Origin of the sequence: Escherichia sp. WS1451 (assembly GCF_046487365.1) — a bacterium.
Taxonomy (GTDB): Bacteria; Pseudomonadota; Gammaproteobacteria; order Enterobacterales; family Enterobacteriaceae; genus Escherichia; species Escherichia coli.
This window is the reverse complement of the sequence record NZ_JBJQJP010000001.1, coordinates 456842-542263: the sequence shown is the minus strand read 5'-3', so window position 1 is coordinate 542263 and position 85422 is coordinate 456842. Positions and strand designations below refer to the sequence as shown.

Annotated in this window: 86 protein-coding genes, 2 tRNA genes and 2 pseudogenes; 49 read left to right on the top strand and 41 right to left on the bottom strand. The window is 49.3% G+C overall.

Annotation, left to right across the window (positions count from 1 at the left end; genetic code table 11):
• On the top strand, positions 1-97 hold a 97-nt coding region (locus ACJHX7_RS02760), incomplete at its 5' end, for a hypothetical protein (protein ID WP_223963258.1).
• A gap of 285 nt (positions 98-382) precedes the next feature.
• On the opposite strand, the gene tdk is transcribed toward ACJHX7_RS02760, so the two are convergent.
• Positions 383-1000, bottom strand: coding sequence for a thymidine kinase (tdk, locus tag ACJHX7_RS02755; RefSeq protein ID WP_000068076.1), 618 nt, complete (start codon positions 998-1000; stop codon positions 383-385).
• 603 nt (positions 1001-1603) lie between these two features.
• On the opposite strand from tdk, the gene hns reads away from it, so the two are divergent.
• Positions 1604-2017, top strand: coding sequence for a histone-like nucleoid-structuring protein H-NS (hns, locus tag ACJHX7_RS02750; RefSeq protein WP_001287378.1), 414 nt, complete (start codon positions 1604-1606; stop codon positions 2015-2017).
• Between the two features lie 144 nt (positions 2018-2161).
• Here hns and galU read toward each other — a convergent pair whose 3' ends face one another.
• From galU to rssA, 3 genes are all read right to left on the bottom strand, one after another.
• Complete coding sequence (gene galU, locus ACJHX7_RS02745) at positions 2162-3070, bottom strand: UTP--glucose-1-phosphate uridylyltransferase GalU (RefSeq protein ID WP_000718995.1); 909 nt, start codon at positions 3068-3070, stop codon at positions 2162-2164.
• Positions 3071-3271: 201 nt separating this feature from the next.
• Complete coding sequence (gene rssB / locus ACJHX7_RS02740) at positions 3272-4285, bottom strand: two-component system response regulator RssB (protein WP_000193447.1); 1014 nt, start codon at positions 4283-4285, stop codon at positions 3272-3274.
• Between the two features lie 91 nt (positions 4286-4376).
• Entirely contained in the window at positions 4377-5282 is a 906-nt protein-coding gene (gene rssA / locus ACJHX7_RS02735) for a patatin-like phospholipase RssA (protein ID WP_001226476.1), read from the bottom strand.
• Between the two features lie 112 nt (positions 5283-5394).
• On the opposite strand from rssA, the gene ACJHX7_RS02730 reads away from it, so the two are divergent.
• From ACJHX7_RS02730 to ACJHX7_RS02715, 4 genes are all read left to right on the top strand, one after another.
• Entirely contained in the window at positions 5395-5853 is a 459-nt protein-coding gene (locus ACJHX7_RS02730) for a YchJ family protein (protein WP_001361954.1), read from the top strand.
• 49 nt (positions 5854-5902) lie between these two features.
• Positions 5903-6745, top strand: a complete 843-nt coding sequence (purU, locus tag ACJHX7_RS02725; protein WP_032294056.1) for a formyltetrahydrofolate deformylase — start codon at positions 5903-5905, stop codon at positions 6743-6745.
• A 159-nt stretch (positions 6746-6904) separates the two neighbouring features.
• Positions 6905-6989, top strand: a tRNA-Tyr gene (locus ACJHX7_RS02720).
• 34 nt (positions 6990-7023) lie between these two features.
• Positions 7024-7108 (top strand) — tRNA-Tyr (locus ACJHX7_RS02715).
• A gap of 183 nt (positions 7109-7291) precedes the next feature.
• On the opposite strand, the gene narI is transcribed toward ACJHX7_RS02715, so the two are convergent.
• The 5 genes from narI to narK all read right to left on the bottom strand — a co-directional run bounded on the left by narI (position 7292) and on the right by narK (position 15738).
• Positions 7292-7969 carry a respiratory nitrate reductase subunit gamma gene (narI, locus tag ACJHX7_RS02710; RefSeq protein ID WP_001160110.1) on the bottom strand — a complete coding sequence of 226 codons (678 nt, stop codon included), beginning with the start codon at positions 7967-7969 and terminating at the stop codon, positions 7292-7294.
• Positions 7969-8679, bottom strand: coding sequence for a nitrate reductase molybdenum cofactor assembly chaperone (gene narJ, locus ACJHX7_RS02705; protein WP_000571695.1), 711 nt, complete (start codon positions 8677-8679; stop codon positions 7969-7971). The genes narI and narJ overlap by 1 nt, the downstream gene beginning before the upstream one ends.
• The gene (narH, locus tag ACJHX7_RS02700) at positions 8676-10214 is read right to left on the bottom strand and encodes a nitrate reductase subunit beta (RefSeq protein WP_000702650.1); all 1539 of its coding nucleotides are present in this window, start codon (positions 10212-10214) and stop codon (positions 8676-8678) included. Before narH ends, narJ begins: the two co-directional genes overlap by 4 nt.
• A complete protein-coding gene (locus tag ACJHX7_RS02695) occupies positions 10211-13954 on the bottom strand; it encodes a nitrate reductase subunit alpha (protein ID WP_022645590.1) in 3744 nt (1247 codons plus the stop codon). Before ACJHX7_RS02695 ends, narH begins: the two co-directional genes overlap by 4 nt.
• A 392-nt stretch (positions 13955-14346) precedes the next feature.
• Complete coding sequence (gene narK, locus ACJHX7_RS02690; protein WP_000019836.1) at positions 14347-15738, bottom strand: nitrate transporter NarK; 1392 nt, start codon at positions 15736-15738, stop codon at positions 14347-14349.
• A gap of 338 nt (positions 15739-16076) precedes the next feature.
• On the opposite strand from narK, the gene narX reads away from it, so the two are divergent.
• A complete protein-coding gene (gene narX / locus ACJHX7_RS02685) occupies positions 16077-17873 on the top strand; it encodes a nitrate/nitrite two-component system sensor histidine kinase NarX (protein WP_000918063.1) in 1797 nt (598 codons plus the stop codon).
• Positions 17866-18516, top strand: a complete 651-nt coding sequence (gene narL, locus ACJHX7_RS02680) for a two-component system response regulator NarL (RefSeq protein WP_000070491.1) — start codon at positions 17866-17868, stop codon at positions 18514-18516. The genes narX and narL overlap by 8 nt, the downstream gene beginning before the upstream one ends.
• Here the strand turns inward: narL and ychO are convergent, their stop codons facing one another.
• Positions 18517-19911 (bottom strand): inverse autotransporter invasin YchO, encoded by a 1395-nt coding sequence (gene ychO / locus ACJHX7_RS02675; RefSeq protein ID WP_094030198.1) that lies wholly within the window; start codon positions 19909-19911, stop codon positions 18517-18519.
• A gap of 184 nt (positions 19912-20095) precedes the next feature.
• Between ychO and ychN the strand changes: the two genes are divergently transcribed.
• Positions 20096-20449 (top strand): DsrE/F sulfur relay family protein YchN, encoded by a 354-nt coding sequence (gene ychN, locus ACJHX7_RS02670; protein WP_001169669.1) that lies wholly within the window; start codon positions 20096-20098, stop codon positions 20447-20449.
• Positions 20450-20492: 43 nt separating this feature from the next.
• Here the strand turns inward: ychN and chaC are convergent, their stop codons facing one another.
• Positions 20493-21188: a glutathione-specific gamma-glutamylcyclotransferase gene (gene chaC / locus ACJHX7_RS02665; RefSeq protein WP_012311798.1), complete on the bottom strand. Its 696-nt coding sequence runs from the start codon at positions 21186-21188 to the stop codon at positions 20493-20495.
• A gap of 157 nt (positions 21189-21345) precedes the next feature.
• Complete coding sequence (gene chaB, locus ACJHX7_RS02660) at positions 21346-21576, bottom strand: putative cation transport regulator ChaB (RefSeq protein WP_001146444.1); 231 nt, start codon at positions 21574-21576, stop codon at positions 21346-21348.
• 269 nt (positions 21577-21845) lie between these two features.
• On the opposite strand from chaB, the gene chaA reads away from it, so the two are divergent.
• The 3 genes from chaA to ACJHX7_RS02645 all read left to right on the top strand — a co-directional run bounded on the left by chaA (position 21846) and on the right by ACJHX7_RS02645 (position 23994).
• Entirely contained in the window at positions 21846-22946 is a 1101-nt protein-coding gene (chaA, locus tag ACJHX7_RS02655; RefSeq protein WP_032171152.1) for a sodium-potassium/proton antiporter ChaA, read from the top strand.
• 405 nt (positions 22947-23351) lie between these two features.
• The gene (locus ACJHX7_RS02650) at positions 23352-23459 is read left to right on the top strand and encodes a type I toxin-antitoxin system toxin Ldr family protein (RefSeq protein WP_000170956.1); all 108 of its coding nucleotides are present in this window, start codon (positions 23352-23354) and stop codon (positions 23457-23459) included.
• Between the two features lie 427 nt (positions 23460-23886).
• Positions 23887-23994, top strand: a complete 108-nt coding sequence (locus ACJHX7_RS02645) for a type I toxin-antitoxin system toxin Ldr family protein (RefSeq protein WP_000176713.1) — start codon at positions 23887-23889, stop codon at positions 23992-23994.
• A gap of 148 nt (positions 23995-24142) precedes the next feature.
• Here ACJHX7_RS02645 and kdsA read toward each other — a convergent pair whose 3' ends face one another.
• From kdsA to hemA, 6 genes are read right to left on the bottom strand one after another with little or no spacing between them, the layout of a single operon-like run.
• On the bottom strand, positions 24143-24997 hold the full coding sequence (kdsA, locus tag ACJHX7_RS02640; RefSeq protein ID WP_000811065.1) for a 3-deoxy-8-phosphooctulonate synthase: 855 nt from the start codon (positions 24995-24997) through the stop codon (positions 24143-24145).
• A gap of 35 nt (positions 24998-25032) precedes the next feature.
• Complete coding sequence (gene sirB1, locus ACJHX7_RS02635; protein ID WP_001257044.1) at positions 25033-25842, bottom strand: invasion regulator SirB1; 810 nt, start codon at positions 25840-25842, stop codon at positions 25033-25035.
• A 3-nt stretch (positions 25843-25845) separates the two neighbouring features.
• A complete protein-coding gene (gene sirB2 / locus ACJHX7_RS02630; RefSeq protein WP_000200374.1) occupies positions 25846-26238 on the bottom strand; it encodes an invasion regulator SirB2 in 393 nt (130 codons plus the stop codon).
• Positions 26235-27068: a peptide chain release factor N(5)-glutamine methyltransferase gene (gene prmC / locus ACJHX7_RS02625; RefSeq protein ID WP_032171150.1), complete on the bottom strand. Its 834-nt coding sequence runs from the start codon at positions 27066-27068 to the stop codon at positions 26235-26237. The genes sirB2 and prmC overlap by 4 nt, the downstream gene beginning before the upstream one ends.
• Positions 27068-28150: a peptide chain release factor 1 gene (gene prfA, locus ACJHX7_RS02620; RefSeq protein WP_000804726.1), complete on the bottom strand. Its 1083-nt coding sequence runs from the start codon at positions 28148-28150 to the stop codon at positions 27068-27070. The genes prmC and prfA overlap by 1 nt, the downstream gene beginning before the upstream one ends.
• A gap of 41 nt (positions 28151-28191) precedes the next feature.
• Positions 28192-29448: a glutamyl-tRNA reductase gene (hemA, locus tag ACJHX7_RS02615; RefSeq protein ID WP_001330437.1), complete on the bottom strand. Its 1257-nt coding sequence runs from the start codon at positions 29446-29448 to the stop codon at positions 28192-28194.
• Positions 29449-29661: 213 nt separating this feature from the next.
• On the opposite strand from hemA, the gene lolB reads away from it, so the two are divergent.
• The 4 genes from lolB to dauA all read left to right on the top strand — a co-directional run bounded on the left by lolB (position 29662) and on the right by dauA (position 34038).
• Positions 29662-30285: a lipoprotein insertase outer membrane protein LolB gene (gene lolB, locus ACJHX7_RS02610; protein ID WP_032171842.1), complete on the top strand. Its 624-nt coding sequence runs from the start codon at positions 29662-29664 to the stop codon at positions 30283-30285.
• The gene (gene ispE / locus ACJHX7_RS02605; protein ID WP_094030199.1) at positions 30285-31136 is read left to right on the top strand and encodes a 4-(cytidine 5'-diphospho)-2-C-methyl-D-erythritol kinase; all 852 of its coding nucleotides are present in this window, start codon (positions 30285-30287) and stop codon (positions 31134-31136) included. Before lolB ends, ispE begins: the two co-directional genes overlap by 1 nt.
• 150 nt (positions 31137-31286) lie before the next feature.
• Complete coding sequence (gene prs / locus ACJHX7_RS02600; protein WP_001298109.1) at positions 31287-32234, top strand: ribose-phosphate diphosphokinase; 948 nt, start codon at positions 31287-31289, stop codon at positions 32232-32234.
• A 124-nt stretch (positions 32235-32358) separates the two neighbouring features.
• On the top strand, positions 32359-34038 hold the full coding sequence (gene dauA / locus ACJHX7_RS02595) for a C4-dicarboxylic acid transporter DauA (RefSeq protein WP_001033344.1): 1680 nt from the start codon (positions 32359-32361) through the stop codon (positions 34036-34038).
• 54 nt (positions 34039-34092) lie between these two features.
• Here the strand turns inward: dauA and ychH are convergent, their stop codons facing one another.
• Entirely contained in the window at positions 34093-34371 is a 279-nt protein-coding gene (ychH, locus tag ACJHX7_RS02590) for a stress-induced protein YchH (RefSeq protein ID WP_000823885.1), read from the bottom strand.
• A gap of 277 nt (positions 34372-34648) precedes the next feature.
• Between ychH and pth the strand changes: the two genes are divergently transcribed.
• From pth to ACJHX7_RS02575, 3 genes are all read left to right on the top strand, one after another.
• Positions 34649-35233, top strand: a complete 585-nt coding sequence (pth, locus tag ACJHX7_RS02585; RefSeq protein WP_000152933.1) for an aminoacyl-tRNA hydrolase — start codon at positions 34649-34651, stop codon at positions 35231-35233.
• 116 nt (positions 35234-35349) lie between these two features.
• The gene (gene ychF, locus ACJHX7_RS02580; RefSeq protein ID WP_000505866.1) at positions 35350-36441 is read left to right on the top strand and encodes a redox-regulated ATPase YchF; all 1092 of its coding nucleotides are present in this window, start codon (positions 35350-35352) and stop codon (positions 36439-36441) included.
• 191 nt (positions 36442-36632) lie between these two features.
• Complete coding sequence (locus ACJHX7_RS02575; RefSeq protein ID WP_001311636.1) at positions 36633-36809, top strand: hypothetical protein; 177 nt, start codon at positions 36633-36635, stop codon at positions 36807-36809.
• A gap of 36 nt (positions 36810-36845) precedes the next feature.
• Here ACJHX7_RS02575 and dhaR read toward each other — a convergent pair whose 3' ends face one another.
• Positions 36846-38765 (bottom strand): dihydroxyacetone kinase operon transcriptional regulator DhaR, encoded by a 1920-nt coding sequence (dhaR, locus tag ACJHX7_RS02570; RefSeq protein WP_032171149.1) that lies wholly within the window; start codon positions 38763-38765, stop codon positions 36846-36848.
• 227 nt (positions 38766-38992) lie between these two features.
• Here dhaR and dhaK point away from each other — a divergent pair, with 227 nt between their 5' ends.
• From dhaK to ACJHX7_RS02520, 10 genes are all read left to right on the top strand, one after another.
• Positions 38993-40063: a dihydroxyacetone kinase subunit DhaK gene (gene dhaK, locus ACJHX7_RS02565; protein WP_024239990.1), complete on the top strand. Its 1071-nt coding sequence runs from the start codon at positions 38993-38995 to the stop codon at positions 40061-40063.
• Between the two features lie 10 nt (positions 40064-40073).
• Complete coding sequence (gene dhaL / locus ACJHX7_RS02560; RefSeq protein WP_012602321.1) at positions 40074-40706, top strand: dihydroxyacetone kinase subunit DhaL; 633 nt, start codon at positions 40074-40076, stop codon at positions 40704-40706.
• 10 nt (positions 40707-40716) lie between these two features.
• Entirely contained in the window at positions 40717-42135 is a 1419-nt protein-coding gene (gene dhaM / locus ACJHX7_RS02555) for a dihydroxyacetone kinase phosphoryl donor subunit DhaM (RefSeq protein WP_015674646.1), read from the top strand.
• Positions 42136-42453: 318 nt separating this feature from the next.
• Positions 42454-44151 carry an alpha,alpha-trehalase gene (treA, locus tag ACJHX7_RS02550; RefSeq protein ID WP_077516777.1) on the top strand — a complete coding sequence of 566 codons (1698 nt, stop codon included), beginning with the start codon at positions 42454-42456 and terminating at the stop codon, positions 44149-44151.
• A gap of 329 nt (positions 44152-44480) precedes the next feature.
• Positions 44481-45503, top strand: a complete 1023-nt coding sequence (locus tag ACJHX7_RS02545) for an iron ABC transporter substrate-binding protein (protein ID WP_000060138.1) — start codon at positions 44481-44483, stop codon at positions 45501-45503.
• A complete protein-coding gene (locus ACJHX7_RS02540) occupies positions 45503-46483 on the top strand; it encodes a FecCD family ABC transporter permease (RefSeq protein WP_001261263.1) in 981 nt (326 codons plus the stop codon). Before ACJHX7_RS02545 ends, ACJHX7_RS02540 begins: the two co-directional genes overlap by 1 nt.
• Entirely contained in the window at positions 46480-47238 is a 759-nt protein-coding gene (locus ACJHX7_RS02535) for an ABC transporter ATP-binding protein (RefSeq protein ID WP_000173310.1), read from the top strand. The genes ACJHX7_RS02540 and ACJHX7_RS02535 overlap by 4 nt, the downstream gene beginning before the upstream one ends.
• Before the next feature lie 9 nt (positions 47239-47247).
• Positions 47248-48060: a class I SAM-dependent methyltransferase gene (locus ACJHX7_RS02530; RefSeq protein WP_000904007.1), complete on the top strand. Its 813-nt coding sequence runs from the start codon at positions 47248-47250 to the stop codon at positions 48058-48060.
• Positions 48057-48911 (top strand): ModD protein, encoded by an 855-nt coding sequence (modD, locus tag ACJHX7_RS02525; protein ID WP_000576816.1) that lies wholly within the window; start codon positions 48057-48059, stop codon positions 48909-48911. Before ACJHX7_RS02530 ends, modD begins: the two co-directional genes overlap by 4 nt.
• 25 nt (positions 48912-48936) lie before the next feature.
• Positions 48937-50907: a TonB-dependent receptor plug domain-containing protein gene (locus ACJHX7_RS02520; RefSeq protein ID WP_001308595.1), complete on the top strand. Its 1971-nt coding sequence runs from the start codon at positions 48937-48939 to the stop codon at positions 50905-50907.
• Between the two features lie 49 nt (positions 50908-50956).
• Here ACJHX7_RS02520 and ACJHX7_RS02515 read toward each other — a convergent pair whose 3' ends face one another.
• Positions 50957-51211 carry a GlsB/YeaQ/YmgE family stress response membrane protein gene (locus ACJHX7_RS02515; protein ID WP_001330447.1) on the bottom strand — a complete coding sequence of 85 codons (255 nt, stop codon included), beginning with the start codon at positions 51209-51211 and terminating at the stop codon, positions 50957-50959.
• Between the two features lie 200 nt (positions 51212-51411).
• Between ACJHX7_RS02515 and ACJHX7_RS02510 the strand changes: the two genes are divergently transcribed.
• A complete protein-coding gene (locus ACJHX7_RS02510) occupies positions 51412-52146 on the top strand; it encodes a flagellar brake protein (RefSeq protein ID WP_410231520.1) in 735 nt (244 codons plus the stop codon).
• A 1-nt stretch (position 52147) separates the two neighbouring features.
• On the opposite strand, the gene emtA is transcribed toward ACJHX7_RS02510, so the two are convergent.
• Complete coding sequence (gene emtA / locus ACJHX7_RS02505; RefSeq protein ID WP_001295994.1) at positions 52148-52759, bottom strand: membrane-bound lytic murein transglycosylase EmtA; 612 nt, start codon at positions 52757-52759, stop codon at positions 52148-52150.
• 99 nt (positions 52760-52858) lie between these two features.
• Here emtA and ldcA point away from each other — a divergent pair, with 99 nt between their 5' ends.
• The 4 genes and pseudogenes from ldcA to ACJHX7_RS02485 all read left to right on the top strand — a co-directional run bounded on the left by ldcA (position 52859) and on the right by ACJHX7_RS02485 (position 57659).
• Entirely contained in the window at positions 52859-53773 is a 915-nt protein-coding gene (gene ldcA, locus ACJHX7_RS02500) for a muramoyltetrapeptide carboxypeptidase (protein ID WP_089583361.1), read from the top strand.
• 94 nt (positions 53774-53867) lie between these two features.
• Positions 53868-55604: a potassium/proton antiporter gene (locus ACJHX7_RS02495; RefSeq protein WP_000340206.1), complete on the top strand. Its 1737-nt coding sequence runs from the start codon at positions 53868-53870 to the stop codon at positions 55602-55604.
• Positions 55605-55723: 119 nt separating this feature from the next.
• Positions 55724-55885: a hypothetical protein gene (locus ACJHX7_RS02490; RefSeq protein ID WP_000342121.1), complete on the top strand. Its 162-nt coding sequence runs from the start codon at positions 55724-55726 to the stop codon at positions 55883-55885.
• Positions 55886-56223: 338 nt separating this feature from the next.
• Positions 56224-57659, top strand: a pseudogene (locus ACJHX7_RS02485) (hypothetical protein).
• A gap of 167 nt (positions 57660-57826) precedes the next feature.
• On the opposite strand, the gene dadX reads toward ACJHX7_RS02485, so the two are convergent.
• Positions 57827-58897, bottom strand: coding sequence for a catabolic alanine racemase DadX (gene dadX, locus ACJHX7_RS02480; protein WP_000197872.1), 1071 nt, complete (start codon positions 58895-58897; stop codon positions 57827-57829).
• A 9-nt stretch (positions 58898-58906) separates the two neighbouring features.
• A complete protein-coding gene (dadA, locus tag ACJHX7_RS02475; protein WP_001266908.1) occupies positions 58907-60205 on the bottom strand; it encodes a D-amino acid dehydrogenase in 1299 nt (432 codons plus the stop codon).
• A 329-nt stretch (positions 60206-60534) separates the two neighbouring features.
• Here dadA and ACJHX7_RS02470 point away from each other — a divergent pair, with 329 nt between their 5' ends.
• Positions 60535-62067 carry a SpoVR family protein gene (locus ACJHX7_RS02470; protein ID WP_000190853.1) on the top strand — a complete coding sequence of 511 codons (1533 nt, stop codon included), beginning with the start codon at positions 60535-60537 and terminating at the stop codon, positions 62065-62067.
• A gap of 51 nt (positions 62068-62118) precedes the next feature.
• Here the strand turns inward: ACJHX7_RS02470 and fadR are convergent, their stop codons facing one another.
• Positions 62119-62838, bottom strand: coding sequence for a fatty acid metabolism transcriptional regulator FadR (fadR, locus tag ACJHX7_RS02465; protein ID WP_000234823.1), 720 nt, complete (start codon positions 62836-62838; stop codon positions 62119-62121).
• Positions 62839-63060: 222 nt separating this feature from the next.
• On the opposite strand from fadR, the gene nhaB reads away from it, so the two are divergent.
• Both nhaB and dsbB read left to right on the top strand, forming a co-directional pair.
• Entirely contained in the window at positions 63061-64602 is a 1542-nt protein-coding gene (gene nhaB / locus ACJHX7_RS02460; protein WP_000406371.1) for a Na(+)/H(+) antiporter NhaB, read from the top strand.
• Between the two features lie 145 nt (positions 64603-64747).
• The gene (gene dsbB, locus ACJHX7_RS02455; RefSeq protein WP_000943460.1) at positions 64748-65278 is read left to right on the top strand and encodes a disulfide bond formation protein DsbB; all 531 of its coding nucleotides are present in this window, start codon (positions 64748-64750) and stop codon (positions 65276-65278) included.
• A gap of 45 nt (positions 65279-65323) precedes the next feature.
• On the opposite strand, the gene umuC is transcribed toward dsbB, so the two are convergent.
• Entirely contained in the window at positions 65324-66592 is a 1269-nt protein-coding gene (gene umuC / locus ACJHX7_RS02450; RefSeq protein ID WP_000457628.1) for a DNA polymerase V catalytic protein, read from the bottom strand.
• Positions 66592-67011: a translesion error-prone DNA polymerase V autoproteolytic subunit gene (locus ACJHX7_RS02445; protein WP_094030202.1), complete on the bottom strand. Its 420-nt coding sequence runs from the start codon at positions 67009-67011 to the stop codon at positions 66592-66594. The genes umuC and ACJHX7_RS02445 overlap by 1 nt, the downstream gene beginning before the upstream one ends.
• Positions 67012-67382: 371 nt before the next feature.
• Between ACJHX7_RS02445 and hlyE the strand changes: the two genes are divergently transcribed.
• The gene (gene hlyE, locus ACJHX7_RS02440) at positions 67383-68294 is read left to right on the top strand and encodes a hemolysin HlyE (protein WP_001306826.1); all 912 of its coding nucleotides are present in this window, start codon (positions 67383-67385) and stop codon (positions 68292-68294) included.
• A gap of 206 nt (positions 68295-68500) precedes the next feature.
• Here hlyE and ACJHX7_RS02435 read toward each other — a convergent pair whose 3' ends face one another.
• From ACJHX7_RS02435 to ACJHX7_RS02425, 3 genes are all read right to left on the bottom strand, one after another.
• Positions 68501-68947, bottom strand: coding sequence for a YcgN family cysteine cluster protein (locus ACJHX7_RS02435; RefSeq protein ID WP_001306825.1), 447 nt, complete (start codon positions 68945-68947; stop codon positions 68501-68503).
• Positions 68948-69038: 91 nt separating this feature from the next.
• Positions 69039-69698 carry a fumarylacetoacetate hydrolase family protein gene (locus ACJHX7_RS02430; protein ID WP_000284277.1) on the bottom strand — a complete coding sequence of 220 codons (660 nt, stop codon included), beginning with the start codon at positions 69696-69698 and terminating at the stop codon, positions 69039-69041.
• A gap of 71 nt (positions 69699-69769) precedes the next feature.
• Positions 69770-70063: a YcgL domain-containing protein gene (locus ACJHX7_RS02425; RefSeq protein ID WP_001295992.1), complete on the bottom strand. Its 294-nt coding sequence runs from the start codon at positions 70061-70063 to the stop codon at positions 69770-69772.
• A gap of 242 nt (positions 70064-70305) precedes the next feature.
• On the opposite strand from ACJHX7_RS02425, the gene pliG reads away from it, so the two are divergent.
• Complete coding sequence (gene pliG, locus ACJHX7_RS02420) at positions 70306-70707, top strand: g-type lysoyme inhibitor PliG (protein ID WP_000693755.1); 402 nt, start codon at positions 70306-70308, stop codon at positions 70705-70707.
• A gap of 119 nt (positions 70708-70826) precedes the next feature.
• On the opposite strand, the gene ACJHX7_RS02415 is transcribed toward pliG, so the two are convergent.
• Complete coding sequence (locus ACJHX7_RS02415) at positions 70827-71195, bottom strand: YcgJ family protein (protein WP_094030203.1); 369 nt, start codon at positions 71193-71195, stop codon at positions 70827-70829.
• A gap of 519 nt (positions 71196-71714) precedes the next feature.
• Between ACJHX7_RS02415 and minC the strand changes: the two genes are divergently transcribed.
• From minC to minE, 3 genes are read left to right on the top strand one after another with little or no spacing between them, the layout of a single operon-like run.
• Positions 71715-72410 carry a septum site-determining protein MinC gene (gene minC / locus ACJHX7_RS02410; RefSeq protein WP_000072536.1) on the top strand — a complete coding sequence of 232 codons (696 nt, stop codon included), beginning with the start codon at positions 71715-71717 and terminating at the stop codon, positions 72408-72410.
• Positions 72411-72433: 23 nt separating this feature from the next.
• Positions 72434-73246 carry a septum site-determining protein MinD gene (minD, locus tag ACJHX7_RS02405; protein WP_000101055.1) on the top strand — a complete coding sequence of 271 codons (813 nt, stop codon included), beginning with the start codon at positions 72434-72436 and terminating at the stop codon, positions 73244-73246.
• Positions 73247-73249: 3 nt separating this feature from the next.
• Positions 73250-73516 (top strand): cell division topological specificity factor MinE, encoded by a 267-nt coding sequence (gene minE / locus ACJHX7_RS02400; protein ID WP_001185665.1) that lies wholly within the window; start codon positions 73250-73252, stop codon positions 73514-73516.
• Between the two features lie 369 nt (positions 73517-73885).
• On the opposite strand, the pseudogene ACJHX7_RS02395 reads toward minE, so the two are convergent.
• The 3 genes and pseudogenes from ACJHX7_RS02395 to ACJHX7_RS02385 form a co-directional block, all read right to left on the bottom strand.
• A pseudogene (locus ACJHX7_RS02395) lies at positions 73886-74230 on the bottom strand (autotransporter outer membrane beta-barrel domain-containing protein); the annotation flags it as partial.
• Positions 74231-74264: 34 nt separating this feature from the next.
• The gene (locus tag ACJHX7_RS02390) at positions 74265-74384 is read right to left on the bottom strand and encodes an ATPase (protein ID WP_071987222.1); all 120 of its coding nucleotides are present in this window, start codon (positions 74382-74384) and stop codon (positions 74265-74267) included.
• Positions 74345-74530, bottom strand: coding sequence for a hypothetical protein (locus tag ACJHX7_RS02385; RefSeq protein ID WP_001330597.1), 186 nt, complete (start codon positions 74528-74530; stop codon positions 74345-74347). Before ACJHX7_RS02385 ends, ACJHX7_RS02390 begins: the two co-directional genes overlap by 40 nt.
• Positions 74531-74630: 100 nt before the next feature.
• Between ACJHX7_RS02385 and ACJHX7_RS02380 the strand changes: the two genes are divergently transcribed.
• Genes ACJHX7_RS02380 through ACJHX7_RS02370 form a run of 3 tightly spaced genes read left to right on the top strand, consistent with a single transcriptional unit; the run spans position 74631 to position 75489 of the window.
• A complete protein-coding gene (locus tag ACJHX7_RS02380; protein ID WP_000120097.1) occupies positions 74631-74804 on the top strand; it encodes a hypothetical protein in 174 nt (57 codons plus the stop codon).
• 1 nt (position 74805) lies between these two features.
• Positions 74806-75150 carry a YMGG-like glycine zipper-containing protein gene (locus ACJHX7_RS02375; RefSeq protein WP_000726974.1) on the top strand — a complete coding sequence of 115 codons (345 nt, stop codon included), beginning with the start codon at positions 74806-74808 and terminating at the stop codon, positions 75148-75150.
• A gap of 3 nt (positions 75151-75153) precedes the next feature.
• Positions 75154-75489: a YmgD family protein gene (locus ACJHX7_RS02370; protein WP_000979980.1), complete on the top strand. Its 336-nt coding sequence runs from the start codon at positions 75154-75156 to the stop codon at positions 75487-75489.
• A 57-nt stretch (positions 75490-75546) separates the two neighbouring features.
• On the opposite strand, the gene ACJHX7_RS02365 is transcribed toward ACJHX7_RS02370, so the two are convergent.
• From ACJHX7_RS02365 to ycgZ, 7 genes are all read right to left on the bottom strand, one after another.
• Complete coding sequence (locus ACJHX7_RS02365; protein ID WP_000768535.1) at positions 75547-78195, bottom strand: ECIAI39_1904 family autotransporter adhesin; 2649 nt, start codon at positions 78193-78195, stop codon at positions 75547-75549.
• A gap of 399 nt (positions 78196-78594) precedes the next feature.
• Entirely contained in the window at positions 78595-78813 is a 219-nt protein-coding gene (gene ymgF / locus ACJHX7_RS02360; RefSeq protein WP_001065862.1) for a cell division-associated protein YmgF, read from the bottom strand.
• Positions 78814-78944: 131 nt separating this feature from the next.
• Positions 78945-80468 (bottom strand): cyclic diguanylate phosphodiesterase, encoded by a 1524-nt coding sequence (locus tag ACJHX7_RS02355; RefSeq protein ID WP_012602364.1) that lies wholly within the window; start codon positions 80466-80468, stop codon positions 78945-78947.
• A gap of 331 nt (positions 80469-80799) precedes the next feature.
• Positions 80800-81048, bottom strand: coding sequence for a protein YmgC (gene ymgC / locus ACJHX7_RS02350; protein WP_001330600.1), 249 nt, complete (start codon positions 81046-81048; stop codon positions 80800-80802).
• A gap of 112 nt (positions 81049-81160) precedes the next feature.
• The gene (ariR, locus tag ACJHX7_RS02345) at positions 81161-81427 is read right to left on the bottom strand and encodes a biofilm/acid-resistance regulator AriR (protein WP_000888769.1); all 267 of its coding nucleotides are present in this window, start codon (positions 81425-81427) and stop codon (positions 81161-81163) included.
• 28 nt (positions 81428-81455) lie between these two features.
• The gene (locus tag ACJHX7_RS02340) at positions 81456-81728 is read right to left on the bottom strand and encodes a hypothetical protein (protein ID WP_000858023.1); all 273 of its coding nucleotides are present in this window, start codon (positions 81726-81728) and stop codon (positions 81456-81458) included.
• Positions 81729-81770: 42 nt separating this feature from the next.
• Complete coding sequence (gene ycgZ / locus ACJHX7_RS02335) at positions 81771-82007, bottom strand: regulatory protein YcgZ (protein WP_000554149.1); 237 nt, start codon at positions 82005-82007, stop codon at positions 81771-81773.
• Positions 82008-82320: 313 nt separating this feature from the next.
• Here ycgZ and bluF point away from each other — a divergent pair, with 313 nt between their 5' ends.
• From bluF to ACJHX7_RS02315, 4 genes are all read left to right on the top strand, one after another.
• Positions 82321-83532: a blue light-responsive regulator BluF gene (bluF, locus tag ACJHX7_RS02330; RefSeq protein ID WP_001330601.1), complete on the top strand. Its 1212-nt coding sequence runs from the start codon at positions 82321-82323 to the stop codon at positions 83530-83532.
• 204 nt (positions 83533-83736) lie between these two features.
• Positions 83737-84468 (top strand): DNA-binding transcriptional repressor BluR, encoded by a 732-nt coding sequence (bluR, locus tag ACJHX7_RS02325; RefSeq protein ID WP_000332300.1) that lies wholly within the window; start codon positions 83737-83739, stop codon positions 84466-84468.
• A gap of 220 nt (positions 84469-84688) precedes the next feature.
• Complete coding sequence (locus ACJHX7_RS02320; RefSeq protein ID WP_000373096.1) at positions 84689-85093, top strand: DUF1398 domain-containing protein; 405 nt, start codon at positions 84689-84691, stop codon at positions 85091-85093.
• 52 nt (positions 85094-85145) lie between these two features.
• The gene (locus ACJHX7_RS02315) at positions 85146-85256 is read left to right on the top strand and encodes a hypothetical protein (RefSeq protein WP_032140169.1); all 111 of its coding nucleotides are present in this window, start codon (positions 85146-85148) and stop codon (positions 85254-85256) included.
• Positions 85257-85422 lie beyond the last annotated feature (166 nt).

Sequence of the window (85422 nt, the reverse complement as noted above, 5' to 3'; positions counted from 1 at the left end):
ATTACCGACAAGAAGGGAAAGGGCCTTCCCGAGAGTGGTAAAGGAGAGGCCCTGGAAATACCCCACAGCCCCGAAAAAGAGCCAGTCAGTTGCTTAACTGACTGGCATTACCCTTCTGGGGCCGTTTTTTTGTTTTACCCAAAGCAACTTTCCCATAAACCGACAGCATTGTCCTTCATCATATTTGCGACGATGTATAACGCCTACACACAGCGATATTGTACTTTACAGGTTACAAGTCAATGTCGGTGTATAAGCGCTCTGTGAGGGGTATAGTGGCGTTAAAGAACTGTCGAGAAGGGTATATACACCGGATGAAGTGAGTAAAACGAACTGACAGGATAAAAGCGCCCTGCTCACCCTGTCAGTAAAGAAATTCTTATTAATCGTGGCGATGCCTTTCTTGAATAGCCGTTAATGAGCCGACTTCTAACGCCTCTTTATAGTGTTTACGGCATACAGAAACGTAGCGTTCATTACCACCAATAACCACCTGCTCACCTTCGTTATAAGGTCTGCCTGCTTGATCAAGACGCAGCACCATGCTTGCTTTGCGACCACAAAAACAGATGGTTTTTAATTCAACCAGTTTGTCGGACCATGCCAGTAAGTATTGGCTGCCAATAAATAACTCACCTCGAAAATCGGTACGTAAACCATAACAAAGTACGGGTATATCGAGTTGATCGACAACCTCCGATAATTCATATACTTGTTGTCTGGTTAAAAACTGGCATTCATCAACCAGTACGCAATGAATTGCCTGCTGTTCATGTTCCGCACGAATCTCATCAAATAATGATGAATTTTGGTTAAATAATTTTGCAGGCGATGACAAACCTATACGCGAGCTGACTTTCCCGGCACCAAAGCGATCATCAATTTCTGCCGTATATACGACAGTGCGCATGCCGCGTTCCTGGTAATTGTATGAAGATTGCAACAATGCTGTAGACTTACCCGCATTCATTGCGGAATAGTAGAAATATAGCTGTGCCATCAGCCACAGGCCCTCAATGATATGAATTAAAGTTGGCTGGAGTTTATCATAATTCGTCAGTTTTTCAGCTCAACAGTATGCACAGAAGTGGTATATGCGTTCTCCCTTACGAAGCCTTGCATAATCCTTCTGAGCTATCATTACAACTGCCTCGCTTGTTATAAGCGGGTAAATGACTGCTGGTAACTATTCACAATCTTTAACCTGTTGCGCAAGTAATAGCCCTCTGTTGACCTCCTGGAGATAGTGCAATACTAAGTCCCTGCTCTTATTGCGACTGTTCTACTTTTCATCATTCGCTTAATAGGGAATTCTCGTAAACACGACTAATACAGAAGACTGAAAGGTCGTCAGCCTACGATAATCTCCCCATAAAATGTGACATGAATCAGGAAGTTTTAACCTCACGTGCTGCGAAATCATCGGTGCAAATAGGGCTATATGCCGCGTCTTTTCTGGCTAATTTTATGAAAAGATATTTATTGGCGGCACAAAATAAAGAACAATTTTGAATTCCTTACATTCCTGGCTATTGCACAACTGAATTTAAGGCTCTATTATTACCTCAACAAACCACCCCAATATAAGTTTGAGATTACTACAATGAGCGAAGCACTTAAAATTCTGAACAACATCCGTACTCTTCGTGCGCAGGCAAGAGAATGTACACTTGAAACGCTGGAAGAAATGCTGGAAAAATTAGAAGTTGTTGTTAACGAACGTCGCGAAGAAGAAAGCGCGGCTGCTGCTGAAGTTGAAGAGCGCACTCGTAAACTGCAGCAATATCGCGAAATGCTGATCGCTGACGGTATTGACCCGAACGAACTGCTGAATAGCCTTGCTGCCGTTAAATCTGGCACCAAAGCTAAACGTGCTCAGCGTCCGGCAAAATATAGCTACGTTGACGAAAACGGCGAAACTAAAACCTGGACTGGCCAGGGCCGTACTCCAGCTGTAATCAAAAAAGCAATGGATGAGCAAGGTAAATCCCTCGACGATTTCCTGATCAAGCAATAATCTTTTGTAGATTGCACTTGCTTAAAAATCCCGCCATCGGCGGGATTTTTTATTGTCCGGTTTAAGACAATTTAATAAGAATAAGCTATAAAAAAACGGCGTCGATTGCTCAACGCCGTTTCGTGGATAACACCGATACGGATGTTACTTCTTAATGCCCATCTCTTCTTCAAGCCAGGCTTTAAATTCCGTGCCAAGGGTGTTATGACGAATACCGTATTCAACGAAGGCCTGCATGTAACCTAATTTATTACCGCAGTCATGGCTCTTCCCTTTCATATGATAGGCTTCCACCGTTTCTTTTTCGATCAGCATATCAATTGCGTCGGTGAGCTGAATTTCATCACCAGCTCCCGGAGGGGTTTTTGCCAGCAACGGCCAAATATCCGCGCTAAGTACGTAACGCCCCACAATAGCGAGATTAGACGGCGCAACATCCGCTTTTGGTTTTTCAACCACGCCAACCATCGGTACGCTTTCACCCGGCGCTAATTCAACGCCTTTGCAATCCACAACGCCATATGCGGTCACATCAGCAACCGGTTCAACCATGATCTGGCTATGACCCGTTTCATCAAAGCGGCGGATCATCTCTGCCAGGTTATCCTGTGACAAATCGGATTCATATTCATCCAGAATAACGTCAGGCAAAATAACAGCCACAGGTTCATCACCCACTACCGGGTGAGCACACAATACCGCGTGTCCCAGGCCTTTCGCCAGCCCCTGACGAACTTGCATAATAGTCACGTGCGGCGGACAAATAGACTGCACTTCATCAAGCAGTTGACGTTTTACACGTTTTTCCAGCATTGCTTCCAGTTCAAAACTGGTATCAAAGTGGTTTTCAATAGAGTTTTTAGATGAGTGAGTAACCAGCACAATTTCAGTAATGCCAGCCGCAATACATTCATTCACGACGTATTGAATTAATGGCTTATCGACAAGTGGCAGCATCTCTTTCGGGATGGCTTTCGTCGCCGGCAACATCCTGGTTCCTAATCCCGCAACGGGGATAACGGCTTTTTTGACTTTCGTATTAATGGCAGCCATTTAAATTCTCCTGGACTGTTCGTGTTTTGAACGTGTTCATATTTCTGTATCGCATCCCAGTATATCAGTACCCCGAAGGGGCTAAGTTCTGAAAAGGAGGCGAGTTAGCATAATTAAGACAATTACTTATACGAATGGCGACGATAGTACCACCAGCCGACATTAGCAGGTAATGCAAATTTAGCCCGCGTTATCGTTTGCTCATTCTGCAGACAACATCAAGCGCAGCCGACCACCGGTTCCCCATATTTGGCATTGCCAGGCATCGCATCGCTGGCTCAATTGATTCAAATAAGCGTTACCTAAAGTGCCTAACGGAACACCATTACTGATTTGTACCTGGTGTTCGCCGGTATTTAACGTCGCATTCAGACCCGCAGAAACCAGAATGAGATTTTTCAGTTCGCGATGATAATAGCCAACTAATAGCGGAAACTGCCCCGGCAGATTGGCCTGACGGAGTAAATGGTTTACCTGCTTCAATAACGCGCCCAACTCTGGCAACCGTTGATTTTGGTGTGCAAGCTGTTCCTGTAATAATCCGTTAAACAATGCGCGTAATAACAAGGCAGCAAGTACGCCATTATGTCCAGCTCGGGTGACATCAAGGCAATAAAATGCCAGATCGTTTTCCGAAAGTGCGGCAATATCAAGCACCAGGCCGGGTTTGTCCGCGGCAACCAATTGACGATAATTAACCCGGCAATGGGAAATCACCTGCTGAACCGGCGGTTGCAATTCCTGTAATAATTTCGCCGCTGCGGCAGGGTTATCAACCATTGCATCCCAGTCGCGAAAAAGCCTTTCCTCTTCCTCAACGCGGGAATTAAACATGCTGGGATAGAGACAGGCAAAAACCATCTCGCGCAAGCGATTCAGATCTTTAACTGGTTTCAGCAAAACATCTTCAACGCCCAGACGTAACGCTTTGGCAATATCTGCCATATTTTCAGTGGCAGATATCACCAGAACCGGTGTCTGGTCACCTCTGTTGCGTATATGTTCCAGCAGTTTAAGCCCGTTCATTCGTGGCATCGCGATATCACATATCATCAGGTCTGGAGTGAAACCTCCCAGCAACTCAAGGGCATCCACCCCATCAGCCGCCAGTACCGTTGTCGCTCCCAATGAGGAAAACCACGAATCCAGAAGCGAGCGAAATACCTGCTCATCTTCAACAATGAGAATCTGTTTTCCGACCAATGGCTGCGTCATGTTCTCTCCCCTGACTGGCTTTACTCAATAGTGGCATGCTATTGCCACCTGCGCCTGTCAGAATTAACTTAAGTGTAGATAAAAATTCTGGTCAAATGTTGGTGCGTACCAACGGCAAAAGTTCGTCCATTTTCTTTTCCACTGCCAGCTGCCCAGCCGCAATGGCAGCGTGCGCGCGATGGAAATCAAGCGTAGATATTTGCGGGCAAACAGGTTGAATCAGAATATCGGGCGGATCACCTGCCATGCGGTTCCTTTTAAGGCGGTTCTCCAGCACCTGGATAGAAGTGGTCATAATCTCTGTTGCCGTTGGCGCTGTCACCGCCCGACGTGTCGTTATGCTGCCCAACCTTTCTTTCAGACGCGCATGCCACGGCAGAGAATCACCATTCTCGCTATTTTCTTCACTGACATTAAAGGAGAGCAGATCTTGTTGCATCAAATGAGCATCGTGCTGCAGGTCGACCGCTATCACAATATCAGCACCCAATGCACGCGTGAGCGAAATAGGAATTGGGTTAACTACTGCCCCATCAACCAGCCAGTAGCCGTTATGCGCAACGGGTGCCATGAGTCCTGGAATACTGCATGATGCACGAATAGCAAGATGGAGATCGCCTTCAGTAAACCATAATTCGCGCCCAGTACTTAAATTGGTGGCAACAGCCGCGAAGCGACGGGAACAATTTTCGATCTCTGTTTCCGGCATTATTTCGCGATATTGATTGAAGACACGCTCGCCGCGCAGTAACCCACCGCGCTGCCAGGAGAGATCCATCAGGCGTAAAACATCCCAATAACTGAAAGAGGTTACCCAATCTTCCAGCGCAGATAATCGATCGCATGCATAGGCCGCGCCCACCAGCGAACCAATTGAGCATCCTGCAACGATATCAATTTCAATACCCACTTTTTTTAGCGCATTAATAACGCCAATATGCGACCAACCTCTCGCCGCGCCAGATCCCAGCGCCAGCCCTATTTTTATCTTTCTCATTATTCCCGCAAGATTCCCCTGGAATGCAATCGTAGCCACATCGCTACTGCTCGGTTAACATAGTGCTACTCAGGCGGTTAATACGCCGTTATTGTTTCCAGGGAGATTATTTGTGTCTCAGCTTTGTCCCTGTGGTAGTGCTGTCGAGTATAGCCTATGTTGCCACCCTTATGTGTCTGGTGAAAAGGTTGCACCTGATCCAGAACATCTCATGCGTTCGCGTTACTGCGCTTTTGTGATGAAAGACGCAGATTATTTAATAAAGACCTGGCATCCATCTTGTGGAGCGGCGGCGTTACGTGCCGAATTGATGGCCGGATTTGCGCATACTGAATGGTTGGGATTGACCGTATTTGAACATTGTTGGCAGGACGCCGACAATATCGGATTTGTCAGTTTTGTTGCTCGATTTACCGAAGGTGGCAAAACAGGTGCAATCATTGAACGTTCGCGATTTTTGAAAGAAAACGGTCAATGGTACTATATTGACGGTACACGTCCGCAGTTTGGCCGCAACGATCCCTGCCCTTGTGGTTCAGGTAAAAAATTTAAAAAGTGCTGCGGCCAATAATGGTTGACGGTACGGTTTAGCAAACACTCTCAACAAGGTTTTTCCAGCAATGCATTCACTCCAACGTAAAGTTCTGCGTACTATTTGTCCGGACCAAAAAGGTCTGATCGCACGTATTACCAATATTTGCTACAAGCACGAGTTAAATATCGTGCAGAACAATGAATTTGTTGATCACCGTACCGGGCGCTTTTTTATGCGCACGGAACTGGAAGGAATTTTTAATGATTCCACCCTGCTGGCGGATCTCGACAGCGCATTGCCAGAAGGCTCCGTACGTGAGCTGAATCCTGCCGGTCGTCGCCGGATAGTGATTCTGGTCACTAAAGAGGCGCATTGCCTTGGCGATTTGTTGATGAAAGCCAATTACGGCGGCCTGGATGTCGAAATCGCGGCAGTTATTGGTAACCACAATACTTTACGTTCTCTGGTTGAGCGTTTTGATATTCCGTTTGAGCTGGTAAGTCATGAAGGATTAAGTCGCAACGAGCACGATCAAAAGATGGCGGATGCCATTGATGCTTATCAGCCTGACTACGTGGTGCTGGCGAAGTATATGCGGGTATTAACGCCAGAATTTGTGGCACGCTTCCCGAATAAGATCATCAATATTCACCATTCATTCCTGCCAGCGTTTATCGGCGCACGTCCTTATCACCAGGCCTATGAACGTGGCGTGAAGATTATTGGCGCAACCGCTCACTATGTGAATGACAATCTGGACGAAGGTCCAATCATCATGCAGGACGTTATTCATGTCGATCATACCTACACAGCTGAAGATATGATGCGCGCAGGTCGTGACGTCGAGAAAAACGTCTTAAGTCGCGCACTCTACAAAGTACTGGCGCAGCGCGTCTTTGTTTACGGTAATCGGACGATTATTCTTTAATCGCCAGCAAAAATAACTGGTTACCTTTAATCCGTTACGGATGAAAATTACGCAACCAGTTCATTTTTCTCAACGTAACACTTTACAGCGGCGCGTCATTTGATATGATGCGCCCCGCTTCCCGATAAGGGAGCAGGCCAGTAAAAAGCATTACCCCGTGGTGGGGTTCCCGAGCGGCCAAAGGGAGCAGACTGTAAATCTGCCGTCATCGACTTCGAAGGTTCGAATCCTTCCCCCACCACCATCTCAAGCATTACCTCAGAATTTGAATTACCCCTGGTGGGGTTCCCGAGCGGCCAAAGGGAGCAGACTGTAAATCTGCCGTCATCGACTTCGAAGGTTCGAATCCTTCCCCCACCACCAATACTTCCTGAAATACTCAAAACCTGTTACTCCGAGCTAATTCTGCCCGATGGCACCGCGTTTACCGGACCTAAAATATCCTCCCCTGAAGTTCGGATAAGCGAAGCACATCCGACAACTCACCCCGCACCGTGCCCATAAAAAAACCCCGCCGAAGCAGGGTCTATGTGAACTAAAATTCGCTTAGTGACGAGCGCGCACCAGCTGATACTTACGTGTCAGATACTCCACCGGGACGCTCCAGATGTGCACCAGACGCGAGAACGGGAACAGCAGGAATAACGTCATCCCCAGCACCAGGTGCAGACGGAAGATAAACGCCACACCATCAAGGTGTTGAGAAGCGCCACCGTGGAAGGTCACTACCGACTGCGCCCAGCCAACCAGTTTCATCATCTCGCTACCGTCCATATGTTGGGCGGAGAACGGAATGGTCAGCAAGCCCAGCGCGCACTGGATAACGAGCAGCGACAGGATCAGGATATCCGCTCCGGTAGTGGTTGCACGCACGCGTGGGCTGAACAGACGACGCTTCAGCAACAGCACGCCGCCAATCAGACACAGCACACCGCTGGCACCACCAGCAAACATCGCCATTTTCTGTTTCACTTCAATCGGCAGCCAGGCTTCATACATCCAGTGCGGCGTCAACATACCGAAGAAGTGACCGACAAAAATCCCCAGAATACCGATATGGAACAGGTTCGATGCCAGGTTCATCCCTTTGCGATCCAGCATCTGGCTGGACGCCGCGCGCCAGGTGTACTGCCCGTAGTCATAACGCAGCCAGCTACCAATCAGGAAGACCGCCCCGGCTATGTACGGGTAGATATCAAAGAAGAACATATTCAGGAATTGCATTAGTGCTGTCCTCCGGTGGTGATATTCAGATATTGCGGTGCGACGGCACCGGCAAAGCGACGTTGATGGGCAGTGATTGCTGAATCACCGCAGCCTTTGTCAGCAAAGAATTTAACCTGCTCTTCTTCCCAAACGGCATCCAGCGCCTGCGGCGTATCGTCGCGCGCTTCGTCGGCAATTTTTTCCGCCACTTTGTCGCTGTCGATAGCGGTATTCGCCAGTTTCAGCAGCAGATCAAACAGCACGGCATAACGGCTTTCACGCTGTTGCAGACGCGCACTCAGCAATGCCAGAATCGGCGCAATATCTTTCAAACCTTCCACGGCTTCGCTTTGCGGCAGCTGCGCCAGGTACTCCAGATACAGCGGCAGATGGTCGGGCAATTCGCGGCTGTTTAACTGCAAACCGTGCTGCTCATACTGCGCCAGCAGGTCTACCATCGCCTGACCGCGGTCGCGGGATTCGCCGTGCACATGTTCAAACAGCAACAGTGACGTGGCGCGGCCACGGTCGAACAGTTCGCTGTACTGGGCCTGAGCATCGAGCGGATCCATCGCCGTTAAATCGCGCAGGAAAATGCCCAGCGCATGGGCATCTTCTTTCGACAGATTTTTCGACGCGGCAATCGCCTCAAACATCTCTTGTTGATGCTGCCATAAGGCAGCATCCGGATATTCAAGGAGACGCGATACAATCACGAGTTCGATCATGGGTGCGGCTCCGTTTTGCTGGTTACGTCGATGGCATCGATACGGCGGCTGTTGAACAGATTGAATTTGGTATCTGAACCGTGGCAGCCATCACCAAAGGTAAAGCCGCAGCCATTTTTCTCCGGGAAGGCTTCCCGCGCCAGTTCACGATGACTACTCGGCACCACAAAGCGATCTTCGTAGTTAGCAATCGCCAGATAACGGTACATCTCCTGTGCCTGGGCTTCGGTCAGACCGACCTCTTCCAGCGCACGGGTATCCACTTTCCCGTCAACGGTTTCAGCACGTTTATAATGACGCATCGCCAGCATACGTTTCAGCGCGCGCAGTACCGGTTTGGTATCACCGGCGGTCAGCAGATTCGCCAGATACTGCACCGGAATGCGCAGGCTTTCGACGTCTGGCAGAATGCCGTTGCTACCCAGCTCACCCGCGTCTGCTGCAGACTGAATCGGAGACAGAGGCGGCACGTACCAGACCATCGGCAGTGTGCGATATTCTGGATGCAGCGGCAGCGCCAGTTTCCATTCCATTGCCATTTTATAAACCGGCGACTGCTGTGCGGCTTCAATAACGCTCAGCGGAATACCGTCTTTAATCGCCTGCTCGATGACTTTCGGATCGTTCGGATCGAGGAACACGTCCAGCTGACGCTGGTAAAGATCTTTCTCGTTCTCAGTGCTGGCTGCACGTTCAATAGCGTCGGCATCGTACAACAGCACGCCGAGATAACGGATACGACCGACACAGGTTTCTGAGCACACGGTCGGCTGACCCGCTTCAATACGCGGATAGCAGAAGATGCACTTCTCAGACTTACCGCTCTTCCAGTTGAAATAGATTTTTTTGTACGGGCATCCGGTGATGCACATACGCCAGCCACGGCATTTATCCTGGTCGATCAGGACGATGCCATCTTCTTCACGCTTGTAAATCGCACCGCTCGGGCAGGTCGCCACACATGCCGGGTTCAGGCAGTGTTCGCACAGGCGCGGCAAATACATCATGAAGGTGTTTTCGAACTGGCTATACATCGCCTTCTGGATGTTGTCGAAGTTCTTGTCTTTCGCCAGCTTGTCGAACTCACCGCCCAGGTCATCTTCCCAGTTCGGCCCTTTTTCGATTTTCGCCATCCGTTCGCCGGTAATCAGCGAACGCGGACGGGCAATCGGCTGCGACTTGCTGCCTTCCGGCGCGGTATGCAGGTTCTGATAGTCAAAATCGAACGGCTCGTAATAATCGTCGATCCCCGGCAGATGCGGGTTAGCGAAGATTTTACCCAGCAGCATGGCGCGGTTACCCATGCGCGGCTGCAGTTTGCCGTTGATTTTACGGATCCAGCCGCCTTTGTATTTTTCCTGGTTTTCCCAGTCAGTCGGGAAGCCCTGGCCTGGCTTGGTTTCTACGTTGTTGAACCACGCGTATTCCACGCCTTCGCGGCTGGTCCAGACGTTTTTACAGGTAACTGAACAGGTGTGGCAGCCGATGCACTTATCGAGATTCAGCACCATGCCGACTTGTGAACGAATTTTCATTTTACGCTCTCCTGTACCTGGTCATTGCCTTCGCCATCTAACCAGTCAATGTTCTTCATCTTACGCACTACAACAAACTCATCGCGGTTAGAACCTACGGTGCCGTAGTAGTTAAAGCCGTATGCCAGATGGGCATAGCCGCCGATCATATGCGTCGGTTTCGGCGTGATACGGGTGACCGAGTTATGGATACCACCACGCTGTTGGGTAATTTCCGAACCAGGCAGGTTAACGATACGTTCCTGCGCGTGGTACATCATGGTCATCCCTGCCGGAACACGCTGGCTGACAACCGCACGGGCAGTCAGAGCACCGTTGCTGTTGAAGACTTCAATCCAGTCGTTATCGGCAATGCCCAGATCTTTGGCATCAGCTTCACTCAGCCAGACCACCGGACCACCGCGACCTAAAGTCAGCATCAGCAGGTTGTCGCTGTAGGTGGAGTGGATACCCCACTTCTGGTGCGGCGTCAGGAAGTTGAGCGCTTTTTCCGGGTTGCCGTTGGATTTCTGCCCCATCACTTCTTTCACCGAACGGGTGTCGATCGGCGGACGATAAACCAGCAGGCTTTCACCGAAATCACGCATCCACTGGTGATCCTGATACAGTTGCTGACGACCAGAGAGCGTACGCCATGGGATCAGCTCGTGAACGTTGGTGTAACCGGCGTTGTAAGAAACGTGTTCATCTTCCAGACCAGACCAGGTCGGGCTGGAGATAATTTTGCGCGGCTGTGCCTGAATATCGCGGAAGCGGATCTTCTCGTCTTCTTTATTCAGCGCCAGATGCGTATGGTCACGACCGGTAAATTCGCTCAGGGCAGCCCAGGCTTTCACGGCTACCTGACCGTTGGTTTCCGGTGCCAGTGTCAGGATCATCTCTGCCGCATCAATTGCGGTGTTCAGCATCGGCTGGCCTTTCGCCGGACCTTCTGCTTTGGTGTAATTGAGCTTACGCAGCAGATCCATCTCGCTCTGGGTGTTCCAGGCAATCCCTTTACCGCCGTTACCGATTTTCTCCATCAGCGGGCCGATAGAGGTAAAGCGTTCGTAAGTTGCCGGATAATCGCGCTCTACGACCATAATATGCGGTGCAGTTTTGCCTGGGATCAGGTCGCATTCGCCTTTTTTCCAGTCTTTCACATCCAGCGGCTGCGCCAGTTCAGCGGCAGAGTCGTGCTGGATAGGCAGCGTGACGATGTCGGTTTCTTTACCCAGATGGCCGACGCACACTTCGGAGAATTTCTTCGCGATGGCTTTGTAGATTTCCCAGTCGCTTTTCGCTTCCCAGGCCGGATCGACCGCCGCAGACAGCGGGTGAATAAACGGATGCATATCCGAAGTATTCATGTCGTCTTTTTCGTACCAGGTCGCCGTCGGCAAAATGATGTCGGAATAGAGACAGGTGCTCGACAGACGGAAGTCCAGCGTCACCACCAGATCCAGCTTGCCTTCCAGACCGTTGTCCTGCCAGTCCACTTCTTCCGGCTTCACGCCGCCCTGCTGCCCCAGATCTTTACCCTGGATACCGTGCTCCGTCCCCAGCAGGTACTTGAGCATAAACTCATGACCTTTACCGGAAGAACCGAGCAGGTTAGAACGCCAGATGAACAGGTTGCGCGGGTGGTTTTTACCGTTTTCTGGTTGTTCTGCCGCAAAACGGATGGAACCCTCTTTCAGGGATTTCACCGTATAGTCCACCGGATTCATCCCGGCTTTTTCCGCTTCGCCAGCGATAGTCAGCGGGTTAGTGCCTAACTGCGGTGCAGACGGCAGCCAGCCCATGCGTTCCGCACGGACGTTAAAGTCGATCAGGTGTCCGGTATAACGGGATTTATCCGCCATCGGTGACAGCAACTCTTCCGCCGTGACGGTTTCATAACGCCACTGGCTGGAGTGGTTATAGAAATAAGAAGTGCTGTTCATGTGACGCGCCGGACGCTGCCAGTCAAGGGCAAACGCCAGCGGCTGCCAGCCGGTTTGCGGACGCAGTTTTTCCTGACCTACATAGTGCGCCCAGCCGCCCCCGCTCTGACCGACACAGCCGCAGAAAATCAGCATGTTGATCAGACCACGATAGTTCATATCGAGGTGATACCAGTGGTTCAGCCCCGCACCGACGATAATCATCGAACGACCGTGCGTCTTGTCAGCGTTATCGGCAAATTCACGGGCAATACGGATAATCTGGCTACGAGAAACGCCAGTGATTTGCTCGGCCCACGCCGGAGTGTAAGCTTTCACATCGTCATAGCTGGTTGCACAGTTAACGTCGTTCAGGCCACGTTCCAGACCGTAGTTTGCCAGTGTCAGATCATAAACGGTGGTCACCAGGGCGGTGCTGCCATCAGCCAGTTGCAGGCGTTTCACCGGTAGCTTATGCAGCAGCACGTTTTCCAGTTCCACTTTGTTGAAGTGTTCCGTGCCATCGCCACCAAAGTACGGGAAGCCCACCTCAGCGATCTCATCCTGGCTACCCAGCAGGCTCAGTTGCAGCTCGGTTTCTTCGCCAGTTTTGCCGTCGCGCTGCTCAAGATTCCATTTGCCCTTCTCGCCCCAGCGGAAGCCAATAGAACCGTTCGGCACAACCATTTCACCATTGGTATTAAAGGCGACAGTTTTCCATTCCGGATTGTTTTCCTGGCCCAGTGCATCCACCAGATCAGCAGCGCGCAGCATACGACCCGCAGCGTAGTAACCGTCGCGCTCTTCCAGCATCACCAGCATCGGCATGTCGGTGTAGCGGCGCACATAGTCGGTGAAATACTGGCTTGGGTTGTCGAGGTGGAATTCACGCAGCATTACGTGACCCATTGCCAGCGCCATTGCCGCATCGGTGCCCTGTTTCGGTGCCAGCCACAGATCGCACAGTTTGGCGATTTCAGCGTAGTCTGGTGTGACGGCAACAGTTTTGGTCCCTTTGTAACGCACTTCAGTAAAGAAGTGAGCATCCGGGGTACGCGTCTGCGGCACATTTGAACCCCAGGCGATGATGTAGCTGGAGTTGTACCAGTCAGCAGATTCCGGTACGTCAGTCTGCTCGCCCCAGGTTTGCGGAGATGCAGGAGGCAGGTCGCAGTACCAGTCGTAGAAGCTTAAGCAAGTACCGCCAAGCAGCGAGAGATAGCGCGCGCCGGAAGCGTAAGAAACCATCGACATTGCCGGAATTGGCGAGAAACCAGCGACACGGTCCGGGCCGTAGTTTTTGATGGTGTAAACGTTAGAGGCGGCGATCAGTTCGTTCACTTCCTGCCAGGAAGAACGAACAAAACCACCGCGTCCACGCGCCTGCTTAAAGCTTTTCGCTTTATCGGCGTCTTCAATGATAGAAGCCCATGCCTCAACCGGATCGCTATGCAGCGCCTTCGCTTCACGCCACATTTTCATCAGGCGTTTGCGCATCATCGGGTATTTCAGGCGGTTGGCGCTGTAAAGATACCAGGAGTAGCTGGCACCGCGCGGGCAGCCGCGAGGTTCATGGTTTGGCAGGTCCGGGCGAGTACGCGGATAGTCAGTCTGCTGGGTTTCCCAGGTCACCAGACCGTTTTTGACGTAGATTTTCCAGCTGCAGGAGCCGGTGCAGTTTACCCCGTGGGTAGAGCGGACGATTTTGTCATGCTGCCAACGCTGGCGATATCCATCCTCCCAGTCACGGTTGGTATTGAGAAGCTGGCCATGCCCATCGGCAAAGGTTTCACCCTTCTGTTTGAAGTAGCGAAACCGGTCCAGGAATTTACTCATCGGTTTTCTCCTGTGGGAGCCTGTCGGCCCTCTGATAAATCGACATTGCTAATGTTTAAGGGCAAGGTAACGCTCTGAAACAGCGTGAGAATTGATAACGATCAAGAGTGATGGGGATGAAAAATAAAGTAAATTCCTAAGATACCCCTTTAGGATAATTAGCAGTTACAGCATAACACGCTGTAAATCAAGACGTTTTATACCTGTAGTTATTTAAGCTATTAAGATTTTTATGCAGATGGGTATTAAGGAGTATTCCCCATGGGTAACATATTAATGGCTCTTAATGAAATCCGGCGAAATAAGCCATATAATATGAGTATGTTGTAACTAAATGACGAATAAAAAAAGCGCGACATCATGCCGCGCAAAGGATAATCAAATATTAAGATTTATTTTTTAGAATGCCGACCATATACCGCCCAGGTAATCACCACGCAGGCGATATAGAAAATCAAAAATACTTTCATTGCGCCGACTGGCGAACCCGTTAATGCCAGCGAGCTACCAAACGCTTTCGGGATAAAGAAGCCACCAATCGCGCCAATCGCAGAGATGAAACCCAGCGCCGCCGCCGTGTCGGTTGCCGCTTCACGCATCGCACGTTCGTCAGAACCCCCTTCTGCTTTCACGCGATCCATTGTCAGTTTACGGAAGATCACGGAAATCATCTGGAAAGTGGAACCACTACCCAGCCCAGCTGTCAGGAACAGCGCCAGGAAGACTGCGAAGAACGCCATGAAGCTTCCGCCCTGTCCGTCAGTCGGTAAGGTCAGGAACAGCAGGCCGCTGAAAATCGCCATCAGGATAAAGTTCACCAGCGTGACACGAGTTCCGCCCAGACGGTCAGATAATGCACCACCTGCAGAACGCGCCAGCGCACCAATAAACGGCCCGAAGAAAGCGTATTGCAGAATCTGAACATCCGGGAACTGCGTTTTTGACAGCATCGCAAAGCCCGCGGAGAAGCCGATGAAGGAGCCGAAGGTTGCCAGATACAGCAGGCTCATAATCCACAGATGACCCCGTTTGAGTACCGGCAACTGCTCCTTGATGGAGGCTTTCGAGGTAGCAAGATCGTTCATGCCAAACCACGCCGCAATGGTGAAGATGGCAAGGAACGGCACCCATACCCAGGACGCATTCGCCAGATACAGCTCAGTCCCATCCGGCTGTTTGACACCCTGGCTACCAAATACTGCGAAAATCGACAGTGATACCACCAGCGGAGCAACCAACTGCATGACGCTGACGCCCATGTTGCCCAGACCACCATTCAGACCCAGCGCGCCACCCTGCTTCTGTTTCGGAAAGAAGAAGCTGATGTTTGCCATACTGGATGCGAAGTTCGCGCCAGCAAAGCCGCACAGCAGAGAGATGATGATGAAGACGCTATAAGGCGTGGAGGTATCCTGCACGGCAAAACCCAGCCAGACGCAAGGAATAATCAGAATACCGGTGCTGAACGCCGTCCAGCGACGACCACCGAAGATAGGAACCATAAAGGAGTATGGAACACGTAATAACGCGCCAGAAACCGAAGGCAGCGCAGTCAACATAAATAGCTGATCGGTCGTAAAATTAAAACCGACTTTCGGTAAGTTCACCGCAACAGCGCTGAACAACATCCATACGCAAAACGCCAGCAGCAGACAGGGAACGGAAATCCACAGGTTGCGGCTGGCAATACGTTGACCGCGTTGTTGCCAGAACGCAGGATCTTCCGGTCGCCAATCTGTAATGACAGCTCCAGTAGCCCTTTCGGGGGCGGATGAGTGACTCATAGACACCTCTGATACTCGTTTCGATGTCTGCCACCTTAGTGTCTGTAGCTAAAGGCAATTTGATGTAAATCAAACGATAAGATAACTTTATCTATCATTGATATTTATCATTACCCATAGTGAGTACAGTGATTTCATAAAAATTATGAGATTTTTCACAGTGCTGTAAAATCCCTACCCTTACCGATGTAAAGCGACTAACCACGCGGCAAATAAGGAGTAACTCTTTCCGGGTATGGGTATACTTCAGCCAATAGCCGAGAATACTGCCATTCCAGAATGTATCGTCACATTCATTAAGGTTATTGCTCATTTAAAGCCTGAAGGAAGAGGTTTACATGCTTAAACGTTGTCTCTCTCCGCTCACCCTGGTTAATCAGGTTGCGCTTATTGTGTTGCTTTCTACTGCTATTGGACTGGCAGGGATGGCGGTTTCTGGCTGGCTGGTGCAAGGCGTTCAGGGCAGCGCCCATGCGATCAACAAAGCGGGATCGCTGCGCATGCAAAGTTACCGTCTGTTGGCGGCAGTGCCATTAAGCGAGAAAGACAAGCCCTTAATTAAAGAAATGGAACAAACGGCATTTAGCGCCGAGTTGACTCGAGCAGCGGAACGAGACGGACAACTGGCGCAATTACAGGGTTTACAAGATTACTGGCGTAATGAACTGATCCCTGCGCTGATGCGTGCACAAAACCGCGAAACGGTGTCAGCGGATGTCAGCCAGTTTGTTGCCGGGCTTGATCAGCTGGTATCTGGTTTTGACCGCACCACGGAAATGCGCATTGAGACAGTGGTACTGGTCCATCGGGTAATGGCGGTATTTATGGCACTTTTACTGGTGTTCACTATTATCTGGTTGCGGGCGCGACTGCTACAACCGTGGCGGCAACTGCTGGCAATGGCGAGTGCCGTCAGCCATCGCGATTTTACCCAACGCGCAAACATCAGCGGGCGCAACGAAATGGCGATGCTTGGAACTGCATTGAACAATATGTCTGCAGAACTGGCCGAAAGTTATGCCGTACTTGAGCAGCGGGTTCAGGAGAAAACTGCCGGGCTGGAGCATAAAAATCAGATCCTCTCTTTTTTATGGCAGGCTAACCGCCGTTTGCATTCCCGCGCCCCGCTGTGTGAACGCCTGTCACCGGTACTAAACGGCTTACAGAATTTAACCCTGCTACGTGATATCGAACTGCGGGTGTATGACACTGATGATGAAGAGAATCATCAGGAGTTTACCTGCCAGCCAGATATGACTTGTGATGATAAAGGCTGCCAGCTCTGCCCGCGCGGCATATTACCCGTTGGCGATCGCGGCACAACCCTGAAGTGGCGGCTGGCTGACTCTCATACGCAGTACGGTATTTTGCTGGCGACCCTGCCGCAGGGGCGTCATCTTAGCCATGATCAACAACAACTGGTGGATACCCTGGTTGAACAACTCACCGCCACGCTGGCGCTGGATCGGCATCAGGAACGTCAGCAACAGTTGATCGTGATGGAAGAGCGTGCCACCATTGCGCGCGAACTGCATGATTCTATTGCCCAATCTCTCTCTTGTATGAAGATGCAGGTGAGTTGTTTACAGATGCAGGGCGATGCGCTGCCAGAAAGCAGCCGCGAACTGTTAAGTCAGATCCGTAACGAACTGAATGCATCCTGGGCGCAGTTGCGTGAATTGCTCACCACATTCCGCTTGCAGCTCACCGAGCCTGGATTACGTCCGGCGCTGGAGGCGAGTTGCGAAGAGTACAGCGCCAAATTTGGCTTCCCGGTGAAGCTGGATTATCAATTGCCGCCTCGTCTGGTGCCTTCGCATCAGGCAATCCACTTGTTGCAAATTGCCCGTGAGGCATTAAGTAACGCCCTCAAACATTCGCAAGCGAGTGAGGTCGTGGTGACGGTGGCGCAAAACGATAATCAGGTCAAACTGACCGTCCAGGATAACGGCTGCGGCGTGCCTGAAAATGCCATCCGCAGCAATCACTACGGCATGATAATAATGCGCGACCGTGCGCAAAGTTTACGAGGCGATTGCCGCGTCCGCCGTCGTGAATCAGGTGGCACCGAAGTGGTTGTCACCTTTATTCCCGAAAAAACTTTCACAGACGTCCAAGGAGATACCCATGAGTAATCAGGAACCGGCTACTATCCTGCTGATCGACGATCACCCGATGCTGCGAACTGGCGTAAAACAGCTTATCAGTATGGCACCAGATATCACCGTGGTTGGCGAAGCGAGTAATGGCGAACAGGGTATTGAACTGGCGGAATCTCTTGATCCCGATCTGATCCTGTTAGATCTCAATATGCCCGGCATGAATGGTCTGGAAACGCTGGATAAACTCCGCGAAAAGTCCCTCTCAGGGCGCATTGTGGTATTCAGCGTCTCTAACCATGAAGAAGATGTGGTCACCGCACTGAAACGCGGCGCGGATGGCTATCTGTTAAAAGATATGGAACCGGAAGATCTGCTGAAAGCGTTACATCAGGCAGCTGCTGGAGAAATGGTATTAAGCGAAGCATTAACGCCTGTTCTGGCCGCCAGCTTGCGCGCTAACCGTGCCACTACTGAACGCGATGTTAACCAGTTAACCCCACGCGAGCGCGATATACTCAAGCTGATTGCCCAGGGTTTGCCGAACAAGATGATTGCCCGCCGCCTGGATATCACCGAAAGCACAGTAAAAGTGCACGTCAAGCACATGCTGAAGAAAATGAAGCTCAAGTCTCGCGTGGAAGCAGCGGTATGGGTGCATCAGGAGCGCATTTTCTGATTACGGTTCCCAGCGCAGTTCGTCGTTTGACAATGCATCGAACGGTTCGACAAGCGTTAGCGTGATCTCATTGGAGGAGACACGCTGCCCCTGGTTATCTTCCACCACCACCGACAATCGCCAGTGATTGCTTGCGCCTTCCCCGTTTTGCCAGTCAGGCATGATCAGCGTCCAGCCCTCCTCACTGTTGGCTTGTGCGCCCGGCGTCAAACTTAATATCTGCGTATCGCCCTGCCAAATCAGTTGCCGAATACCGTAACGACTGCGGATTTGTAATTTCAGCGGCACTGTTTCGCCAGGTTTTAGATCCCACGGCGGTGTCGCCAGAAACACCGTTAAGGTTTTTCGCTGTCGGTACTCAAGAGTCGGAAGATTATTTCGCTGCGGATTGTCATAGCGACTACCACGTAACGACTGACTTTCGGCAACTTCGCCCGCAGAAAGTTGTTTTTTGAGCGGTACACCAAAGCGGTAGTTAAGATTCAGCCCGAGGTTATTTTGATTCTCGCCACTTTCACCCTGTTTATGCTGAGCCGTCACAGTGACTAATGGCACTGGGGTATAATTTAATCCCAGACTCAACGCGACGGGATTGTGATAACCCGTACCAGAGTTAAACAAATCAACACGATCACCAAAATACTGTTCTACGCTGACACTGGTATTGAGGTGTTGATAGAACGGCATGCGCATTCGGGCTGTCAGGTCGTACCCGCGCGCCATCCGTTGTTCCTGCGTGGCTGTCTGTTCATGCCATGCAGCAAACGGCTGATAAAAGTTTGCCGATAGTCGCAAATATTCGCCCCACGCTTCGGCACCGAAGCCCGCTCGCTGAAGATTTTCGTCCAGCAAGTTGTCATAAAAAGTGTTATAACCCACCAGCCAGCTGCCGCGCGCCCAGCGTTGCCCAACGCCCACATTGCTCACCAGCCCATCATCCTGCTGAGTAAGACCAAGCTGGCTCCAGGTGAGATAACGATCATTATCTTGTAACGGCACAAACCAGCTTCCACGACTGCCGGTGAAATGTCCTTCGTTACCCACTTTGACGTCAACACTGGCATTTCCCCACGGTGATAGCCAAGACTCTACGTGCTGATTAACCTGTTGACTAAGCGCGTCGCGGACTTTTCCCAATGCGAAAGCTTTTGCCTGCTCGCCAGTATCCAGCCCGTTATCATTCATACTGGTTTCGCCGAAATCTTTCACAATTTCAGCAAAGTGTTTTTCCCCATCATGATTTTCGGGTGCCATGCCTAAATCCGGCAGACCATCATTGTTATTATCAAAGGGATTCGCCGCTTTTTGCTCGAAGGTAGATTGTGCGTTAGCTGTACCACCTGCCGCCAGCAAGAGTAAATAAAGCGGAATAATGCGAGGAACGAAACGGCTCAAAACGTCGGTAACTTCCGGTAAAAATGAAAAACCATAGCCTTAAAGAATAACGATTACTGGCAACTTTTGTCGTATTTTCTCGCGCTTTCAGGAAAATCCTTAAAAATGTGACCGATTGGTCAGACGCTGCAGAAGCAGTAAGATAGAAGATGAGTGTCTAATTCCCTGAATACAGGAGTAAATAATGCAAAAAATCGTGATCGTTGCCAATGGCGCACCTTACGGGAGCGAATCCTTGTTTAACAGCTTGCGGCTGGCCATTGCGTTACGAGAGCAGGAGAGCAATCTGGATCTGCGTCTGTTCCTGATGTCTGATGCGGTCACAGCCGGGTTGCGCGGGCAAAAACCAGGGGAAGGCTACAACATTCAGCAAATGCTGGAGATCCTTACCGCTCAGAATGTACCGGTGAAATTGTGCAAAACCTGTACTGACGGACGCGGGATTAGCACACTTCCTCTGATTGATGGGGTGGAAATCGGTACTCTTGTGGAACTGGCGCAATGGACGCTGTCAGCCGATAAAGTGCTCACATTTTAATGTTTGAGGGGGCGTCTGACGCCCCACTATGCGAAAAGTTTACTCAGGCGAATCCCGGCCGTAACACAGCATCCGGATAATTCTCCGCCAGCAGTTTTTTTACCGATACCAGCAAATCATTCAGCCCATCGTCCTGCATTCCCAGTTTGATAAGCTCCTGTTCCAGTGAAAACAGGTATTGTGCATTGGTTCCCAGCGGACCGCTCGCCGCCGCAATCAACGGCGCGATGACCTGAGCACGAGTGTCAGATTCATATTCTGGATGTCGCGGGTCCATAATAAACACAATGGCGTTTACTGTGCGTCCATCATCAAGATCAAGCTGACACCAGGTTGGCAGATAACAGCCGGTAATCATCTCACGCTTCCACAGCAAGGTTAGTTCCTGCTCCAGCGTCTCTTCTGGCAGTCGATAGGCGACGCCTGTGGTGCGTCCGCCCTCTTTCAGTGCAAGCATTCGTCCCGGCTGGTGCGCAGTCCCGCGCCCGGCGGTCAGACGCAGGCAAAACGCGCGATGCCATCCAACCAGTGTACCGGTGCACGACTCGGTAAACTCCAGTGCCGGATTCCACATCAACGATCCATAACCGAAGATCCACACCGGTCCCTCATCAGGTCGACAAGCCAGCGTCGCCGCCAGCGAAGCCGCCCGTTGTTCTGCTGACCATAAGAGTGATTCTTCAATGGCACCAAATGCCGTTTTACAATCGGCATTCATCAAGAAATCACGCGTTATCACCTTACACCTCCGCCACTGCATACTTCCCTGCGACAACTTTTTGGTGTCTTCCGGACATTTTTACTGCTCATTTTGAAACCACTAACGGGACAATATGCAATCCACGGACCACTTGCAAGGCAACACCGCACGAATAGCTTTAACTAAGCTACCGGTTTTACGATTTTTTATGCCATTTATCATCATCCCCTTTGGCATATTCATGCTTCACAGCAGCCCAGGCCACTTTATGCGCGGTTTCTTCGCGACTGGCGTCATCACGCCGATCTTCTTTATCTTTATATTGATCCCATGCGCTGTTGAACGCTTCTTTATAGATATCCTGGGCATGAGACGGAAGCACGTGCTTTACGCTTTCCGGCAGATCGCTTTTCGTTTTATACGGCATCGTTGACTCCTTTTACAAAGTTGAACATTAAGTGTGGTCAACAACATCTACTCTTGCCAAAACATAAGAATTTTCATGTCAGACTCTTCTTAAGAAGTGCTAAAACAAACATTGTCTAAACGCATTGCTTATTTTTATGGCCCGATGAGTAAAAAATCGACAGCGGGGTAAAAATTCGTAAAATGTTACCGATATCCAGACACTTTCTGTTATTTTTCCTACCTATTTTTTACATTTTCGATAAATTCATCTGCAAAGGGATAACCATAATGTCAAATGCTCAAGAGGCGGTAAAAACCCGCCACAAGGAGACTTCGCTTATTTTCCCGGTTCTGGCGCTGGTAGTGCTGTTCCTGTGGGGAAGCAGCCAGACACTACCAGTGGTCATTGGCATCAATCTTCTTGCTCTTATTGGTATTTTAAGTAGCGCCTTTAGTGTTGTCCGTCATGCGGACGTATTAGCCCATCGCCTGGGAGAACCTTACGGTTCGCTTATTCTTAGCCTTTCAGTGGTTATTCTTGAAGTCAGTTTGATTTCAGCTTTAATGGCAACCGGCGACGCCGCGCCAACGCTAATGCGTGATACGCTCTATTCAATCATTATGATTGTTACCGGTGGGCTGGTTGGCTTTTCATTATTGTTGGGCGGACGCAAGTTTGCCACCCAATATATGAATCTGTTTGGTATCAAGCAGTATTTAATTGCGCTGTTCCCCCTGGCGATAATCGTACTGGTATTTCCAATGGCTCTGCCTGCGGCGAATTTTTCAACCGGTCAGGCGTTACTGGTAGCATTAATTTCTGCGGCAATGTATGGCGTATTTTTGCTGATCCAGACCAAAACGCATCAAAGTTTATTTGTCTACGAGCACGAAGATGACAGTGATGACGACGACCCGCATCACGGTAAACCGTCTGCCCATAGCAGCCTGTGGCATGCTATCTGGTTGATTATCCATCTGATTGCCGTTATTGCAGTCACCAAAATGAACGCCAGCCCGCTGGAGACATTGCTCGACAGCATGAATGCCCCTGTCGCCTTTACTGGCTTCCTGGTGGCTCTGTTGATTCTGTCGCCGGAAGGTTTAGGTGCGTTAAAAGCAGTGTTGAACAACCAGGTCCAGCGCGCGATGAATCTGTTCTTTGGTTCAGTGTTAGCAACCATTTCGCTTACCGTACCTGTCGTCACGCTAATTGCCTTTATGACGGGTAACGAATTGCAGTTTGCACTTGGTGCGCCAGAAATGGTGGTGATGGTGGCCTCTTTAGTGCTGTGCCATATCTCCTTCTCCACCGGACGTACTAACGTGCTCAATGGCGCAGCGCATCTGGCACTGTTTGCCGCCTATTTGATGACGATATTTGCCTGACAGTTATATCTCCTCCGATGACGAAAATCGGGGGAGATAATATAAATTCCTGCTTATTGTATTTCTTCATACTACCTGAACAGGTCGTTAATCAGAATTGCGAGCCTGTACCAGAACCTGCACGAAACCACTGCAACAGCTGTTGAAAAGCCGGAATGTACTCTTCATTGCAAACATTTCAGGGATGAAGTGAAGATGAATTGCGACGTAATATCCACACCAAGCCGGCGTTATCCGGTGAGGCGCAATGTTGCGGGGGCTTTATCCCTGGTGGCATTGGTTGCTGGAAAGAGAAAACCCCCGCACGTTGAGAGGTAAAACCTGACAACAGAACGGGGGCTAATCTTGAACCATCAACAATTCAAGAATAGCCGCAAAATGTTGTCATTACAACAAGGCGGCTATATGACGCTCGCGCAGTTTGCCATGATTTTCTGGCACGACCTGGCGGCACCGATCCTGGCGGGGATTATTACCGCAGTGATTGTCAGCTGGTGGCGTAACCGGAAGTAAGGTGAAAACGGGCGTCAGGCTGCCGTGATGGCAATATGCGCCCGAAACCGGCCGCAGGGGTAACAGCCTGCGGCCCTTTTTGTCTTTATCTCTTCTGCAAGTAAATATTGGCAACCCGAGCTGGAAGCATCATCCAGAGCACTCATGAAACGACTGTAACAGCTGTTGAAAAACCGGAATGCACTCTTCATTGCAAACATTTCAGGGATGAAGTGAAGATGAATTGAGACGTAGTATCCACACCAAGCCGGAGTTATCCGGTGAGGCGCAATGTTGCGGGGGCTTTATCCCTGGTGGCATTGGTTGCTGGAAAGAGAAAACCCCCGCACGTTGAGAGGTACAACCTGACAACAGAACGGGGGCTAATCTTGAACCAGAACAATTCAAGAATAGCCGCAAAATGTTGTCATTACAACAAGGCGGCTATATGACGCTCACGCAGTTTGCCATGACTTTCTGGCACGACCTGGCAGCACCGATCCTGGCGGGAATTATTACCGCAGCGATTGTCAGCTGGTGGCGTAACCGGAAGTAAGGTGAAAACGGGCGTCAGGCTGCCGTGATGGCAATATGCGCCCGAAACCGGCCGCAGGGGTAATAGCCTGCGGCCTTTTTTGTATCCGGCACCCATGAAAAAAGTCTTAACGCAGAACGCTAAGACTTTATTTTTCAAGCAAAAAAGATTACTTGCTGGTATCCAGTTCTTCGAAACCTTTCACCAGATCATCAATCGCTTTCATTTGCTTGAGGAACGGTTCCAGTTTAGCCAGCGGCAGCGCGGATGGACCATCACATTTCGCATGTTCCGGATCCGGATGCGCTTCAATAAACAGCCCCGCCAGACCTACCGCCATACCGGCTCTTGCCAGCTCAGCCACCTGAGCACGACGACCGCCGGAAGCTGCGCCAAATGGATCGCGACATTGCAGTGCGTGGGTAACGTCGAAAATCACCGGTGAATTACCAGACACTTTCTTCATGATGCTGAAGCCCAGCATATCAACAACCAGGTTGTCATAGCCGAAGTTAGCACCGCGATCGCAAAGAATCACTTTTTCGTTGCCGCCTTCTTTGAATTTATCAACGATATTACCCATCTGTCCCGGGCTGACAAACTGCGGTTTCTTGACGTTAATTACCGCACCGGTTTTCGCCATGGCTTCAACCAGGTCTGTCTGGCGAGCAAGAAACGCCGGCAACTGAATCACATCCACAACATCAGCAACGGGCTGAGCCTGGCTTGGTTCGTGAACGTCGGTGATAATTTTCACGCCAAAAGTCTGCTTCAACTCCTGGAAGATTTTCATCCCTTCTTCCAGGCCCGGTCCACGATAAGAGTGGATGGAGGAGCGGTTGGCTTTGTCAAAAGAGGCTTTGAACACGTAAGGGATACCCAGTTTCTGGGTCACGGTTACGTAGTGCTCGCAAATGCGCATCGCCAGATCGCGAGATTCCAGCACGTTCATACCACCAAACAGTACGAACGGCAGGTCATTTGCTACGTTGATGTCGCCAATGCTAACCACTTTTTGTTTCATAGGATCGCCTTAATCTTGAGTAAAATGTCGATTAATTAATGCAGCACAATATGTTTATGCGCGATGTTATTTATTTGCGCACGGATCATTTCGCTGATCGGGTCTTCCGGACACTGTTCAACGAAATAACTTAAATCGTTCAACGCAACGTGTTCGCAATCCAGTTGCGCATAAATCAACCCGCGATCGCGAATTTCATAGGGATCTTCCGGGTTGAATTGTAATAAAGCTTCGCTGGTGCGTAACGCCAGCTCCATCTGATTTTCTTCCATCAACGAAGCTTTGAGTGTATCCAGCAATTTGCGGATTACCTCAATGTTATCAGCTTCATCAAGGTCTTCATAAAACAGTTCCGCCGACGGGCTGATATTTCCCTTTAACCACACATCCAGCATATGTTCGCTTAACGATTCACCGTTAAAAGGATTAATCAGCCAAATTTCACCATCCGGACATTCAATGCGCAATATCAACTGCGTAGGGAAAATCACCGGCAGCAGCGGCAAATCGAGACGATTCGCGACCCATAATAAAACCGCACCTAATGATACCGCACTGCCCTGTCGATTCTTTAACACCTGGTCCAGCCATAATGCATCGGAAAGACGATAAACGCCGCGTGAGGCTTTAAATCCCCAGTCGCCGTAAAACAGCGCGATCAGTTTTTCCAGCTGCTCTTCTAAAGGCAGAAGCTGGCTGATTTCTTCCTTCGCCAGACTAACGAGACGCTCCAGTTCGTCGTAAACATCTTGCGAGGGAAAATCGCGGCGGATTGCTTCGCAAGCCAGGATCATGCCTTCGCACAATGGCGCTTTATTAAATTCGAAATCAGCTAACGATCTCATGACTTACCCCAGTAACGGTACTTTTGTGGTGGCGAGTTTAATGATGATGTACAGCACCACCAACGCCAGCGGGAAGGCAATAATGCGCGCCTGCTGACTGTGCATACGACGATAATCGAGTGCAATAAAACCCAAAACGATATAAATGATAACTCCAAACAGCTTTTCAGTCAGCCACTGTGCCTGCCCGGAAAATGGCAGGATGTGCGCTTTAGCCATCAACGCAATGCCGCTTAACAATAACAGCGTATCGACAACCGGCGGCACAATGCGCGTCCAGCGCGCAAATGCCTGTGGATGCTTCTGATAACGTAGCCAGAAACGTAAGGTTAATAGCCCAACTGAAAGCGCGATACTAATAAGATGAACACTAAGCAGTGTAGAAAAACTTGTCATTGATAATAGCGGCCGAGCGTTACGCGCTCGTTATCACCATAGTCCCGACAGGTTTCGACGTCATGATATCCCGCGTGGATAAATGCCTGTCGCACCGCTTCGCCCTGCTGCCAGCCATGTTCCAGAAGCAGAAAGCCGCCGGATACCAGCGCGTTACGCGACTGTTCGATGATATGCACGATGTCTGCCATTCCACTGTCTGCCGCAACCAGCGCAGTGAGCGGCTCAAAGCGGACATCGCCTTGTTGAAGATGTGGGTCCTGCTCGTCAATATACGGCGGATTACTGACAATCATCGCAAACTGCTGCCCGGCTAGCGCGCTAAACCAGTCGCTTTGCAGAATATGGATATTTTTGATCGCCAGATGCTGGGCATTACGTTGTGCCAGAGAGACAGCATCTGGCATACGATCTACAGCGGTAATTTCACAGTCCGGGCGCTCGCTAGCCAGCGCCAGCGCAATCGCCCCGGTACCCGTCCCGAGATCGAGAATACGGCAAGGCTGTTCAGGCAACCGCGCCAGTGCCTGCTCCACCAGACACTCCGTATCCGGGCGCGGAATTAAGGTCGCTGGCGAAACAAATAACGGCAGCGACCAGAATTCTCGCACCCCGGTTAAATGAGCAATAGGTTCACCATCGCGACGACGCGTCAGTAGCGCATCAAGTTGCTGACATTGTTCGTCAGTCAGCTGCGTTTCACCAAAGGCGAGAATAAAAGTACGCCCTTTGCCGGTAACATGCGCCAGCAGGATTTCAGCATCACGCCGCGGGCTTTCGCTCGCCTGAAGTTGGCTTATTGCTTCACGTAACCAGTGTTGATATTCCATTATTCCTGCTCGGACAACGCCGCCAGTTGGTCGGCCTGATGTTCCTGGATAATCGGTTCAATTAGCATATCCAGCTTACCTTCCATCACTTCATCCAGACGGTAGAGCGTCAGGTTGATGCGGTGATCGGTAACGCGCCCCTGCGGGAAGTTGTAAGTACGGTTACGGTCGCTGCGATCGCCACTCCCCAGCAGGTTACGACGGGTAGACGCTTCGGCCTGTTGCCGTTTTGCCATTTCTGCAGCGTGGATGCGAGCACCAAGTACAGAAAGTGCTTTAGCTTTGTTTTTATGTTGTGAACGTTCGTCCTGACATTCAACAACAATTCCGGTCGGCAAGTGAGTAATACGAATTGCCGAATCGGTGGTGTTAACGTGCTGCCCCCCCGCCCCTGACGAGCGGAAAGTATCAATGCGCAAATCTGCTGGGTTGATGTCCGGCAGTTCTGCGTCAGGCAGTTCTGGCATTACCGCAACGGTACAAGCAGAAGTATGAATACGACCCTGCGATTCCGTAGCAGGAACACGCTGCACGCGATGACCGCCAGATTCGAATTTCAAACGACCATATACACCATCACCGCTAATTTTGGCGATGATCTCTTTATAACCACCATGTTCACCCTCGCTGGCGCTCATGATTTCTACACGCCAGCGGCGGGCTTCGGCGTAACGGCTGTACATACGGAACAGATCGCCAGCGAACAGCGCCGCTTCGTCGCCGCCGGTTCCGGCACGGACTTCGAGGAAGGCGTTACGTTCGTCATCAGGATCTTTTGGTAGTAACAGAACCTGTAATTGCTGTTCCAGTTGCTCGCTTTTTTCTTTAGCTTCGCGCAGTTCATCCTGCGCCATCTCACGCATTTCAGGATCGTCGAGCATCATCTGTGCGGTTTCGATATCTTCCTGAACCTGTTGCCAGTCGGTAAAACAGCGCGAAACATCACTTAACTGCGCATATTCGCGTGATAATGCGCGAAAACGTTCCTGGTCGGCGATAGTTTGCGCGTCACCCAGCAACGCCTGAACTTCTTCATGGCGTTCATGCAGGGCTTCCAGTTTGGCAACGATAGAAGGCTTCATAGGCGTAAATGCACCCTGTAAAAAAGGAAAATGATGTACTGCTACTCCAGCCCGAGGCTGTCGCGCAGAATATTCAGGCGTTCGTTATCCCCGTCACGGGCGGCCTGTTGAAGTGATTTCGTTGGCGCATGGATCAGGCGGTTAGTCAGTTTCCATGCCAGATCCTGCATAATGGCTTGAGCGTCGCCGCCCTGCTCAAGGGCCGCTAACGCTTTGGCGGTTAACTCATCGCGAACGTGCTCTGCCTGGCTGCGATACTCGCGAATGGTCTCGCTGGCGCTTTGTGCGCGCAGCCACGCCATAAATTCGCTGGTTTCCTGAGCGACAATAGTTTCCGCCTCAACCGCTGCGGCTTTACGCTGCGCCAGGTTGTGCGAAATGATGCTTTGCAGATCATCAACGCTGTAAAGATAAGCATTCGCCAGTTTGCCAACTTCCGGCTCAACATCGCGCGGAACGGCAATATCCACCAACAGCATTGGTTGGTTGCGACGGCTTTTTAATGCCCGCTCCACCATGCCTTTACCGATAATCGGTAACGGGCTGGCGGTGGAACTGATGATGATATCGGCTTCGCGCAGACGCTCGTCGATATCGCTCAGGGCAATCACTTCCGCGCCGACTTCATCTGCCAGAATTTGGGCACGTTCGCGAGTGCGGTTGGCGATAATCATCTTCTGTACTTTGTGTTCACGCAGATGACGCGCCACCAGCTCGATGGTTTCGCCCGCACCCACCAGCAGTACCGTCACCGTAGAGAGCGATTCAAAGATCTGCCGCGCCAGCGTACAAGCCGCAAAAGCGACAGACACAGCACTGGCACCGATATCTGTTTCAGTGCGAACGCGTTTCGCTACAGAGAAAGATTTCTGAAACATGCGTTCCAGTTCGCTGGCCTTCATATGACCTTTTTGCGAATCGGCAAACGCTTTTTTCACCTGACCGAGGATCTGCGGCTCGCCAAGGACGAGAGAATCAAGCCCACTGGCAACGCGCATTAAATGACTGACCGCATCGTTATCCTGATGCCAGTAGAGGCTATTACGCAGATCGTCTTCGTTGAGATTATGGTAATCACACAACCAGCGAATGAGCGCCTCTTGCAGGTCATCCCGTTCTTCAACGCTGAGATAAAGTTCTGTGCGGTTACACGTCGACAGCACCACACCGCCCTGCACCATCGGCTGCGCAAGCAGGCTGTCAAGCGCCTGATCGAGCTTATCCGGCGAAAACGATACACGTTCTCGCAGCGATACAGGTGCCGTTTTATGGTTGATACCGAGTGCTAAAAGGGTCATGTCTGCGGGAAATAATACCAACGTTGATAGGGTTAGTCTGCTTGCATCATACAGGATGCGTAAGATCAATAAAAGAGAGCGCCCCCTTTTGGAGTAATTGCCGAAAGCCGTTAGATTCTGGCAATTAAGACAACGTGAACATAGACGATGGCTAACGGTAACGCTAGCATTAAGGGTTATAACTGCAACGTATCTCAAGGACTTGTCATTATTATGCCCCTGCCCGATTTTCGTCTTATCCGCCTGCTACCGCTGGCTGCTCTTGTGCTCACTGCCTGTTCCGTTACCACGCCCAAAGGTCCTGGCAAAAGCCCGGATTCGCCACAATGGCGTCAGCATCAGCAAGACGTGCGCAATCTTAATCAGTATCAAACTCGCGGCGCGTTCGCTTATATTTCTGACCAACAAAAAGTGTACGCCCGTTTCTTCTGGCAGCAAACTGGCCAGGATCGCTACCGTCTGCTGCTAACTAACCCATTGGGCAGCACCGAACTGGAGCTGAATGCTCAGCCGGGTAACGTGCAGTTAGTCGACAATAAAGGGCAGCGTTACACCGCCGATGACGCCGAAGAGATGATTGGCAAATTGACCGGAATGCCGATTCCGCTCAACAGTTTGCGCCAGTGGATTTTAGGTTTACCGGGTGATGCAACCGACTACAAACTGGACGATCAATATCGCCTGAGCGAAATTACCTACAGCCAGAATGGCAAAAACTGGAAAGTTGTTTACGGTGATTATGACACCAAAACGCAACCTGCGATGCCAGCCAATATGGAACTCACCGACGGTGGTCAACGCATCAAGTTAAAAATGGATAACTGGATAGTGAAATAATGCGGACACAGTGGCCCTCTCCGGCAAAACTTAATCTGTTTTTATACATTACTGGTCAGCGTGCGGATGGTTACCACACGCTGCAAACGCTGTTTCAGTTTCTTGATTACGGCGACACCATCAACATTGAGCTTCGTGACGATGGGGATATTCGTCTGTTAACGCCCGTTGAAGGCGTGGAACATGAAGATAACCTGATCGTTCGCGCAGCGCGGTTGTTGATGAAAACTGCGGCAAACAGCGGGCGTCTTTCGGCGGGAAGCGGTGCGAATATCAGCATTGACAAGCGTTTGCCGATGGGCGGCGGTCTCGGCGGTGGTTCATCCAATGCCGCGACGGTTCTGGTGGCGTTAAATCATCTCTGGCAATGCGGACTAAGCATGGATGAGCTGGCGGAAATGGGGCTGACGCTGGGCGCAGATGTTCCTGTCTTTGTTCGTGGTCATGCCGCGTTTGCCGAAGGCGTTGGTGAAATACTAATGCCAGTGGATCCGCCAGAGAAGTGGTACTTGGTGGCGCACCCTGGTGTAAGTATTCCGACACCGGTGATTTTTAAAGATCCTGAACTCCCGCGCAATACGCCAAAAAGGTCAATAGAAACGTTGCTAAAATGTGAATTCAGCAATGATTGCGAGGTTATCGCAAGAAAACGTTTTCGCGAGGTTGATGCGGTGCTTTCCTGGCTGTTAGAATACGCCCCGTCGCGCCTGACTGGGACAGGGGCCTGTGTCTTTGCTGAATTTGATACAGAGTCTGAAGCCCGCCAGGTGCTAGAGCAAGCCCCGGAATGGCTCAATGGCTTTGTGGCGAAAGGCGTTAATCTTTCCCCATTGCACAGAGCCATGCTTTAAGCCGGGCAAGCTGAGTTTCGGTGACAACGTCACCTTGTTCCAGACGTTGCATCGCGCTCTTTAATACACCGCCTGGAAAGAATCATGCCTGGCCCGCACAGTTTTCGGCAGATTCTTTCCACCAATGGACGCATGCCTGAGGTTCTTCTCGTGCCTGATATGAAGCTTTTTGCTGGTAACGCCACCCCGGAACTAGCACAACGTATTGCCAACCGCCTGTACACTTCACTCGGCGACGCCGCTGTAGGTCGCTTTAGCGACGGCGAAGTCAGTGTACAAATTAATGAAAATGTACGCGGTGGTGATATTTTCATCATCCAGTCCACTTGTGCCCCTACTAACGACAACCTGATGGAATTAGTCGTTATGGTTGATGCCCTGCGTCGTGCTTCCGCAGGTCGTATCACCGCTGTTATCCCCTACTTTGGCTATGCGCGCCAGGACCGTCGCGTCCGTTCCGCTCGTGTACCAATCACTGCGAAAGTGGTTGCAGACTTCCTCTCCAGCGTCGGTGTTGACCGCGTGCTGACAGTGGATCTGCACGCTGAACAGATTCAGGGTTTCTTCGACGTTCCGGTTGATAACGTATTTGGTAGCCCGATCCTGCTGGAAGACATGCTGCAGCTGAATCTGGATAACCCAATTGTGGTTTCTCCGGACATCGGCGGCGTTGTGCGTGCCCGCGCTATCGCTAAGCTGCTGAACGATACCGATATGGCAATCATCGACAAACGTCGTCCGCGTGCGAACGTTTCCCAGGTGATGCATATCATCGGTGACGTTGCAGGTCGTGACTGCGTACTGGTCGATGATATGATCGACACTGGCGGTACGCTGTGTAAAGCTGCTGAAGCTCTGAAAGAACGTGGTGCTAAACGTGTATTTGCGTACGCGACTCACCCGATCTTCTCTGGCAACGCGGCGAACAACCTGCGTAACTCTGTAATTGATGAAGTCGTTGTCTGCGATACCATTCCGCTGAGCGATGAAATCAAATCACTGCCGAACGTGCGTACTCTGACCCTGTCAGGTATGCTGGCCGAAGCGATTCGTCGTATCAGCAACGAAGAATCGATCTCTGCCATGTTCGAACACTAATCGAACCCGGCTCAAAGACCCGCTGCGGCGGGTTTTTTTGTCTGTAATATCCATTTGTATGACCTATGCCTCCTTCACCTGCCATTTAGTTGACAGATGATGCGCTCACGGATGAAACATTATTGTGAACAAAATATTTTCCTCACATGTGATGCCTTTCCGCGCTCTGATCGACGCTTGCTGGAAAGAAAAATATACTGCCGCACGGTTTACCCGTGACCTGATTGCCGGGATAACCGTCGGGATTATTGCTATCCCGCTGGCAATGGCGTTGGCTATTGGTAGTGGTGTGGCACCCCAGTACGGTTTATATACCGCAGCCGTTGCGGGGATTGTCATTGCTCTGACGGGTGGGTCACGCTTTAGCGTTTCCGGTCCGACTGCGGCATTTGTGGTAATTCTCTATCCCGTTTCGCAACAGTTTGGACTGGCAGGACTGCTGGTTGCGACCTTGCTGTCGGGGATCTTTTTGATTCTGATGGGGCTGGCACGCTTTGGGCGCCTGATTGAGTATATTCCGGTTTCCGTCACCTTAGGTTTCACCTCGGGTATCGGGATCACCATCGGTACCATGCAGATTAAAGATTTTCTCGGTCTGCAAATGGCCCATGTCCCGGAACATTATCTACAAAAAGTCGGCGCATTATTTATGGCGTTGCCGACCATTAATGTGGGTGATGCTGCCATTGGCATTGTGACGCTTGGCATTCTGGTTTTCTGGCCGCGTCTGGGCATTCGTTTGCCTGGTCACCTTCCGGCCTTGCTGGCTGGTTGCGCGGTGATGGGGATTGTTAACCTGCTCGGCGGACATGTTGCTACCATCGGTTCGCAGTTCCACTACGTTCTGGCCGATGGTTCTCAGGGTAACGGTATTCCGCAATTGCTGCCACAACTGGTGCTGCCGTGGGATCTACCTGATTCAGAATTCACGCTAACCTGGGATTCTATTCGCACACTGCTGCCTGCGGCATTCTCAATGGCAATGCTCGGCGCAATCGAATCTCTGCTCTGCGCCGTGGTACTGGATGGTATGACCGGAACGAAACACAAAGCGAACAGCGAACTGGTTGGACAGGGACTGGGGAATATCATCGCCCCGTTCTTTGGTGGTATTACCGCTACAGCTGCCATCGCGCGTTCTGCCGCTAACGTCCGTGCCGGGGCAACTTCCCCTATCTCGGCGGTGATCCACTCTATTCTGGTTATTCTTGCCCTGCTGGTACTGGCACCGCTGCTCTCCTGGCTGCCGCTTTCCGCCATGGCTGCCCTGCTGTTGATGGTGGCTTGGAACATGAGTGAAGCGCACAAAGTGGTCGACTTGCTGCGTCATGCGCCGAAAGATGACATCATCGTCATGCTGCTGTGCATGTCGCTGACCGTGCTGTTTGATATGGTTATTGCCATCAGCGTGGGGATCGTGCTGGCATCGCTGCTGTTTATGCGTCGTATCGCACGTATGACTCGCCTGGCACCGGTAGTCGTAGATGTTCCAGACGATGTCCTGGTACTGCGCGTTATTGGCCCGCTGTTTTTTGCTGCTGCTGAAGGCTTATTCACAGACCTGGAGTCACGTCTTGAAGGCAAACGGATTGTGATTCTGAAGTGGGATGCCGTTCCGGTACTTGATGCAGGTGGTCTTGATGCGTTCCAGCGTTTTGTGAAGCGTCTGCCCGAAGGATGTGAACTGCGCGTGTGCAACGTGGAATTCCAGCCACTGCGCACGATGGCTCGCGCAGGCATTCAACCGATCCCGGGACGCCTGGCGTTCTTCCCGAATCGTCGCGCGGCGATGGCGGATTTATAAGTACGAGATTGACCAGTCAGAGCAAACTGACTGGTCAGTAAACTGCAGTATTTGTTAGCTATGACGGCGATTATCGCTACGGCGGCAACGTTTGTCATAGTGGCGAACCCACCAGTAACGGTCGCACACCTGTTCATGCCCGCCAACACGGGCACCCGCCAGCCAGAGAATGGCACCGACGAAAATACTTAGCACTGCACCATGTGCGAAATACTGGGGCATATTAAACTGTGGTAACTGGTTGAGGATTGAATACCCCACACCGACCACCATTACCACCAGACCCAACCCCATGAGCACGTTACCGAGTAACGAAGCGTTTTTGCGTTTCATATGTCACCTCCGGAACTTTCTGGGTTGTAACAGGGAATACCCCTCTTCCTTATGTGTAAAGTATAGACAACACCCTGTGGGTTATGTGCGGGCGTGATCACAATTACAACCCTTATTTCAACAAAACCTTACAAATAAACGCCTGAACACCTTGGCTTTCTAATAGTCCACTCAGGCAATTATTGCGTTATCTGCATTTGATACGCAGTTTTTTGTCAAGCGGGGCCGCAACCAGTAAACTACGCGCCAGTTATGTACACACTCAGGACAAAAAAACGTGACGATTAAATTGATTGTCGGCCTGGCGAACCCCGGCGCTGAATACGCCGCAACGCGACATAATGCTGGTGCCTGGTTCGTTGACTTACTGGCAGAGCGATTGCGCGCTCCGCTGCGCGAAGAGGCTAAATTCTTTGGTTATACTTCGCGAGTCACCCTTGGAGGCGAAGATGTCCGCCTGTTAGTCCCGACTACATTTATGAATCTCAGCGGCAAAGCCGTTGCGGCGATGGCCAGTTTTTTCCGCATTAATCCGGACGAAATTCTGGTGGCCCACGACGAACTGGATCTGCCTCCTGGCGTCGCCAAATTTAAGTTGGGCGGTGGCCATGGTGGTCACAATGGACTGAAAGACATCATCAGTAAATTGGGTAATAACCCTAACTTTCACCGTTTACGCATCGGAATCGGTCATCCAGGCGATAAAAATAAAGTTGTCGGTTTTGTGTTAGGCAAACCGCCTGTTAGTGAACAGAAGTTAATTGATGAAGCCATCGACGAAGCGGCGCGTTGTACTGAAATGTGGTTTACAGATGGCTTGACCAAAGCAACGAACCGATTGCACGCCTTTAAAGCGCAATAAGTCGTTGTCTGCGGCATTTTTGTCGAGTGCCGTGTATAATAGGCAAAATTATTTCCATTTCTGCAATCTGTTAGCAATAACAGGTTGATTATTAAGATATTAAGGTGATTTAAATCATGGGATTCAAATGCGGTATCGTCGGTTTGCCCAACGTCGGGAAATCTACCCTGTTCAACGCGCTGACCAAAGCCGGTATTGAAGCGGCCAACTTTCCATTCTGCACCATCGAGCCGAACACAGGCGTCGTACCAATGCCTGACCCTCGCCTGGATCAACTGGCTGAAATCGTAAAACCGCAGCGTACGCTTCCCACGACCATGGAATTTGTCGATATCGCCGGTCTGGTAAAAGGCGCATCGAAAGGCGAAGGTCTGGGTAACCAGTTCCTGACCAACATCCGTGAAACCGAAGCGATCGGTCACGTTGTTCGCTGCTTTGAAAATGACAACATCATTCACGTTTCCGGCAAAGTTAACCCGGCGGATGATATTGAAGTTATCAACACCGAACTGGCGCTGGCAGACCTCGACACCTGCGAACGTGCGATTCATCGCGTACAGAAGAAAGCCAAAGGTGGCGATAAAGACGCGAAAGCCGAGCTGGCGGTACTGGAAAAATGCCTGCCCCAGCTGGAAAACGCAGGTATGCTGCGCGCGCTGGATTTAAGCGCTGAAGAGAAAGCGGCTATTCGTTACCTGAGCTTCCTGACGCTGAAACCAACAATGTACATCGCCAACGTCAACGAAGACGGTTTTGAAAACAACCCGTATCTTGACCAGGTGCGTGAAATCGCAGCGAAAGAAGGTTCTGTTGTAGTTCCGGTTTGTGCTGCTGTTGAAGCAGACATTGCCGAACTGGACGACGAAGAACGTGACGAGTTTATGCAGGAGCTTGGGCTGGAAGAGCCGGGCCTGAACCGTGTAATCCGTGCCGGTTATAAGCTGCTGAACCTGCAAACTTACTTCACCGCTGGGGTGAAAGAAGTACGTGCATGGACCATTCCGGTTGGTGCAACCGCGCCGCAGGCCGCTGGCAAAATCCATACTGATTTTGAAAAAGGCTTTATCCGTGCACAAACCATCTCGTTTGAAGATTTCATCACTTACAAAGGTGAACAAGGCGCGAAGGAAGCAGGCAAAATGCGTGCAGAAGGCAAAGATTACATCGTTAAAGATGGCGATGTGATGAACTTCCTGTTCAACGTCTAATTCCGCTAATACTACTCTGGCGGTTAATAACGAGCCATTATGTGAGTTGCACGTAATGGCTTTTTTACGCCTGCTACGCGTCTTCTTTCAATTCTGAGTTACCAAAACTCATAATCAGACTCCTGACAATATTAACAATGCAGCTTTTATGTGATAACAATCACAGTGCATTAACCGTTCAAGAGTTTGTCATGAAAAAAACATTTACCTTCAGCCTGTTAGCAATTGTCTTTGCAAGCCTGTTGAGTGCTTGTGTTCCCCACCATCATCACCGCCACAGCGATGGCCCTCGTGGTCCTGCGCCCTCCGGTAAGCCAATGCCACCTTCAAATGGTGGACCAAATCACGGCAGTCATGGTCGCTATTAATTAGCAATTCATAGCGGGAAAGTACATACTCTCCCGCTATCCACGGCGCTTAAACTGCCCTGCATCAATGCCATGTTGCTTCATTTTCCGCCACAGCGTAGTGCGGCCGATTCCAAGTAAAGCCGACATTTCCTGAATGCGACCGCCTGTGACCTGGGCTGCGTTAATAATTGCCTCTTTTTCAACTTCCGCAAATGACAGACTGGTGGAAAGGCGGGTGGCGCTGACATCATCTGTCGCCTGCTCGGTAAACAGATGTTCAGGTAAATCACTGACGCGAATGCGCCCGTTATCACTACTCAGAGCAAGATTCTCGATGACGCTGTAAAGTTCAAAATCGTTGCCTGGCCATGCACAAGAAACCAGGCGAGCGAGGGCATCGTCATCAATTTTCAGCCGCGTAGAGAAGCGTTTTTCAAGGCTGCGTAATTTGTTATTCACCAGCGCCGGAATGCTGCCACGCCGCATACGCAGAGGCGGGATGGTAATTTCAAATGCATGCAGCGCGTAATACAGCTGGCGACTAAAGCGATTTTGTTCCACCAGCATTGCCAGGTCCGCGGTCGTTGTGGCAATCACTTTGACATCAATGGGTATTAAACGCCGCGCATCCAGTCGCGTGATAACACCCTGCTTGATAACCTGAAGCAAAGCAGACTGTAACTCCACCGCCAGATATTCAATCTTTTCAAGAAACAGCGTGCCGCCGTGCGCCAGTTCCAGCCGACTCAGACGGCCATTTTCATTATCCGTGCGATCGCCACCAATAAATTCTTCCGCCAGCGCCGCATCACCATATAACTCACAATTGACGGCGATATAAGGCCCCGCTGCACGCTCACTTTCATTATGAATTGCCTGACTTAGCAGTGCCTTGCCCACACCCTCTTCTCCACAAAGCAGGACAGGAAAGCTACTGCGCGCCGCCTGGCGACCAAAATGAATCAAGCGGCGGGTTTGCGGATCGTCCTGTGGCATATGAGCGAAGGTATGGCTGACTTTTCCTAATTGACTGGTCATTAACTGCCGCATCTGTTCCACAGGATGGAGCAACAAAATAAAGCTGGTTCCCTGCGTTTCTATTATCGGTTTAAGGGTTATCACCGCATCAATAAACTGGTGCTGACTTTCAAAGGTTGCTTCTACGTGTTTGAGCGGATGTGCCTGTTTTATTGCTTGTTGCAATACGGCGGGTAACGTTAAGAGTTCAGTGATTGCTCGTCCCTGACTTGCCGTCGCGTCAAGGCGCAAGACTCGCGCCGCCTGGGCATTGATAAATTGCAAATTACCCTGCTCGTCCCAGCTAATCACGCCATCATCCATACTTTCTAACAGGGCATTAAGTTGATTTAAATGGCGGTTAGTTTCAGCGAGCAAACTGTCCGTCAGCAGTAAATTTCCGACCTCGCGTGCGATTGCCAACGTCAACGGCAAATCAGCTGCGGTAGTTTGTTCAACCGGACACGCCAGCGCTATTGTTCCCGTCAATCGGCCCTTGCTGTCAAACAACGGCGTTGCACAAAAGGCCCAGTTCCAGAGTGCCTGTTTGAAATGTTGATCGGCCATCGTTTTCACGGCCTGACCAGAGATAGCCGCTAACGATAGCGCACAAGTACCAATAATTCCCTCGGCGCAATACGTGCCGTCATTGAATCCCAGTGCACTTAGCTGCTGCAAGGTTTGCGGATCGCCATTACGGCTGAGAATGCAGGCGGTTTCATCGAGGATAAGCAGCGCACACGCTCGCGGTGCCATGTATTCCCAGGCATCTTCCAACGCAGCCTGCCCGAGCGTCAGCATCGCTTTCTTACGCCGATAAATAGACGCAAATGTCACGCCCTGGGCCTGGTGTGGTACGTTCCATGTCTCCCGTTTCATCAGCTTATTGCATCTCTCCCAGGAGGTTGCAATTAAGGGAGATATGCCCCGACCATCGTTGTTAAAAGCGCCACTCATATCCCGCATCCCTTATGACAAAAGGTGTTCCGGCTCGCAATTTTTAGTATTAATACACGTAAAAGTTTCAATATGGAACATTCATTAAAGCATATGTTTCACTATGAAACATAATTTGGGCTAATTTTCTTTTCCCTTGCCTGATGCACAATGGATTCATCGGCAGTCAGTGGTCGCCGTGTCGTTGAACATCATCCATGCCCTACCGTAATTGCTGGAGCAAAATAATGAAAAAATTGATCAATGATGTGCAAGACGTACTGGACGAACAACTGGCAGGACTAGCGAAGGCGCATCCATCGCTGACACTGCATCAGGATCCGGTGTATGTCACCCGAGCTGATGCCCCCGTTGCAGGAAAAGTCGCCCTGCTGTCGGGTGGCGGCAGCGGACACGAGCCGATGCATTGTGGTTATATCGGTCAGGGGATGCTTTCTGGGGCCTGTCCGGGCGAAATTTTCACCTCACCGACGCCCGATAAAATCTTTGAATGCGCCATGCAAATTGATGGCGGCGAAGGTGTACTGTTGATTATCAAAAATTACACCGGCGATATTCTTAACTTCGAAACAGCAACCGAGTTACTGCACGATAGCGGCGTAAAAGTGACCACTGTGGTCATTGATGACGACGTTGCAGTAAAAGACAGTCTTTATACCGCCGGGCGGCGCGGCGTTGCCAACACCGTATTAATTGAAAAACTCGTAGGTGCAGCGGCGGAGCGTGGCGACTCACTGGACGCCTGTGCGGAACTGGGGCGTAAGTTGAATAATCAAGGCCATTCAATAGGTATCGCTCTCGGTGCCTGTACCGTTCCTGCCGCGGGCAAACCTTCTTTTACCCTGGCGGATAATGAGATGGAGTTTGGCGTCGGCATTCATGGTGAGCCAGGTATTGACCGCCGCCCCTTCTCTTCCCTTGATCAAACCGTCGATGAAATGTTCGACACCCTGCTGGAAAATGGCTCATACCATCGCACTTTGCGTTTCTGGGATTATCAACAAGGCAGCTGGCAGGAAGAACCACAAACCAAAAAACCGCTCCAGTCTGGCGATCGGGTGATTGCGCTGGTTAACAATCTTGGCGCAACTCCGCTTTCTGAGCTGTACGGCGTCTATAACCGCCTGACCACACGTTGCCAGCAAGCGGGATTGACTATCGAACGTAATTTAATTGGCGCGTACTGCACCTCACTGGATATGACCGGTTTCTCAATCACCTTACTGAAAGTTGATGACGAAACGCTGGCACTCTGGGACGCCCCGGTCCACACCCCGGCCCTTAACTGGGGTAAATAAGGAGAAAACAATGTCACTGAGCAGAACTCAAATTGTTAACTGGCTTACTCGTTGTGGCGATATTTTCAGCACCGAGAGCGAGTATCTTACTGGACTGGATCGCGAGATTGGCGACGCTGACCACGGGCTAAATATGAACCGAGGCTTTAGCAAAGTGGTGGAAAAACTCCCTGCTATCGCAGATAAAGATATCGGTTTCATTCTCAAGAATACCGGCATGACGCTACTTTCCAGCGTTGGAGGTGCCAGTGGTCCGCTGTTCGGTACCTTCTTTATCCGCGCCGCACAGACAACCCAGGCACGGCAAAGCCTGACGCTGGAAGAGCTTTATCAGATGTTCCGCGATGGCGCGGACGGCGTAATCAGTCGCGGTAAAGCCGAACCTGGCGATAAAACCATGTGTGATGTCTGGGTGCCGGTGGTGGAATCGTTACGTCAGTCCTGCGAGCAAAATCTCTCTGTTCCGGCGGCCCTCGACGCTGCCAGTAGCATCGCCGAATCCGCTGCACAAAGTACGATTACGATGCAAGCCCGCAAAGGCCGCGCCAGTTATCTCGGTGAACGCAGTATTGGTCACCAGGATCCCGGCGCAACCTCGGTGATGTTTATGATGCAAATGTTGGCGTTAGCCGCAAAAGAGTAAGGAATTGGTGATGGTAAACCTGGTCATAGTTTCACATAGCAGCCGACTGGGAGAAGGTGTCGGTGAATTAGCCCGTCAGATGTTAATGAGTGATAGTTGTAAAATCGCCATTGCCGCGGGAATTGACGATCCACAAAATCCCATTGGTACCGATGCCGTCAAAGTGATGGAGGCCATCGAATCTGTTGCCGATGCCGACCATGTGCTGGTCATGATGGATATGGGAAGCGCATTATTGAGTGCTGAAACTGCGCTGGAATTGCTGGCTCCCGAGATCGCCGCAAAAGTACGTTTGTGTGCTGCGCCGTTGGTCGAAGGTACACTGGCAGCAACGGTCAGCGCGGCCTCGGGGGCGGATATCGACAAAGTTATCTTTGACGCCATGCATGCGCTGGAAGCCAAACGTGAACAACTGGGTTTACCGTCCTCCGACACTGAAATCTCTGACACATGTCCTCCGTACGATGAAGAAGCCCGTTCTCTGTCGGTGGTCATAAAAAACCGTAACGGCCTGCATGTACGTCCGGCCTCCCGACTGGTTTATACCTTATCGACATTTAATGCCGATATGTTGCTGGAGAAAAACGGCAAATGCGTTACACCGGAGAGTATTAACCAGATTGCGTTACTACAAGTTCGCTATAACGATACGCTGCGCCTGATTGCGAAAGGACCAGAAGCTGAAGAGGCACTGATCGCCTTCCGTCAGCTGGCTGAAGATAACTTTGGTGAAACGGAGGAAGTTGCTCCACCTACTCTGCGTCCCGTTCCGCCTGTTTCGGGTAAAGCCTTTTATTATCAACCTGTTTTATGTACGGTACAGGCAAAATCAATCCTGACCGTGGAAGAAGAACAAGAACGATTACGCCAGGCCATTGACTTCACGTTATTAGATCTGATGACGTTAACAGCGAAAGCAGAAACCAGCGGGCTTGACGATATTGCCGCAATCTTTTCTGGTCACCATACACTGTTAGATGATCCGGAACTGCAGGCGGCGGCAAGCGAACTCCTTCAGCATGAACATTGCACGGCGGAATATGCCTGGCAACACGTTCTTAAAGAACTTAGCCAGCAATACCAACAGCTGGATGATGAATATCTACAGGCTCGCTATATCGATGTGGACGATCTTCTGCATCGCACCCTGGTCCACCTGACCCAAACGAAAGAAGAACTCCCGCAGTTTAACTCACCAACTATTCTACTGGCGGAGAACATTTATCCCTCCACAGTACTGCAACTGGATCCAGCGGTTGTAAAAGGTATCTGCCTTAGCGCCGGAAGTCCGCTATCCCACAGTGCCCTAATCGCCCGTGAACTGGGAATTGGCTGGATTTGCCAGCAGGGTGAGAAACTGTATGCGATACAACCAGAAGAAACGCTAACGCTGGACGTTAAAACGCAACGTTTCAACCGTCAGGGTTAAACCACCGTTCGGATGGCATCATTCTGATGTCATCCGGCAATTTACTCTGCACTGATGTTTTTAACTACCTGTTATATTTTTCACCAAATTATGATGATTTTTCTTCGCTAATCGCGAACCCAACGTCGCTGGCTGGCTAATAAACAGACGTTATTTAATCACTCTATTTCGCCGTTATTTATCCCTTTAATTCCCTTTTCTAAAATGTCTGTCAGTTCGCAGAATGTGATTTCGATCATGCAGCTAGTGCGATCCTGAACTAAGGTTTTCTGATACTTGAATACCGTTTTATTCGGTTTCGCCAAAGGAGAATGATTGATGAAATCCCCCACCCCTTCTCGCCCGCAAAAAATGGCGTTAATTCCAGCCTGCATCTTTTTGTGTTTTGCTGCGCTATCGGTGCAGGCAGAAGAAACATCGGTAACGCCACAGCCGCCTGATATTTTATTAGGGCCGCTGTTTAATGATGTGCAAAACGCCAAACTTTTTCCGGACCAAAAAACCTTTGCCGATGCCGTGCCGAACAGCGATCCGCTGATGATCCTTGCTGATTATCGGATGCAGCAAAACCAGAGCGGATTTGATCTGCGCCATTTCGTTAACGTCAATTTCACCCTGCCAAAAGAGGGCGAGAAATATGTTCCGCCAGAGGGGCAGTCACTGCGCGAACATATTGACGGACTTTGGCCGGTATTAACGCGTGCTACCGAAAATACCGAAAAATGGGATTCTCTGTTACCGCTGCCGGAACCTTATGTCGTGCCGGGCGGACGTTTTCGCGAGGTATATTACTGGGACAGTTACTTCACCATGTTAGGACTTGCCGAAAGCGGTCACTGGGATAAAGTCGCGGATATGGTGGCCAATTTTGCTCATGAAATAGACACTTACGGTCATATTCCCAACGGCAACCGCAGTTACTATTTAAGCCGCTCGCAGCCGCCCTTCTTTGCCCTGATGGTAGAGTTACTGGCGCAACATGAAGGCGACGCCGCGTTGAAGCAATACCTGCCGCAAATGCAAAAAGAATATGCTTACTGGATGGACGGTGTTGAAAACCTGCAAGCCGGACAACAGGAAAAACGCGTTGTCAAACTTCAGGATGGTACCCTTCTCAACCGCTACTGGGACGATCGCGATACGCCACGACCAGAGTCATGGGTGGAAGATATTGCCACCGCCAAAAGCAATCCGAATCGACCTGCCACTGAAATTTACCGCGATCTGCGCTCTGCCGCTGCGTCTGGCTGGGATTTCAGCTCGCGCTGGATGGACAATCCGCAGCAGTTAAATACCTTACGCACCACCAGCATCGTACCGGTCGATCTGAACAGCCTGATGTTTAAAATGGAAAAAATCCTCGCCCGCGCCAGCAAAGCTGCCGGAGATAACGCGATGGCAAACCAGTACGAAACGCTGGCGAATGCCCGTCAAAAAGGGATCGAAAAATACCTGTGGAACGATCAACAAGGCTGGTATGCCGATTACGACCTGAAAAGTCATAAAGTGCGCAATCAGTTAACCGCGGCCGCCCTGTTCCCGCTGTACGTCAATGCGGCAGCGAAAGATCGCGCCAACAAAATGGCGACGGCGACGAAAACACATCTGCTGCAACCCGGCGGCCTGAACACCACGTCGGTGAAAAGTGGACAACAATGGGATGCGCCAAACGGCTGGGCACCGTTGCAGTGGGTCGCGACAGAAGGATTACAAAACTACGGGCAAAAAGAGGTGGCGATGGACATTAGCTGGCACTTCCTGACCAATGTTCAGCACACCTATGACCGGGAGAAAAAGCTGGTGGAAAAATATGATGTCAGCGCCACCGGAACGGGGGGCGGCGGTGGCGAATATCCATTACAGGATGGCTTTGGCTGGACCAATGGCGTGACGCTGAAAATGCTGGATTTGATCTGCCCGAAAGAGCAACCGTGTGACAATGTTCCGGCGACGCGTCCACTCAGTGAATCAACAACACAACCGCTAAAACAAAAAGAGGCGGAACCTACGCCTTAACTTTACTGTATATCGAGCAATGCCATTACATGCATAAAATTGGCATTGCTCTTTCTTCACCACGAAATACCACTCTTTCTACGGTCTATGCCTTTATTTTCTTTTATTAGAGAAGATTTTAATTTTATTTTATCAACTTGTTAATCATTACACCTCTATTTATATTTTCCCCCACTCCCCATTCTCCCTGACAATTTTCTTGTGGAACAAAGTGTTATTTAAGCAACAAGCAAATCATTCTGTCTCTTTAGACAAATTTTGACATCAAACATGATCTTTTTCGCTATATGTGTAAGTATATAGCGGTTTTAATTATCAGGATATTACTTATGTCACTAACCAGACGGAGGTTTACACAGATTCTTGCGTCGACATTGTTCCTGCATCATCTGCCGTCCTTTGCACAATCAGTCAAATTCTGGGCCTCACTGACGCTTCCCGAAGCCCAAAACATTACACGCATCGTCAGCGCAGGCGCGCCCGCCGATTTACTATTGCTGGCTGTCGCGCCAGAAAAAATGGTCGGTTTTTCCTCTTTTGATTTTGCCCGTCAGGCATTAATTCCATTGCCAGAGCACATTCGCCAGTTCCCCAGGCTGGGACGACTCGCCGGGCGCGCCAGCACACTCTCGCTGGAAGGGCTTATGGCGTTACATCCCGATTTGGTCGTTGATTGCGGCAATACGGATGAAACCTGGATCTCCCAGGCACGGCAGGTTAGCGAACAGACACAAATACCCTGGTTATTGCTTAACGGGAAACTGGAACAATCAGCAGAACAGTTAACAACGCTTGGCAAAACGTTAGGCGAAGAGCACCGCGCCACAGAACAAGCCAATCTCGCCAGCCGCTTCGTTGGTGAAGCTCAGGCATTCGCCACCTCACCCGCCGCTAACCTCAGCTTTTATGCTGCGCGCGGTCCTCGAGGGCTGGAAACGGGCTTACAGGGTTCGTTGCATACCGAGGCGGCGGAATTATTAGGTTTGCATAACGTCGCGCAAATAGCCGATCGCCACGGTCTGACACAGGTTTCCATGGAAAATCTCCTGCGCTGGCAGCCGGATATTATTCTGGTTCAGGAGGCCGTTACTGCAGATTTTATTCGTCGTGATCCTCTCTGGCAGGGCGTGAAAGCGGTTGCGGAACAACGCATCTTATTTTTAAGTGGCCTGCCCTTTGGCTGGCTGGATGCCCCGCCGGGAATCAACCGTCTTCTGGGATTACGCAGACTTCACGCCTGGCTGGATCCCGCCATCAATCGTCAGTTTAAAAGTGACATGCAGCATTATGCCCAACTGTTCTGGCATTGTTCACTCAGTGACGCCGACTATCAAAAATTGGTGGCGAGCTAATGAGAACCGTAAACGGATGTATTTTGCTGCTGGCAGCTATCAGTATCACTTTTGCCGCCGTAAGTGGGGCTTATCATCTCGATATGCAGCAACTGCTGGCGCTCATTCTTCGTCAAGAAAATGTTCCTGTGCAGGAACAAATTGTCTTCTGGCAAATCCGCGTGCCGCGTATTCTTGCTGCGCTGTTTCTGGGCGCGGCGCTGGCAGGGGCCGGAACCACCTATCAGGGAATGTTCCGTAATCCCTTAGTGTCACCGGATATTTTAGGCGTCTCCGCCGGTGCCGGACTTGGTGCCTGCGCGGCAATCCTGTGGGGATTATCCATTGTTTACATCCAGCTGTACGCATTTTGCGGCGGGCTGATGGTGGTCGCGGGCGTCTGGTTGATTACGCGTCGGGTAACCCGCCACGATCCGATCTTAACCCTGGTGCTGGTAGGCATTGCGTTAGGCACGTTGTGCGGAGCGGGGATATCGCTAATAAAAACGCTGGCCGATCCTTACACCCAGTTACCGTCAATTACCTTCTGGTTGCTGGGAGGACTGTCCACCGTGACCTTACGCGATCTCTGCTATGCTGCACCGATCATTCTCATAGGCTCCTTGCCCCTGTTTTTTCTCCGCTGGCGCATGAATTTACTCACACTTTCCGACGACGAAGCCCGTTCGCTGGGACTGAACGTGACACGTCTGCGCTTTGGATTGATTGTCTGCGCCACACTAATCACCGCCAGCACGGTAGCAATAGCGGGCATAATTGGTTGGGTCGGCCTGGTCGTTCCGCACATTGCCCGCTTGTTGACCGGTCATAACCATCAGCAGCTGTTGCCCATGGCAATGTGTACTGGCGCGATTCTGCTCCTGCTTACCGATACGCTGGCACGCAGCATTGGAACAACAGAAATCCCACTTGGCATTCTGACCGCTTTTGTTGGTGCACCGTTTTTCCTGTTTTTGTTGTTACGCGGAGGTCGCCAGTGACTTTGCTTGCCGTCCGTCATGCGTCTCTGGGTTACTCCCGCCATCCGGTGCTACGCGACGTGTCCTTCACCCTGTCGCAAGGAACAATTTGTTGTCTGTTAGGAGCCAATGGTTGCGGCAAAACCACACTCATGCGCTCCATTCTTGGCGTTATACCGTTATTAAAAGGCGAGATCTTACTGGATAGCCTCCCTGTGCAGACACTCAGCCATCGCCAGCGCGCGCAGGCTATTGCCTGGGTGCCGCAGGCGCACGACGGCATTTTTGCTTTTAGTGTGCTGGATATGGTGTTGATGGGCCTGGCCCCCACCATAGGCGCTTTTTCCGTTCCCGGTAAGCAAGAACGCCTGAAAGCAACGGAGCAACTGGAAAAGCTGGGCATTTTGCATCTGGCGACACGACGCTGGAATACGCTTAGCGGCGGTGAACGTCAGCTGGCTTTAATCGCCCGTGCACTCGTCCAGCAACCGCGCTTGTTATTACTGGATGAGCCTGCCTCCAGCCTCGATTTCGGTCATCAGATCCAACTACTGGACACGCTGGCGCAGCTCAAAAATAACGGCATGACAATGCTAATGTCGACTCATCATCCGCTCCATGCCAACGCCATTGCCGACAGCATTATCCAGGTAGAGCCAGATGGACGAGTAACACAAGGCTTACCGACCGAACAGTTAACAACGAAAAAACTGGCTGCCCTGTACCGGGTTTCTGCCGACCAGATTCACCATCACCTCTCTGCAATTAAGCACTAAGGAAAAATCATGCTCATTGACGATATTGATTTTGCAGACCTTTACCTTCAGCAACTCAGGCTGGCCCATCGCACAGAAAAAACGCCGGATCACTGGGATCAACGGGCGGAAAAAATGGCGGAAAATTGCGCCTCGCCTACGGACAGCTACCTGCAACAACTGACCGCTAAAATTGATCTGCAAGGCGCGCAAACCTTATTCGATATGGGCTGCGGACCGGGTACCGTATCGCTGGCGCTGGCTGACAAACTCACGACGATTTATGGCGTTGATTACAGTCAGGGGATGCTGAACGTTGCCGCCCGCCGCGCCGCCGCGCTAAAGGCAGACAATGTCCACTGGATCCAGCGCGCATGGGAAGAGGACTGGAGTGACCTGCCACGCTGCGATATTGCCGTGGCTTCCCGCTCTACTCTGGTGGCTGATATGCGCCAGGCAATGAGCAAACTGAATAATCAGGCACGGCTTCGCGTCTATACGACTCATCTGGTCAGCACCTCGTTCGTCTCTCCAGCCATTCAGCGGGCGGCTGGTCGGGAAGTGATCGAATTACCCAACTATATCTTTGCGCTCAACGTCCTGTATCAGATGGGAATTTATGCTCACGTTGATTTTATCCGTGGACAAAATTGCCAACAGGATAACAGCACCTGGGAACGTTTTGAGCAGAACGTCAGCTGGAGTCTTGGCGCGCTTAACGACGATGAGCGTGAGCGGTTATATCACTGGTATCAACAACAAGATGCTCGTGCCCTCGCCCCTGCCAGCCGCGACTGGGCGCTCATCTGGTGGGATAGCGTACCGCAGGAGGCACTGCGATGATTTTCCTTTCTCAGGCACAAATCGATGCGTTACTTCTGGAAGATATCCAGGGCGGTGACCTGACCACGCGAGCATTAAATATTGGACACCAGCATGGCTATATAGAGTTTTTTCACCGTCAGGGCGGCTGCGTCAGCGGAATTTCTGTCGCGTGTAAGATGTTAACTACGCTGGGATTAACTATTGATGACGCAGTCAGCGACGGTTCACAAGCGAACGCGGGTCAGCGGCTAATCCGTGCGCAAGGTAATGCCGCAGCACTTCATCAGGGATGGAAGGCAGTCCAGAATGTGCTGGAGTGGAGTTGCGGTGTTTCTGATTATCTCGCTCAAATGCTGGCGTTACTTCGTGAACGTTACCCTGATGGCAATATCGCCTGCACCCGAAAAGCAATTCCGGGCACCCGCTTACTGGCCTCGCAGGCAATTCTGGCTGCCGGAGGACTGATTCATCGTGCCGGATGTGCGGAAACCATATTATTGTTTGCCAACCACCGTCATTTTCTTCATGACAATCAGGACTGGTCAGGCGCAATCAATCAGTTACGTCGCCACGCACCCGAGAAGAAAATAGTTGTTGAAGCCGACACGCCGAAAGAGGCAATCGCCGCGTTACGCGCGCAACCAGACGTACTTCAGCTCGACAAATTTAATCCGCAACAGGCAACTGAAATTGCGCAAATAGCACCGTCGCTGGCTCCTCACTGCACGCTGGCTCTGACCGGCGGAATTAATCTGACAACGCTCAAAAATTACCTCGACTGCGGCATTCGCCTTTTTATTACCTCCGCGCCTTATTACGCGACACCAGCTGACATTAAAGTCAGTCTGCAACCCGCAGCCTCTATTTAATTCTTTGTTAAACGGAATTTATTCTATGAGACTCAAAAAACGTTATCTCTGCACAGCATTATCACTTGCCTTTACCCAGCAGGCCGTAGCGGCTCAGGAGAGTGACACGCTGACCGTATGGTCCAGTCCGGTATCATCGACGACGACCACCGTTCTCGATCAACCCACCATGAAGGCCCTGGATAAACAGAATGTCGCTCAGGCATTAAGTGTCGTCCCCGGCGTGGTGCTGCAAAAGTCAGGTAGCCGCAACGAAGAACAGGTCAAAGTTCGTGGCTTTGATAGTCGTCAGGTGCCAGTCTATTTCGACGGTGTGCCCATTTATGTTCCCTATGACGGCAACCTCGATCTGGCGCGGATTCTGACCAACAATTTGGGGGCAGTTGAAGTTTCCAAAGGGTATTCGTCGCTGCTTCAGGGGCCTAATCAGATGGGCGGAGCCATTAATATCACCACCCAGAAGCCAACAAAACCTCTGGAAGCAAATCTGGGATATCGCCAGGGATGGAGCCGTAGCCAGGACAATGCCTACGATATGCATGCTTCATTTGCCGCCAGCAGCGATCTGGGGTATTTGCAAGTCAGCGGTAGCCAGCTAAAGCAGGATTTTCTCGGCCTGCCGCATGGTGTAAATAATGATATTGCAGGCAAACACGGCAAGATGATTAATTCATCGGCTGATGATAAACGCGGCATTGTGAAGCTCGGTTTTACACCACGCGAAAACGATGAATACACATTGACTTACATTAAGCAGGATGGTGAAAAAGATAACCCGCCATACAGTGGAAATAGTGGTCAAAAATCACGCTACTGGCAGTGGCCAGAGTATGACAAAGAAAGTTTTTATTATCAGGGAACGACCCAACTAAACGATCGTTTTACCCTGAAAAGTCGGCTGTATCGCGACACCTTTGAAAATACGCTAATGATGTACAACTCGCTGGCTGATTTGAAAAATAAAAAAGGCAGCTACAGCCATTATTCCGATTACAGCGACGGTGCCGGGTTACAACTGGCAGCCGATGTGCGTGAAAACGATCTGCTGTCGTTTGCCGTTAACTGGAAAGATGACGTACACCGGGAAAAAGGTGCGCCACACGCCGCTTACGATCGCTATGAAGATCGTACCTGGTCGCTCGCCAGTGAATATCAATGGGCTGCTGCCGATAATGTCGATGTCGTGGCTGGAATCAGCTATGACTGGCGCGATAGCGTAGAAGCGAAAAAACATGAGAAAGATGGCAGTATCACCCATTATGACGACAACAATCAGTCAGCTTTTAACTGGCAGGTGATGGGGAAATACCACTTTGCCAATGAAGACACGCTGGCGCTTTCGTACTATGACCGCACACGCTTTCCGACGCTGAAAGAACGCTATACCACGTCCAAACCTGCGTATAACCAGATAGCGATTGTTAACCCGCAGCTCAAACCGGAACGCGCGCGCGGGGTGGATTTAACCTGGAATGGTGCCTTCACGCACGACTGGGGGTTTGAGGTCAGCGTTTACTATAACCGGGTGAGTGATGCCATCCTCTCGCACAATATCGATGCCGATACCATTCAAAATCAGAACAGCGGCACGGTGGATTACAGCGGTCTGGATGCCGGTATTAAGGGGAAAATCAGCAATATACTGGATGTAGGATTGAGCTACGCCCTGATCCACGCTGACGCCAAACGCAAAGACATCGGCAAGATAACCGATCTGCCAACGCAGACAATGACCGCATGGATGACTCTCAAACCGTGGGAGCCGTTAAGCGTAACGCTGTCGGAAGAGGCGCGTTCCTCCAGCTACAGCAACAGTGACGGTTCACAAAAAGCCGCCGGTTTTGCGGTGACTCACATTCGAGCCGATTACACCTTAGGTCATGGCTTCAGCGTCAATGCGTCGGTCAATAACCTGTTTGATACCAAATATGCCTACAGTGAAGGGTTTATTGAAGAAGGTCGCAATTTCTGGGCAGGTATCGAGTATACGTTCTGATGTGAAAACGGATAGCGGCATCTGTATCGCTATCCGCCTTATGAAAATCTTATTCTCTTCGCAGAAGGCGGAATACGCCCAGCACCAGGATAGCGCCCACCACCGCCACCAGGAAGCTGTGCAAATTAAAACCGCTGATGGTGCCGCCAATGCCAAACATGGTCGCCAGCCAGCCGCCGACCACCGCACCGACTATCCCAAGAATACAGGTCAGGAAAAATCCACCACCATCACGCCCCGGCATGATTAGCTTGGCGATAATGCCGGCTATCAGGCCAAAAATAATCCAGGCAATAATTCCCATGTTCAGGCCCTCATTTCGATGAATCGGACGCAAGAAATGCTTACGTCAACGCTCTAAGTATAGGCAAGGGCGGGATCGATGCTGGGCGTATGTCGGCTGATTTAAGAACGACATGTAAAAAATATTCACGCATTTGTATTAAGTTTTGTTAACTGTGACCGATAAACCTAAGACAGTTTGTCAGTCAGGAGTTTTTCCGCGTGAGTCATTACCATGAGCAGTTCCTGAAACAAAATCCGTTAGCCGTCCTGGGCGTGTTACGCGATTTGCACAAAGCCGCAATTCCTTTGCGTATTAGCTGGAATGGCGGGCAGCTGATCAGCAAAATACTGGCAATAACTCCGGATAAACTGGTGCTGGATTTCGGCAGTCAAGCCGAAGATAACAACGCTGTGTTAAAGGCGCAGCACATTACCATTACCGCCGAAACCCAGGGCGCGAAAGTCGAATTTACTGTTGAACAACTACAGCAGAGTGAATACTTGCAGCTTCCGGCATTTATTACCGTACCGCCTCCCACCTTGTGGTTTGTACAACGACGCCGATATTTCCGCATCTCCGCCCCACTCCATCCGCCTTATTTTTGCCAGACCAAACTGGCGGATAACAGTACGTTACGTTTCCGCCTGTATGATTTATCGTTAGGCGGCATGGGCGCATTACTGGAAACAGCAAAGCCTGCCGGATTGCACGAAGGCATGCGCTTCGCTCAGATTGAAGTCAACATGGGGCAATGGGGTGTTTTTCACTTTGACGCCCAGTTAATCTTCATCAGCGAGCGCAAAGTGATTGATGGCAAGAATGAAACCATCACCACTCCCCGTCTGAGCTTCCGTTTTCTTAACGTCAGCCCGACGGTGGAGCGGCAATTACAGCGGATTATTTTCTCTCTCGAGCGAGAAGCCCGGGAGAAAGCGGACAAAGTGCGCGACTGATTTACATCGCGTCCAGTGCCTGCTCAAGTTTGTAGATATAGCGCGGAGCCTGCGGCGCAGGATGATTTCGCGCTACGTGATCGAGGAACTCGTCAGCATCCAGATCGTTGATTTTGCTGATCGCCTTTTTCCGATCTGACGAGAAAGTCCGTAGCAGCGCACCTGCCCCGTTAGCATATGACACCACCAGCGCATATTGCAGTACCTTCGGATCTTCAATGCCTGCCAGCGGGCCGGTTTCCAGAATATTCAGGTAAGCCGCTCCCATTGAAATATTACGCTCCGGATTTTTCAGCTCGCTGGTCGTCGGCTCACCACTCCAGCCCATACGACGATATACATCACGTCCGGAGGTTGAAGCTTTTATCTGCATCAAACCAATGGCATTCGATTTACTCACCGCGTTCGGATTACCACCCGATTCGATAGCGATAATCGCCGTGATCAATTGTGGATCGACGCCCCAGGCTGCACCGGCTTTCTGGCTTATTGGCATCCACTGCATCGCACGTTGCACCGGAACTTTCGCGTTCCACGGCGGGTTCGTATAGTCATGCTTTGATGAACAACCCGCTAATAACACAATCAAAAAGGCAAACCATCTCAATTTCACTTCTTCTATCCTTATAGCCTGGAATCGCCGTTGAGGTGACAACGGCACACCTAAGCGGCATGATATACATTTCGTTTCTGTTGTCAGCAAGGAATTGCCATGTCTCTGTTTCACTTAATTGCCCCATCGGGTTACTGCATTAAACAGCACGCCGCGCTGCGTGGTATCCAGCGCCTTACCGACGCGGGGCATCAGGTCAATAACGTCGAGGTTATTGCCCGTCGTTGTGAGCGTTTTGCGGGTACGGAAACGGAGCGTCTGGAAGATCTCAATTCCCTTGCCAGACTGACCACCCCCAACACCATCGTGCTGGCTGTACGCGGCGGTTACGGTGCCAGTCGTTTACTGGCAGATATTGACTGGCAGGCACTGGTGGCTCGCCAACAACATGACCCGTTGCTCATTTGCGGACATAGCGATTTTACCGCCATTCAGTGCGGTCTTCTGGCGCAAGGCAATGTCATCACCTTTAGCGGCCCCATGCTGGTAGCAAACTTTGGCGCGGATGAACTAAATGCCTTTACCGAGCACCACTTCTGGCTGGCGTTACGCAATGAAACCTTCACCATTGAATGGCAAGGGGAAGGCCCGACATGTCAGACCGAAGGCACGCTGTGGGGAGGCAATCTTGCGATGCTAATTTCACTGATTGGTACACCGTGGATGCCGCAAATCGAAAACGGTATTCTGGTGCTGGAAGATATTAACGAGCATCCTTTCCGCGTCGAACGTATGCTGTTGCAGCTCTATCATGCTGGAATTTTGCCACGTCAGAAGGCGATTATTCTCGGTAGCTTTAGCGGCAGCACGCCTAATGATTATGACGCAGGTTACAACCTGGAGTCAGTATACGCGTTTTTGCGTTCCCGCCTGTCGATTCCACTCATTACCGGCCTCGATTTTGGTCATGAACAACGTACGGTAACGCTGCCGTTGGGCGCACAAGCCATGCTTAATAACACCCAGGAAGGCACTCAGTTGACGATTAGCGGTCATCCTGTTCTTAAAATGTAAAAAAATCACGCTTCAGGGCTAAGTAAAACGCTGTCTCTGCCGCTAATATGGTAGGGTTTATATAAGAGACAGCGTAATCAGGAGTAACCGACCGTTGGATGCCACAACAATAATTAGCCTTTTCATCTTAGGATCCATCCTTGTCACCAGCAGTATATTACTTAGTTCATTTTCTTCCCGTCTTGGCATTCCTATTCTGGTTATTTTTCTGGCGATCGGCATGCTGGCTGGAGTCGATGGCGTCGGCGGTATCCCGTTTGATAATTACCCCTTCGCCTACATGGTAAGTAACCTGGCGCTGGCGATTATTTTGCTCGACGGCGGAATGCGCACTCAGGCCAGTTCCTTTCGTGTGGCGTTAGGACCGGCACTGTCGCTGGCGACGCTGGGCGTGCTTATCACCTCTGGTTTAACCGGCATGATGGCGGCGTGGCTGTTTAATCTTGATTTGATTGAAGGCTTATTAATCGGCGCTATCGTCGGCTCCACCGATGCTGCAGCGGTCTTTTCTCTGCTGGGTGGTAAGGGGCTTAACGAACGTGTTGGCTCGACGCTGGAAATTGAATCCGGCAGTAATGATCCAATGGCGGTCTTTCTGACGATTACCCTGATTGCGATGATCCAGCAACATGAAAGCAGTGTCAGTTGGATGTTCGTGGTCGATATTCTGCAGCAATTTGGCCTCGGGATTGTCATCGGTCTTGGCGGTGGTTATTTACTGCTGCAAATGATTAATCGCATCGCCCTGCCCGCCGGTTTATATCCATTGCTGGCATTAAGCGGCGGTATTTTAATTTTTGCTTTAACCACGGCGCTGGAAGGCAGCGGTATTCTGGCTGTTTATCTGTGCGGTTTTCTGCTGGGTAATCGGCCGATTCGCAACCGCTACGGCATCCTGCAAAATTTCGACGGCCTCGCCTGGCTGGCGCAAATCGCCATGTTCCTGGTGCTGGGGCTGTTGGTTAACCCAAGCGATCTGCTACCTATTGCCATTCCGGCGCTCATTTTGTCCGCATGGATGATTTTCTTCGCCCGTCCTCTTTCGGTATTTGCCGGATTGCTACCATTCCGTGGCTTCAATCTGCGTGAGCGCGTGTTTATCAGCTGGGTGGGATTACGCGGCGCGGTGCCGATTATTCTGGCCGTGTTCCCGATGATGGCGGGGCTGGAGAATGCACGTCTGTTCTTTAATGTCGCCTTCTTTGTGGTTCTGGTTTCACTGCTCTTGCAGGGAACATCACTCTCGTGGGCGGCGAAAAAAGCCAAAGTGGTGGTTCCGCCCGTCGGACGTCCGGTGTCACGCGTTGGCCTGGATATTCATCCGGAAAATCCGTGGGAGCAGTTTGTTTATCAATTGAGTGCCGATAAATGGTGCGTGGGCGCGGCACTGCGCGATTTGCATATGCCAAAAGAGACGCGTATTGCGGCACTGTTTCGTGATAACCAGCTGCTTCATCCTACCGGCAGCACCCGACTGCGCGAAGGCGATGTATTGTGTGTAATTGGTCGGGAACGCGATCTTCCGGCGCTCGGTAAACTGTTCAGCCAGTCGCCACCGGTCGCGCTGGATCAACGCTTCTTTGGTGACTTCATTCTCGAAGCCAGCGCCAAATATGCTGATGTTGCGCTGATATATGGCCTGGAAGACGGGCGAGAATATCGTGATAAGCAGCAAACGCTGGGTGAAATTGTCCAGCAGTTGTTAGGCGCGGCACCGGTTGTCGGTGACCAGGTAGAGTTTGCCGGGATGATCTGGACGGTGGCCGAGAAAGAAGATAATGAAGTGTTGAAGATTGGCGTACGGGTGGCTGAAGAGGAAGCTGAATCTTAAATTTAATGCAGCATCTATCGCCGGATGCGATGCTTTACTGACCGCAGCCTGAGCCTGTAATAAACTTGTCATTTCCTGATTTTGATATGTTCATTCCAACATCAGAAGAAAGTTAAATTATGGATGACAAACCATTACAGGCTCTGGCTAATGAACTCAAAACACCGGCTCAAGAAAGTCAGCGTAAGGGTTTCTTCCGACTGCAACAGGTGAAGAAAAACCAGCCCCGCATTACCGGTATCCCCGTCAACCATCAGGGGCCCCTGCCTGACATCGCCTGAACATATTCCCCCACGCAACCTGCCGCACTGACGTAGCCCACACAATAGGCGTTTCATCCGCCTGTAGCACCGGATGCATGAGCGATTTCTTATAGTTATTCCTTTGCTTAATAACGATTATTTCCGGGTCGTTCGCTCTCGTATTTTCTTTAATACGTCAGAGCTACCTGGGCCGTAATACAGCATGTACCAGACCCGACACGGCATTTCTTACCAGGGAAAAAGTCAACGATGAGTAGTTATATCAGCGCAAATGACGTCCTGTGGCTCCTTTGCGGTGACCACATTCACGTCTCCGGCGCTGCCAGAGGATATTTATTTCAAGGATACGTAGCATTATGGCTAGCTTTAAAGACATCTGCCCATTCGCCCCCGCCATTCCTCCATCTTCCGTTAACCCAGGCGTACGACGCCCGCCAGGGCGGCTCTTCCTGTCGGCGGAACTCAAGAATCAAATTTTGCAGAACATGAAGTATCTCAGCCCGCAAAAATTCAGCTGGGGTGATGCCCCCTGGCAGATCATTGACCTTAGTACCGCGGGCAAAGTGAACATACAGGTGGACAACAATACCATCATCACGTTGGGGACTCCCCTGAATCAGCAACATAACGAGTTCATGATGGTCGCCAAATGGTGCGAATGGGCTATACAGCAGGATGGTTTGCAAGAAAACCTGCAAAAAAACTGCACGAGGTCCTGGAAGAAAACAGGCAAAACAAACAGTCAGAAATTCCCCAAGAAGACCTGAAAGAAAGGCTGAAAGAAATCAAGGAAGATATCCTGGAAGAAAACCAGTCAGCAAGCCAGATTGAAGACCGGGCAGAAGCATTGCGCAGAATGAAGGAATGTCTCATAACAAGACAGAGTATGCTCGATCTTAGCAACCTTGGACTGACTTCACTCCCTGAAAATTTGCCTCCACATCTGATTGAATTTAACTGCAGTAGAAACATGTTGACCGCGTTACCGGAGGTAATGCCAAAGGGGCTGAGAGTGCTTGAATGTATGGAGAACTTTTTGATCTTGTTACCGAAGGTGCAGCCCCCGAAACTGATGGTACTGAAGTGCTATGAAAACTATATTATCTGGCTGCCTGAGCTGTCGACTAACCTGAGAGTGATTGACTGTTCTGAAAACTTCTTGCAATTTTTACCGCCGTCGATGCCCCAGTACCTGTATACACTGCGCTGTGCTTTCAACAGTATTAGCTTAATACCTGATGAGATGCTGGAGAACTTGACTCGCCTGAAGGTATTTGACTGTTCTAGTAACGATTTGATCTCTTCACCACGGCTGCCGCCCAAACTAATCATATACTACTGTGGAGAAAACCAGTTTAAAACTGTACTGGTGCCGCAGCCCCAGAGCCTGAAGGTGTTTGACTGTAATGGTAACCCGTGGGACAAAGACAATTTACCGACGCTGCTCAAAGCCGTCGAGGGCCTGAAAAACCAGGAGGGCCTGGAGGACCTTTTAGACTTTTTGCGCAAGGAAGGCCAGGTTGACCTGGAAGGACTCGAGGAGCTGGAGGACCTGGAGGACCTGATGGTTCTGGAGCACCTGGAGGACCCGGTACTCCTGGAGCGCGTGAAGGTACAGGAGGACCTGGAGCTCCTGGATCAACAGTTGGGCCTGTTGAGTCTGGAAAAACAACAGGACTCGCAGCCTGTTAATCAACAATCTGAACATGAACCCGAATCTGCATCAAGGGTGAAGCGTGATTTATCTGAAGTCGAGTTCGAGTCAACAATGAAACGTAAGCGTTTTATGTAGAACGCCTGTGCGGTGAACTCAGGTTCCGGGGAAATAGTGTCCATCATTGTAATGGACACTATCATGGGAAATGGCTCTGTCACATCAACAACTACAGTTGCTGACCAGCCGGATGGATGATTTTTTCGCAACCAGAAGACGCTGCCTCCGATCCGGCTTACAACAAGTTACACTGTCACAACCGGGACACGTAACGCCAGCGCGCACATCAACTCATAGCCCACCGTTCCGGCAGCGGCGGCGACATCATCAATCTTGATCTCCTTGCCCCACAGCTCAACCGGCGTACCAATACCGGCCTGCGGGCAAGGCGTTAAATCAACCGCCAGCATATCCATCGAGACGGTCCCCACCGTCATGGTGCGCACGCCGTCCACTAAAACAGGAGTACCGGTAGGCGCATGGCGCGGATAACCGTCGGCGTATCCTGCGGCGACAATGCCGATTCGCTGTTCATCGCGCGCAGTATAGCGACCGCCGTAGCCCACACGCTCGCCCGCTTTTAGCGTCTGGACACCAATAATCTCACTGCTTAGCGTCATCACCGGACGTAATCCGGTATTGGCGATATCACGCCACTGACCGGACGGCGAAGCGCCATACAAAATAATGCCAGGCCGAACCCAGTCAAAATGCGCTTCCGGGTGCCACAGAGTCGCCGCCGAATTGGACAACGAACGCCGACACTCCAGCCCTTCCGCCGCCTGCTCAATACGCGCCATCGCGCTGGAAATTCCATCAGGATGTTCCGCCTCGGCAAAATGCGACATCAGGGTCATTTCGCCAACATTCGCCATCGCCCGCAACTGCTGCCAGACGGTAAGCACGCGATCGGGCTGGAAGCCCAACCGATTCATCCCACTGTTCACTTTAAGATAAATATCCAACGGTGCTTTTAGCCGTGCATTTTGCAGTGCTTTGAGCTGCCAGTTGCTGTGTACGCAGGTGGTCAGGCGGTGCTGGTCATAAATCTCCAGATCCTGAGCATGGAAAAATCCTTCCAGCATCAGGATCGGTCCTTTCCAGCCGCGCTCACGTAACGTTATTGCCTCTTCCAGGTTAAGTAATGCAAAGCCATCGGTGGCCCCGAGCGCGCTCCAGATACGCTCAATACCGTGCCCGTAAGCGTTCGCTTTTACCACCGACCAGACGCGCGCGCGCGGCGCGGCCTGGCGGACAATGGACAGATTCTGTTTTAATGCCTGCAGATCGAGGCTGGCCTGTATCGGACGGGTCATCTCGTTTCCTTAGCTGTGTGCGCCATGTAAATGGCCCGGGCGTGATGGCGTAAATCCACGGCTGTAGCGCGCTACGCTTAGATCTTCATACGGGATCGCTGGCGTGCGACCAGAGAGCAGATCGCTTAACAACTGACCGGAACCGCAAGCCATCGTCCAGCCGAGCGTGCCGTGACCGGTATTCAGCCACAGATTTTTAAAGCGTGTACGCCCGACAACCGGCGTGCCGTCTGGCGTCATCGGGCGCAGACCAGTCCAGAAAGTCGCCTGCTCGACATGACCGCCGCGTGGATAGAGATCGCGAACCACCATCTCCAGCGTTTCACGACGCGGTTGCAACAGCTCGGTGTTAAAGCCAACAATTTCCGCCATTCCACCAACACGAATGCGGTTATCGAAACGGGTAATGGCGATTTTGTAGGTTTCATCAAGGATGGTAGACACCGGCGCACCATCTTCCTGTGCAATCGGAATAGTCAGCGAGTAGCCTTTCAGCGGATACACCGGAATATCAACTATGCCTTTGAGCATCGCCGTCGAGTAAGAACCAAACGCCATCACATACGCATCGGCCTTAATCACTTCATCGCCACACTTCACGCCGTAGATTTGCTCGCCGTCGCAAAGTAGTTGGTCAACGGGCGTATTAAAGCGGAATTTAACCCCCGCCTGCTCCGCCATCCGCGCCAGATTCTGGGTAAACAGCTGGCAGTCTCCGGTTTCATCATTGGGCAGCTGGAGCCCCCCCGTCAGTTTGTGCGCCACTTCTGCCAGCGCGGGCTCCACTTCCGCCAGGCGGCTGGATTCCAGCAGCTGATACGGTACGCCGGCATCTTCCAGCACGGCGATATCGCGGGTCGCATTTTCATACTGTTGTTCGGTACGGAACAGTTGCAGCGTCCCACCCTGACGCCCTTCATACTGAATATTGGTTTCGGCGCGCAATGCTTTCAGGCAATCACGGCTGTATTCCGCCAGACGCACCATCCGCCCTTTGTTTTCCATGTAGTGGCTGGTGTCGCAGTTACGTAACATTTGCCACATCCATTTCAACTGGAACTGCGTACCGTCGAGACGAACCGCCAGCGGCGCATGGCGCTGGAACATCCATTTAATCGCTTTTAAAGGCACACCTGGTGCCGCCCACGGTGCTGCATATCCGGGGGAGATTTGCCCGGCATTCGCGGCACTGGTTTCCAGGGCGGCCCCCGGCTCCCGATCAATGACGGTGACCTCATGTCCTGCCTGATTTAAGTACCAGGCGCTGGCAACGCCTACCACACCACTTCCCAGTATGACAACTCGCATAGCCACTCCGATAACGGTAGATACAGTAAAAGAATAATAATCTAATTACATCTTGATAACTCAGTTGAAAATATTATTCAACATACGGCTTTTTTATGGTGAGCTGGCTCACATCTCCCTGACTCTGCGGCAATATGGCGTCTTTAGTATCTCCTGCTGAACGCCCTTTTTATCCAGCATAAAATTCCGTTCAGAAGCGGATTAGTGGCACTCTGATAATAAGAAATCGCAAAGAAAAAAATTCTCCGGCGACGCGGTTTTTAACAGGTGTTCTATGCTTGAAATGAGGTGCTCCACACAGAGAGCGCCGACAACAATGAGGTGCGCGTATGGCGACGATCGATTCTATGAATAAGGACACCACACGTTTGAGCGATGGACCCGACTGGACGTTCGACCTGCTGGATGTTTATCTGGCAGAGATAGACCGGGTGGCGAAACTCTACCGGCTGGATACCTACCCGCACCAGATTGAAGTGATAACCTCAGAACAGATGATGGATGCCTACTCCAGCGTCGGCATGCCAATTAACTATCCGCACTGGTCATTCGGTAAAAAGTTTATCGAGACTGAACGGCTGTATAAGCACGGTCAGCAAGGACTGGCCTATGAAATCGTCATTAACTCTAACCCGTGTATCGCTTACCTGATGGAAGAAAACACCATTACCATGCAAGCGCTGGTGATGGCACACGCCTGCTATGGGCATAACTCTTTCTTCAAAAACAATTACTTATTCCGTAGCTGGACCGACGCCAGTTCGATTGTCGATTATCTGATTTTTGCCCGTAAATATATTACCGAGTGCGAAGAGCGCTATGGTGTGGATGAAGTAGAACGGCTGCTGGACTCGTGCCATGCGCTGATGAACTACGGCGTGGACCGGTATAAACGCCCACAAAAAATCTCGCTGCAAGAGGAGAAAGCCCGGCAGAAAAGCCGCGAAGAGTACTTGCAAAGTCAGGTCAATATGCTCTGGCGTACCCTGCCGAAGCGCGAGGAAGAGAAAACGGTTGCTGAAGCGCGCCGCTATCCGTCCGAGCCACAAGAAAACCTGCTCTATTTTATGGAGAAAAATGCGCCACTGCTGGAATCATGGCAGCGTGAAATTCTGCGTATTGTGCGTAAGGTGAGCCAGTATTTTTATCCGCAAAAACAGACTCAGGTGATGAACGAAGGCTGGGCGACCTTCTGGCACTACACCATCCTTAACCATCTGTATGATGAAGGGAAAGTAACGGAACGTTTTATGCTGGAGTTTTTGCACAGCCACACCAATGTGGTCTTCCAGCCGCCCTATAACAGCCCGTGGTACAGCGGCATCAACCCGTATGCCCTCGGGTTCGCCATGTTCCAGGATATTAAACGGATTTGTCAGTCGCCAACGGAAGAAGACAAATACTGGTTCCCGGATATCGCCGGTTCTGACTGGCTGGACACATTACATTTTGCGATGCGTGATTTCAAAGATGAGAGCTTTATCAGTCAGTTCCTGTCACCGAAAGTGATGCGTGATTTCCGCTTCTTCACCGTGCTGGACGACGATCGGCATAATTATCTGGAGATTTCCGCTATTCATAATGAAGAAGGTTATCGGGAGATCCGTAACCGGTTATCGTCGCAATATAATTTAAGTAATCTGGAGCCGAATATTCAGATCTGGAACGTGGATTTGCGCGGCGACCGTTCGCTGACGCTGCGTTACATTCCACATAATCGCGCACCGCTGGATCGGGGGCGCAAAGAAGTACTGAAGCATGTGCATCGCCTGTGGGGATTTGATGTGATGCTGGAACAGCAAAACGAAGACGGCAGCGTCGAGTTGCTGGAACGTTGCCCGCCGAGAATGGGAAATCTGTAAAAACAACAAAAAACCCCTCGTTTGAGGGGTTTGCTTTTTAAACGGAAGGGATTATCGCCCCTGAATGGCTAAATCACCCGGCAGATTTTTCTGCATCCGGTGCCAAATCTCGCCGCTCTCATGCCCATAGCGACGCACTGTTTCGTATACCTGATCGTGTGCGCCTTCACTGCACAACGCCGACAGTTTGTGGTAGAAGCCCAGCGCCAGACTGCGCGCTTCCGGATTGGCGAAATAGTGACGACCAATGCGCGTATACAGCCCTTTCATCCCGTTAAGGATCAGACCGTAAATCGGGTTGCCGGAAGCAAACGCCAGACCGCGGAATATGTTGTAATCCAGCTCGGCAAAGGCATCGGCGTGATCGGCCACTTCATTAGCGGTAGCCAGCACTTCCTGCGCTTTATCGGGATGCTGACGAAACGCGGTGCGAATAAAAATAGTGGAAATATTGGTACGCACCGACAGCAAATTATCAATAAGCTGCGGCACACTTTCGTGATCCAGTCGCGCCAGCGTTTCAAGGATATTTAAACCGGAGGTTTCCCAGAAATTATTCACCTTCGTCGGCTTGCCATGTTGAATGGTCAACCAGCCATCTCGTGCCAGACGCTGTAACACTTCACGTAACGTAGTACGCGTTACGCCAATTAATTCTGAAAGTTCACGTTCTGCGGGCAAAATAGTCCCGGGAGGGAAGCGGTTATTCCAGATACTTTCAATAATGTACTCTTCCGCGAAACCCGCCGGGCTTTGCGCCTTAATGACCATAGTGAGATTTCCATAACACAGCAAAACAAAGTTGGACTCATCATACCAGAGGGCTATCTACGCTGATAGCACACAAAAAGAAGAAAAAAGGGATCAAGGCTTCATTTTCTACATCTCTTTTCTCCAGACCATCAACACTTGCCTCGATCCCCTCCTGACCGTTAAGCTTTGCGTTCTAAGATAAAAACATCATTGATTATTTCTAAGGTAAGGGAAACCATCATGGAGATCTCCTGGGGCCGTGCCCTATGGCGCAACTTTTTGGGCCAGTCCCCCGACTGGTACAAACTCGCCCTCATTATTTTCTTAATTCTTAATCCGTTAATTTTCATCATCAGCCCCTTTGTTGCCGGTTGGCTGCTGGTGGCGGAATTTATTTTCACTCTGGCGATGGCCCTCAAATGCTATCCGCTGCTCCCCGGTGGTCTGTTGGCTATCGAAGCGGTATTCATCGGCATGACCAGCGCGGAACATGTTCGTGAAGAGGTGGCGGCGAATCTTGAAGTCTTGCTGTTACTGATGTTTATGGTGGCGGGTATCTATTTTATGAAACAGCTGTTGCTGTTCATATTTACCCGTTTGCTGCTAAGCATTCGCTCCAAAATGCTGCTGTCGCTCTCTTTTTGCATGGCGGCGGCGTTCCTCTCCGCGTTCCTCGATGCCTTAACCGTCGTGGCGGTGGTGATCAGCGTCGCAGTCGGTTTTTATGGTATTTATCATCGTGTTGCCTCTTCCCGTACCGAAGATACCGACCTGCAAGACGATAGTCATATCGACAAGCATTACAAAGTGGTTCTGGAACAGTTCCGTGGCTTTTTGCGCAGCCTGATGATGCATGCAGGTGTCGGCACCGCATTAGGCGGCGTGATGACCATGGTGGGCGAACCACAGAACTTGATCATCGCTAAAGCAGCTGGCTGGCATTTTGGCGATTTCTTCCTGCGCATGTCGCCAGTGACCGTTCCGGTTCTGATTTGTGGCCTGTTAACCTGCCTGCTGGTAGAGAAGCTGCGTTGGTTTGGCTATGGTGAAACGCTGCCGGAGAAAGTCCGCGAAGTACTGCAACAGTTTGACGATCAAAGCCGCCACCAGCGTACCCGTCAGGATAAAATCCGTCTGATTGTCCAGGCGATTATTGGCGTCTGGCTGGTGACTGCGCTGGCGTTGCATCTGGCGGAAGTTGGCTTGATTGGTTTGTCAGTCATTATTCTGGCGACATCATTGACCGGTGTCACCGATGAACATGCTATCGGTAAAGCCTTCACCGAATCTCTGCCATTCACCGCACTGTTGACGGTGTTTTTCTCAGTAGTCGCGGTGATTATCGACCAACAACTGTTTTCGCCGATTATTCAGTTTGTGTTGCAGGCATCGGAACATGCTCAGCTGTCGCTGTTCTATATTTTCAACGGTCTGCTGTCATCCATTTCGGATAACGTCTTCGTGGGGACGATTTATATCAACGAAGCGAAAGCGGCAATGGAAAGTGGCGCTATCACGTTGAAGCAATACGAGCTGCTGGCGGTCGCCATTAATACCGGTACCAATCTGCCCTCTGTCGCTACGCCGAACGGTCAGGCGGCGTTCTTGTTCCTGCTAACCTCCGCACTCGCGCCATTGATTCGTCTCTCTTATGGTCGCATGGTATGGATGGCTCTTCCCTACACCCTCGTACTAACGGTTGTCGGGTTACTCTGTGTTGAGTTTACGCTTGCCCCTGTAACCGAATGGTTTATGCAAATGGGCTGGATAGCAACGCTTTGATAACAAATTACCGGGCATATAAATGCCCGGTTTGTCTTTTCGCCCGATAATTGTCCAATTGCGTCCTATTTTTGCTGCCTCCTGGTGGCGCAGCGAATGAATTGGTTTAAACTGCGCACTCTATGCATATTGCAGGGAAATGATTATGTTGCGATTTTTGAACCAATGTTCACAAGGCCGGGGCGCGTGGCTGTTGATGGCGTTTACCGCTCTGGCACTGGAACTGACGGCACTGTGGTTCCAGCATGTGATGTTACTGAAACCTTGCGTGCTCTGTATTTATGAACGCTGCGCATTATTCGGCGTTCTGGGTGCTGCGCTGATTGGCGCGATCGCCCCGAAAACTCCGCTGCGTTATGTAGCGATGGTTATCTGGTTGTATAGTGCGTTCCGCGGTGTGCAGTTAACTTACGAGCACACCATGCTTCAGCTCTATCCTTCGCCGTTTGCCACCTGTGATTTTATGGTTCGTTTCCCGGAATGGCTGCCGCTGGATAAATGGGTGCCGCAAGTGTTTGTCGCCTCTGGCGATTGCGCCGAGCGTCAGTGGGATTTTTTAGGTCTGGAAATGCCGCAGTGGTTGCTCGGTATTTTTATCGCTTACCTGATTGTCGCGGTGCTGGTGGTGATTTCCCAGCCGTTTAAAGTGAAAAAACGTGATCTGTTCGGTCGCTAATCCATTCAGCGCTCCTGCGGGAGCGCTTTTTTCCTGCCACTATGTTTATTTGACCCGCAGTAAATCAGAACTTCGCGTTGTATAACGTGGTGAAAGCATGGCACGCTTCATCTGCCATTGTTGCTGGATCCCCTGCCCGGCAAAATAGAGTGTTCCTCTGCCCTCTTTAGCATTTAGCGTATCCATTACCGCCATCAATTGCTCACTCCCGGGGCGCGGTGCGTTGTCATCGAATAAATTGAGCTGCGCGACTCCCTGACTGAAGAAATCTCCCAGCATCACGCCCGCTTTTTGGTAGCGATGGCCCGCTTGCCAGATGGCATCCAGAGATCGCGTAGCGGCGTTAATGATATCCCTGCTGTCCTGAGTGGGCGTCAGCAGTTTTACCGACGCGCTATTGCCGTAATAAGGTTCATTGAGCGCAAATGGTGACGTCTTAATAAACGTGGAGATAAACCGACAATATTGATGCTCGCTGCGAAGTTTTTCCGCCGCCCGGGCAGCGTAACTACAAATGGCCTGCCGCATCGACGTATAATCCGTGATGCGTTCACCAAACGAACGGGAACAGATAATTTCCTGCTTCGTCGGTGCAAACTCTTCCAGTTGCAAACAGGGTTCGCCGCGCAGTTCACGCACCGTTCTTTCGAGCACGACATTAAAATGTTTACGGATAAACCGGATATCTGTATCCGCCAAATCGAGAACGGTTTTGATCCCCATCGCATCCAGTTTTTTGCTGATCCGCCGTCCAATCCCCCAGACTTCATCCACGGGGAGAGCAGACATTAATTTACGCTGGCGTTCCAGATTTGATAAATCCACCACCCCACCCGTCTGCCGCTGCCATTTTTTTGCCGCATGATTGGCAAGCTTAGCCAGCGTTTTGGTCTGGGCGATCCCCACACCAACAGTAAGATGGGTACGTTGTAGCACCGTTGCGCGAATTTCTCTGCCAAAATCAGTCAGATCGCGACAATTACGCACACCGGTCAGATCGCAGAATGCCTCATCAATACTGTAAATCTCGACGCGGGGCGATAGTTCTTCCAGCGTCGACATCACCCGATTGCTCATGTCTGCGTAAAGCTCATAATTGCTGCTAAAGCAAACCACGCCACAGCGACGAAACAGATCTTTTTGTTTGAACCAGGGATCGCCCATTTTAACACCCAGCGCCTTTGCCTCAGCGTTTCGGGCGATAACGCAACCGTCATTATTCGATAGCACAACCACTGGTTTACCCCATAAATCAGGGCGAAACACCGTCTCACAGCTGGCATAAAACGCGTTTACATCACAGAGGGCAAACATCAGCGCATCGCCTTAACGACGTGGATCACCACACCAAAGACATCCAGCGTATCTTCACTACTGATGGTAATGGGCGAGTACGCGCTGTTCATGGGAATAAGCTGTACCGTCGGGCGTAGTTGCAATTTTTTCACCGTAAACTCGCCGTCAACAGCAGCGATGACAATATCACCATGGCTGGCGGTAATAGCGCTATCGACAATCAGTAAATCACCGTCACTAATTCCACCATCCATCATAGAATCACCACTTGCTTTGACGAAGTAAGTCGCGCTGGGATGCTGGATCAACAGTTGATTCAGATCGATGCGCTGTTCAATGTAATCTGCGGCCGGTGAAGGAAAGCCACACTGAACAAGATCGCTAAATAGCGGAAAAGTCACAATTTCGCGGAGATCCGCAGGCTTGATAAACAACATAATAATCTGCCTGAAGTTATACTGTTTTTATATACAGTAGTCTGTTCTTACCAGCAGATCAATACTGATTCAGGCTATCAATATTTGTCGCTGCATAGACTGCTGATTTTTCGTTCTCTTATCCTGTGCTCACGCGCCTTCTGGCGACGACGCTCATCCAGCAGAAATGAAAAATATCACCCGGCTAAAAGATAGAATAGAAGCATCAGCCATAATGACATTAAACATTGTTTGATATTTATCATATTAATAGAAATAAAGACATTGACGCATCCCGCCCGCCTAACTATGAATTAGATGAAGTAAAATTCTTTAATAGTTGTAAAACAGGAGTTTCATTACAATTTATATATTTAAAGAGGCGAATGATTATGACTGAAATCGTTGCAGATAAAACGGTAGAGGTAGTTAAAAACGCAATCGAAACCGCAGATGGAGCATTAGACCTTTATAATAAATATCTCGATCAGGTCATCCCCTGGCAGACCTTCGATGAAACCATAAAAGAGTTAAGTCGCTTTAAACAGGAGTATTCACAGGCAGCCTCCGTTTTAGTTGGCGATATTAAAACCTTACTTATGGATAGCCAGGATAAGTATTTTGAAGCAACCCAAACGGTGTATGAATGGTGTGGTGTTGCGACACAATTGCTCGCAGCATATATTTTGCTATTTGATGAGTACAATGAGAAGAAAGCATCCGCCCAGAAAGACATTCTCATTAAGGTACTGGATGACGGCATCACGAAGCTGAATGAAGCGCAAAAATCTCTGCTGGTAAGCTCACAAAGTTTCAACAACGCTTCCGGAAAACTGCTGGCGTTAGATAGCCAGTTAACCAATGATTTTTCAGAAAAAAGCAGCTATTTCCAGTCACAGGTAGATAAAATCAGGAAGGAAGCGTATGCCGGTGCCGCAGCCGGTGTCGTCGCCGGTCCATTTGGTTTAATCATTTCCTATTCTATTGCTGCGGGCGTAGTTGAAGGGAAACTGATTCCAGAATTGAAGAACAAGTTAAAATCTGTGCAGAGTTTCTTTACCACCCTGTCTAACACGGTTAAACAAGCGAATAAAGATATCGATGCCGCCAAATTGAAATTAACCACCGAAATAGCCGCCATCGGGGAGATAAAAACGGAAACTGAAACAACCAGATTCTACGTTGATTATGATGATTTAATGCTTTCTTTGCTAAAAGAAGCGGCAAAAAAAATGATTAACACCTGTAATGAGTATCAGAAAAGACACGGTAAGAAGACACTCTTTGAGGTACCTGAAGTCTGATAAGCGATTATTCTCTCCATGTACTCAAGGTATAAAGTTTATCACATTTAAAAATACAGACGTTTTTTAAAGATTGAGAGTTACCTGTTGATAATAAGGTATCGGGTAACTCTCATTATGACAGAGCGCTTTCAAAAACAGGGCTACGAAATGGCGAGTATCCAGACGTATATTAAGAAAGCCCCCATCAACATCTATTAAATTTATCACTGCGCCCAGTCAGGTTTATTTAAGATATGATCCTGCCAGTCAATCACTTCTGATTCTTTCACTGCGATATGACGCACAGAGATACGTTCGCCATGCATTGCCGCTTTCGAACCAGTAAGCAGCGGATGCCACGCAGGTAAATCTTTACCTTCCGCCAGCAAGCGATAAGCGCAGGTCATTGGCAGCCATTCGAATGTTGGCAGATTTTCACGGGTTAATTTAATGCAGTCAGGTTCAAACTCGAAACGACGTTCGTAGTTCCGACATTGACAGGTTTTAATATTGAGCTGGCGACAGGCGACGTTAGTGAAGTAGATTTCGTCGGTGTCTTCATCCATCAGTTTATGCAGGCAACACTGACCGCAACCATCACACAACGACTCCCATTCCGCATCGCTCATTTCGTCCAGGGTTTTACTTTGCCAGAAAGGTACATCGCTCATCAGGTGTTCCGCCATTACGTTAAAACGCACCTTATAACCAGTCTGGCACAGCGATGCAAGTTTTGCCGCCGCTTTCAGGCGGCAAAAAGTATTACAAAACGCGAGTTGTCAAAGAATGCCCATCGAAAGTGACTGTCAGCTCATCACCGCTTTGCAACGGGCCGACGCCATCAGGCGTGCCTGTCAGCACAACGTCACCGGCCTTGAGAGTAAAGAACTTGCTCATATAAGCGATCAGCGGAACGATTTTATGGATCATGTCCGCAGTCGTACCTTGCTGGCGTTGTTCGCCGTTTACGCTCAGGCCCAGCGTTGTATTTTGTGGATCGCCGGTAAATTCCGCCGCGGGAATAAACCCGGAAAGCGGACAAGAGTTATCAAACGCTTTAGCCTTTTCCCACGGCTGCCCGGCTTTCTTCATTTTTCCCTGAACATCACGCAATGTCAGATCAAGCGCCACGCCGTAACCGGCAATGGCTTTGCGGACATGCTCTTCCGTAGCCTGACGCAGCGTCGCGCCAATCAACACCGCCAGTTCGACTTCATGATGAACTGAACCGAAATCGGATGGGATCGCCAATGGCTGCCGCAGATCGCACAGTGCCGTTTCTGGTTTAATAAACAGCACTGGCTCTTCGGGCACTGCGCTGCCCATCTCTTTAATATGTTTGGCATAGTTACTGCCAACACAGACTACTTTACTCACCGGATAATCCAGCAGCGCACCTTGCCAGTTGTGATGTTGATACATAACGTTCCCCTCACCTTATCGTGGATATGAAAACCCGCGCCGACAAAGATAATGCCACCGCCGGATATCGGTTATTTGTTCGTGTCGTCTGTTTTCTGCCCCATGACGGAAAGATGTTGCTTCAGCAAATCTTCGGGTGGTGGCGGTAACTGCAAATAGTAACCTTGCTCGGTTAATGCCTGTTTAACCTTTTCAATATCGGCATTGACCAGTTTCTTCCGCCCATCCAGCGGAAGAATCATCGCTAACTGAGGCTGACCAAAACCTTTCATCAGTTCCTCAGGAACACGCGAAAAATCGTCTTTTTTTTCGACATATAAATAGGTCTGATCACGCTTGCTGCTTCGATAAATCACACAAAACATACTTTTACTCTTTAAGATGCCAGGTTTTGGCATAAGCTAACATCAATGAAACCCGCGCCACAAGCCAGCCAGCTGTAGATTCCTACGGTTTGTTCAGTCCATGCCCCCTTTATAAGTAATCCCCCCCGGCAAAAATGCCGCGCCGGGATTTAACCGAACGCAGGAAAGCCACTGGAATTCTCCTGTGATGAATTGTTATATTATAACAGTTCATCGTACTCATTCTGAACAGGAGACTACCAATGAAAATTAAGGGCATCAGTAAGGCTGTATTGTTACTTGCACTGCTAACCTCCACGAGCTTTGCTGCGGGTAAGAATGTCAATGTTGAGTTCAGAAAAGGCCATAGCAGCGCTCAGTACTCCGGCGAAATAAAGGGATACGATTACGATACATATACCTTCTATGCCAAAAAAGGTCAGAAAGTGCATGTGAGTATCTCTAATGAAGGCGCTGATACTTACCTCTTCGGGCCAGGAATCGATGATTCTGTTGATTTATCCAGATATTCCCCAGAACTCGATAGTCACGGACAATACTCACTCCCTGCTTCTGGCAAATATGAGCTGCGAGTGCTGCAAACCCGAAACGACGCCCGTAAAAACAAAACTAAAAAATATAACGTCGATATTCAAATTAAGTAAATGTCAACCGACGGGGACTCTCCCCGTCATAAACGTTAACGCCCCACTCCTCTCTGTCGCTCAAGAGGTTAATGACGAATAGCAGACAATGCCGAATAGAACATAATGTAAACAAGACATCACTCACGACACATAAATAACATCTTTGTGGTGGTTTGATTGATTTTTCCACTCCGCTTACCATCCACACCAAAATAACGTTCATCACGACATAATTTTTCTTTAACATCGCAAAATACACCGTTAGAGAATGTAAATTCGCTGGGATCGTAACCTTGTACTGATTGTAAGTTTTCAGCGGCTTTTTCGCCGAGATATTTCCTTGTTAACTCTGGGGAAATGCCATCTGAGTTCACACAAATATACGGGTCGCAAACAACGCCACACGCAGGAGATTGAAGTCCGCCAGCGTCATTTCCAGACGCCATTGATGAGAACATCATCCCCACACCTGACAATCCGATATAAAAAATACGCATCATATTCATAGCACATCCTGATAATCCAACCGTACAACACTTATGCTCATTTCATCATCAATCCGTAATCAAAACCGCTGACCTGGACGAGTTACGATGACCTGACAGAAGTATCAGACGTCTTCTGCGGTTTCTATGATAGAGCAATTCTGTGGCGGATATTAAGATAACGGGTATCTGTTCTTTAATGATGCCGCAAAAAATGGAAAGTTAAGAAAGCCTGGCGTGGTGAAAAAATACACTCGCCTCAATACTGGATATTTAAACAGGTCTGAAGATGCTGTTACGATTAGGGTGCGGAAAAAGGAAGCGTAAATAAGAACAATCAAAAGTACGACGGCAATGGGTTGATTGACAAGGGTATTTTTTAAGCTATGTATCAGCGCCATTTATCACAGAATAGACTTTTACTCTGAATAAATGGGAGGGTGACTTGCCTCAATATAATCCAGACTATAACATGCCTTATAGTCTTCGGAACATCATCGCGCGCTGGCGATGATTAATAGCTAATTGAGTAAGGCCAGGATGTCAAACACGCCAATCGAGCTTAAAGGCAGTAGCTTCACTTTATCTGTGGTTCATCTGCATGAGGCAGAACCTAAGGTTATCCATCAGGCGCTGGAAGACAAAATCGCTCAGGCCCCCGCATTTTTAAAACATGCCCCCGTTGTACTCAACGTCAGTGCACTGGAAGACCCGGTAAACTGGTCAGCGATGCATAAGGCGGTTTCGGCAACCGGTTTGCGGGTTATTGGCGTAAGTGGCTGCAAAGATGCGCAACTTAAAGCCGAAATTGAAAAGATGGGGCTGCCTATCCTGACGGAAGGAAAGGAAAAAGCGCCGCGTCCAGCTCCCGCACCGCAGGCTCCAGCGCAAAATACAACGCCGGTCACAAAAACGCGTTTAATAGATACCCCGGTGCGTTCCGGTCAGCGTATTTATGCTCCACAATGTGATCTGATTGTTACAAGCCACGTTAGCGCTGGGGCCGAATTGATTGCCGATGGTAACATTCATGTCTATGGCATGATGCGCGGTCGTGCGCTGGCAGGGGCAAGTGGTGACCGGGAAACGCAAATATTTTGTACGAACCTGATGGCGGAACTGGTGTCCATCGCAGGTGAATACTGGCTGAGTGATCAAATCCCAGCAGAATTTTATGGCAAAGCGGCACGACTGCAGTTAGTTGAAAACGCTTTGACCGTTCAACCGTTAAATTGATCCCTTTTTAACAAGGAATTTCTATGGCACGCATTATTGTTGTTACTTCGGGCAAAGGGGGTGTTGGTAAGACAACCTCCAGCGCGGCCATCGCCACTGGTTTGGCCCAGAAGGGAAAGAAAACTGTCGTGATAGATTTTGATATCGGCCTGCGTAATCTCGACCTGATTATGGGTTGTGAACGTCGGGTCGTTTACGATTTCGTCAACGTCATTCAGGGCGATGCAACGCTAAATCAGGCGTTAATTAAAGATAAGCGTACTGAAAATCTCTATATTCTTCCGGCATCGCAAACTCGCGATAAAGATGCCCTCACCCGTGAAGGGGTCGCCAAAGTTCTTGATGATCTGAAAGCGATGGACTTTGAATTTATTGTTTGCGACTCCCCGGCAGGGATTGAGACCGGTGCGCTAATGGCACTCTATTTTGCAGACGAAGCCATTATTACCACCAACCCGGAAGTCTCCTCAGTACGCGACTCTGACCGTATTTTAGGCATTCTGGCGTCGAAATCACGCCGCGCAGAAAATGGCGAAGAGCCTATTAAAGAGCACCTGCTGTTAACGCGCTATAACCCAGGCCGCGTAAGCAGAGGTGACATGCTGAGCATGGAAGATGTGCTGGAGATCCTGCGCATCAAACTCGTCGGTGTGATCCCTGAGGATCAATCAGTATTGCGCGCCTCTAACCAGGGTGAACCGGTCATTCTCGACATTAACGCCGATGCGGGTAAAGCCTACGCAGATACCGTAGAACGTCTGTTGGGAGAAGAACGTCCTTTCCGCTTCATTGAAGAAGAGAAGAAAGGCTTCCTCAAACGCTTGTTCGGAGGATAAGTTATGGCATTACTCGATTTCTTTCTCTCGCGGAAGAAAAACACGGCCAACATTGCAAAAGAACGGCTGCAGATTATTGTTGCTGAACGCCGTCGCAGCGATGCAGAACCGCATTATCTGCCGCAGTTGCGTAAAGATATTCTTGAGGTCATTTGTAAATACGTACAAATTGATCCTGAGATGGTAACCGTACAGCTTGAGCAAAAAGATGGCGATATTTCTATTCTTGAGCTCAACGTGACCTTGCCGGAAGCAGAAGAGCTGAAATAAGCCCGCTGTAAAAGCGCATTTATCTTCAAGGCAGAGTCATCTCTGCCTTGAGTTTTTCATCCCCCTCATCCACGTTTGATAAGAGCGGCGAGTATTCTTGCTGATGCTACTCATTGCTTCCCCCCCCCCCTTTACACCTTAATGCCGTTCCCCCCACACAGAACAAAATGTTTATACCTGGCTGAGTAAATAACCTTATTGTTAGTATTGGTATACTGGGAGATGATAACCCCGCAATTTCATTATTCATTGTTCTCCCATAGGATGAGGTTTCCCGCCGTAACTGGCGGGCTTTTTTTGCCGCAGAATTTTCCCTTTTAACACCCTGTAAACGAAAACTGCGCCGAAGCGCAGTTTAATCGTTGATGGTCAGAACGACCAGTTCGCACCAGCCACCGCGTTCCACGGGGATTCCACACCGGCACCATGGCTATACCCCACCCCGAGATGCCCGCTTAACGAACTGCTGAATGAGGCTTTAATACCTGCCTGATATATTCCACGTCTGCCCGACAAATTATTGACAAAATTACCGTCATTATTCACTTTCACCCGGTTATCATCGACAAATTCTTTGCGCACAGCCACCTTCAGCCACGGCTCAACTTCCATGCCGTTCCCCAGACGCATGTTGTAACTCAGCGTTGCGCCCAGTTCACGATATATACTGCGGGTATCGACTAATTTCGATTCCATGCCATTGGATAAATGATAGTAGCGTCTAAGCGACCTTAGCTCTGCTGCAACATCAGCCCGCAGGCACCAGACCAGGGGATTGCTCCTGAAGAGACAGCGCAAGTGTATTGTGTTCACCGCTCACCAAAGACATCATGATGAAATAATGATATCCCGCATAAGAAAGAGGCATTTTTTAAACGCAGTGCGCTGAAGTGTAGTTGGATAAAAAATCACTCTTTTCTGATAATACTGTTGTACGCTTATTTTTCGACAATGAGGCCGTCGACAAAATAAAATGACTAATGTAATCATTGCTGATGAATATTTTCTGCTCACATAAAAATCACACAATAATATTCATAAATCAGATTATCTTACCTTTACAACATTGTATTAACACTCAATGACACTTCTTGAATAAAAATATTGTCAATCAATGAGTTATTTCTCATTTGAGATTATTCTTATTCCCGTAAAAAACATAATTCCTATCATCACAGTCACGCTCATTTTGAATTATCTGAATAATAGCGAGCGTTCTTTAGTTAAGCCGATCTTAATTGAAGACGAAATTATTGTGTGTGCAACTTACTTAATACCGGACATCTAAGTTGAAGAAAAAAATACTTGCCTTCGGGCTTATCTCAGCATTGTTCTGCTCCACGCCAGCGATGGCGGATATGAATCGCACCACGAAAGGTGCATTGCTAGGCGCAGGCGTTGGTTTACTTACTGGCAATGGTGTTAATGGCGTACTGAAAGGTGCAGCTGTTGGCGCTGGTGTTGGTGCAGTAACAGAAAAAGGCCGCGACGGTAAAAATGCGCGTAAAGGTGCAAAAGTGGGTGCCGCCGTTGGTGCTGTCACTGGCGTTCTGACCGGAAATGGCCTCGAAGGGGCGATTAAAGGTGCCGTGATTGGCGGTACGGGTGGTGCAATTCTGGGTAAAATGAAATAAGGAATGATGATGAAAAAATTTGCTTTACTGGCGGGTCTGTTTGTTTTCGCACCAATGACCTGGGCGCAGGACTACAATATTAAAAACGGTTTGCCGTCAGAAACCTATATTACTTGCGCAGAAGCCAACGAAATGGCAAAAACTGACAGCGCACAGGTTGCAGAAATTGTTGCGGTAATGGGTAATGCCAGCGTTGCCAGCCGTGATTTAAAAATTGAGCAATCTCCGGAACTGAGCGCCAAAGTGGTAGAAAAACTGAATCAGGTTTGCGCTAAAGACCCGCAAATGCTGTTGATCACGGCAATTGATGACACCATGCGTACTATCGGCAAAAAATAATATTTAATATGTTACCGCGTCGATGAAATCGACGCGGTTTTTTAGCTAATGGCGGGATCAGAACTTATATTTCAGGCCCACCATCACTGCGGTGTCATTGTAGCCATTATCACCCAGCTGCACGCCCACATTACCCCAGACACTGGCCGCCGGATTCAGGTTGCCATTTACGCCAAGTTTAATTTCCCCCAGATTACGCGCCCCGTCTTGTTCGACTTTCACACCATTCATTGAGACAGCAAAATCTTTACTGTTATGGATCCAGTTCATTTCAACAAAAGGTTCAAAGTCGTCACCGTGAGGACCGCTGTTTTTCTCCTGAGTACGAATAAAGGTGCGGAAACCAAGTCGGGTCTGGAAGTTGTTATTTGCGTCATTCTCAATACGTGAGCCATTGGCTTCCGTGTGCGCATTATGATCGACGCCCATCCAGATAGCCTGTGCCTGTGGCTGGAAGATCCACGTATATTTCGCCGCTTCCAGACCAAAGGATTTATTCAGGGCAAAACCGTAACCCGCTTCCAGCGAGACGGTTGCACCTTTCGCGCTATAGGATTCATAGGCTAATTCATCTCCTTTCACCGAGTTTTTAAACCAGCTATATTGCGCCCAGGCGTCAATGTATGCGCCTTTTTTACTGATGTCATCGGCAAACCAGGTGGCATACAGCCCTGCGCTATAGCCTCTGACACTCCCTTTCGAACGATAATCCGACACGCTGGAATGAGTTGAGTTGTAGTCGCGGGCATAACCAGCCATCACTCCCAAACGCCAACTGTCACTGTCGGTAAAACCACCGGTTAACAGCTCCGCCCCTAACTGCGAGACGTAGCGATGCGAGGTCGTTCTCAACTGTCCGTTGCTGTCACGCCAGGCATTATGCCCGCCAATTTGACGTAGCCAAAGTCGGCTTGAACGCTCCTGTTCAGTTACAGGATCGATGTAGCGCGTTTCACCTGCACGATCGTTCAGACGCATAACAAAAAGAGTGTTAGCGGCTGCCAGGTTGGCGACGTAACTTCCAGCTTCGGGGCGCAGAACGGGGGTAGGCGCAACAGTAGGCGCTGAACTTCCTCCGGAGTTTGTTTCACCGCCGCTCGTTGCCTGGAAGTTAGTCAGATACCAGTTTTTATTGGTCGCTTCGGTATTACCTCGGGTTAATGAATATTCGTAGGCACCGGCGAAAATCCTCGAATCCTTAATAAATTCCCCATTTGATTCCCCCTCAACGCTGATAATCTCTATCCCATTTAACGTGTAAGCCCCGCTGCCGCCAGCATTGGTAACTTTAACTCGGGTTGTTCCAGAGGTATTTCCATTAATAACGACTTTATCCGTAGCTGAATTATCATCACCCAATTCAGTTCTGAGATGCAATATGCCATTATTACCAACGTAATTTTCAGTTATTGTTAATCTTGTTGGTTCGAAAGCCTTTCCATCTGCCCGGGAAATATAGACCGTACTATTGTCAACCGTGAGCTTGCTCACCGTTGAGTCAGTTTTAATATCCCAGGTACTATTATCTGAAAGCGACAGATAGGTATGAGTGCTATCATCTGTTGAAAGATTGGCTGAACCCGTTATTTTTGAATTAGATGCATCGATGGCCAAATGACCTTTAATATTATTAATAAAAACATCTGCAGCCGATGATACCTCACTATCCGTAATGGTCACGTTACTCGTCTCATTTTTATTGTAGAGGATTTCATTTGCTGACCGTAGTGAGCTACCAGATAAAATATCTACCGTTGCTTCCTGACCATTTATGGAAGACTCCAGCACAATTCCAGCCCCCTGATGCGCGACTGCAGATGTATTTTTCAGCGTCACCTTGCCGCCATTATAAATTTTAGCAATCGCGGCGTCAGGACCCGTTGTATGAATTTCTCCCTGGTTAAATGAAACAGTCCCCTGGCGAGCAGCGATGGCATGAGCATTGTCCCCATGCGTGGTAATATCAACATCGGTTAATGTAACGCTGGCATTGGTATAATCAAGCTTGCTACCCGCCTTGACGACAGTGCCATTAGCGTAAGCGGCATAACTTTCTGTTCCGTGGGTTGTTATCTCCCCTTTTGCCATATCCAGTTTTGCTTTGGCGTTATTTTCATTACTTCCTGTATCGGCAGTACTTTCTTCATCAAGAGAAGATACACACGCACGCGCGCTTCCGGGAGATGCACAAGCAAGAACGCCGACTGCGTGATTACCCGCAGTAACAATAAAAGTATTACCTTCGTCAGATAAATGGGGGTTAACCGAACCGTCAGTGTTGACTCTTATTATGGTATCAGTATTCAGGTTTCCATTCGTTTGACTTAGCAAACCAATTGAGTAATCCCCCGTTGTGACAATCGTATTATTACCCTGCAAAATAACTGCACCGCCATATTCACTTACGACTGCGCTAGCTGTATATACTGTGCTTAGAGGACTATTGCCAGAAGGATATAAACCACCCGTTGTTACAATGACGCCTTTGTTAATGGTTAAATTGCTACCCTCTCCTGCAACAGATACCCCGTAACTTCCATTACCCGTTGTTATAACTAGCGCATTATCAATATCTTTTACTTCTCCATCTTTTATTGCCACAGCATGTTTATATTCATCGTACTGAATAAACTGTTCAGCATATGCATTACCCACCGCCAAAGCAATAAGTCCCAAACTAAACCCGGGGAGTTTTTTCAGTTTCATAGATTAACCATCCATTCATTGGATTAACAAACATTCCTGGTCAAATAACCTATGAGTTCAGATTACCAAAACGGAGGGTAAAGACAAAAACAAAAGCACAAGAAATTTAAATAGATAAACAGCGACAATACATAAATGATAAATAAGTCAGCATTATCATTTTTCACCTTATTTTCATGACATTGATCACTTTGGAGTGACGAATTTGTTTAACAAATAACTCTTCGACATCAAAATTATTAATAGTTGCCATTGGAATTATTTCGATGATATATAAAAACAACTGTGATAACACCAGGGTTGACAACTATTTGCGCAATAATACCTTTCCTTCAATGACCCAGGCGTTCACTGCCAGCAACCCATTCAGCCGCATACTGACAGTGAGAAACTGAAAGTTTAGTGCTGATCCCTGTGGCTGACGAGTCTTTCCCTTAATCGATTAACCAGATTGATCGCCAGCCAAACAAGGGCATTAAGCAAATTTATCGTCACAAGCACTTCTCCCAGCCCGGTACTGGGTTTTGCAATAAGGATGACCAGGAGAGTGATCAGCATAAATGCAATGGAAAAGATGATATAGAGAGTGAAATAATCCAGATTATTACTATTGTTCATGCTACTAATGGCAATCCTGTCAAAACTTTCAAACAATTATAGCAAACAAAATAATGAACAATAGTAACAAGAGGCAACGAGCTAATTAGCTGTCTATAATTACACCGCACCATGGCCTTGCTGATCAATTTTCACTCAACCACAACCTTCACCTTCGGTTTAGAAAGGATAATTTTGACCAGGTCGATGTATGTAACAGGTTTATAGAAATAATAACCCTGCTGAAATGTGATATTATTTTGGTTCAGATAATCAAGTTGTTCTTTCGTTTCGACACCTTCAGCGACGATACTGATCGAAAGTTTACGCGCCAGATCCAATACACAATCCAGAATTCGGGTTGATTCTGGGTCTGCGTTGACGCGGCCAACGAAACTGTGATCAATTTTGATATAATCAATATGCAGGTCATGCAGATAAGAAAGCCCTGAGTAGCCAGTACCGAAATCATCCAGCGCGATGACAAAACCATTTTCATGCAGAATGTTCAACCGCTGAACCAGACTTTCATCAACATTTAATGGCTCACGCTCGGTGACTTCCAGAACGAGGTTTAAATCGCGGCGGGTAAAACTGTCACGGTAATTTAAGCACTCGTCGACAAACGTCGGCGAAATAATATGCGAGGCGCTAAAATTAATTCCAATATGAAAACCCTCCGGCAGTTTACTCGAGATAGCGTTCATCTGTCTGGCAACCTGATTCATCAGGCTTTGCGTAAGCGGAACGATTAATCCGGATTTTTCAGCAAGTGGAATAAATGCCGCGGGTGATATATATCCACCGTGAGGTTGTTTCCAGCGGGCTAACACCTCAACTCCCCGCAATGTCCCTTCCCGACCATTTACCACAGGTTGGTAAAAAGGGACGATCTCCCCATTATTTATAGCCCGTCGCAGGATCTCTTCAGGCGTTGCGCTTTTATTGAAATACCTATCAAGCAGCAAAGCAGCGGCGCAGGCGATTAACAGAATAAATATCAATATCCCAAAGCCTTTATCGATAAGTCTGTAGAAGCTAAAGAGTGGTGGCGGGTTAAAGATAATAGTGAAATGATATTTTGTGGAGTGAACCTTCTCGGTATAGGGATAATGTCCATTAAGCGTCATCACATCACCCGTAGGTCCAATAATGTCATCCGCCACGCGTAATACATACCTTACCCCTTTCAAGGGTACATTAAGCGCCCCGCGAATATGCTGATCACTTATCGTAACCAAAATGCGCGTATCTGCAAATTGGCTCTGATAGAGCAGGATAGGTAATCTATTAACGGTGTCGATTGCCGGAGCCAACAGTAAATTACTGTCCGGGAAAACAGGAATACGAGACAGCAGGACCCGATTCCCCGGTAAGGATGTACACCAGACCGTTCCCTGTTTGAGAATGATGATTGTGCGCAGGTGAGGTTTCAGAGCTGCTTCAGTGCCAAGCTGATATTGCTCCTCGAGGTCGCATTCCTTCCCGGCAATGTTAACCGCTGTTTGAGTCGCCTGTGACGCTTCTTCAAGTATATGATTGATATTGTTGGCGGCATATCTCGCTCCCGCCAGGTACTCTGCTTTTGCGGAATACCAGAGCTGGATGTTCAAAATAGCGACACCGGTTATAAACAAGCATATCGCAACGAGGATGGGTATGAGTGTATTGCGCATTTGCTTGTCCCGGCCAAAGGGTTTAATACATGAAAATGCCATTCATTCGCTCGCGCTGGCATCTACAGAGAGCATGGTAGAGAGCATAAGAAATATCCACGCCGAAGATAAAATTTTCTCCATCTTGATCTAACCCATTAATTATTGAGCATAATGTAGATAGGATAAAATAAATTAGGCGGGATATCAGGTGTCAAGAATGGAGAGCGAGAACTCTCCATTCTTGACACCTGATATTGCGGACATATTAAGAAAGCATAACGCCTGAAATGCTCACTTTGCACCAGCATGGTAATACAGCTGATGTTTATTCTATAACCTTACTCAAGTTCTAAGAGATCACGGATTCCCTGTCATTAATAATGATATCCGTTAGTGTAGTCTTATGCATTTCAATGTACTGCAATATTTGCAGATAGAGGTCAGAAAGAATCACACTGGTTTCATCTTTTAAACGCAAGCGTAAAGCCTGATCAATAATATAACTATCAACATACCCATGCGTCATGAACACCTCCCTCTCGAGATTTTTAAACAAAGCACATTGCAAAATAAATCTCTCTGGGATTGAATTATTCATGTCAGCCTCGTAGAAATATTAACCCAATAAAATTATGCTGTGTATAGTCTAAAGCGACAGACAAAAATAAGATGAATGAGTTTTCTATAAATTTATACTTAATAATTAAAAGTCACATATCATCCGCTGTGTATCGCAACACGATTTCCAGTGTTTTTCTGATCACATCAGCTTTGAGGATATCATTTGTTGTTTCCAGGGAGTGTATCAGACTTAAGATAATATTTTTATTATTAACATTATCGCCTGAAAGCATTAAATTGGTGACAGCCTGCCCTAACACAGCTGACTCTTCTTCTAACAAATTACCCGAACTGCGAAAGTAACTTGATAACGCTTTATCAGCTATTGCATTATGAATAGTAGTATCTTCAAGCATAGTAACCTCTCATCTTACTTATGAAATTTTAATGTATTCTGTTTATTTTCTTACCATTGAAAATACTTTTATTGTCAGTTATCGCTGTTCTTCTGTTTGGCCCTCCTGTATCACTGTTACTAAAATCACGAATTATGCTGTCAATTAAATCTCGTCGGAAAGCATTTTCCTCAACAGATTTCATTACGAGTAATTGCTTAATAAGAGTCTGCAACGAAAAATTTATCTTCATGCGCAGTATCTGGAGCACCGCCTGGCCAGTAATTTCATATTTTGTACTTTCATTATCAGATGTCTTCATAACGACTTCATAGCTAACCTGTTAAATAATCAGGCTGTTGCATTATTCAAAAAGCAACCCAATTAGTGCATTATAATGTTTCTGTTCCTCTTCCCCTGTCGCTTGTTCCAGTCTGCCTAGAAGTTTGGCACAAAGCGACTTTCGACTCAGATTACGTCCATCTTTCAAAATCTCAGTCACAATTTCCCCGAGAGTTTCCTGCTGAGTAGGCAAGTTAGCTTTTGCAAAGTAACGAGTGATTGCTCCCGCAGAATCTAAAGTCACTGAATTTTGATGCATGCTACGCCTCTGTTAAAAATGTTAATCAATGTTAAGTGAGGTAACAATAGCAAACTTGTACGAAATATGTGTACAAAATGATAAATTAATTTTTTGCATTTAGTGCTAATACATACAAAACAACAGGTTATGATAAAAAATATTGCATCATTTAAATAACAACCTATACAAGAATTTTCGCCAACTCATCTTCAACTTTTTCCATTTTTTATCAATGTAAAGAAACAGTTATGTTTTGGTATTAAAAGAAAGACACCGGAAGATATGTCTGTTACCGTCTTACTCTCGCCTCTCCCATTACCCTGGACAGTTAATGCTTACCACCCTTATTTATCGTAGCCATATACGTGACGACGAACCTGTCAAAAAAATCGAAGAAATGGTTTCGATAGCAAATCGCAGGAACATGCAGTCTGACGTAACAGGGATCTTACTGTTTAATGGTTCTCATTTTTTCCAGCTTCTGGAAGGTCCGGAAGAACAGGTTAAAATGATATATCGGGCTATATGCCAGGATCCACGGCACTATAATATTGTTGAGCTGATGTGCGATTACGCGCCTGCTCGCCGTTTTGGCAAAGCGGGAATGGAATTATTTGATTTGCGCCTGCACGAGCGAGATGACGTTTTACAGGCCGTATTCGACAAAGGCACATCAAAATTTCAGCTAACTTATGATGACAGAGCGCTGCAATTTTTTCGTACTTTTGTCCTTGCAACCGAACAAGCAACCTATTTCGAGATCCCTGCCGAAGACTCCTGGCTTTTTATCGCTGACGGATCTGATAAAGAACTTGATTCCTGTACCCTTTCACCAACTATAAACGACCACTTTGCCTTTCATCCTATTGTCGATCCCTTATCGCGGCGGATAATCGCTTTTGAAGCCATTGTGCAAAAAAATGAAGATAGCCCATCAGCTATAGCGGTTGGGCAGCGTAAAGACGGGGAAATCTATACAGCGGATCTCAAAAGTAAGGCGCTTGCATTCGCGATGGCACACGCACTTGAGCTCGGTGATAAAATGATTTCAATCAATCTATTACCTATGACCCTGGTTAACGAACCTGACGCAGTCTCTTTTTTACTTGATGAAATAAAGGCCAATGCTCTGGTGCCTGAACAAATCATCGTTGAATTTACTGAAAGTGAAGTCATATCTCGGTTTGATGAGTTTGCAGAAGCGATTAAATCGCTTAAGGCTGCCGGTATCAGTGTAGCAATTGATCATTTTGGCGCAGGTTTTGCCGGTTTGTTACTCCTGTCACGCTTCCAGCCTGACAGAATTAAAATCAGTCAGGAATTGATTACCAATGTTCATAAAAGCGGGCCACGGCAGGCAATTATTCAAGCGATCATAAAATGCTGTACATCACTTGAAATTCAAGTCTCTGCTATGGGTGTGACAACACCAGAAGAGTGGATGTGGCTTGAATCTGCAGGAATTGAGATGTTTCAGGGAGATCTGTTTGCGAAAGCTAAATTGAATGGTATCCCTTCAGTTGCGTGGCCGGAGAAAAAATAATTTCCAGCACATTATTTCGTATGATTTCTGAAAATCATCGTGAAAATGAATACGTTATGTTTAAATTTAATCCACATTAAAAATAATGTTTCATTCAATTTAGCTGAAATCTTATTTATACTTTGTACAATTTTAGCGTATATTGTACAAAGTATTATTGGGTCGTGTACAGGCGACGGAGATTTGTGACCGCAAGGAGGAATTGTGGCTTATTACAGCATTGGTGATGTTGCTGAACGTTGCGGGATTAATCCTGTCACTCTCCGGGCCTGGCAACGCCGCTACGGTTTGTTAAAACCACAGCGCAGTGAAGGCGGACACCGACTCTTTGATGAAGAAGACATACAACGCATCGAAGAGATCAAGCGTTGGATAAGTAATGGCGTCCCTGTAGGCAAAGTTAAAGCATTACTGGAAACCACCAGCCAGGATACGGAAGATGACTGGAGCCGCCTGCAAGAAGAGATGATGTCAATTCTTCGTATGGCTAATCCTGCCAAACTACGCGCGAGAATTATTTCACTGGGCCGAGAGTACCCAGTAGATCAATTGATTAATCATGTTTACCTTCCTGTTCGCCAGCGTCTCGTGCTTGATCACAACACCTCCCGCATTATGAGCAGTATGTTTGACGGCGCATTAATTGAATACGCAGCAGCCTCGCTTTTCGAAATGCGCCGTAAGCCCGGTAAAGAAGCCATTCTGATGGCGTGGAATGTTGAAGAGAGAGCACGATTGTGGCTGGAAGCATGGCGTTTATCATTGTCAGGATGGCACATTTCTGTTCTTGCTGATCCCATTGAATCGCCGCGCCCGGAACTGTTCCCGACGCAAACATTAATTGTCTGGACAGGCATGGCACCAACGAGAAGGCAAAACGAACTTTTACAACACTGGGGTGAGCAAGGTTATAAAGTCATCTTCCATGCCCCCTAATTTCACCTTTATCCCGCCCCTTAGACAGAATGTTATAATCTGAACCCACAACAGCGTTTGTACCGGAGCTGGTCCATTACAAAATGCTCACCGGGAGAATTCAGGTAATCCCCCTTTCACACTTTGTACATATCACAGCCAAAGGACAGACCAGATTGAAGTGGTAAAACCGATCGTGCACACTACGCAGTCTCACAACTAACAAGAGGTTATTATCCTGATGGATCAGGTCGTTGTTTTTCAAAAGATGTTTGAGCAAGTGAGAAAAGAGCAAAACTTCTCCTGGTTTTATTCAGAATTAAAACATCACCGTATTGCACATTACATTTATTATCTAGCTACGGATAACATCAGAATTATTACTCACGATGACACGGTTTTGTTATTAAGAGGAACCAGGAACCTGTTAAAAGTTAGTACGACCAAGAACCCTGCTAAAATAAAAGAGGCCGCATTGCTTCATATTTGCGGAAAATCTACATTTCGGGAATACTGTTCAACACTGGCAGACGCGGGCGTTTTCCGGTGGGTTACTGATGTTAATCATAACAAACGCAGTTACTACGCCATTGATAATACGCTTTTATATATTGAAGATGTAGAAAACAATAAACCATTAATCTAGCTAAAGTTGGAAGCTTAAGAAATGCTTCATAATTCAGTAAGGCATTAGCATAATGGAAATAAAAGTGCAGAGACTATCCCTATGGATGATAAATACTGTCTTTTTATTGCCACCCATAAATAATCACCAGGCCAATACTATCAACTTGATATTTGAAATGTGATCACTTGACTTTCTATACGTTATTTTATAACGGTTAACATATTTATAAAACCAACGGGCGTGCCATACGCCCGTTTCAATACTTAACGCACATGTGTTTTGGTTTAGTCATCATCCGATTATATGTATTTTAGTCAGGAACGGGTTTAACCATTTTTATATAACTA

Bases quoted from the DNA above. Each gene is read 5' to 3' on its own strand.
- tdk (WP_000068076.1), bottom strand. From the start codon at position 1,000: ATGGCACAGCTATATTTCTACTATTCCGCAATGAATGCGGGTAAGTCT.
- hns (WP_001287378.1), top strand. From the start codon at position 1,604: ATGAGCGAAGCACTTAAAATTCTGAACAACATCCGTACTCTTCGTGCG.
- galU (WP_000718995.1), bottom strand. From the start codon at position 3,070: ATGGCTGCCATTAATACGAAAGTCAAAAAAGCCGTTATCCCCGTTGCG.
- rssB (WP_000193447.1), bottom strand. From the start codon at position 4,285: ATGACGCAGCCATTGGTCGGAAAACAGATTCTCATTGTTGAAGATGAG.
- rssA (WP_001226476.1), bottom strand. From the start codon at position 5,282: ATGAGAAAGATAAAAATAGGGCTGGCGCTGGGATCTGGCGCGGCGAGA.
- purU (WP_032294056.1), top strand. From the start codon at position 5,903: ATGCATTCACTCCAACGTAAAGTTCTGCGTACTATTTGTCCGGACCAA.
- narI (WP_001160110.1), bottom strand. From the start codon at position 7,969: ATGCAATTCCTGAATATGTTCTTCTTTGATATCTACCCGTACATAGCC.
- narJ (WP_000571695.1), bottom strand. From the start codon at position 8,679: ATGATCGAACTCGTGATTGTATCGCGTCTCCTTGAATATCCGGATGCT.
- narH (WP_000702650.1), bottom strand. From the start codon at position 10,214: ATGAAAATTCGTTCACAAGTCGGCATGGTGCTGAATCTCGATAAGTGC.
- ACJHX7_RS02695 (WP_022645590.1), bottom strand. From the start codon at position 13,954: ATGAGTAAATTCCTGGACCGGTTTCGCTACTTCAAACAGAAGGGTGAA.
- narK (WP_000019836.1), bottom strand. From the start codon at position 15,738: ATGAGTCACTCATCCGCCCCCGAAAGGGCTACTGGAGCTGTCATTACA.
- narX (WP_000918063.1), top strand. From the start codon at position 16,077: ATGCTTAAACGTTGTCTCTCTCCGCTCACCCTGGTTAATCAGGTTGCG.
- narL (WP_000070491.1), top strand. From the start codon at position 17,866: ATGAGTAATCAGGAACCGGCTACTATCCTGCTGATCGACGATCACCCG.
- ychN (WP_001169669.1), top strand. From the start codon at position 20,096: ATGCAAAAAATCGTGATCGTTGCCAATGGCGCACCTTACGGGAGCGAA.
- chaB (WP_001146444.1), bottom strand. From the start codon at position 21,576: ATGCCGTATAAAACGAAAAGCGATCTGCCGGAAAGCGTAAAGCACGTG.
- chaA (WP_032171152.1), top strand. From the start codon at position 21,846: ATGTCAAATGCTCAAGAGGCGGTAAAAACCCGCCACAAGGAGACTTCG.
- ACJHX7_RS02650 (WP_000170956.1), top strand. From the start codon at position 23,352: ATGACGCTCGCGCAGTTTGCCATGATTTTCTGGCACGACCTGGCGGCA.
- ACJHX7_RS02645 (WP_000176713.1), top strand. From the start codon at position 23,887: ATGACGCTCACGCAGTTTGCCATGACTTTCTGGCACGACCTGGCAGCA.
- kdsA (WP_000811065.1), bottom strand. From the start codon at position 24,997: ATGAAACAAAAAGTGGTTAGCATTGGCGACATCAACGTAGCAAATGAC.
- sirB1 (WP_001257044.1), bottom strand. From the start codon at position 25,842: ATGAGATCGTTAGCTGATTTCGAATTTAATAAAGCGCCATTGTGCGAA.
- sirB2 (WP_000200374.1), bottom strand. From the start codon at position 26,238: ATGACAAGTTTTTCTACACTGCTTAGTGTTCATCTTATTAGTATCGCG.
- prmC (WP_032171150.1), bottom strand. From the start codon at position 27,068: ATGGAATATCAACACTGGTTACGTGAAGCAATAAGCCAACTTCAGGCG.
- prfA (WP_000804726.1), bottom strand. From the start codon at position 28,150: ATGAAGCCTTCTATCGTTGCCAAACTGGAAGCCCTGCATGAACGCCAT.
- hemA (WP_001330437.1), bottom strand. From the start codon at position 29,448: ATGACCCTTTTAGCACTCGGTATCAACCATAAAACGGCACCTGTATCG.
- lolB (WP_032171842.1), top strand. From the start codon at position 29,662: ATGCCCCTGCCCGATTTTCGTCTTATCCGCCTGCTACCGCTGGCTGCT.
- ispE (WP_094030199.1), top strand. From the start codon at position 30,285: ATGCGGACACAGTGGCCCTCTCCGGCAAAACTTAATCTGTTTTTATAC.
- ychH (WP_000823885.1), bottom strand. From the start codon at position 34,371: ATGAAACGCAAAAACGCTTCGTTACTCGGTAACGTGCTCATGGGGTTG.
- ychF (WP_000505866.1), top strand. From the start codon at position 35,350: ATGGGATTCAAATGCGGTATCGTCGGTTTGCCCAACGTCGGGAAATCT.
- ACJHX7_RS02575 (WP_001311636.1), top strand. From the start codon at position 36,633: ATGAAAAAAACATTTACCTTCAGCCTGTTAGCAATTGTCTTTGCAAGC.
- dhaR (WP_032171149.1), bottom strand. From the start codon at position 38,765: ATGAGTGGCGCTTTTAACAACGATGGTCGGGGCATATCTCCCTTAATT.
- dhaK (WP_024239990.1), top strand. From the start codon at position 38,993: ATGAAAAAATTGATCAATGATGTGCAAGACGTACTGGACGAACAACTG.
- dhaL (WP_012602321.1), top strand. From the start codon at position 40,074: ATGTCACTGAGCAGAACTCAAATTGTTAACTGGCTTACTCGTTGTGGC.
- dhaM (WP_015674646.1), top strand. From the start codon at position 40,717: ATGGTAAACCTGGTCATAGTTTCACATAGCAGCCGACTGGGAGAAGGT.
- treA (WP_077516777.1), top strand. From the start codon at position 42,454: ATGAAATCCCCCACCCCTTCTCGCCCGCAAAAAATGGCGTTAATTCCA.
- ACJHX7_RS02545 (WP_000060138.1), top strand. From the start codon at position 44,481: ATGTCACTAACCAGACGGAGGTTTACACAGATTCTTGCGTCGACATTG.
- ACJHX7_RS02540 (WP_001261263.1), top strand. From the start codon at position 45,503: ATGAGAACCGTAAACGGATGTATTTTGCTGCTGGCAGCTATCAGTATC.
- ACJHX7_RS02530 (WP_000904007.1), top strand. From the start codon at position 47,248: ATGCTCATTGACGATATTGATTTTGCAGACCTTTACCTTCAGCAACTC.
- modD (WP_000576816.1), top strand. From the start codon at position 48,057: ATGATTTTCCTTTCTCAGGCACAAATCGATGCGTTACTTCTGGAAGAT.
- ACJHX7_RS02520 (WP_001308595.1), top strand. From the start codon at position 48,937: ATGAGACTCAAAAAACGTTATCTCTGCACAGCATTATCACTTGCCTTT.
- ACJHX7_RS02515 (WP_001330447.1), bottom strand. From the start codon at position 51,211: ATGGGAATTATTGCCTGGATTATTTTTGGCCTGATAGCCGGCATTATC.
- ldcA (WP_089583361.1), top strand. From the start codon at position 52,859: ATGTCTCTGTTTCACTTAATTGCCCCATCGGGTTACTGCATTAAACAG.
- ACJHX7_RS02490 (WP_000342121.1), top strand. From the start codon at position 55,724: ATGGATGACAAACCATTACAGGCTCTGGCTAATGAACTCAAAACACCG.
- dadX (WP_000197872.1), bottom strand. From the start codon at position 58,897: ATGACCCGTCCGATACAGGCCAGCCTCGATCTGCAGGCATTAAAACAG.
- dadA (WP_001266908.1), bottom strand. From the start codon at position 60,205: ATGCGAGTTGTCATACTGGGAAGTGGTGTGGTAGGCGTTGCCAGCGCC.
- ACJHX7_RS02470 (WP_000190853.1), top strand. From the start codon at position 60,535: ATGGCGACGATCGATTCTATGAATAAGGACACCACACGTTTGAGCGAT.
- fadR (WP_000234823.1), bottom strand. From the start codon at position 62,838: ATGGTCATTAAGGCGCAAAGCCCGGCGGGTTTCGCGGAAGAGTACATT.
- nhaB (WP_000406371.1), top strand. From the start codon at position 63,061: ATGGAGATCTCCTGGGGCCGTGCCCTATGGCGCAACTTTTTGGGCCAG.
- dsbB (WP_000943460.1), top strand. From the start codon at position 64,748: ATGTTGCGATTTTTGAACCAATGTTCACAAGGCCGGGGCGCGTGGCTG.
- umuC (WP_000457628.1), bottom strand. From the start codon at position 66,592: ATGTTTGCCCTCTGTGATGTAAACGCGTTTTATGCCAGCTGTGAGACG.
- ACJHX7_RS02445 (WP_094030202.1), bottom strand. From the start codon at position 67,011: ATGTTGTTTATCAAGCCTGCGGATCTCCGCGAAATTGTGACTTTTCCG.
- hlyE (WP_001306826.1), top strand. From the start codon at position 67,383: ATGACTGAAATCGTTGCAGATAAAACGGTAGAGGTAGTTAAAAACGCA.
- ACJHX7_RS02435 (WP_001306825.1), bottom strand. From the start codon at position 68,947: ATGAGCGATGTACCTTTCTGGCAAAGTAAAACCCTGGACGAAATGAGC.
- ACJHX7_RS02430 (WP_000284277.1), bottom strand. From the start codon at position 69,698: ATGTATCAACATCACAACTGGCAAGGTGCGCTGCTGGATTATCCGGTG.
- ACJHX7_RS02425 (WP_001295992.1), bottom strand. From the start codon at position 70,063: ATGTTTTGTGTGATTTATCGAAGCAGCAAGCGTGATCAGACCTATTTA.
- pliG (WP_000693755.1), top strand. From the start codon at position 70,306: ATGAAAATTAAGGGCATCAGTAAGGCTGTATTGTTACTTGCACTGCTA.
- ACJHX7_RS02415 (WP_094030203.1), bottom strand. From the start codon at position 71,195: ATGAATATGATGCGTATTTTTTATATCGGATTGTCAGGTGTGGGGATG.
- minC (WP_000072536.1), top strand. From the start codon at position 71,715: ATGTCAAACACGCCAATCGAGCTTAAAGGCAGTAGCTTCACTTTATCT.
- minD (WP_000101055.1), top strand. From the start codon at position 72,434: ATGGCACGCATTATTGTTGTTACTTCGGGCAAAGGGGGTGTTGGTAAG.
- minE (WP_001185665.1), top strand. From the start codon at position 73,250: ATGGCATTACTCGATTTCTTTCTCTCGCGGAAGAAAAACACGGCCAAC.
- ACJHX7_RS02390 (WP_071987222.1), bottom strand. From the start codon at position 74,384: ATGCCTCTTTCTTATGCGGGATATCATTATTTCATCATGATGTCTTTG.
- ACJHX7_RS02380 (WP_000120097.1), top strand. From the start codon at position 74,631: ATGAGTTATTTCTCATTTGAGATTATTCTTATTCCCGTAAAAAACATA.
- ACJHX7_RS02370 (WP_000979980.1), top strand. From the start codon at position 75,154: ATGATGATGAAAAAATTTGCTTTACTGGCGGGTCTGTTTGTTTTCGCA.
- ACJHX7_RS02365 (WP_000768535.1), bottom strand. From the start codon at position 78,195: ATGAAACTGAAAAAACTCCCCGGGTTTAGTTTGGGACTTATTGCTTTG.
- ymgF (WP_001065862.1), bottom strand. From the start codon at position 78,813: ATGAACAATAGTAATAATCTGGATTATTTCACTCTCTATATCATCTTT.
- ACJHX7_RS02355 (WP_012602364.1), bottom strand. From the start codon at position 80,468: ATGCGCAATACACTCATACCCATCCTCGTTGCGATATGCTTGTTTATA.
- ymgC (WP_001330600.1), bottom strand. From the start codon at position 81,048: ATGAATAATTCAATCCCAGAGAGATTTATTTTGCAATGTGCTTTGTTT.
- ariR (WP_000888769.1), bottom strand. From the start codon at position 81,427: ATGCTTGAAGATACTACTATTCATAATGCAATAGCTGATAAAGCGTTA.
- ACJHX7_RS02340 (WP_000858023.1), bottom strand. From the start codon at position 81,728: ATGAAGACATCTGATAATGAAAGTACAAAATATGAAATTACTGGCCAG.
- ycgZ (WP_000554149.1), bottom strand. From the start codon at position 82,007: ATGCATCAAAATTCAGTGACTTTAGATTCTGCGGGAGCAATCACTCGT.
- bluF (WP_001330601.1), top strand. From the start codon at position 82,321: ATGCTTACCACCCTTATTTATCGTAGCCATATACGTGACGACGAACCT.
- ACJHX7_RS02320 (WP_000373096.1), top strand. From the start codon at position 84,689: ATGGATCAGGTCGTTGTTTTTCAAAAGATGTTTGAGCAAGTGAGAAAA.
- ACJHX7_RS02315 (WP_032140169.1), top strand. From the start codon at position 85,146: ATGGAAATAAAAGTGCAGAGACTATCCCTATGGATGATAAATACTGTC.